The organism is Rheinheimera marina, from assembly GCF_042654345.1.
Taxonomy (GTDB): domain Bacteria; phylum Pseudomonadota; class Gammaproteobacteria; order Enterobacterales; family Alteromonadaceae; genus Pararheinheimera; species Pararheinheimera marina.
Genome location: NZ_JBHSGB010000017.1, coordinates 372,008 through 462,150, shown reverse-complemented (window position 1 = coordinate 462,150; position 90,143 = coordinate 372,008). Strand labels below are relative to the sequence as shown.

Below are 90,143 nucleotides of genomic sequence, written 5' to 3'. Positions count from 1 at the left end.
CATTCTCCTGCCAGAACCGGACAGGATTGATTAAAAATGTGGATCAGTTTTCGATGCAAATCTGGGGGGGTAGTGGATCACTTCTGGGTGCAATTCAACACTTAGCGCAAGAATGAAGTTTGCGTTGTGCATTCTGTGAGAGGGCAATGGCTAGTAAAAGACTGATTGTGGAGATAAATCAGGTAGACGCTTTGCAACCGATGTGCTTTCAACATTTTGTTTACTTTGAAGTGCTCGTTGCTGTGATGCTGTGAAGTAAAGGATGAAGTGATTTTTTGTTGGCCAATATATTTAACACCAGCGGGGCAAGTTCAATAAGATGCATCGCGTAGTGGTCTTTTTTTCCGTCAATTGGATGGATATGAAACTTTGCTAGTTCACTTCTTATAATCGATTCAATCCGTTGCGCGTCACCTGTTTCAGGCCGTGAGTTCAGGGCAACAATCACGCCGAGGTCGTCGGATTTTACACGATGGTTACTTCGATCCGCGCTACCAATTTTAGCTATTCTATGCGGGCAAACATTTTTGATGTAAAAATATGGGCTTTGACGTATTTCGGAAGTGAGTGTTTCGACATATCTGACCTGTGTGATATCTCCGACCGACGGAAGCCAAGCCTGTATTTTTCGCGATTGCTTTAAATCTTGCTGGCAGAATTCATGAATGATTGTTTCTAACTCCAACTGATTTATGGCAAGTCTTTGCGATGATGAAAATTTACGGCTTAGGTGTCTGAGCAGTCGACCATGACGCACTGGAGTGTCGTGTGAGACCGGAGCCTTAATCATCAGGTCAGGATATTGGCGAAATAAATTCAATAAAAAAGGGGAGGGCCAATTTCGTCTATCGCCTACTCTGTAATCGCCATTCACGTTCCAATATTGATATAAAGTATCACGGACTGATACGCCTCGGTTCTCCATGTGGCTCTTCAGGGCAAGGGAAGGAGCATTAGGCATTGGATAAAAAAATAATTGGCCATTTTCGGTCAGTTTAACCTGACAATTGATCCCATTAACGATAGGTAGTGACAGTAGTTTGGCAACTTCACCGACTAAATCAACCTCATGTTGCTTGTATAAGCATAAATTTGATGCAGTGATAGCTACACCAGTTAACTGGTGTATTACCGCACAAACAAGTCTGCTCGAAACACAATTGAGATAAGTTTTGAACCCAATAGCCATTGAAACTTTGTGACTTAAGTATTCACATAGCTTCTGATAGCGTCGAACGGAATGCGTTATCTCAAGCCTATCGCAAACTATCTGCCATTTGGTATCGTCACCTGGTATTCGAAACCCATTCATTGCAGTACCATCGGCTCCGCGTGCACTTTACGAACGTACATCATCACCTCTGGGCATATATTAGCTGATATACACCGCTCGCTGATGAAAATAGTTGCAATATGCATGGCTTGCTTGAATTTAATGGATTGTTCGAACTGATAGAGCAATTGATGTATGCGTTTGTCAGTTCGGATATTTAGAATTATCTCTATCGAATGAAATAGATATTTAAACGACATATCTTCTGATCGGATTGGCCAGATATCTGACGTATACGGGTACAAACTAAGCGCAAGCAGGACTCCCGATATGGGGCAACTGCAGTTTGCAAAATACTGCAAGACTGCTTGCGATGCTGGCCCCGGATGGTTCAGATTAATACTACCAAAATGAGAGTTTGCCCAAATGAATATTTCTCCTTCTGTTTTGTTCATTTGCGTCTGAAACTCATTCTCGCAGTCTCTTTGTATGTCTGCTGTTAGTAAGCCTGTAAAATCAACACTCCAATAGATGGACATATGGTCACCGTTACCGTGTGATGTATTCAATAAAACAGGCCCCTTGGATTATCGCCGGTCCGTCTAGCTGGATGATTAGCGATTGCCATGGCATGACTATGAGCCGGTGTCCCAGTAAATCAATGAGGTCAACGTATGAATCAGTTGAATCCAGCTCGTCTGAACTGACCAAAACGAAGTTATTTGAGCCGTCGGCGATGAGAGCCCTCCATCCTAATCCGTTGTCAATCGTGAACTTAGTCTTTGCAATCGTGATTGGCCCGTTAATTTCGTGGTGAAATGCCAGCCATTTTGCATCGAGGAGAAGAATTTCGTTTGGCCAGTCACCAGGTAACGACGGCAGTGCAATAAATGCTTCACTGAGCACATTTCCCATTTAGCGATCCTCAAAATTGTCAGCCAATATGTCCTCAGTATAGTTGAATCTCGACAATGTCAAATCAAAATGATTTGATGCTTTGTCGGTGCCAGATTTAACATTCGAAGTTATCGACCTCGCACAGGGTGAAGAGCCCGAATTCTATTTTTTCCCTATCGTTGTTAAAATTTCTCTTAGCTTTTTCGGAACGGGCATCGGCTTAAATGCGCTGACATTCGAACGCCCCGTATTGCCAAGCGGCAAGCGATTAAAAAGGTGACCAAACGGCATTAAGAACAACCGATAGCTTTGGCCAGCAATTTCGCGCCAGTCTGCGGTGCAAAGGGCCAGCCAAAGCATCTGCAAATGCACCTGCAGATGACACAAAACGTCTTGCTGACCAAGAATGTGGGCAAACTCCAGATTCGAAAAACTTCTCTCATAGTCCTTTGACTTGCGCGCTTGTTCAGCCAGCGCCAAGTATTCAAAATAAGCGAGCAATACCTTCGGTTCCATCACACTATACCTGCTCAAAAAAATGCAGTTTCCGCCCGCTGCATTATGATACATTTGATGCTTAAAGTAACTTTAGAGTTGGTGAAGGGCAATGAAAATTGGAGAGCTGGCAGCGTTGGCAGGATGTGAAACGGAAACCATCCGATATTATGAAAAGTTGGGATTGTTAGCTGCTCCGGCAAGAACATCATCCGGATATCGAACCTATCAACAGCACCACCTTGAAGATTTACAATTTATCCGGCATTGCCGGGCCTTTGATATGAGTCTGTCGTTGGTCCGGCAACTATTGAAGTTTCGTGAAGATCCTACCCTGCCTTGCGGGCAGGTCAATACGCTGATTGATGAGCAATTGGGGCATTTAGACACGCAATTAACCCAACTTCATCAATTAAAATCGGATTTACAGGTGTTGCGGGAGCTTTGTCAGGACGACCATCAGGCGAAAGACTGTGAGATCCTGAAAAATCTGCTGCATCCATGTGCCAGTGATTGTAAGCAACATCGTTGAAAAAACTATTGACCTTAAAGTGGCTTTATAGTTTTTAATGGCCGTATCTTGTTGAAAGTGAGGCCGCTATGTCAGATTGCCAATGTAAAACCCAAGTGCAAGTCTCTGAAAATGCTCTGCTGCCAGAGTGTCCTGCATCTGAGTTGTGCCACAAAACCCGCTACCACATTCGCAAGATGGACTGTCCTTCAGAAGAAAATCTGATCCGGATGGCGCTTGGTGCCTTGCCGCAGGTGCAACAGTTACAATTTTTCCTGCAAGACCGGCAACTTGATGTGGTGCATCAAGGTAGTCCTGACGCCATCACCCAACGCTTGGAAGCATTAAATTTAGGTGCTGCAATACAGAGCTCAGCGCCGTTTCAGGCCGATCCAACAGCGTCAGTTGAAAACAGCAAAGCTGATGCCGACGAACGTAAGCTATTACAGCAATTGTTGACGATTAACGCCGTGATGTTCGTCACAGAACTGATGGTTGGACTTTGGGCGCAATCCACCGGTCTTATTGCCGACTCGTTAGATATGCTGGCCGATGCCGCCGTCTACAGCGTAGCCTTGCTGGCTGTTGGCCTTAGCGCCGCCAAAAAAGTCAGGGCAGCCCATCTTTCAGGTTGGTTGCAGGCGTTGCTTGCAGCCGGTGTGTTGTTCGAAGTAGCACGACGGTTTTGGGCTGGCACTGAACCCATGTCGACGCTGATGATTGTAATGGCGAGTGTGGCACTTATAGCGAACACTTTATGTCTTTATCTCATCTCACAGTCACGCAGTGACGGTGCGCATATGAAAGCGACCAAAATATTCTCGACCAATGATGTTCTGGCGAACCTCGGGGTGATTGTTGCCGGTGGCCTAGTCGCCTGGACGGGATCGGGCTATCCGGATTTAGTGATTGGCGGTATCATTGGGATAATTGTCCTTGATGGTGCAAGACGTATATTAGCGCTACGCACTTAACATAAAGGATTGTTGTGTCTAACTATTCCCGATGGATATTGTGGTTTATGTTTACGATTATGCTTAATCATGCTTTTGTAGCCTGTGACAGCATTGTCGTACATTTACCGACAGAACATCATAATCTGATTTCTTTCGGGGATAATGCTGCGCACCAACACAATGAACATCAAACATCTCACGCCAATGAGGCCGTCAATGATGTTGACGACCCACATGAGCCCCATGTGCATGTGATGTGTTTTGTCGCTTATATGACAAGCGCAGCGGCAGAGACCGTTGTTCAGACCATAGTTCCGTTTTCCCGTGCTGAAGCCTTCAGCATGACGTACGCTCCTGCTGTGCCCCCGCCAAATGCCTGAGATCATCGTTTTTAGTTAACAACGTGATTTTACATTTGACGGAGAATTTCTATGTCCCGCCCTTATTGCAAAGGCGCTGTTGCCTTGGCATTGCTGTGTGTCGCATCTTTTTCGGTGACGGCGCAAGAGCTTGCGATCACTACAGCGTTAGAAAGAACTTTAACGAGCAGTCCACAACTGCAACTTTATCCTTATCAGCTTCGGATTGATGAAGCTAAAACCCTACAAGCTGGTCTTAAACCAAACCCTGAGCTTGGTGTTTCTGTGGAGAACGTCCTTGGAAATGGCAGCCTCAGCGGCGTTAAAAGCGCAGAGCTTACGCTGACACTGAGTCAGCTCATTGAACTTGGCGACAAGCGTCAGCGCCGTCTGGAGAGCGCAAGTGCAGGGAAAGCACTGACACAGGCCCAATACGAACTCGACCGGGTGGATGTTCTGGCCAAAACCATGACCGACTATCTGGATGTGTTGGAATTGCAGACGGTGCGCAGCTGGACCGCTGAACGCCTGGTGATGGAGCAAAACGCACTGCAGGTCGCGACAGAGCGGTCACGGGCAGGACTAGTCACTGACGCGGATGTATTGCGGCTGAAAAGTCGGGTGCTCAAAAGCCAGATGGATTTAAAAGCGCTCAAAGCCGAACTGCAGGTCGCAGTGCGTCAGTTAGCCGCCAATTGGTCCAATGAACCGGATTTCGATACGGTGCAGGGGCAGTTGGCGGTGTTGCCGATGCTGCCATCGCTCAATGAGATGCTGGCAGCGCTTGATAGCTCGCCACAACTTGGGTTCTATCTGACACAGGAGCGTTTGGCGGGCACGCTGCAAAATCTGGCGATCGCCAATGGCCAAACCGATCTTACGGTCGGGGCTGGGGTGCGCCGTAACGAGCAGCTGAATGAGAATGCGTTTGTGCTCAGTGTCAGCATGCCTCTGGCACTTTCAAACCCCAATGCCGGTGAGATTGAAGCAGCGAGGGTGACTTCAGAGCGTTCAGCGCATCAGTTAAAGCTCAGTCGTCAGCAATTGCAGCTCTCTACGGGCCGGTTATATCAGCAATTAACCCTGCTTTCAGAGCAAATCCATGATCAGCAACAGGCCATTCTTCCGGCGGCGGAGTCGGTCGTGCAAAGCACACTTAAAGGGTATGAGACCGGCATCTTTGATATGACGGATTTGCTCTCTGCCCATGAAGATTTGCTAAGCGCCAAACGCAACATGATTGACGCTCAGGCCCAGTTTCACCGTCAGTTAGTCGAACTCGAACGTCTGGTGGGAATGCCTTTAGTGGTCAACGGACCTGCTGCATTACCATCCCGCATGAAGGAATAACAATATGATGAATTACATCCGTTTTATATCAACGGCTTTACTGCTAACGGCATTCACAGGGTTTTGTGGCCCGTTACAAGCCAGCGAAGAGCATGACCATGCTGACGAACACGCACAAACCGAAGAGAGAAAAGGCCCCAATGGCGGGCATTTACTGGAAAAAGGCTCGCTGACACTGGAAGTTGTGCTCAGTGAAAACGGCGGCAAACCAGAGTTTCGTTTATTTGCATCTGATAATGGAGAGCCTCTGGCCCCCGGGACTTATCAGGCCGGACTGACACTGGAGCGTCTGGGAGGTCGTCGGGATGTGCTGACTTTGCGCCCACGTGGTGACATGCTGGTCAGTCAGGAGCCGGTCGCAGAGCCGCATTCATTTGAAGTGGAAGTTGCACTCAGTGCCAAAGGTCAAAATCATACCTGGCACTTTGAGTCCTACGAGGGACGCACCGAACTTGAAGCGGATGTGGCAAAAGAGTCCGGTTTAATCAGCGAGCCTGTGACTTCAGGTCGTATTCGCACTCAGGCGCATTTGTTTGGTGTGGTATCGGTGATCCCAGAGCAGCAAAGCAGGCTCAGTGCGGTCTATCCGGGCGTCGTGCAAAGTGTGGCGGTGCGGATTGGCGACAAGGTCAAAGCGGGTCAGGTTGTGGCCACGGTACAAAACGCAGCGACATTAAAAAATTACAGCATTAAGGCGTTGTCGGACGGTGAAGTTACTAACCGGTTTGTGAATCCCGGAGAAAAGGTATCGGACCAGGCGTTAGTGGAGATCAGTGATTTATCCACCGTGTATGTCGAAATGTCGGCCTTTCCGGGGGATACCGCCAAAATGGCGCGGGGCAATCCGGTGGTCGTGCGTGATGTTCATGGCGAAGAGCAAACTTCCAGCCAGATTGAATATATTGCGCCACAAATGACCGGTGGCCATATCGCCAGAGCCCGTGCCGTTGTGCGTAATGACAACGGGTACTGGCGTCCGGGTATGCACGTGAAAGCCGATGTGGAAGTGGCCTCGGTGGAAGCGCGCCAAATCGTGAAGAAATCAGCCCTGCAGGAATTTAACGGTGAGACCGTTGTGTTCATCCGGGTAGGCGATATTTATGAAGTGCGAATGCCGGAATTTGGTGCCAGTGACGATAGCTTTATCGAGGTGTTGTCAGGTCTGGAAGAATACGTTGAGGTGGTCACCCAGAATAGTTTTTTAATCAAAGCCGACATCCTGAAGTCTGGCGCCAGCCATGAACACTAGGAGCCAGCCATGATCCAGAATATATTGCGACTATCGCTCAGTCGCCCGTGGATGATGATGGTCTTCGGACTGCTGATCCTCGGCGTGGGCGTCTGGCAGACATTACGACTGCCGGTTGATGCGGTTCCCGACATTACCAATGTGCAGATCCAAATCAATACGGCTGCGCCTGGTTATTCCCCGCTTGAATCTGAGCAGCGCATCACCTATCCGGTCGAAACCGCGATGGCGGGTCTGCCACAGCTGGAGTACACCCGCTCATTATCCCGCTATGGTTTGTCTCAGGTGACCGTCGTCTTTGAAGAAGGCACCGATATTTATTGGGCCAGACAGCAAGTGGCAGAGCGGTTACAGATGGCCCGTCAGGATATTCCACCAGGCATTGAGCCGGAAATGGGGCCTATTGTCTCGGGGCTTGGCGAGATTTTTTCCTATACCGTCAAAGCCACCGGCGAGGCACTGAACGCAGATGGCAAGCCTTATACCGCTGAAGATCTGCGGACCATTCAGGATTGGGTGATCAAACCCCAGTTGCTGAAAGTCAAAGGCGTGACGGAAATCAATACCATTGGTGGTTTTGTCCGCGAATATCAGGTTGCCCCTGATCTGGTCAAATTGCTGGCGTTTAAGCTGACGCTGGATGATCTTGCCGATGCCTTAGAGCGCAACAATGCCAATATCGGTGCAGGCTACATTGAACGCAATGGGGAACAATGGTTGATCCGCTCACCAGGTCAGCTGAAGTCAATTACCGAGATTGAAGAGCTGGTCGTGACAAAACGCGATGATGCCCCGGTCCGGGTCAAAGACGTCGCGCAGGTGGCTATCGGCAAACAGCTTCGCACCGGCGCAGCGACGCAGGACGGACAGGAAGTGGTCCTTGGCACGGTGATGATGTTGCTTGGCCAAAACAGCCGAACCGTGTCACAGGATGTTGCCCTGAAGCTTGCAGATATTAATCAGCGGTTACCCAAAGGCGTGCAAACGGAAATCAGCTACAACCGGGAAGTGTTGGTTGATAAAACCGTCGACACAGTAAAGCGCAATTTGTTTGAGGGCGCGGTGCTGGTGATTGTCGTGCTGTTTTTATTTTTGGGTAACATCCGCGCCGCCATTATCACGGCACTGGTGATCCCCCTGAGTATGTTGTTTGCCATTTCCGGGATGGCAGCCAATAAAATGAGCGGCAATCTGATGAGCCTTGGTGCGATTGACTTTGGCCTGATTGTCGATGGGGCGGTGATCGTGGTTGAAAACTGCCTGCGCCGCTTAGGCATGGCCCAGCATCATCACGGTCGGTTGCTGACGCTGTCGGAACGGCTGGAGATTGTCTATCACGCCACAAAAGAGGTGATCACGCCTGCAATGTTTGGGGTTTTTATCATCATGCTGGTGTACCTGCCGATCTTTGCGCTCAGTGGTGTCGAAGGCAAAATGTTCGAGCCAATGGCTTTCACCGTGATTGCAGCATTATTGGGTGCCATGATCCTGGCGCTGACCTTTGTGCCAGCGGCCATCGGGTTGTTTGTCAGTGGTCCTATCTCTGAGAAAGAAAACCGCCTGATGGTTGCCGTGCGTCGCACGTACCATCCGATGCTGAAATTTGCATTGGGTCAGCCGTTGCTTGTTGCCATTACAGCCCTGCTACTGGTCGGTGGCTCTGTGTGGCAGGCCTCCAGAATGGGCAGTGAGTTTTTACCTCAGCTCGATGAAGGGGATATTGCGATGCATGCCATGCGTATTCCCGGCACCGGCCTCGCGCAATCCGTTCAGATGCAATTGGCGCTGGAAGCAAAAATTGCACAGGTGCCTGAAGTGGAACGGGTCTTCTCAAAAATTGGCACTCCGGAGATAGCAACCGACCCGATGCCACCGAATGTCGCAGATACCTTCATCATGCTCAAAGAGCGCAGCCAGTGGCCAGAGCCTTCGGATACGAAAGCAGATGTAGAGCGGCGTATTAGGGCTATCGTGGAAAAAGTCCCCGGCAACAATTACGAGTTCACGCAGCCGATCGAGATGCGCTTTAACGAGTTGATTGCGGGTGTCAGAGCGGATGTAGCTATTCGGATTTACGGTGATGATCTGGATGCACTGAATGCCGTCGGCGCGAAAGTAGCTGCTGTGTTGGCTGACGTGCCGGGAGCTGTGGATACCCGGATGGAGCAAGCCGACGGGCTACCAATGATTTCGATTGAGCCGGAGCGCGACCACCTGGCATTGGTGGGGATGGATGTCGCGATGATGCAGCAGGTGATCCAAACTGCCATTGGCGGTCGGGAACTGGGCTTGATGTATGAAGGCGACAGGCGCTTTAAGTTATTGATGCGCTTACCGGAGTCACTGCGGGAAGATCCATCGGCACTGGCGCAAATCCCCGTGGCCTTGCCGGTCGATGATTCAGCAGAGCTGCGTTATGTACCACTCGGTGAAATTGCCCGCATCAATGAAATTGTGGGTCCCAACCAAATCAACCGGGAAAGTGGCAAACGTAATGTGGTGGTCACCGCCAACGTTGATGGCCGGGATATCAGCAGTTTTATCCAGGATGTGCAAAAGGTGATGGCCGATGTTGCCCTGCCTGATGGCTATTGGGTGGATTATGGCGGCACCTTCAAGCAACTGCAGTCTGCATCGGAACGACTATCCATTGTTGTGCCGTTGACGCTGCTGTTGATATTCGCCTTGCTCTATAGCGCGTTAAATTCCTGGCGGGATTCATTGGTGGTGTTCAGTGGTGTGCCACTGGCACTGACCGGTGGTGTTTTTGCCTTAGTGCTGCGTGACATGCCGATGTCTATTTCTGCGGCTGTTGGCTTTATTGCGCTATCAGGGATCGCTGTGCTGAACGGCATCGTGCTGGTGAGCTTTGTTAAGCAATTGCAGGAAGAAGGTCAGCGATGGCGTCAGGCGATTGAAAATGGCGCTTTATCCCGTTTAAGACCGGTACTGATGACGGCGTTGGTGGCAAGTCTTGGTTTTGTGCCCATGGCATTTAACACCGGGACCGGCGCGGAAATTCAGCGGCCACTGGCAACAGTGGTGATTGGCGGCATTATTTCGTCAACCTTGCTAACCCTGGTGGTATTGCCCGCGTTGTGCCGGCTTATCCGGTCAAACAAATAACCTAATGAACGCAGCGAAAGCTGCGTTTTATCCTCAAAGGAGGATGTATGCGTCTTATCAAACTGCTGTTGATAGTTACCATGGCTTTAGTGTTGTGGCCAAACATAGCCGAAGCGCACCCCATCACCCGGAAAGTCTCTCCTGCTGATGGCGAAGTGTTTCCAACATGCCCAGATACGTTCTATGTCCGATTCACTCAAAAGCATAAACTCAAGCAGTTCATGCTCTTTGATGCGAAAGGGACACCGATTGACGTAGGGTTTCAGCCAAGGAGCACTACAAACTGGGAACATCGCGTTCAGCTGCCTTGTTTACCGGCAGGTCAATATACGATCAGTTATATGGTAAAGGGACGAGATTTACACGAGATAACCAATAAAATTAGCTTCACTGTAAAATGACGTAGCCTGAGAACCCTCGATACTTCATTCTGAATCGAGGGTTCCACTGCTGAAACTCCTTAAAGTTAGCTCACACACAAGTCCAATCAAACGAACGTATTTATGAACCAACCCAAGCCCCGCGCAACTCTGACCAAAATACGGCAGAATCCGTTCAGTTAACTGGTTGATGAAATCAGCGTTCAGAACCATACTCTTTCACTTAATTAAATGAACGATTCAGGGTTATTTGATGATTTTTGGGTACTGCCGGATCAGCACCAAAGGACAAAGTTTTGACCTGCAGGAAGACGCACTTAAAAACGCCGGTTGTGAACGTGTTTTTAGAGATGTGGCCTCCGGCGCAAAAACTAAAAGACCTGGTCTTGATGATTTGCTTGGCCAGCTCAGAGCTGGCGACATCATTGTTGTATACAAGCTGGACCGACTCGGGCGGTCGTTACAGCATTTGGTGCATCTGATGAACCAACTGACTGAACGGCAGATTGGTCTTCGCAGTCTGAACGACCCAGTTGACACCACCACGCCACAAGGCCGCCTTATCACGAATGTGTTTGCTTCGATTGCAGAATTTGAACGGGATTTAATCAGGGAGCGCACGAAAGCAGGCCTGGCTTCGGCTCGGGCTCGTGGTCGCAATGGCGGGCGACCACCTGGACTTAGCAAGGAAGCACAAAATGTGGCCATTGCGGCTGAAGCTCTATATAAGCAAGGCAGCCTCAGCGCACAACAAATTGCAGCACAGCTCAGTATTTCCAAGACCACTCTTTATAAGTACTTGCGACTTCAGGGCGTTGGTATTGGCAGCGTTGGTCTCAGGTGATGCCATGAACTCAGCGAAGCGTGGTATTGCACAGGAGGTTTTGATTGATCTCTACCATCGATTGGAAGGCTTACCGCCGCGCTGTGCCCAGCGACGTGACATCATTACACAGGCCACCGCTCTCTACGGCATTTCAGAAAGTTCCTTGTACCGACACTTACGCAATTTGTACCAGCCAAAATCCATCCGCCGCAGTGATGCGGGTAAACCCAGAGTCATTCCCCAGGCTGAACTGGAACAGTACTGTGAAATCATTGCAGCGCTGAAAATTCGCACGATGAATAAAAGGGTATACGGATTTAATGGTTGATGGGGCACCTTCACCCCATCAATCTGATACCACCCTCAGATGGTTGATAGATCGACTCCGTAGTTGAGTTCCTCTGCGAAGTCCGGCAGTCCGTAACCGATGGTTTTCTTGTAGAAAGGATAGACCTTCGCAGTCGGTGCCTTCTTCTTGTGCTTCGTGGTGTAGAGCATTCGTGCCCGCATCACCTCGAAGGAGTAACCGCGCCCTTCACGGTTCTTGTCCTTGGCCAGTCGGTTGATGGACTCCGTGTAAGCGTTGGTGACGGGCATGTCCGTCTCGAAGTAGGTCATGGTCTCTTCGCGCCAGTTTCCCACTGCCCTGACCAGATCGCTCCAGACTTCCTTTTGGCCCTTCGGGATGGTGGCTATCCACTCGTCCAGGGCGGCTTCTGCCTGGAGCCGTGTGGTGGCGTCCCAGATGCCGTAGAAGCGCTCCTTGTGCTCGTAGGCGGCCAGCAGTTGCGGGAACGCGCCTGTCCAGGTCTCCATGATGAGGCGCTCCCGGTCTGAGACTTCGTGAGCGCGTTTCAGCAGGATTTTCCGGTCTCCCTTGAGAGTCCGGCTCTGGGACGGTTTCAGCTCCTTTCTGAGGCCCTTGCGCACTCTCTCTAGGGCATCGTTGGCCATGCGCACCACATGGAACTTATCGACCACGATACGGGCCTGGGGCAGCACAGCCTTGACCGCTGCCCGGTAGGGGTTCCACATGTCCATGCTGACGATCTCGACCTTCTGCCGGTCTTTCAGCTTCATCAGGTAGTTGGTCACCACGTCCTGGCGGCGGGTGGCCAGCAGGTCGAGCAGGGTTCGCTCCTCAATGTTGGTCAGAATGCAGCGGTAGCGCTTGTTCAGGTAGGGGTCGTCTCAGAATTCGGAAAATAAAGCACGCTAAGGCGTAGTCACCCCGTGACTCCCCCGCGCCGATGCAGCGAGCTTCGTTCCGTCTTGCAGTGACACAATCAGCGGGCAGGAAACGTTCCCTTTCCGCGCATGGCAGGCGCACACCAGTTCAGACAGCACGGCCTCCATGCGTGCCAAGTCGGCCATCTTCTCGCGCACATCCTTGAGCTTGTGCTCGGCCAGGCCGCTGGCTTCCTCGCAATGGGTGCCATCCTCCAGCCGCAGTAGCTCGGCGATTTCGTCCAGGCTAAAGCCCAGCCGCTGGGCCGATTTCACGAACCGCACTCGTGTTACATCCGCCTCGCCATAGCGGCGAATGCTGCCATAGGGCTTGTCTGGCTCCGGCAGCAGGCCCTTGCGCTGGTAGAACCGGATGGTCTCCACATTGACCCCGGCCGCCTTGGCAAAAACGCCAATGGTCAGATTCTCAAAATTAATTTGCATATCGCTTGACTCCGTACATAACTACGGAAGTAAGCTTAAGCTATCCAAACCAAATTTGAAAGGACAAGCGTATGTCTGAACCACAAAAGTCTGAACCACAAAAGTCTGAACCACAAAAGTCTGAACCACAAAACGGGCGCGGCGCGCTCTTCGCCGGTGGGCTGGCCGCCATTCTTGCGTCGGCCTGCTGCCTGGGGCCGCTGGTTTTGATCGCCTTGGGATTCAGCGGCGCTTGGATGAGTAACTTGGCGGCATTGGAACCTTACCGCCCCATCTTTCTCGGTGCGGCATTGATAGCAATGTTCTTTGCCTACCGCCGCATCTTCCGGACTACGCAAGCATGCGAGCCTGGCGATGTATGCGCTGCCCCACAAGCCAAGACGTCGTACAAAGTCATCTTTTGGATTGTGGCTGCGCTAGTTGTCGTTGCACTAACGTTCCCGTATGTAATGCCCCTGTTCTACTAATTGAGGAAAAATCATGAAAAAACTGCTTACCGCTCTTGCCCTTGCCGCTACCTTCGCTGTCCCTGCCTGGGCCGCCACGCAGACGGTCACGTTGTCCGTTCCCGGAATGTCCTGCGCGACTTGCCCGATCACCGTCAAAATGGCGATTTCCAGGATTGAAGGCGTTGATAAAGTTGACGTTACCTTCGAACCACGCGAAGCGGTTGTCACCTTCGATGATACCAAGACCAGTGTGCATGAGTTGATCAAGGCGACGACGGACGTGGGCTACCCTTCTGAACTGAAGAAATAAGGCATCAAATGACGGCGGCGTCGCCAGAGCCAGATAGAGATGTTGTTCTGGCGATTCTACTGTCAGTCATTCCGTGCACAACCTGTAAATGACGTACGGAGCCTGTTCGCTGATGCGAAAAACTGATCCAGTTACCGAGGCGTTGTACGAGTCGGCTTGGGCATAACGGATGAAAGAGAGAGCAAAATGCAAGAATTAAACGAAGTTGGTCTGAGCGTGGCGGGCATGACTTGCCCAAGTTGCACAAAGCACGTTGAGGACGCGCTGCTGGCGGTTCCCGGCGTGATACGAGCGTCTGTCGATTATCCGGCGAACAGGGCGCAGGTCACGGGCAATAGGCTTGACGTATCGGCACTCGTGACGGCAGTGGGGGCACTTGGTTATCGTGCTAAGCCTGCAGACGAAGTGGAAAGCAAAAGGCGCAGTGCTGAACGGCCAGGACTTCTTGGCAGAGCCGCCCAGTGGCTGAGCGGTGACCGCGCGGTGGAGGAGCTGGCCGGTCAGTTACATGTGGCGGTTATCGGTAGCGGCGGAGCCGCTGTGGCGGCTGCGCTCAAAGCGGCGGAAAACGGTGCCCGGGTCACGCTGATCGAGCGCGGGACTATCGGCGGCACCTGCGTCAACGTGGGTTGCGTTCCCTCCAAGATCATGATTCGGGCAGCCCATATCGCTCATCTGCGCCGTGAAAGTCCTTTTGACGTGGGGCTCACTGCGACGCCGCCTGTTGTCTCGCGTGACCGTTTGCTTGTCCAGCAACAGGCGCGCGTGGACGAGCTGCGAATTGCCAAATATGAAAGCATCCTCGAAAGCAATCCGTCAATCAATCTGGTACGAGGCAGCGCCCGTTTCAAGGATGGCCACACGCTTATCGTGGAAGCTGCAGAAGGGGACTGGCACGAAGTGGCGTTTGACCGCTGTCTCATTGCTACCGGCGCGAGCGCAGCCATTCCGCCGTTGCCTGGTCTTGCAGAAACCCCCTATTGGACTTCCACCGAAGCGCTGGTTAGCGAGACCATTCCGAAACGGCTCGCAGTAATCGGTGCCTCAGTAGTAGCGCTGGAACTGGCGCAGGCGTTTGCACGGCTGGGCAGCGAAGTCACGATCCTGGCGCGGCGCACGTTGTTTGCGAGCGAGGACCCTGCCATTGGCGAGGCCGTTACAGCCGCGTTCCGTGCCGAAGGGATCAAGGTATTGGAACACACGCAAGCCAGCCAGGTCGCGCATGTTGACGGCGAATTCGTGCTGACCACCGGGTACGGTGAAATACGCGCCGACCAGCTGCTGGTCGCCACTGGCAGGGCACCGAACACGCGCAGCCTGGCATTGGAAGCGGCGGGAGTCGCTGCCAATGCGCAGGGGGCCATCGTCATCGACAAGGGCATGCGCACCAGTACGCCACACATTTATGCGGCTGGCGACTGCACCGACCAGCCTCAGTTCGTCTATGTGGCGGCAGCGGCCGGCACCCGTGCTGCGATCAACATGACTGGCGGCGATGCGGCCCTGGACCTGACCGCAATGCCGGCCGTGGTGTTCACCGACCCGCAGGTCGCCACCGTGGGCTACAGCGAGGCGGAAGCACATCACGACGGGATCGAGACCGACAGTCGCACCTTGACCTTGGACAACGTGCCGCGTGCGCTTGCCAACTTCGACACACGCGGCTTCATCAAGCTGGTCATCGAGGAAGGTAGCGGACGGCTCATCGGCGTGCAAGCGGTGGCCCCGGAAGCGGGTGAACTGATCCAGACGGCGGTGCTCGCCATTCGCAACCGTATGACCGTGCAGGAACTGGCCGACCAATTGTTCCCCTACCTGACCATGGTCGAAGGGCTGAAGCTCGCGGCGCAGACCTTCAGCAAGGACGTGAAGCAGCTTTCGTGCTGCGCCGGATGAGGAAAAGGAGGTGTTCAATGAGCGCCTACACAGTGTCCCGGCTGGCCCTTGATGCCGGGGTGAGCGTGCATATCGTGCGCGACTACCTGCTGCGCGGATTGCTACGGCCGGTCGCGTGCACCACGGGCGGCTACGGCTTGTTCGATGACACCGCGTTGCAACGGCTGCGCTTTGTACGGGCTGCCTTCGAAGCGGGTATCGGCCTGGACGCACTGGCGCGGCTGTGCCGGGCGCTGGATGCTGCGGACGGTGACGGTGCGTCTGCGCAGCTTGCCGTGTTGCGGCAACTCGTCGAGCGTCGGCGCGAGGCCCTGGCCAGCCTCGAAATGCAACTGGCCGCCATGCCAACCGAACCGGCACAGCACGCGGAGAGTCTGCCATGAACAGCCCAGAGCACTTGCCGTCTGAGACGCACAAACCGATCACCGGCTACTTGTGGGGCGCGCTGGCCGTGCTCACCTGTCCCTGCCATTTGCCGATTCTCGCCATTGTGCTAGCCGGCACGACGGCCGGCGCGTTCATCGGGGAGCACTGGGGTATTGCAGCCCTCACGCTGACCGGCTTGTTTGTCCTGTCTGTGACGCGGCTGCTGCGGGCCTTCAAGGGAAGATCATGACCGCTTCCCAGCCAGCCGAGAGTGGGCAGCTTTGAGCTTCGCTACCAATCTGGAGGAGTACCACCATGAACGCAAACGCCCCGAACACTGCCAGTTGCACCACCTGCTGCGTATGCTGCAAAGAAATTCCGCTCGATGCCGCCTTCACCCCGGAAGGCGCGGAATTGTATAGGCGTAGGTGTCAGTCAGATCCATCCGGCTCGGCATTGGTGTTTGCTTTTTTACCCAACAAGCTGCTGGAAACGAAAAGTAAGGCACCGAGGACAATTGCAATATCAGCCAGGTTGAAGGCCGGCCAATGCCAGTCTCGCCAATAGAAATCAAAGGAATCCACAACATAGCCGCGAAAGACCCGGTCAATCAGGTTGCCCATGGCGCCACCGAGGATAAGACTGTAAGCGATGGCTTCTCCTTTATGACGATTTTCAAGGATCAGCTTGATCAGAAAAATCGAGACCACTACCGCGATTCCGATAAAAAAGTAGCGCTGCCAGCCTCCACCATTCGCAAAAAGACTGAATGCGGCACCGGTGTTCCATAGGTGCACCCAGTTAAAGAACGGGGTCACCGAAACATACTCGCCATAGGCCATTGATTGCTGCACCAGCCACTTTACAGCCTGATCAGACGCTGCCAGCAGGCCCGATATGGACAATAGGGCATACGGCGAGAGCTTTTTGCCAATAATGAGCATTATTTAACCCTTCAACGCCAAAATGCGTCTGGCACCGTTAAGTACAATGCCCCCCGCGATGGTGCCGATAATCAGATCCGGATAATTGGAACCGGTCCACGCGACCAGGGCGCCGGCGGTGATGACCCCCAGGTTGATCACCACGTCGTTGGCCGAGAATATCCAGCTTGCCTTCATGTGCGCCCCGCCTTCCCGATGTTTGGATATGAGCAGCAGACAACTGGTATTGGCAATCAATGCGACGAATGCGATAGCCATCATCACCAGCGATTCAGGCTCACTACCGAATACAAAGCGTCTCACCACCTCTACGAGCACGCCCACAGCCAAGATCAGTTGCAGTACACCAGCAAGATGCGCGGCACGTACCTGCATTTTCACGCTATGTCCAACCGCATAAAGGGCAAGCCCGTACACCGCCGCATCGGCAAAATTGTCCAGGGATTCTCCAATCAGGCCGGTGGACCGGGCGATCAGACCGGCAGTCATTTCCACCACGAACAGAAGTGCATTGATGCCGAGCAACCAGCGCAGGGTCCCGGATTCTTGCTTAGCAGAAGCTGCCGAAAACTCGGCGGCCTTGATGGTCTCCGGATTTGCAGCGACGGTTTCCTGAAGCGAGGCGCCTAGCCCCAAGGTCTTCAGTTTCGAGGTGACGGGCTCGACCTCGCCGTCATGCACGACCTTCAGCCGGCGGTTCGACAAGTCGAAGGACAGCGCCCGAATCTCCTCAAAGCCGTTCAGGGCTAGGCGAATCATTCGTTCTTCTGATGGACAGTCCATCTTCGGCACGGCATAAACACTGACCCATCTCCCTGGCGCCTCGGAGGAGGCCTGTATATCGGTATCCGCTGCGGACGTTGCATCACCGCCACAGGCGCCACCACAGGATTTGCTCATGATACGACTCCACTTGAACAATGTTGTGGTACCATTTAAAACTATAAAGCTACTATAAGGTCAATAGAGTAAAGAATCCGTTGGGGAGGAGGCTGATGCGCATTGGTCAGTTGGCGCAGTTGGTAGGGGTCGAAACACAGACGATCCGCTTCTATGAACAGCAGGGCTTGTTGCCGCCGCCTGATCGGCAGGACAACGGTTACCGTGTCTATACCGAGAAGCATGGTGAGGGGCTGGCCTTCATCCGTCGCTGCAGAATCCTGGGCCTGTCACTGGCTGAGATTCACGAACTACAGAGCTATCAGGACGACCCTCATCAGCCTTGTACCGCCGTCAACGCCTTGCTCGATGATCACATCTCTCATGTGCGGTCGCAGATAACCGCTCTGCAAGCGCTTGAGAAACAACTCGTTTCACTGAGAGCGAGTTGCAACGATGACCGGGAAGTTGAGGCGTGTGGGGTTCTTGCTGGAATTAGCGAAGGAAACATGCACCAGCAGTAGGTGAAGCATCAACCAGATAATCCGATGAGATGCCGGTCTGTCTCACTCTCATGCAAAGGTAAGATCAACCATTTAATCCGCTTACCCCACTTGTTTTTGTGCCGACTAGCGTACTATCAATAAATAGATGCAAGAATTTATTGAGGATGTTATGCAATCAGAGTCACGTATTCAGCAATTACAACAGGAATTCAAACGCACAGATTCAGTTACACCTGGCGTAGATCCTGCCCTGACCAAACATCAGAAAATGGCATTAAACCCCTTCCGCTTTTTACGCGGCAGTTCCGGGCTGTTTTATGCGGATATCAAAAATTCAGTACTGAAGTTGCCTGAGCTATTAACGACGAAAATCCCGCTGACCACAGTAGTAGGGGATTGTCATTTATCCAACTTCGGTTTTTTTACCGAAGAAGGCTCGTCCGGGGACAGAGTGATTTTTGCCCCCAACGATTTTGATGATGCCTGTGTTGGTCATGCGGTTTGGGATTGGAGCCGTTATGCGGTGAGTATTTTATTAGCGGCTGAGTACTGCCAGGGTTTAAAGCAGCAACGTTATGCCAATGACAACAAGCTGGAGCTGGATACTCTGCAGGTGGTGTCTGCCAAAGATGCTGTGCAAGCAGTGCGCGCCTTTTTGCTGGCCTATACAGCTCAATGTCAGGCTATTTTGGAAGAGCCAGAATTAAGGTATTCAGTACTGGACGATTTTTCGAAAAATCATGTACTTAAACCTGTGTTAAAAAAAGCAATTAAACGCTCAGCCAAAGGTGAAGACTTTTTACGTAAAAGTACCTTAGCCAAAAGTGTTGACCTGTCGGCCCGGCCTCTTTGCTTTAAACAGGACTCTGCGAAATTCATCCGCTTACCATCCGAGCTCTACAACGAGGTGGAGTCTGGCTTCCGGCCTTATGTCAGCGACGATATTTTGGATATAGTGACCCGCCAGGGTGCTGGCACTGGCTCGTTGAATATGCAGCGCTATTATTTGTTGGTTGGGCCAAAACATATCCATTCAGAACAAGACTTAGCGCTGTGCCATGTGGTCGAGGCCAAACAACAACGTGACGCTGCACCTTTGTACTTCTTCCCTGATTTAAGTCCGGTCAACCGTTTAAATGCGGCCCATTTAACGGTGGATTGTCAGAGATTAATGCAACGCCGGCCAGATCTGGTGTTGGATGAACATTACTGGAATGGTGCTCATTATTTGGTGCGTTCGCTGCATCACGCCAATGTGGATGTCGATCCGGAAGATGTCTGTTTTGCTGAAAAAGCGCCAGGCGAAGAACTGGCCGAGTATGCCGAGGCCTGTGGACGAACTTTGGCCTTAGCACACAGCAGAGGCGACAGACGCTCATTCCGCTTTGAACAAGCCGTAGTGAACTATCTGCCTAAAGTGATGGATGAACTGGTACAGGCTTGTGTGGACTACGCAGAACAACAAAAAATGGATTGTGAGCTGCTGGGGCAATTGGTGGGTCAGAGCTCTGACCCACAGATCGAAACTGCCTAAAGCTTTGGAAACTGCAGGGGTCAGAGTCAAGACTCTGACCCCTGAGTTTAGCCTTTGCGGCTGCGAACCAGATAGACCAGAGCTATCAGCACTAAAACTGACTGTAAAATTACACCCTGAGTATTAGGGTAGAAACCTAACCAGCTAATAGTAGGCAGGTTCAACTGACTAACTGATAAAGTACCAGCCTCCTGCAATGCAGCAATACCTTTGCCCGCCATGACGATGGCCAGAACCAGCATCAGCAAAGCAGTGCTGCCAAAGAAGGTTTTCAGTGGTAACTTCAGCGCGAACTTAAACACTGCCAGACCTAAAATAGCCAGCAGCACTAAAGCTGAAGCTATACCAGCGATAAAGCTTTGCTGTGCCTGTTCTCCGCCCTGCAACCACAAGGCCTGATAAAACAGAATAGTTTCAAAGGCTTCACGGTAAACCGCTAAAAATACCACCAAACCTAAACCAAAATAAGCACCGCCTGATACGGCATTTTGTACTTTATGCTGGATAAAGTTACTCCACTCTTTGGCGCTGGTTTTGCTGTGCATCCAGAATCCCATGTAGAACAAAATAGCAGCTGCGATCAGTGCGGTATAACCCTCGGTCAGTTCACGGGATGCACCTGAGATATCAATCACAAAGCTGGAAATAAACCAGGTCACAACACCTAATGCCAAAGCCCCCACCCAGCCAATATGCACAGTGTGGCGCAATGCGGGTTTATCGGTTTTTACCGCGACGCTGTAAATAGCAGCTACCACCAATAACGCTTCTAAACCTTCACGTAATAAAATCAGCAGCGCAGCCAAAAATACACTCATGCCACTCAATTGTGTTTCTGATAACTCAGCCTGAGCTTGTTTTAACAGGCTTTGAATTTCGGCAATACGAGGTGCCACAACATCTTTTTGCGCCGGGTCTTTCAGGAGTTGGCGCAGGCCCATCATGGCGTGTTCAATCTGGTCACGCAGCTCAACATTGACTGTCCCCAATGGGTTTTCTACCAGTTCAAAACCATCCAGATAAGCAGACACCGCTTGATCATAAGCAGCTTGTGGATTTTGGCTGTATAAATCAGCAGAGAGTTGTAATTTCAGCTGTGCTATCACTAGCGGATCTTTACTTTGAGCCTGGAAAAAACGCTCTGGCTGGCTTCTGAACAGGCTCATCAGCTCTGCGCCAAAGTCAGGGTAGAGTTTGATCACATCCTTTGGAGTCGCGGTAAGTAAATCTTTTACTGCACCGCTTTCAATCATGGCCTCTGGTACTTTACTGGTATCTAAACCTTTTCCCGCGATATGACCGACATAAAACGCCAGATCCCAGCGGCTTTGTTCATCCAGATGAGCGAAGGATGCCATGCCGGTGTCCGTTACACCTAAAGTAATGGTATTAAACAAACCATAAGCACTGCGGGCCTGATAACGTTCTACTTCATGAAAGTTAGTCGGGGCAGGGTCCATCTGAGCGCCAGCTGCGCCATCACCCATAGCTGTTGCGCCATGACAAGCGGCACAGTTGGTGGCAAACAAGGCTTCACCGCGTTTTAAATCCGGGCTTTGTTTAGGCAAAGGAATGGAGGGCATGGCAGCAATGACGCTTTGACGCATCAGGGCAGTTAAGGCCTGAATATCTTTTTCTGCTGCTTTATCAGCAATGAGTTGTTTTAACTGAGCAGATTGTTGCTGCAATGCTTGTGGGGCTGTGGCAACTTCTTCTGCTATTAAGGATGAGAACTCCTGCATTTCACCGTATTCAGCGGAGCTTACAATCTTGCCATCGACCACTGCCGCGCTGTAGTCAGCACCAATATATTCAATGTATTGGATCAGTTTGTCCGAAGCGAATGCTGGAAAAGCCAACAAGGCTATCCAGACCAAAACTACACGAAATGCCATAATTCACCTATATTTATCGCTTTAACAAGAATTATTCTCATTATACGGAAGCTGAAGGATGAAACCTAGTCTTCTGTTTTTTCTGTAAAACTTTGCGATAAATACCAAAAAAAGGGGCTCTGAGAAGACTCAGGCCCCAACTTCATTCAGGTAGAAGAAAGCTTAGAATTTTACTGAATAACGTAAGGTCCAGTTGCGACCTAACCAGTCGTGGACTGAGCTGGCGTAGCCGTTAGTAGGTGAGGATGCGTAAGGCGGTTCTTTGTCCGTCAGGTTACGGACACTGAGCAATACAGCCTGATTTGCCGTAATGTCATATCCGACACTGGCGTTGTACGTCAGCCACGAGTCCACTGTCTCGTTATCAAACTTAAAGTCGCCATCGCCTAAGGAGCTGATGTAATGTGCGCCTAAGCTGGCATTCCAGTTCTCTAAACGCCATTCAGTACCGGCATCGGCAACGAATTCAGGGCGGGCAATTTCTGCAGCTCCACTGAGTTTACCCAATAAATCTTCAGCTGGGCTGTCCTGCGTGACCTGGCGCTCGTACGATAAAGTACGGGTACCGGCCAGATTGAATTTGAATTCACCGGCATTACTGGTCGTCAGCTTATAGTTCAGTTTAAAGTCAACACCATCGGTTTCCTGACTACCGACGTTAAAGAAGCCGGTGCGCAGGAAGACTAAATCATTGCCGCCATCTATCACACAACCAAACTCACCATTTAAATCAGCTTCGTCGCTGACCACTGGTGCTGTGCCTGCGACACAAGCACCTAAGGTGGTATTCGCATCCACATCGACTATATCTTCGTGACTGTATTTCCAGTAGTCGATAGTAAACTGTAAGTCTTCTGTCAGATTCCACGACGCGCCAATATTGATGGCTTCTGAACTCTCGGCGTCCAGATTTTTATTACCTAAGGTTTCCTGATCCAATTCCAGCTCGCCCGCTGTGCCACCAAAGTCGCCGCAAAGTGCGTTAAATGGTTGGTCAGCACCACAGTCGATGTAGTTGGCTGTTAATGAAGTACCAGCACCCAGTTGTGATAGCGAAGGGGCGCGGAAACCAGTACTCCAGGAGCTACGTAAAATCAGGTCATCAGTCAGGCGGTAACGCAAAGATAATTTAGGATTGATGTCGCCGCCAAAATCGCTGTAGTGGTCATAACGCAGCGCGGCAATGGCATCGAGTTTTTCGGTCAGCGGAATATTAAGCTCATTGTAAAACGCATACTGAGTCCGATCTGCTGCGGCGTCACTGGCTCCCAGTGCAAAAATACCGCCACTTTGGGCCACTTCTGCTGGATTATCTGAGATCTCCTCGCCTCGGAATTCACCGCCAAATACAGCGCTGATCTCTGCAAATAAAGTACCAGAGAAATTAAAGTCGACAGAGTAGACGTCAGATTCACCGAGCCGAGGCGCGATTTCACGTAAACCAGCAATGACTGAGTCTGAATTATCGCGGCCTAAATTAAATGGATTAAAGCTGCCATCTGCCAGCGCATCGGCCACTTTATCTATACCCATATACCCTGAAACATGGGTAATTTCGTTATCCGTTTTGCCATAGGTGGCTGCAGTTTCCCATGACCACTCGCCTAACTCGCCACGTAAACCTGCTAATAAACGGTAGCTTTGACTATCGTAGTCCTGAATACGGCGCTCAGGAAAACGTGAGCGAATACGGATTTGATTGACCTCCCCATCTTCGGCATCCAGATCTCTGGCCCATTGCGGCACAAAGCTGGCATCACCATCAACCCGCACATCAAAAGCTGCGGCAGAATCGTACGCTGAGCCTGTATTTTGTTGCAGCATAGCCTCTGCAAAGAACTCCCGTTCATTCCCTAAACGATAAATATGGTTGATGGTTGCACCAACAGCTTTGCTGTCTGGCTGAATAGCCCGTTCGCTGACATAGTCATAACTGCAGCGTGTTCCGCCATTACTGGTTGCTGTGCCACACCAGGGCTCCGCGTAATCACTACCGTCTATACTCACGCGGGTCGAGGAGGTGAACGTAACATCGATAGGACGGTCGGTATTAAACAAAGCGTTTTTGTCAAAGTAGTCGATCACTACCGTGGTATTGCTGTTGTCTGTACTAAAGCCACCCGTGTAGGTCAGATTGTACTTGCTGAAGTCTCCGCTTGCCGTATCGTCACCGTAGAAGGCGCTAAGTTCGTGACCCTCGTAGTCTTTGCGCAGGATGAAGTTAATCACGCCGGCTATGGCGTCTGAACCATAGACAGAGGATGCACCGTCCGTCAGAATTTCAACACGCTCCAATGCAGACATCGGAATGGCATTGACGTTCACAAAAGAACCAAAGCCGTAGGTAAACGAATCCACTGCTACCCGGCGGCCATTGACCAGCACCAAAGTAGAACTTGAACCTAAACCGCGTAAGCTCACGCCGGCTGCCCCTGCGGGTGTGCCGTCATTGCCGGCTACGCCACCGTTTTCTGTAAAAGTACCGGCACTGGAGGCCTGTGGCAGGTCCCGTAAAAAAGCACTGACGCTGTCATAGCCTTTTTTCGCTAAATCGTCCCGGCTGAAAATTTGCAGCGGGTTTGCGCCTTCCATATCCACGCCTTTGAGGCGTGAGCCTGTAACTTCAATTTTTTCTATTGTCGCTTCGTCTTGCTCTGTTGCTTGCGCCTGTTGCGCATAAACCTGTTGTGAACCAAACAAGGCAAACAGTGTGGCCATACCTACTTTACTGAGCTTCATTTTTTTGAAAGTTGTTTGACCTTGCCATAATGGTAAGGTTTAGCCTTGTTATGCCTGATAACATTTCTCAACCCGGAGTTACGGATATGGCAGCAACAATACAACTTGCGGTAAAGGGTATGACCTGTGCGTCTTGCGCCGGCCGGGTGGAAAAAAGCCTGTTAAAGGTGTCTGGTGTGCTAAGCGCTTCAGTAAACCTGGCTACAGAGCAGGTAAGCCTGACCCTGTTACCCGCCACAGAAGACCGCGCCCTGAAACAGGCCGTTGCCGATGCCGGGTATGAGCTGATCCTCAGCCAGGCTTCGCCTGAGGCTCAAAATTCCCCTGCTCAACCACGACGTTTTTATCAGCGTGACAGCTGGCCAGTGATCGGTGCTGCCTTACTCACCCTGCCGTTAGTATTGCCGATGGTGGGCATGCTGTTCGGTGCCGACTGGATGTTGCCTGCCTTGTGGCAATGGCTGTTAGCAACACCGGTACAATTTTACTTTGGCGCGCGCTTTTACAAAGCCGGCTGGCATGCACTGAAAGCGGGCACCGGCAATATGGACCTGCTGGTATCAATGGGTACCAGTGCCGCTTATGGCTTATCGCTCTATCTGTGGTACAGCTTTGATGGGCATCATGGCGCACCACACCTGTACTTTGAAAGTGGCGCGGCAGTATTAACCCTGGTACTGCTGGGTAAGTTACTGGAGAAACGCGCCAAGCGGCGTACGACCGATGCGCTGCAAGCACTGGAAAACTTAAAACCGACATCAGCAAGGGTCTGGCGCAATAATAGCTGGCACAGTATTGCAGCGGCTGAGCTGCTCAAAGGTGATCGCATTCAGGTGCTGCCAGGAGAACGGATACCGGCCGACGGCATAGTGACAGAGGGCAGCAGCCACGTGGATGAGGCACTAATCAGCGGCGAAAGTGTGCCGCTGCATAAAACCTCTGGCGATAAAGTGACGGGCGGCTCGGTTAATCTCGATGGTCGGCTGGAGTTCGAGGCCAGCGCCTTAGGTGCAGAATCCACCTTGTCAAAAATTATCCGCCTGGTAGAGCAGGCTCAGGGCGCGAAAGCACCAGTGCAAGCCCTGGTGGATAAGATAAGCAGTATCTTTGTACCGGTAGTATTACTGGTCGCCTTAGCCACCGTGCTGATTTGGGGTCTGGCGTTTGCCGATTGGCAGCAAGGTATTCTTAATGCAGTAGCGGTATTGGTTATAGCCTGTCCCTGTGCTTTGGGTCTGGCCACTCCGGCGGCCATTATGGCCGGTACCGGCACAGCGGCGCGCCAGGGTATTTTGGTGAAAGATGCTGTCGCGCTGGAGCAGGCGACAAAAATTGATTATGTGGTGTTTGATAAAACCGGCACCCTCACCGAGGGTAAACCCGTATTAACGCAGCTGAATGCGCTTAACAACGAAACTGAGTTGGCCGCACTGGCCTATGCGTTATCACAGTACAGCGAACACCCACTGGCCAAAGCAATTGTTAGCTATGCTATCAACCACAATGTCGATTTATTGGCAGTATCGGATTTTGCTGTAGTGGCCGGAAAAGGCGTGAAAGCTAACGTCAAAGGCCGTGCGGTAATGCTGGGCTCAGGTAGCTGGATGAGAGAGATGGGGCTGACATTACCGCAAGACCTTATCGCAGTGCCGGGCGCCTCGGTATCCTGGCTGGCAGAGAAAACTGCTCAGGGCACGACATTACTCGGTTTGCTGTGTTTTGCCGATAAAGCCAAAGCCCAGGCAAAAAATGCGGTACATAAATTACAAGCTGCCGGTATTCAGGTTGCCATGTTAACGGGTGATTCAGCGGCCAGCGCCGAGTATGTTGCCAAAGAGCTGGGGCTGGATAACTTTAACGCCGAAGTGCTGCCGCAGGGTAAAGCACAAGCCGTAGCGGCCTATCAGCAGCAAGGCTATAAAGTAGCGATGGTGGGCGATGGCATTAATGATGCCCCTGCTTTGGCTCAAGCTGATTTAGGTATCGCGATGGCAACAGGTACCGATGTTGCGGTCAGTGCGTCTGCATTTACGCTGATGCGTGGCGACCCGGAACTGGTTGCGACAGCACTGCTGCTCGCCAGTGCAACCTACCGTAATATTCAGCAAAATCTGTTCTGGGCCTTTGCCTTCAATACTATCGGTATACCGCTGGCGGCGCTGGGCTTTTTAAACCCGGTGATTGCCGGCGCAGCGATGGCCTGTAGCAGTGTGCTGGTGGTAACCAATGCCCTGCGTTTGCAACGCATGTCTTTTTAACAAGGAGCAGCAAATGGCGACCTTACTGACCATTGGTGATGCGGCAAAAGAGAGTGGCTTAAGCGTCAAAATGATCCGGCACTATGAGCAATCCGGTTTGCTGAGAAAATCACCACGCACTGATGCCGGTTACCGGCTTTACAACAGTGAGCAAATTAACCAGCTACGGTTTATTCGTCAGGCACGCAACCTGGGGTTTTCGTTACACGATATCCAGTCGCTGCTGGCATTATGGCAAGACCCACAGCGTGAAAGCCGGGTGGTAAAACAGCTGGCTCAGCAACACCTGGATGAAATTGCCGGCAAAATTGCCGAGCTGCAGCATATGCAGCAGGTGCTGACGGCGCTGGCCGACAGCTGCCGGGGCGATGGCAGCCCACATTGCCATATCTTGCAGCAACTGGCGAAACCCGGCTGACATTATCGTGCTTCAATAAAAAAACACCACTTTAAAAGTGGTGTTTTTTTAAGCGCCTATTATTGGCTACTGCATCGAAGCATCGCTGATGTGGGCGTAGACGCTGGCGCTGCCATCTTTGTTTAGCAGCAGAATGTCGTACGGCATAAAGCGGTCTTCGACCTCCATGCCCGGTGAGCCGAGCGGCATCGCCGGTACACTCAGGCCAATCGCATCCGGATGCGACTCAGCGAGGAATTGCCGGATGTATTTAGCAGGGATATGGCCTTCAAAAGCATAGCCCTGCTCCGATACGGCGGTGTGACAGGAATAATACTGTGGTGAGATACCGTAGCGGGCTTTAATGCCACTTAAATCATCATAATTTTTCGTGTGTGCAACCACTCCCTGCTGTTCAAGGTGCAATACCCACTTTTTACAGCAACCGCAGCTTGGCGTTTTGTATACCGTGAGGGTTAGTGCTGCCGCATTGCCAGCACTGTCGGACAAAGCTGTAGTTTCCGGTTTAGCCGGGCCGGCGTCTTTACAACCAGCCAATAGCGCAGTGGCTGCCAGCATTGCCGCTATCAGAGTTAACTTCATAGTGCTCTCCCGCTGTTGCCTTAGTGCGACCAGTGCACATGCACGATCTTCCAACCGTCGCCGTTATCTACCAGCACCAGCGTTTCTTTACTGACCACGTCAACCGGCTTGTCTTTATAGTCGCCTGTCAGCTGAGTGCGGCTTACCGAATAAGCCACATTGCCCAGCACCTTGGTCTTATGCTCTAACGTTTCAGATTGCACTGCCGCCATAAACTTCATATCGGCCAGCATATGATGGCTGGCATACTCATCAGCCGAGCGCTCAACACCGTTGCCTTCGACAATCAGCACGTCATCGGCCAGCATGGCGCGAGCAGCAGCGGCATCGCCAGATCGTAACGCCTGATGAAATGCTTTTACCGCTTGCGCTGGCGCTGTATTTTCGCCGACAAACAAGGCAGGGGGGTTAGGCTTTTCATTGCCATGTGCCAGCGCACCAGCGGATGACAACAACGCCATGCCTAAGGTGATAACAGCTAAGGTTTGGATTTTTTTGCTTAATATCATAGGTATCCTGTTGTCATTATTTGGATAAAGCTGACTTATCTTGCTAAGCCAACTACAGTGGTAAAGCTGCTGCAGGTTACCAGTACCAATAACGCCAACAGCATTTCGATAAAAATAGATCTTGCCAGCAACCGGCTGTTCTGATGCTGCGCCAACGCTTTCACCAGATTAAATTTATGCCAGGCTGCCAGCAGTAACATGGCCGCGACCAACATCAGCTTTAACAGCATTAAACGACCATAGTCGGTTACAAACAGCGCTGCAGGCGAATCGAGTAGCTGCAGTAAGATCAGCACGCCACAGCTGATAAGCACTAACACCACAATTACCGCTACGCGGCCAAACTGCTGCATCAGTGCCAGTAACCTATCCGGGGCTAAGCGGTAACAGCTTTGCCACAGCGGCAGCAACGAACCTACCCAGGCCGAAATGGCCAGTACATGCAATGTCAGTAATAGCTGCCATGTCCATGTCAAACTGGCCACGTGGCCGGTTTGACTAAAGCTGGCAGCCAGCAATAAGGCGGCGATACTCACCAGCGCAATGCTACCCGCTTTACCACTGTGGCTAAAGCGCCAGGCCCAAAGCGACAGCGTCGCAAACCCGCATAACAGTAATAGCAGCTGGGTGCGCATTGCCGATTGCCAAACCATCTGCAGCATCAGCCTGTCGGCCATGCCAGCTACGCCTGTTTCGGCCAGCGCACCAGCCTGCAGCGGCAGATACAGTAACGCCAGCACCATACCTGCGGCCGACCACCCCAGTACAAGGCGTTTTAACCACAGCCGAAAGGCAAGGCTATCAGACGGTGGCTGAGCCAGCGCCGGCAACTGCAGCAAAAACGCCGCACCAATACTGCCGCTAACCGCTAAATAACTCAGCAGCTTGTGGGCGAATAAGGCTAATACCCAGGTATCGCTAAACATCGCCAATCTCCAGCCATCTAGTGCTGATGCGCGTGCGCGCTATCAGCTTTCACCCCGGCGTCAGCGCCGGCGTGGAGCATAAAACTGAAATCACCTTTCATTTTATGAACGTCTTCGCCCAAACCTACCCAGTTAACCTGATAACTACCGATCTCCAGCACTGGCAACGGCCAGCTAAACTGCGTGGCGACAGCGGTGGGCGTAAAGCCAAAATCGACAGTGTTACCGTTATCGTGCAACAGCGTGACTTTCGTCAGCCGGATCGGGCCACTAAAGCTGATACTGAGTACATCCGGTGCCTTCATTAGCATGGCGTTATCCGCCGGCACCGAGCCGCTTTGTTTAACATGCGCCAGCACAGGCCCGGCAAACGCCAAACAGAGCAGAGTAAGCAGCGGGATTAATTTTTTCATGTTGATCACCTTATTTATTAAAACCCTGATCTATTAAAACCAGAAACGCACACCGGCAACCCAGGATGTTTCTGCTGTCGATGCATCCTGCAGGCGGGCAAAATCTGCCGTGTTACCATATTTGTTATGCCACTCTACCCCGACATAGGGTGCGAACTGGCGGGAGAATTCATAGCGCAGCCGAAGCCCTGCCCCCAGTGAAGACAGGCCTTTACCCAGCTGATTGACCTCATCGTCTTTGCCATAGGCTGTCAGCTCCGCCCGGGCCTGCAGGATCAGGCGCTGCGTTAACAGCAGCTCATATTCCGCTTCGGCACTTAACGCGGTGCGACCACCAGTGCCCAGATAAGCCGTGACATCAACTTCAAACCAGTACGGCGCCAAACCCTGCACACCCAATGCTAACCACTGCCGGTTGGTGCCATCGGCAACCTGATCCAGGCGCAGCCCAAGCTGACCATCCCAATAGGCTGCTATCGCGTGGCTCCATAACAGCTCGGTGCTGCTCTCTTCCAGCTTGCCGTCACTGACTTCAGCTTCGGTTTTCAGCACCAACCGATCATAGGTCGTACCATACCAGGCTTGCAGCTCCAGTTCGCCAGCTTCACTGTCGGCATTGTATTCCAGCCGATCGCCCAGCACGGACCACTGTGGATGTTCAACGCCGTGCTTTAAAAGGCGTGAATCGGCCATGCCATAGGGCCCGTCAGTCAGGGTGTAGCCGTTGGAGTAGGCATGTGGATCGCGGGCATTAGCCGGCGCCTTACCGCCTTGCACCTGCATATCGGCATGGTTCATCGTGCTGTGATCCATACTGCTGTGATCCACGGCCAGCTCAGCATGGGTCATTTCACTATGGTTCATCTCGGTATGATCCATTTTGCTATGGTCCACTTCGCTGTGGTCCATCTGGCTATGGTCTACGGCCTGCTCAGCGTGGCCCATTTTACTGTGGTCCATGCCGCTATGATCCATCTGACTGTGATCCATGTCACTAGGGTTCGTCTGGCTATGGTCAACCGCCTGCTCAGCGTGGTTCATCTTGCTATGATCCATTTTGCCGTGGTCCATTTTGCTGTGGTCCATGCCACTGTGCGTTGGTACCGGCGGTTTCTCAGTGGCGTTCTGCGCTGCCACGCCAGGGCTGAGCGCCACAGTACAAGCCAGCGCCAGCAGCGACAAGGTTAGCGTTACGTTGGCTGTTTTCATGACACCACCACTTCTCTGAACATACCCGCATCCATATGGAACAATAAATGACAATGCCAGGCCCAGCGCCCGACATCATGCGGCGTGGTTAAAAAGCTGATGCGCTGCGCCGGTTGCACCGGAATGGTATGGCGGCGTACCTGTACGGCACCGTTGTCACTTTCCAGATCACTCCACATACCGTGCAAATGCATCGGGTGGGTCATCATGGTGTCGTTTTGCAAGATCACCCGGATACGCTGATTGTGCTTCATATGCACCGGTGTGCTTTTACTGAACTCTAAGCCATCGAATGACCAGGTGTAGCGCTCCATATTGCCGGTCAGATGCAGCTCAATTTCCGCCTCCGGGCCGCCCGGCTCAATAATACCGTCCAGCGAATGTAAATCGGCCAGGGTCAGCGCGCGCCGCCCGGTATTGCGCAAACCAATGCCCGGATCGTCCAGGTTGGTTCTTGGCATATCCACCCGCATATCCACCGACGGGCCATACTCGGTGCTGGCATGACGCACAGTTGAACTGGCTTTGGCATAAGGCACCGCCGGGCCATGCTGACTGTGATCGATAGCCATAGCACCATGCTGGCTATGATCTTCCGCGCCATTGCCGTGCGCCATCGCGCTGTGGCCGTGGCTGTGGCTGTCGCTTGCGCCATGGTTCATATTACCCATCATGTCAGCCATCGTCAGCCACTCCACCGGATCCAGTGCCGGCACCGGGGCGTGCAAGCCCTCGGCCACGGCCAGGGTACCGCGGGCATAGCCACTGCGGTCCATACTCTGGGCGAAAATGGTGTATGCATCCGCTTGTGGCGACACGATAACATCATAGGTTTCGCCCGGGCCAAAGCGGAATTCATCCACCGTCACCGGGTGCACATTCTGGCCGTCAGCCTGCACCACGGTCATTTTCAGCTCGGGAATACGCACATCAAAAAAGCTGTTGCTGGAGCCATTGATAAACCGCAGCCGCACGCGCTCACCGCGCTTAAATAAACCGCGCCAGTTGGCCAGCGGTGTGCTGCCATTCATTAAGAAGGTAAAGACAGCGGCTGACAAATCCGCTAAATCGGTTGGATTCATGCGCATTTGCTGCCACATCTGCCGTTTTGCCAGCGCCGCGTCCAGCCCTCTGTCAGTGATATCGCGCAGCATGTCCTGCACTGTTGGCTGATTAAAATTGTACAAATCACTTTGCACTTTTAATTTGCGAAACACCGTATGTGGATCTTCATCGGTCCAGTCTGACAGCTGCACCACATATTCGCGATCGGCGGCAATTACATCCTGCGCTTTGGGTTCAATGATCAGCGCGCCATACATGCCGGTCATTTCCTGAAAGCCACTGTGCGAGTGATACCAGTACGTGCCGCTTTGCTTTAACGTAAAACGATAGACAAAGGTTTCGCCGGGCATAATGCCTCTGAAGCTCATGCCGGGTACGCCGTCCATCTGGTACGGCAGAATGATACCGTGCCAGTGAATTGAACTGGGCACAGATAAGGTATTGGTTACCCGTATGGTCACGTCATCGCCTTCTCGCAACCGTAACGTCGGTGCCGGAATCGAGCCGTTGATGGTGGTGGCTTTACGGACCATGCCGGTAAAATTCACCAGCGCTTCGCCGATGGTTAAATCAATCACGTTACCGCTGAGCTCAGTGGCATAGCCGGTAAAGGCATTATCTTTAAAGGCGCTACCCGCCCTGACGATATGCGGAAAAGTGGCCAGCACGCCGCCCACCGCCAGCCCCTGCACAAACCGGCGCCGTGAAACCGATACCGGCATCATGGTGTTAGTCTTTATCATCTGCAACCTCCAATACTCTCTATATGCGTAGCATTGTAGAGGACGAAACTGTCAGCAGCATGACCTGAACATGACAAAGTTGTAATCTTGCTGTCATGTTGCTGTTTGGCGGTTTATGGCCTAATACTGCCACCCTCAGATATTGAACTGATTGGCATTATTACCAAACAAGGCGGTCAGAGTGATGATCGCATGTCGGCGCTGATGCAGGACGATCAAATTGCGGTATTTATTCCGATGGCCTACAACGTTGGCGGTTACACCGTTATCGTACCGCGTAGCTGTACCCGTAATGTTGATATGAAACCGGCCGAAGCGCTGCAGCTGGTATTAAGCGGTGGTTTAGGCAGCAACAAAGCGCCCGGTCATCGTCAGCAGTGAACCAAACGCTATAGCCCCCGTTACTTCGTCAAACACGCAGCAAAATCCGTTGCATGTAGAAGCCACCTTACGGTGGCTTTTTCCTTAGGCGCTGTGGCAGCTGTTCGCCGGATTACAGCAGCTGGCTTTGACTTCTGTCGCCGGATATCCCGCCTCTGTTAAGACCTCCATTACCTCTGCAGAGCTCAGTTCCGTGCTGAGCTGCAGCGTTTTGTCGGTCAGGTTAGTCTGTATTTTTGCATCACCATCTGCTGTGAGGATGGCTTTGGTGACCATGCTAACGCAGTGGCCACATGTCATGTCAGCGATATGGAATTTCATGGTGTTTCTCTCCTGTGGTGTGTTCATGACACAAGCTAATGCTTGCCACTGTGGTACAGTCAAGCCGCTATTTTAAATTTTAATAAACCCTTTCAGATGGTTACCGGATAAGTTTAGCTGAGTCAGACAAAAAAGCCCCCTGAAGGGGGCAAAAAATAACAACATATCCGTATAAGGGACAATCTATCAAGGAAAGGGTAACCGCACGGAAACTTCAGTTGTCATCAGCCCGCATTGATCATGCGGCGGTGTGCATCAGCCATAGCCTGATGGGGGCCGGACTGACCGTTATTCGTAAATTCATGGGCAACAGCTGCTCTTTCATGTTCATTCATCGCCGCAAACGAAGTCGCCGGACGGGAAGCGTTAACGGTGCCAGTTCCCATCATCTTCTGATGACTTTCCGCCATTTTTTTATGTGCATCTGCTGAACTATTGTTCATGGTTTCATGAACAATAATAGCCTGTTCATGCTGATCCATACCGGCCATCCGTGGGGCTGCCCCCTGGATGGCGGCTGGAGTTGAAGAAGACTGCATCTGATGGGCCGGAGCCTGAGCATTATTGACACGCTCATGGATATTTACGGTTTCAGTGGCCCAGGCCGTAGAAATTAAGCTCAAACCTAACACTGATGCTAAGACGATATTTTTCATGGTAACTCTCCATTTCTGAATTAGTGATGTCCGTGAATTTCGATCTGTGTCCTCAGTAGTACAACTGACAACTCTACAGACCTTATTCCGCCGGGATGAGGCTTTAATACAATTCCTGGCTTGTGCTGATGCCGTGTATGGATGAAGTAATAATGCCTTCCTGATAAGTTGCACTAATTATATCGAATGGCTTCAGTTTGCTGCATGACAGGCTAATGACATCTTTGTCATTTAAATCTTTATTCTCAGTACTGGGTTTCCGGAATCATTTTCTCCAGTCTGGGCACGGATAGGATAAAACGAGTTGAACGTACGTCCGATTCCACCTGCACTCTTCCGTGATGTGCTTCCACGATGGACTTCACAATCGCAAGGCCGATGCCGCTGCCTTCTCCTTTTCGTTGTCTGGACGGATCTACCCGATAAAAACGGTCAAACAGCCTTGATAAATGCTCTTCAGGGATTGGTTTCCCCGGATTTTCAATCACAAGGTAAAAAAAGCTCTCCTGCTCTCTTATTGAGACGGTGATTGCCTGTCCCTCCGGGGTATAACGCAGGGCATTGGATAACAGATTATTGATCGCCCTTCTGAACATTTGTGGATCTCCCTCAACCAGGCAGGGCATCCCGTTAAATTTGAGCGTGATATTGCGTTCTTCGGCCCAGGCTTCGAAAAACTCGAAGACTTTCATGACTTCTGCTCTGAGGTCAAAACGGACCCTGTCAGGTATAAGCTGGTTATTGTCCGCCTGTGCCAGAAACAGCATGTCGCTGACCATTTTGGTCATCCGGTTATACTCTTCAAGACTGGAGTAGAGGACATCCTCAAGTTCCTTCTGGGTTCGATCCTGACTCAGTGCGATTTCAGTCTGCGTCACCAGATTGGTGATGGGCGTTCTGATCTCATGCGCGATATCGGCAGAGAAATTGGCCTGGCGGTTAAAGACGTCCTCAATCTTTCCAATCATATGATTGAACGAGATAACCAGTTGCTCCAGCTCAATGGGAACGCGTGTCGGTTCCAGCCGCGCATCAAGATTCTCGGAGGTGATGTTTTTAATGGCATTGCTGACATTACGAAGGGGCAGGTGCCCCTGACGGACAGCGATGCGAATGATCAGAACAATCAGCAGGCTTATCACGACGGCGATCGCAATCAGATTTTTTTTCAGCGCATCGAGGTAATGGAGATGGAAATTAATGGAGAGGCCAGTCAGCATGACATAATTCTGCTGTTTGCCCTGAAATATCGCCTGGCCAGAGGAGGCGATAATCCGGTATGTTTCCATCTTCATTTCAGACCCGGTATCCATCGGTCTCGCAGGATCCTCCACCGTCCAGAGAAAGACATCCCGTGCGCGGCTGTGCTCGCTAAAATCTGCGGAATTCACGGCCGGGTGTAGTGCCGCCCCCTGCGCTGAACTAAAGAGCACTTCCCCCCTGGGATTGAGGAGCAAAAGGGCAACGTTGCGGTAGCTGGCAATCGACTCCTTTATTTTGCTTACTTTTTTTTCATCCGGATCCACCGGGGACTGCAGTATACGGTTCAGGGTAGTGCTGATTTGTTGAAGATCGCTGACATCCTGCTCGGCAAAATGATTTTCAACAGAATGCAGCATAAACCAGGTGAAGGCGATAAAAGCCAGTATCGTGGACAGGCTGATAAAAAAGGTCAGCCGCAGGGCGAGTGAGAAAGGGCGCCTGGAAGGTTTGCTATGCATCCGGGGCCTCCAGCATATAGCCCACGCCCCGGACAGTCTGGATCAGCTTTGTCCCGTAATCGTTGTCTATTTTAGCGCGGAGTCGCTTTACGGCGACATCAATCGCGTTAGTGTCGCTGTCAAAATTCATGTCCCAGACCTGAGAGGCAATCAGGGAACGGGGAAGAACCTCGCCCTGATGGCGAATGAAAAATTCCAGCAGGCTGAACTCTTTACTGGTGAGCACAATGCGGTTTCCGGCGCGACTGACTTTTCTGGATACGAGATCCATCGAGAGATCAGCCACCCTAAACTGGCTTTCCGTGATCATCGTGTTTCCCCGCCTCAGAAGGGTTCTCACCCGGGCCAGCAGTTCGGCAAACGCAAAGGGTTTAACCAGATAATCGTCCGCACCCAGTTCCAGTCCTTTGACCCTGTGTTCGATCGTGCCGAGGGCCGTCAGTAGTAAGACCGGCATACCCTTTCCGGCAGTGCGCAGCATGCGGATGATATCCCAGCCGTTCACATCAGGCAGCATTATGTCCAGAATGACTAAATCATACTCGGCTGTCATGGCGAGATGATATCCGGTAAGACCATTATCAGCGTGATCCACTACGAACCCTGCCTCTGTAAGCCCTTTGCTGAGATATTCACCTGTTTTAATTTCGTCTTCGACGATCAATATTTTCATCTTGCTCCCCGTCTGGCTGCTAATGTCATTCTATTGCGCACACGATCGTAATCAACGAATTACCGTAAAAATGACAACATTGTCATTATTCTGTCACCCGACAAACAGAGTGCATTCTGTAAAGTAACCCTGGTAATACTCTGAACTTCATTTGAACCATTTACCAGGTCTGCCTGGACGAGAAGCAATATGTTCAAATTAAAACTACTCAGCATCAGCACAATCTTCATTCTGGCTGGTTGTGTCTCTCTGGCGCCTGAATATCAGCGTCCGGCAGCACCGGTACCCCAGCAGTTTTCACTGTCCCGTAACAGCCTGACGCCAGCGGTGAATGGCTATCAGGATACGGGCTGGCGTAACTTTTTTGTCGATCCCCAGGTCACCCGGCTGATTACTGAAGCCCTGACTAATAACCGTGATTTGAGAATGGCTGCACTGAAGGTTGAAGAGGCCCGGGCCCAGTTCAACGTCACGGATGCAGATCGTTATCCCCAGCTGAATGCCTCATCCGGGATCACATACAGCGGTGGTCTGAAAGGTGACAAGCCGACCACACAGGAGTACGACGCAGGTCTGGAGTTCAGTTATGAGCTCGATTTTTTCGGCAAACTTAAGAACATGAGTGATGCTGATCGCCAGAACTACTTTGCCAGCGAAGAAGCCCGTCGGGCCGTACACATCCTGCTGGTATCCAACGTTTCACAAAGCTATTTCAGCCAGCAACTGGCGTACGAACAACTTGGTATTGCGCGGGAAACGCTGAAAAATTATCAACAGTCCTATGCTTTCGTTGAGCAACAGCTCGTGACCGGGAGTACGAATGTGCTGGCGCTTGAACAGGCCAGGGGACAAATCGAAAGTACCCGCGCTGAGATAGCCAAACGAGAAGGCGATCTGGCTCAGGCAAACAATGCCCTGCAACTGGTGCTGGGAACGTACCGTGCACTGCCGCCAGAAAAAGGGATGAAAGGCGGTGAGATCGCGCCAGTTAAACTGCCATCAAACCTGTCGTCACAAATTTTGCTGCAGCGACCGGATATTATGGAGGCGGAATACCAGCTGAAAGCGGCTGATGCGAATATTGGCGCAGCGCGGGCGGCCTTTTTCCCGTCCATTACCCTGACCAGTGGCCTTTCCGCAAGCAGTACGGAGCTGTCCAGTCTCTTCACGCCAGGAAGCGGAATGTGGAATTTTATCCCTAAAATTGACATTCCTGTTTTTAATGCCGGCAGGAACAAAGCCAATCTCAAACTGGCAGAAATTCGCCAGCAACAGTCGGTGGTTAATTACGAACAAAAAATTCAGTCCGCCTTTAAGGATGTTTCCGACACGTTTGCGCTGCGCGACAGCCTTAGCCAGCAACTTGAGTCACAGCAGCGTTATCTTGATTCACTTCAGATAACTCTCCAGCGAGCCAGAGGATTGTATGCAAGTGGTGCTGTCAGTTACATCGAAGTGCTGGATGCAGAACGTTCCCTCTTCGCTACGCAGCAAACCATTCTCGATCTTACCTATTCCCGACAGGTTAACGAAATTAATCTGTTTACTGCGCTGGGTGGCGGTTGGGTAGAATAAATTTATTTAATTAATTAATCAGGAAATTAAAAATGCGTAATTCACTTAAAGCTGTTTTATTTGGTGCCTTCTCTGTCATGTTTTCTGCCGGTCTTCATGCTGAAACACATCAGCATGGCGATATGAATGCTGCCAGTGATGCTTCGGTACAGCAGGTTATCAAGGGCACCGGTGTCGTTAAAGACATTGATATGAATAGTAAAAAGATCACCATTTCGCACGAAGCAATCCCTGCGGTGGGCTGGCCTGCAATGACCATGCGCTTCACTTTTGTTAATGCAGACGACGCTATCAATGCCCTGAAAACCGGCAACCATGTCGATTTCTCGTTTATTCAGCAGGGCAATATCTCCTTACTCAAAAGCATTAACGTTACGCAATCCTGATTGACTGTCCGGAGCGAATACATCCAGTGCGCCTGAACATTCATTAAGGGATTACTGTGAATGAATGATCGGGCGCATATGCCAGGTGTTTTGATTTTTCAGCGAGAAATTGTATGGCTTCTTTAAAGATAAAATATGCTGCAATAATTATCAGCAGCCTCCTAGCAGGAGGGCTGATATCGGTTACTGCCTGGCAGTATGTAAACTCATCACAAAAAACAGTACAAACAGAACAAAAGGCACCGGAGAAAAAGGTACTTTTCTGGTATGACCCGATGAAACCGGATACCAAATTTGATAAACCCGGAAAATCTCCCTTTATGGATATGGACCTTGTGCCAAAATATGCTGATGAAAGTGGCGATAAAAGCAATGGCGGGATCCGTATCGATCCAACCCAGGTTCAGAATCTGGGATTAAAAACGCAAAAAGTCACGCGAGGAATGCTGAATTATTCTCAGACAATCCCGGCTAATGTCAGTTACAACGAATATCAGTTTGTCATTGTGCAGGCGCGCTCTGACGGTTTCGTCGAAAAAGTGTATCCCCTGACTACTGGCGATCATGTGAAGAAAGGCACTCCGCTTATCGATATCACCATTCCTGAATGGGTTGAGGCACAAAGTGAGTTCCTGCTGCTATCCGGTACAGGCGGTACGCCAACCCAGATAAAAGGGGTTCTGGAGCGACTTCGTCTGGCTGGTATGCCGGAAGAGGATATTCAAAGACTGCGTTCAACCCGCACAATCCAGACCCGTTTTACCATTAAAGCACCTATTGATGGTGTCATTACTGCATTTGACCTGCGCACCGGCATGAATATTTCGAAAGATAAGGTGGTGGCTCAGATTCAGGGGATGGACCCGGTCTGGATCAGCGCTGCAGTGCCGGAATCTATCGCCTATCTGCTGAAAGATACGTCGCAGTTTGAAATTTCGGTACCGGCTTATCCGGATAAAACATTCCATGTCGAAAAATGGAACATTCTTCCCAGCGTGGATCAGACAACCCGTACGCTTCAGGTCCGTCTCCAGGTTTCTAATAAGGATGAGTTTCTCAAGCCGGGCATGAATGCCTATCTGAAACTCAATACCAAGAGCCAGGAGATGCTGCTGATACCAAGCCAGGCCGTTATCGATACCGGCAAAGAACAGCGCGTGATTACTGTTGATGATGAAGGCAAGTTTGTGCCGAAACAGATCCACGTTCTGCATGAATCACAACAACAGTCCGGCATCGGCTCCGGCCTGAATGAAGGCGATACCGTGGTGGTCAGTGGTCTGTTCCTCATTGACTCCGAAGCCAATATTACGGGCGCGCTGGAACGTATGCGCCATCCTGAAAAAACAGAAAGCAGTATGCCAGCAATGTCTGACCAGCCTGTAAATAGGCATTCAGGGCACTGAGGAGACGACGATGATTGAATGGATTATCCGGCGCTCTGTCGCCAACCGTTTCCTGGTCATGATGGGGGCCCTGTTTCTCAGCATCTGGGGTACATGGACGATTATTAACACGCCGGTCGATGCCTTGCCTGACCTGTCAGATGTGCAGGTCATTATTAAAACCAGCTATCCCGGCCAGGCCCCGCAGATTGTAGAAAACCAGGTCACCTATCCACTTACCACCACCATGCTCTCCGTACCTGGCGCAAAAACTGTGCGTGGTTTTTCACAGTTCGGTGATTCGTATGTATATGTCATTTTTGAAGACGGCACCGATCTGTACTGGGCCCGTTCCCGCGTGCTGGAATATCTGAATCAGGTTCAGGGAAAACTGCCCGCCGGGGTGAGTTCTGAAATCGGTCCGGATGCCACGGGTGTGGGCTGGATTTTTGAATATGCCCTTGTCGATCGCAGCGGAAAACACGACCTTTCAGAACTGCGTTCTCTGCAGGACTGGTTCCTGAAGTTTGAGCTGAAAACCATTCCTAATGTCGCTGAAGTTGCATCCGTAGGCGGCGTGGTTAAGCAGTATCAGATCCAGCTTGACCCGGTAAAACTGACGCAGTACGGCATCAGTCTGCCAGAAGTAAAACAAGCTCTTAGCTCATCTAACCAGGAAGCCGGTGGCTCATCTGTTGAAATTGCTGAGTCAGAGTATATGGTCCGGGCCAGCGGTTATCTTCAGACTATTGATGATTTCAAAAATATCGTCCTGAAAACGGGGGAAAATGGAGTACCTGTTTACCTGCGTGATGTTGCCCGCATACAAATGGGACCGGAAATGCGGCGTGGTATCGCTGAGCTTAACGGTCAGGGCGAAGTCGCTGGCGGAGTGGTGATCCTGCGTTCGGGCAAAAATGCACGCGAAGTCATTACGGCGGTGAGGGATAAACTGGACACGCTGAAGGCAAGCCTGCCTGAAGGAGTGGAGATCGTAACGACATACGATCGCAGCCAGTTAATCGATCGTGCGATTGACAACCTCAGTTACAAGCTTCTTGAAGAGTTTATCGTTGTTGCTGTCGTTTGCGCACTGTTCCTCTGGCATGTCCGTTCTGCCCTGGTGGCGATTATTTCTCTGCCACTTGGCCTGTGTATCGCCTTTATCGTCATGCACTTCCAGGGGCTGAATGCCAACATTATGTCGCTGGGAGGGATTGCAATAGCCGTCGGAGCTATGGTGGATGCCGCCATCGTCATGATCGAAAACGCGCATAAACGGCTTGAGGAGTGGGACCATCAGCATCCCGGGGAACAGATTGATAATGCCACCCGCTGGAAGGTTATCACTGACGCCTCCGTTGAAGTGGGTCCAGCGCTGTTTATCAGCCTGCTGATTATCACATTATCGTTCATTCCTATTTTTACCCTGGAAGGGCAGGAAGGGCGTCTGTTTGGTCCGCTGGCCTTTACAAAAACGTATTCCATGGCGGGTGCAGCCATACTGGCAATCATTGTTATCCCTATTCTGATGGGGTTCTGGATCCGCGGGAAAATTCCTGCTGAGACCAGTAACCCACTGAACCGGTTGCTGATTAAAGCGTATCACCCGTTACTGCTCAGGGTACTACACTGGCCAAAAACAACCCTGCTGGTTGCGGCTTTATCCATTTTCACTGTTATCTGGCCACTGAGTCAGGTGGGCGGCGAGTTTTTACCGAAGATGAACGAAGGTGACCTGTTGTATATGCCGTCAACGTTACCTGGCGTGTCTCCTGGAGAAGCTGCTGCGCTCTTACAGACCACGGACAAACTAATCAAAACGGTGCCTGAAGTGGCCTCCGTTTTTGGCAAGACCGGTAAGGCTGAGACCGCCACGGATTCTGCTCCGCTCGAAATGATGGAAACCACCATCCAACTGAAACCTGAGGATCAGTGGCGTCCAGGCATGACGATTGACAAGATTATTGAAGAACTCGACAGGACCGTCCGTTTACCGGGTCTGGCCAACCTCTGGGTACCGCCTATCCGTAACCGTATTGATATGCTCTCAACCGGCATTAAAAGTCCGATAGGTATTAAGGTATCGGGTACTGTTCTGTCGGATATCGATGTAACAGCACAGAGTATCGAAGCAGTCGCTAAAACCGTACCTGGTGTGGTTTCCGCACTGGCTGAACGACTGGAAGGTGGACGTTATATTGATGTGGACATTAACCGGGAAAAAGCTTCCCGGTACGGGATGACTGTGGGCGACGTCCAGCTGTTCGTCTCTTCAGCAATCGGTGGGGCTATGGTGGGTGAGACGGTTGAAGGCGTGGCCCGGTACCCTATTAACATTCGCTATCCGCAGGATTACCGTAACAGTCCGCAGGCGTTGAGAGAGATGCCAATCCTGACCCCAATGAAGCAGCAAATTACGCTGGGCGATGTTGCCGATATTAAGGTCGTTTCCGGACCAACCATGCTGAAAACCGAAAATGCCCGGCCAGCCAGCTGGATTTATGTTGATGCCCGCGGCAGGGACATGGTGTCGGTGGTGAACGATATTAAGACGGCCATCAGTGAGAAAGTGAAACTGAGACCGGGGACCAGTGTGGCATTCTCAGGACAGTTTGAATTACTCGAGCACGCCAATAAGAAATTAAAACTGATGGTACCGATGACGGTGATGATCATCTTCATCCTGTTATATCTGGCATTCCGCAGGGTTGATGAAGCCCTGTTGATCTTGATGAGCCTGCCGTTTGCCCTGGTTGGCGGGATATGGTTCCTGTACTGGCAGGGCTTCCATATGTCAGTGGCGACCGGAACCGGGTTTATCGCCCTGGCCGGGGTGGCAGCAGAGTTTGGCGTGGTCATGCTGATGTATCTGCGTCATGCCATTGAAGCGCACCCGGAATTGTCCCGTAAAGAGACGTTCACACCGGAAGGCCTTGATGAAGCCCTCTATCATGGTGCCGTACTGCGTGTCCGGCCGAAAGCCATGACCGTGGCGGTGATCATTGCGGGTCTGCTGCCAATACTCTGGGGAACCGGTGCAGGTTCAGAGGTCATGAGCCGTATCGCGGCACCCATGATTGGTGGGATGATCACGGCTCCGCTGCTGTCCCTGTTCATTATTCCTGCCGCCTACAAATTAATCTGGCTGCGCAGACATAAAAAAAGCGTGTCCTGAACCTGAAAGGGCACCCCCTGTGGGTGTCCTTCTTTACTGATTCACCCTGACGTCAGGGTTTATATCGATAATATACAGAGGTGAGTATGAAAAAAGTGGTTCTAATGGCGCTGGCTCTCGGCCTTTCACTACCCGCGATGGCGAGTGAAAAAGTGATTGATATGTACAAATCTGAAAACTGTGGCTGTTGTTCCCTGTGGGGCAAAGCGATGGAAAAAGACGGGTTTGAAGTACGAACTCACGTCATGAATGATCAGGCGCTGTCAGCCCTGAAAGAAAAGCATGCTATTCCTGCAGGACTACGAAGTTGTCATACCGCGGTTGCCGGTAATTTGATCATTGAAGGCCATGTGCCTGCGACAACGATACATAAGGCAATGCAGTCTGGTTCGGGTATATACGGTCTCGCCACCCCCGGTATGCCAGCAGGAAGTCCTGGAATGGAGATGGGAGCCCGAAAAGAGGCTTACGATGTTATCGCATTCTCACCGGATGGAAGTAAAAAAGTCTTTCAGCGAATCGAATAGTCAGCGGAACGGCTGATAACGGGACGCCGGTAGCAGGCACTCCTGTGCCGGCGATATTCGTGATAATCGCATCCATGACATACCCTGAAGACAGAAGATGCTTCGGTATGCATAAGGAGAGTTACTGTGAAAAATGACAATGCAGTGCAACACAACAACCAGACTGCTTCTGAGCAGACATTATCCCCGGACGAGGGCCACGTATTGCATAAGGTGAGAGATCCCGTGTGCGGGATGGCCATCCTGCCCGACAGGGCGCACAGCAGCATTCGATACCAGGACCATCAACTTTATTTCTGCTCCGCCAGCTGTGAGAGTAAATTTAAAGCCCATCCCGATCGTTATCTTACCGAAGATGCCAGTGAACATTCCCATCACCATCACCACGATCATCACGAAGTCAGCCCTGATCAGATAAAACAGCCTCACCACCAGGCGGAAAAAGAGAATTCTGAAGGTGTGTGGACATGTCCGATGCACCCGGAGATACGCCGCAGTGGTCCCGGAAGCTGTCCTGTCTGTGGAATGGCACTGGAGCCGCTCGTAGCTACGGCATCCACGGGGCCGAGTGATGAACTTCACGACATGACAAGACGCTTCTGGCTGGGGTTGTTGCTGGCGTTTCCGGTTCTGGTACTCGAAATGGGATCTCATCTGTTTCCCGACTTGAGGAATACAGTACCGCCACAGTACAACACATGGCTGCAGCTGCTTCTGGCCTCCCCTGTCGTGTTGTGGTGTGGCTGGCCATTCTTCGCCCGAGCCGGAATGTCGTTACGTAACCGCTCCCTGAATATGTTTACCCTTGTTGCAATGGGGACCGGCGTAGCCTGGGTTTACAGCGTCATTGCAACCGTCTTCCCCTCCTGGTTTCCTGCATCGTTCAGAAACATGGATGGCCTGGTGGCCGTTTATTTTGAAGCCGCAGCAGTTATTACGGTGCTTGTTCTGCTGGGACAGGTTCTTGAGCTGCGGGCACGGGAACAAACCTCAGGCGCCATTACTGCGCTTCTGAACCTTGCCCCCAAAACCGCCAGACGGCTGGATCATGACGGTCATGAAACGGATATTAATGCGGAAGATGTCCTGCCTGGCGATAAGCTCCGCATCAGACCTGGAGAGAGTATTCCGGTCGACGGTATCGTGATCGAAGGCAAAACAACCGTTGATGAATCGATGGTGACCGGGGAGTCTATGCCGGTTATCAAAACGAAGAGTGACCCTGTCATTGGAGGGACGATTAATCAGACAGGTAGTCTTATCATCCGTGCAGAGAAAGTCGGTGATGAAACGATGCTCTCACGAATTGTTCAGATGGTCGCTGATGCACAGCGTTCGCGTGCCCCCATCCAGAGAATGGCTGACAGCGTTTCAGGCTGGTTTGTTCCTCTGGTGATACTTATCGCGGTTGTTGCTTTCGTGATCTGGTCTGTCTGGGGGCCCGAGCCCAGGATGGCGCACGGTCTGATTGCGGCTGTGTCGGTCCTGATTATTGCCTGCCCCTGTGCACTGGGGCTGGCCACACCGATGTCGATAATGGTGGGGGTAGGCAAAGGTGCCCAGGCCGGGGTGTTAATCAGGAATGCCGAAGCCCTTGAGCGTCTTGAAAAAGTGGACACGCTGGTTGTCGACAAAACAGGCACGCTCACGGAAGGTTCGCCTACGGTGACAGGGATTATCAGTCTCAATCTGGGTGGGGAAGCATCTCTTTTACGTGTAGCGGCCGCAGTGGAAAAAGGCTCGCAGCATCCGCTGGGTGTGGCTGTAGTCCGGGCAGCCCAGCACAGGGGGATCATGATACCCGCAGTCAGTGATTTCAATGCTCCGTCGGGGAAAGGTGTTTCAGGCGATGTTGAAGGTCAACGGGTTGTTATTGGTAATGAACTGGCTATGCAGGAAAACAGTATCGTTATTGATAATCAAAAGGCCGTTGCGGATACGTTGCGGATGGAAGGCGCTACCGTTATCTATGTGGCCACAGATGGGTACCTTGCAGGCCTGATAGCTATCTCGGATCCCGTGAAAGCAACCACGCCGGATGCGCTTAAAGCTTTGCGTCAGGCGGGGATCCGCATTGTTATGCTCACCGGGGATAACCAGCTTACTGCTGAAGCAGTCGCACGGAAACTGGGAATAGATGAGGTTGAAGCCGGGGTTCTGCCTGACGGCAAAAAAGCAGTGATAACCCGACTGAAAGCGTCTGGTCATGTGGTTGCGATGGCGGGGGACGGTGTAAATGATGCCCCGGCGCTGGCAGCGGCTGACGTGGGCATAGCTATGGGAACGGGTACAGATGTGGCAATTGAAAGTGCCGGAGTCACCCTTCTCAAAGGCGACTTGATGATACTGAACAGGGCCCGTCATCTGTCAGAGATCACCATGAAAAATATCCGACAGAATCTGTTTTTTGCATTTATCTACAACGCACTTGGCGTGCCTGTGGCTGCAGGTCTGCTTTATCCTGTGTATGGAATACTGCTGTCGCCAGTTATTGCGGCGGCGGCCATGGCTCTTTCCTCCGTCAGCGTCATTGTGAATGCGTTGCGTCTGAAAAGTGTCAGGCTCGGGAAATAACACTGAGTGAAGGGTCAGTTACGAACAGAAGGAGTCCAGTATGAAAAGTACCACCTATGCGCTTATTGCTGTCGCCGCGATCGCGGCATTTGCCCTCCTGCGCGAACACTGGTCACATGTGGCAGGTTACTGGCCATATCTGTTATTGCTGGTCTGCCCGCTAATGCATCTTTTCCACGGCCACGGAGGGCATGGAGATCATCAACATCACGGAAGTGAAAACGATAAAAAAAATTAATCCGGCAGACGGGGCCGCGTCGCGGTCCCGTTATCAGTCCAGGTATCGTTCGTAGTCTCTGGCATGCGCAAAGGCATGCTGTTCGAGTTTGTTATCAGCGGGTGCCGCTGCCCGAAACGCCAGAGAGTTAACAGGGTTGTTATTGATGACCAGCTCGTAATGCAGATGAGGACCGGATGAACGTCCGCTGTTACCGGATAACGCAAATTGACACCCTGGCCAGACTGTACAAGCGTCTGGTCAACTCAAAACATTACTTCAACTTTAACCTGACTGCTTAAGAAGCAAGTCGACGTGAACATCTTAAGACCTGAGATATCGAGAAGGTGACAGCAAGAACGTCTGTGCTGTATATTTTTTCAAAATAACAAAAAAAGTTGAGCTCCATTGAAAATGTTTCCACTTGATGAGCTGCCGTTGACGCAAAAAGATCGTCTGGAGTTCATCGATTTTTCACTCGAGTTTTATGGGAAGGTTAGCCGACAGTGGCTGAGTAAATGTTTGCAGCTAGCTACAGCCAGTTGTACCAGGGATATTGCCTTGTACCGCCAAATAGCGTCTGATAATTTGGAGATGAGGCATCACGACAAAGCGTTTTATCGCACTGAAAAATTCACCGCTTTGTTTGTGCATACCCCGCAAAAATCACTCGCTAATCTGTCGCGTTATTTTCAGCAGGGGCTAACGTGTTCGCGAGCCAGTCAGAATGCGCCAGATTTCACGTTTGATAACTCGCTTTTATATCCAGATATGCATGTAACTGCAGCAGTTAACCGGGCCATTGTTAGTCGGAGTGTTGTCGAGATTGAGTATGAGTGCCTTAGAGCTGGTTCAATGGGCACCGAAATTGTTCCATTTGCAATTTTTCATGGTTATCGTGGCTGGTATGTGCGAGCCTACGACTTGTCGATGTCTCAATTTATAGACTTTTCGCTGTCCAGAATGTCTTCGGTAGCTCAGTCGACACGACCCGTGTCAGTATCAGACATTCCTGCTGATACCATATGGAATACTATTGTCGAGCTATCGCTGGAGCCTCATCCATCTGCCGCCAATAGACGCGCGATTGAGTTGATGTATGGTATGAAAAATGGCGGCATTGCATTGACGGTTAATGCGGTTATTGCAGCCCACATACTCAGGCGTGAAAACGTTGCAATTAACAGTGGTGATGTTGCTCCACCAGAGAGATTGCTCAGATTGAAAGGTAACTTGTTATTTGATCCCGCACTGGAAGAATTGTGAAAAGTTGTATTTTGTTACATGACTTTTTTGCGTTTTATGTGAAAATCAACTTCTTTATTACTAGGGGCTGTTGATCTTTGGTGGTGAAAATGTAGACGGCATGATGGATTGATATAATCGCTTTCGCCAAAAACCAACCATGACAACCCATCATGCCAAGAACCATGTTAACAGACGACCATTGGTCAACGCTAAACAGATTGATGCTGAAAACAGGACGGGTCTACGACAAGCCGGAACACCGCAATACATTTGAAGGGATTTTGTACAGGATGCGGGTCGGCTGCCCATGGCGTGATTTACCGGAATCTTTCGGGGACTGGAGTGCTATCTACCGTCGATTTCATCTGTGGTCGAAGAAAGGTGTTCTCATGCAGCTTTTCACAGAGCTTAGGCAGCACATTGATTTAGAATGGGAATTTATTGACGGCAGCATAGTGAAAGCCCACCAGCATGCAACCGGAGCCAGTTCAGACGAGCATCAGGCGATAGGTAAAAGTCGTGGCGGCAACACCACCAAAATCCATATGGCGGTGGATAGCTGTGGCCTTCCAATCGACTTTATTGTTACAGGCGGCGAGGTTCACGACAGCAAGGCTGCTCTTGATTTACTTGAAAAACTGCCGGATGCAGAGCATGTGATTGGAGATAAAGGGTATGACAGTGAGAAAGTCCGAGAGTTGATCCGCAAAAAGAACGGCGTTCCCATCATTCCAAGGAAGCGGAACTCGAAAGTTGGGAATGGAGACATGGATTGGTGTTTGTATAAATACAGGCATCTTGTCGAAAACGTGTTTGCCCGCCTGAAACACTATCGGGCCGTGGCAACACGGTATGACAAGCTGGTCTGAAACTACGCCAGCACAGTGGCACTGGCGTGTTGTATGCTATGGCTGCCGATGTAATGTGGTGATTCATTGAACACCAAAGATCAACAAGCCTTAATCTCTGCTGTCGAAAAACAAGATTCTTTTATTATGTTACTATGAATTCTGAGCTATTTCCTAACAGCAACAAAGACCCAATTGCAGTGCAGAAGGGCTTCGAATAAAAGTCATTATTATTCTGCTTCAACTATTAGCATAAAGTCACTCTTTTACCAGTAAAATAGAGTGAATCATTCGTGCGAAGCGATTTGTAGCATAACCCCCAATGTCACAAAACCTTTTAATATTGCCAGCTACGCGCTACTGACCATGATGGTGGCTCAGGTGTGTGGGCTGGAGCCAGGTGACTTTGTGCATACCTTCGGCGATGCGCATTTGTACAGCAACCACTTACAGCAAGTGAAAGAGCAGCTCAGCCGTGAACCTTACCCATTGCCGCAGATGCGGATGAATCCTGCGGTCAAAGATCTGTTCGAGTTCAGCTTCGAAGATTTTGAGTTGCTGAATTATCAGGCGCATCCCGCCATCAAAGCGCCTATTGCGATTTAGTCGAGATGCCAGCGAACAAGCTGGCATTTTTTTTGCTGCATCTTCGCCAAGTGTCAATCTTTCGAATGCCTTCGTTGAGGTGTGCTGTGCTTTACAGAGCAAGTCTATTGAGTGTGTGCCTGCTGACAGGCTGCAGTTTATTGCCGGATGGGCAGGAAACTGCCAGCCCAACGGCCCGGTCTGCACCGAAAAAAGCGGAACAGCCGTTGCTGTTTTACACTGAGCGGCTGGCGGATCAGCTTTTTGCCGAATTAGGGCCTATTGCCATTGGCCAGGTTGCAGTAGTGACTTTTGTTGACGCCGACACCCTAAAACCTGAACCTGCGCATTTTCGCTTCCGTCAGTTGGGGCTTCAGTTGCAGGAAAGCATGCAGACGGTTGCCAGCCAACTTGGGTATCAGGTGGTGGAGTTAAGGGCGACCAATCAAATCAGCCTGTATGCAGAGCATGAACAGGGTTTGAGCCGGGAGCTGGCCGAACTGGCCAAACAGCAGCAGGTCCGCTTTGTGATTGCCGGCACTATGACACAAGGCGATTATGACACTACAGTCAACGCCAAACTGGTCGATACAGAACACAACAGAGTCATCGCCGCAGCATCCAACCTGATCCCCCAGTTAGCCTTTGATCAGAATGAAAAAGTGCGGATGCGGCAGGACAAATTATACAGGTTGGAGTATTAATGATGAGTTTCAACGCCCAAACCCCACTCGTGATACTGGCTGCTGCGCTGCTTGCTGGTTGCAGCTCAGCGTGGAATTTAGGCTCCGCAGAGCCAATCCCAACGTCTGAGGTTGCCACTCAATCCGGCATGACACCAGAGGGCGCCGCCGTCGACCCGTCCAATGGCTTTGTCACGCCCGTGTACAGTGCGCAAAGCTATCAGGCGACCCGACTGCAACAACGAGCTTCACAGCAGGCCCATCAACAGGTTCCTCCACAGAATGTGAACCATTATGTACAGGGCATGGCGCATGATCTGATTGCCAATATGGATTTGTCCCGTCAACAATCTGTCATTGGTGTCACCAGTTTTGTGTTTTTGGACTCTCCGCTGGACAGAACGGATTTGCTCGGCAACCAATTGGCCGAAAGCCTGATGCACGAAGTGCATTTATTCGGTTTACCTGTGGTGGATTTTAAAACCACTGATTACATTCGCGTAACGCCTGAAGGTGATTTTACTTACAGCCGGGATTTTCTGGAGCTGCAGCAACAGCAGCCGATTGAGTATGTATTAGGTGGCACTATGGTCCAGCACCAGGGCGGAGTGCTGGTCAATGCCAGGTTAGTCTCAGTCGGGTCGAAAAAAGTGATTGCCACCGCCCAGAGTTTTATTCCTGCCGCGGTGCGTGACGCCTTACAACATTCTGCGTCACCTCAACATTTATTACTCAAAGCAGGAGGCTGATATGCGTGTAATGCTCCCTGCGCTGCTGTTGCTGGGATTGGCAGGATGCAGCCAGACCTGCGATTGCGAAAAGCCGCAGGTCGCGCAGCAGAATGAACCTGAACCCATGCGGCAGGACAGTGATGAGTCGCTTTACCGGCAGGACTTTGTCGAGGCCGTACCAGCAAGTAATGAACCTATGCCCGCTCAGTTTGACGCCTTGCTGGAAGAGGAGCGGAAAAAAGGCCCGGCTATTGTGGCTTATACCACAAGGCCTGCGCGGCCTGGTGAAATCGGCACGCCAGTGCCGCAGCCGCAACGGCCGGTGCGGATGACCTTGCCTTCAGAAGAAGGGGGCGGGACGATGTCTCAGGTTGCTGCACCTCTTTCCTACAGTGTCAGTGGTCACAAAAAAGTGTCGGATTATGCAGAACAACTGGCGTTTAAGTTAGCGGCCAACGATAAGCTGGTTGGGCGCCGCGTCGCTGTGGTCAGTTTTGTTGAATTTGATCATCAGTTGGAGCAAAGCAACCCGCTGGGTCAGCAGATGGCTGAAGCTTTGGTCACCCGTTTGCCCGACTATCAGGTGGCTGCTGTTGAATACAAATTAGGCCGGAGTTTGCGTATAGGTCAGACGGGTGACTATGCCCTGTCCAGGGATTTGGACCAGTTACGCAGTGAAATTCAGGCTGACTATGTCTTGGTTGGTACTCTGGTTCCAAGCCTGAGAGGGGTTCAAATCAATGCACGGGTGGTTAGTGCGATGGACCAATCTGTCATCAGTGCCGGTCAGGTTTTTATTCCACATTCTGTATTGGAACAAATGCGCCCCTGACTGCTTCTCTTTTAGCCAAGCGGCTGTATTTTCGAGGAAAAACAGCCGCATTATCCTCGAGTTAAATTCCCAATTCTGCTTTTGTTTGTTAGACTTCGGCGCAAACGCTCCATAGTTAAATGGATATAACGGCCCCCTCCTAAGGGGCAGTTACAGGTTCGATTCCTGTTGGGGCGGCCATTATTTAGGGTTGAGCGTCGGGCTGGCCAGGTCGCCAACCTGCACATTTGCCAGATATGCACCATTGCTTGATTCAGCCCAGGCGGTCTGGTTGGTTAACTCGGTAATTTTCAGTTTCAACTCACTGATGGTGATTTGATCCTGCCATTTCCCGGTACTGTCTTTGTGCTGACGACGGTAGAGCAGGGTAAATTCATCCCCAAGTTTCAGACCTTGTGCACTGCCAAGGTTTAACATCAACCGTTCAGGCTCGACCACGACGACTTGAGCCTGCACGGATTCACAACGCAAAACTTCTTCGATGTCCTGAGCCGCTGCGTTTAGCACCCGTTCAATCGACTTCCCGTAATCAGTCCGCCAAAAACGCTGACCGTTTGGGCTTATCACTGTTCTGTCCTGAAAGTCCCAAATGGCAGATGTCTGGTAAGTCTGGCTAAACAGTTGCTTTTGCTCTTGGATATCAACAAGTTCTAACTCAAGACGGTAGAAGCGCTCCCTTTCAGCGTCTGACCAGAAACTCCAGTTGGTGCCGATTCTTTCTCCGAGCGATACATCTTCCAGCCGCGCTTTTAATAAGTAAGGGCTGCCGTACTGGCGTTGTAACGCCTGACGTTCCTGATAGCTGAGTTCAGGCTGGCGAATGATTTGTGGCAGCAATTTGCCGTTACTGGAATGCGAAAACTCCTGCAGCTTTTGCATAAATACTTTGGTGCTGCTGGTGCCGATTTCATACAGTTGCCCCGTGACCGCCTGTTCCGGATGAGTCAGTTGAAAAGGGCTTATCATCAGTGTCTTTTTCAACCGAACATTGCTGCACTGCTTTTGATCAGGGAAGATGTCAGCCCTTACAGTGACCAGGATATAGCCGTCTTCTTCGGTTTCCGAAATGATCTGCACATTCTGCACTTCGCCATGCGTTTGCAAAAACAACGTTTCCTGAGTCAATAAACCGTCAGTTACTTGCTGAACGCTGCGAACTGAAGCTCCTGCATAAAGCAAAGCTTTGCGGACGGCATCCTGCAAGGCTTCTGCCCGGGCGTCAGAGCGCTCAGTACCGCGGATCACCGCCTGACCAGTCGCCTCATACCAATCCGCCAGCACAGGCGCTGACATCAGGCAAAGTAGCGGAACCACAAGAGTTGATTGACGCATAATGCACCTCAATACATGAATAACGGGTATAAGCAAAAGCCGTGCCGTTCATTGAATTAATAACAAATCTGGCAACTGGGCATAGAAACTGCATTAGACCAGAGAGAAACTTAAGTGGCGTAATGCGCTTATCATCAGTCGAGGTAAAAGGGATGAAAAAAAGTTCCTGTGTATTTGCAGTAATGCTGAGCCTGTTATCAGGTTGCAGTCTGGTCGCTGATCGCCATATTGAATGGGAAACCGTTGAGCCAGGCAGTTTTCCTGTGCTTAAAGCTGTTGGTTATGCGCCAATGAGTCAACAACCTGGATCGAATGACCAGGAGCGTATGTTACTGGCGATGAAAGCATCCAAGCTTGAAGCCTATCGTGAGCTGGCTGAGCAGGTGTATGGCCAGCGAATTAACGCTGAAGCCAATATGCAGCAAGTGCTGATTGGCGATGACCAGCTAAACGCCTCCGTCAGTGGCATTATTCGTGGTGCCAGGGTCGTGAAGACTTATCCTGTCGGCGATATTTATGCAACTGAGCTGGAATTAGATTTTAAGCAGGTGTACGAACTGTATTTGAACAGTCAGCCAACCCGACGGATTAAAAACGTGAAGTATTACTAGACTGAGCGAGTACAACGGAGCGGATGGGGTCAGGCTTTGATGCCTGGCCCCTTATCGTTGATGGCTGGTTTGCCTTTCGCCGTGTAGGTTAAACCTGAGCGGCCCCGGCTTTGCAATAATTCAGATTTAAGGCGCGCGATGACCAGCTGGCTTTGTTCCACCACTTGCTGATTTACCCGCGTTTGTTGCTGGCATTCGCCCATCAGTTGCTGTAGCTCTGCAACCTGTTCAATAAACCACTTCTGAGTTTTCAAGTCCGACAGTTCATCTGCCTGGCTCAGTTGTTGGTCCAGCTCTGCGACTTTGTCCGCACATTGCTGTTTCTCTGGCAGCAACTGCTCCAGCTGGTCAATCTGCCGTTCACTTAATACAGAATATTCTTTTTTCAAAAGAGACAGGAGCAACTCGAGTTGCTCCTGTTGATTGGAAAGGAGGTGACGGATGGTATCGTTCATTTTTTACCGAAAAAATCTGACTCAAACTGAACAATGCGTCGTGCAAGCTGCTCAATATTGATTTTGTATTTACCGTCGGCAATGTCTTGCTTAATCCGGTCGACTTTTTCCTGGTCGATACCTGAACTGTTTTTCGCTTTATCCGACGCCTTGCTGAACTGCTGCGCCTGAGACGTCAGGGACACAGAATCCTGCTTCTGCGTAGCAACGCCTGTTGTCGCTTGCTGTTGCGTCGCCTGCTGCTGTACAACCTGCTGTTTTTGCAGGTTTTGTTGCTCAGTCTTATCCGCCTTTACTTGGGGCGTAGCTGGCAAGCCTGTGTTTACGTTAATTGCCATTTCGATACCTCATCACCTGGTCTCCGGTTCCATACACGGTTTAACGGCGGCGACTTTAAAAACTTTAGGGCATTCTACAACTTTATTGCTACTTTTTTAACCGCCACCACTTCAGCGAACACCGTTTTCTGCGTTTGTCTGTTGGTGACTGCAACTTGTTGGCCCAGGATTGCATCTTGCTGCGCTATGCCGCGGGTCTGAACTTCTAGTGTGCCATGGCTGCTGACTATTGTAACCAGATCCCCTTTACATACAAGGCAGAGATCTTGTTGTGTAATCGCCTGACCAGCAGAGAGACTACGTTTCACCCGGGCTCCGACTATGCTGGCCGGGTCGCTAACCAATGCGCCTCTGGACAAGCGGACTTCAGTTTCCGCTTGTTCCAGCATATCGGCTGCAATCACGGAACCTGCAGAAATATTTTGCCTGCTGCTGACCGCCAAAACAGTTTGCGCAATTTTGGCACTCAAATAGAGCTGCCATCTGGGTGATTCGCAACTCAGCTGCAAGGTGGAGGTCTGGCCGTTGCCAATTCGTTTCCACTGCAATTCCTGGCTACAGCTCTTCAGTCCAAGCCGGCTATCCAGCGGCGTCACTTCGATTTTGTCCGAGCTGCTGGTCTGCGTTTGCAACCATTGTCTGGCAAGCTCGGTGAGCTGTGCCGGACTGTAGTTTTCTGCCAGTGCAAGCGGAGAAAACAACAGTAAAAACGGCAACAGCTTGCCGCTGCGGCGGAAAAAATTATCGTACATTTTCATAGGCTTTCGGCTATGCTTTATCTGCAAAGGGTTATAACATACTTAAGTATGTCAATTTTCAGTCATTTTTCTGGAAAATCACCAGTTCTGATACCTCAAAGCAAGAATCAGGCCTGATTGTTTATTCCGACTCATCTTCGGACCTTTGGGAGTGCTTTATGGCCGGTATTCTGGATTCAGTCAATCAACGCACACAGCTGGTTGGGCAAAACCGGTTGGAGCTTTTGATGTTTCGACTGAATGGCCGCCAGCGTTTTGGCATCAATGTATTCAAAGTCAGGGAAGTTCTGCAGTGCCCTCCGCTGACCGCTATCCCGAAACGCAATAAGTATGTCAAAGGCATAGCCCATATTCGAGGCCAGACCATATCCGTGATTGATTTGAGTCTGGCCACTGGCGGGCGTGCCATCGAGAATACCAAAGACTGCTTTATTATCATCGCGGAATACAACAGGTCTGTGCAGGGATTTTTGGTTGCTTCAGTTGATCGAATTATCAACATGAACTGGGAATCCATTATGCCACCGCCGAAAGGGACCAGTGGTAAGCAAAGTTACCTGACTGCAGTGACCGAAATTGACAATGAGCTGGTCGAAATTATCGATGTTGAAAAAATTCTTGAAGAAATCTCTCCGTCGCCAACCACCATCAGCAGCCATGTGGTCACTGAAAGCATCAGCGCCGATTTAGGGGATCGTATTATTCTGATTGCTGATGATTCCGCGGTCGCCCGCAACCAGGTGAAACGTGCGCTGGAATCCTTAGGCGTCCAGATGCATCTGGTGAAAAATGGCCGTGAAGCCTTAACTTTTCTGCAGGACATTGCCGCCCAGTGTCAGAATTCAGTCACAGAAAAAGTTGGACTGCTGATTTCCGATATTGAAATGCCAGAAATGGATGGGTATACCCTTACCGCTGAAATCCGCATCGACAGCCGTCTGAAACCTCTGCATGTGATTTTGCATACCTCGCTCAGTGGCGTGTTTAATCAGCAGATGGTGCAGAAAGTAGGGGCGGATGACTTTATTGCTAAATTCAATCCAGATGAATTAGCTGAATCTGTTCGTAAGTGGTTGCACACAGACTAGGGGCATTATGCAGGCAGCAAATAAAGATCTGCAGGACAGTGAGTACCGCTTATTCCGGGATTTCCTCGAGCAGCAATGCGGTATCGTACTGGGCGACAATAAACAATACCTGGTGAAAAGCCGCCTGGCGCCTTTGATGCAGCGCTTCGGCCTGGCGTCTTTGTCTGAGCTGCTGAATAAAACACTGAGCCCATTTGAGCGCCAGTTGCGTTCTGCGGTGATTGACGCAATGACGACCAATGAAACCTTGTGGTTCCGTGACAACTACCCTTATGAACTGCTAAAGAAACAAATTCTGCCTGAATTCGAAAAAGAACAGAAAAGCGTCAAAATCTGGTCGGCGGCCAGCTCGTCCGGTCAGGAGCCATATTCCATCTCAATGACCGCGCTGGAATATCAGCAAACCCGGCCGGGCGCTTTTCCTGGCGGCGTAACAGTACTTGGCACGGATATCTCCAATGCGATGCTGGAGCATTGCCAACGCGCTGAGTACGATGGCCTGGCGCTGTCTCGTGGATTATCGCCTGAACGTCGCACGAAGTTTTTTGAAGACAGCGGCCATGGCATGATGCGGCTAAAAGATGCCGTTCGCCGTAACGTTTCTTTCCGCCACCTGAACCTGCTCGACAGTTACACCTTGCTTGGACGCTTCGATATTATTTTTTGCCGCAACGTACTGATTTATTTTTCGCCGGACGTGAAAGCAAAAATTATCCGCCAGTTTGCCCAAGTGCTGAACCCGCGTGGTTACTTGTTTCTTGGGGCCTCTGAGTCATTATCCAGTCTGAATAACGACTTCGAAATGCTGCGTTGTAATCCAGGTATTATCTACCGCAAGAAAAACTGACACATCACTTGGCCCGAGTTTTGCTTACTGTTTTGCATCAGTGGAAACAGCAGGTGAGAAAGCTATGGCCATCAGTTTCGAAAATGCCTTTGGCGTGCATCCGGATGCTTTATTGGTCCGGGACCAGCGCTCGTCTTTATTGGCGGAAAACATCGCCAATGCGGACACGCCTGGCTACAAAGCCAGGGATTTAGATTTCCAGTCCGCCTTAGAAGGGGCAAAAGCCCGACAGAGTGGTGAACTGGGCCGCACGGATCCGCGCCATTTCGAAATTTCCACCGCCAGTCGCCGTGCTGAAGCCGCTTACAGGGTGCCGAACCAGACGGACACTGGTGACGGCAACTCAGTGGATATCCATGAAGAGCGTAATGCATTTACTCGCAATGCCATGGAATACCAGACCACACTTAATTTTCTGAATAGTCGGATCAATGGCCTGAAAAAAGCCATCACCGGAGGACAGCAATAATGAGCATGTACAACGTCTTTGATATTGCAGGCAGCGGTATGGCTGCCCAGCAGGTCCGGTTAAATACCACGGCCAGTAATATGGCCAACGCCAACAGCGTCAGCAGCAGCTTAGGGGAAACCTATCGTGCCCGCCATCCAGTGTTTGCCACTGCGTTGGAAGAAGCGCTGAATGGCGAAGAGGTAGGAACGGCCAAAGTGCAGGTGGTGGGTATTGTGGAATCGGACGCGCCACTAAACGTTGAGTATGCACCGCATCACCCAATGGCTGATGACAAAGGTTACATCTACAAACCAAACGTCAACATTATGGAAGAGATGGCCGACATGATTTCGGCATCCCGCTCCTATGAAGCCAATGTGCAGGTTGCGGATGCGGCTAAACAAATGGTCAGTCGTACCTTGATGTTAGGTCAGCGCTAAGCAAGGAGTAGAGCATGAGTAGCGTAAACAACAGCGGCATCAGCGATCTGTATTGGAATACCGATACCAGTACCACCACCACAGACAATGGCAATGGTGCTTTAACCCAATCAGACTTTTTCGCTTTGCTGACCCAGCAGCTGGCTTATCAGGATCCGACCAAGCCGGTCGAAAACGATCAAATGATTGCCCAGATGACCAACTTCACGATGGCTGATGGTATAGCGCAGCTGAATACCAACTTTGCTGATTTTGCCACCAGTATGAATTCCAGCCAGGCGCTGCAGGCTTCGTCACTGGTCGGTCAATACGTATTGGTTGAATCCGACACCATGGTCTACAGCGGTGAGGACGACTTAGTGGTTGCCAGCGCCAATTTCCCGTCAGCGGCGACCAACGTCAATGTCAAAATTAAAGATGAAAACGGCGTTGTAGTGCGTTCTGTATCTATCCCTTCGGCGGACGCAGGCCGACTGCAATTGCCTTGGGATGGAACCACGGACACCCAAGCTGTGGATGAAAATGGCGACCCGAAAGTGGATGAGAAAGGAAACCCGGTGATGGAACTGGCAAAAGCCGGTACCTACACCATTTCTATTGAAGCGACCATTGCCGGCAAGAATGAAGCCATTGAAACCGGCGTCTACGCCCCGGTGTCCAGCGTCAGCCTGGGCAATGGCACCACCACAGGACTCGTGCTGAATGTATTTGGCCAGGGACAGAAAAAACTGTCTGACATTATTGAAATTGCGACCTAATTTGGACCCAGAGTTGAGGTGACATTATGAGTTTTAATATCGCGTTAAGCGGCCTTGCCGCAGCTCAAAAAGATATCGATACAACAGCGAACAACATTGCCAACGTCAATACCACAGGCTTCAAAGAGTCGCGGGCGGAATTTGCCGACGTGTATGCTGCGTCTGTATTTACGTCCAATAAGACAAAAGTGGGGGATGGTGCTACCACGACCAAAGTGGCGCAGCAGTTTTCTCAGGGCTCGCTGAAATTTACCAATAACTCGCTGGACCTTGCGATCACCGGAGACGGCTTTTTTGCCTTGTCTCCTGAAATTGGTTCACGTGAATTAAGTTACACCAGAGCTGGCGCATTTAAGCTGGATAAAAGCAGCTATATTACCGACAACAATGGTAACTTTCTGCAAGGCTACCCTGTTGACCCTGCGACTGGGGATACAACGTCAGTCAGTTTAAGTACAACCTATCCAATTCAAATCCCTTCTACCGCTGGTGCGCCTAGAGCCTCCAGCAATGTATATGTGACCATGAACCTGGATGCCCGTCAAACCAACCCGACTGTGCCTTTTGATCCAACAGATTCAGCCTCTTACAATGCGACGACTTCAACCACTATCTACGACAGTTTGGGTGAGCCTCATGTGCTGACAATGTACTTCCGGCGCAATGACCCAGCAGCTCCAGCCGCCCCGACCAATGAGTGGCAGGTTTATGTGGTGATGGATGATAACGATGCGGTACCAGCAGCCGCTTCTGGCGGTGCATTGGCACCAAATGCAGCTATTGGTCCTGTGACCTTAGATTTTGATGCAAATGGCTTGCCTGAGGTTTCGCCATTTCCAAATGTGGTCTTAACAGCCGCAGGTTTGAATGACCCTGCAAACAGCTATCTGACCAATGGTGCTCAATTTACCAGTGATTTAAATATCCAGTTTCGTGATGAGTCAGGTAGTCGATCGCCTACTCAATATGCGTCCAAGTTTGAAGTGGGTAGTATGAGTCAGGATGGTACAACTGTAGGCCGTCTGACCAGCGTAGACATTGATGCCTCAGGCAAGGTGATGGCGTCTTATTCGAATGGCGATCAGACGTATCTGGCTCAGGTGGCGATGGTGAAGTTTGCTAACCCTCAGGGGTTAACCCAGATTGGTAACACCTCATGGAACGAGAGCCTGACCTCTGGTGAAGCATTAGCTGGTGAAGCCAACTCAGGCACCTTTGGGGCAATTAACAGCTCAGCCCTTGAGCAGTCTAACGTTAACCTGACCAACGAGCTGGTTGACCTGATTGCTGCCCAGCGTAACTTCCAGGCCAACTCGCGTGCGCTGGAAGTGAACAGCACATTGCAAACTACCATACTGCAGATCCGCTAATAGCTTGAGCGTCAAAAAAGCCACCTTCGCGTGGCTTTTTCTTTTTAAACTTCTTACTAAACAAAACATTACAAATGTGGCACTGCTCTTGCTTTGTAAGAGTTAAGCAAGCAGGAGATCCACTATGGACCGTGTACTTTATATCGCGATGAGTGGTGCCAAAGAAAATATGCATGGCATCAGCATCAAAGCCAATAACCTGGCCAACACAGGCACCACAGGGTTTAAAGCTGATTTGGAGCAAGCCCGGGCCATGCAGGCGTTTGGTGAAGGTTTACCAACCCGGGTGTTCTCGATGACAGAGCGGCCAGGTCAAAATTTTGACGATGGTGCTATCACCATGACAGAACGGGACCTGGACATTGCCCTCACAGGTAAGGGCTGGTTTGCCGTCCAGGATGCTGATGGCAATGAAGCCTACAGCAGAGACGGTAATCTGCAGTTAAGTGCCACAGGCGTGCTGCAGACTGCAGGTGGTCTGCCAGTGATTGGTGAACAAGGTGTGATCCAGTTGCCTTTGCCGGTGCAGAAAATGGAGATCGGCAAAGATGGCACTATCAGTGTCCGGCCTCAGGGCGCACCGGCAAACGTGATGGAACCCGTTGCCCGAATTAAATTGGTCAGTCCAGCCTTTGCCGATATTGAAAAAGGTTTGGACGGATTATTCCGTCGCAAGGATGGTGAAGTGGCAGAAGCCAATGCAACTGTCAGCATTCAAAGTGGCGCGCTGGAAACCAGCAACGTCAACGCGGTCGGAGAAATGACCCAAATGATTAGCCTGCAACGTCAGTTTGAAGTGCAGGTGAAGATGATGAAAACCGCCGAGGAAATGGATCGGCAACATAACCAGATTATGCGGATAATCTAGGGCTAAGCCCAGGAGGATTTTATGCATCCGGCTTTATGGATCAGTAAGACTGGCTTAGATGCCAAACAACGTGATATTTCGGTAATTTCCAACAACCTGGCCAACGCCAGCACTGTGGGTTTCAAAAAGAGCCGCGCTATCTTTGAAGACTTGCTGTATCAGAACGTGAATCAGCCAGGCGGGCGTTCATCACAAAACTCAGAACTGCCCAACGGCCTGATGCTGGGTGCTGGTACGAAAGTAGTGGCAACCCAGAAGAGCTTCAGTCAAGGCAACATGATCACCACTGACAACAGTCTGGATGTGATGATCCAGGGCCATGGCTTTTTCGAAGTTCTGATGCCTGACGGCACTATTTCGTACAGCCGCAATGGTCAGTTCACCACAGATGCCGATGGTAACCTGGTGACTTCCGGTGCTGGCTATCAGGTGCAGCCGAACATCGTGATCCCGGAAGACGCGCAGAGCATCACCATTTCGCAAGACGGCGAATTGTCAGTCCGTTTGCCTGGCCAGACCGATAACACGGTGCTTGGCCAGCTGACGCTGACTAACTTTGTCAACCCGGCTGGTTTAGAACCTATCGGTCAGAACCTGTTCACTCAGACCGCAGCAAGTGGCGACCCGGTGCAAGGCGTTCCGGGCTTAGAGGGGCGGGGCATACTGGTGCAAGGCGCGCTGGAAACCTCCAACGTCAATGTCACAGAAGAGCTGGTCAGTCTGATTGAAAGTCAGCGGGTTTATGAAATGAACTCCAAAGTAATTTCCACCGTCGACCAGATGATGGGAACCTTAATCCAGCAGCTGTAGGAGTAAGATCATGCGCGCTTTATTGCTTAGTGCAGTGGTGTTTGTGGCTTTGGCAGGCTGTGCATCGGGTTTTAAAGAACCGATGCCAGATGATCCGGCTTTTGCACCTTTACCACCAGAACCGGAAGCAGTGCCCATTTCGAACAATGGCTCACTCTTTGCGCAAGGTTTGTCGAATGGCTTGTATTCGGACAATAAGGCTCGCCGACCAGGCGATATCATTACAGTGGTGCTGCGGGAGAATACTCAGGCCACCAAGCAGGCGAAAACAGAATTCGGTAAAGACAGTTCTGCCAGCTTTGACCCCATGGTTGGCTTGGGTGGTCGCGACGTCAGCGTGTTGGGCAATACCTTGCAGTTTGGTGCCAATTCGACCAGCGACTTTAAAGGCGACTCGAAAGCAGACCAGAGCAACAGCCTGACCGGTAATATTTCTGTCAATGTGCTGCGGGTGATGGCCAATGGCAATCTGGTGATCCGTGGTGAAAAATGGGTCACCCTGAATACCGGCAAAGAGTTTATCCGGTTGACCGGCGTGATCCGTGCTGAAGACATTGATGCACAAAATACAGTAGCGTCGACCAAAATTGCCAATGCCCGTATTGAATACAGCGGCACCGGGTCGACTCATGGCGGACAAAGTCCGGGTTGGTTGAGTCAGTTCTTTACCAGCCTGTTGTGGCCGTTTTAACAGGAGTGACTGAAATGAAACTGGTTCAATTCGCGGTAGTCATATTGTCACTAAGCCTCGCGTTACCCTTGCAGGCCGCCAGGGTTAAAGACCTGGCGTCGGTGCAGGGCGTTCGCGCCAACCAATTAGTTGGTTATGGCCTGGTGGTTGGCTTGCCTGGTACTGGTGAACAAAGCCCTTTTACCGAACAAAGCTTTAAAACCATGTTGAGTAACTTTGGCATCAATTTGCCGGCTGGCATGAAAGCGCAAATTAAAAACGTAGCGGCTGTTGCTGTAAGCGCTGAACTGCCGGCCTTCGCTAAACCTGGCCAGACGCTGGATATTACGGTGTCATCGATGGGCAATGCCAAAGGGCTACGTGGTGGCACTTTATTACAAACCTTCTTAAAAGGTTTAGACGGCAATGTGTACGCGGTAGCGCAAGGCAGCCTGATTGTCAGTGGCTTGGGCGCGGAAGGCGCTGATGGTTCAAAGGTGGTGGTCAATACCCCGACCGTAGGCCGGATCCCAAATGGCGCCATTGTGGAGCGGGAAGTCATGACGCCGTTTGCCGAAGGCGACTTTATTACCTTTAACCTGAACAACTCCGATTTCACGACCGCCAAAACACTGGCGGAGACCATTAACCAGTTTATTGGTGAAGGCACTGCGCAGGCGCTGGATGCGGCCTCTGTGCAGGTCAGGGCTCCGCGTGACATGAATCAGCGGGTGTCTTATTTATCTACGCTGGAAAACCTGCAAATGGAACCGGCCAGCCAGTCGGCCCGTATCATTATTAATTCCAGAACCGGCACTATAGTGATAGGCAAGGATGTCCGTTTATTTCCTGCCGCCGTCACCCATGGTGGTCTGACCGTCACTATTGCTGAAAATCCGACCGTCGTTCAGCCGAATCCATTGGCGGGAGGCGACACAGCGGTTGAGCAAAACACCATCATCGATGTGCGTCCGGATAAATCACGGATGTTTAAATTTGACCCTGGTGTGACCTTGGATGATTTGGTCAGCACCGTCAATGCGGTGGGTGCTGCTCCCGGCGATTTGATGGCCATACTGGAAGCGTTAAAAGAAGCGGGTGCCATCCACGGTGAGTTGGTGGTGATCTAAATGAAACGCGTCGAACAACAGGTCAATTACCATGACCTTGGCAGCCTGCAGCAACTGAAAGCTAAATCGGCGCAAAATCAAAATGATGATGCGGCATTAAAGCAGGCGGCCAAACAGTTCGAATCAATTTTCATGAGTATGCTGCTGTCCAGCATGCGTAAAGCCAATGAAGCCTTTGAAGCTGATGGCATGATGAACAGTCAGACCACAGAGTTCTATCGGGATATGTACGACAAACAACTGGCGACTGAACTGTCTGAAAATGGCAGTCTGGGGCTGGCTGATTTGATAGTGCAGCAACTGAAGCCTCAGCAAGGCAAAAAAAGGGCGGAAGACGGGCAGTCGACAGAATTTAGAATGCCGCACGGGCGTGGTGGTGAAAGCCAATCGGTCGCCCAGGTGCAAAGTCTGGCTTCTAAAGCTACTCAGGCATTGCCTGAAGAGACGTCGTTTACCGTTCCAGTGCCATCAGCCGCTGCACCGACGCCGGAAAGCGACAGTGAAGCGGACTGGGATTTTTCTGAACCTGCAGAGTTTGTCCGCAAGTTGTTGCCAGCGGCCGAGCAGGCGGCGGCAAAACTTGGCCTGGAACCATTGGCATTGCTGGCGCAAGCGGCACTTGAGACGGGCTGGGGCCAGCGTATGTTCAAAACCGGGGAAGGCGAAAATAGCTTTAACTTCTTCGGCATTAAAGCCAATAACGGCTGGCAAGGCGATGTGGCCGTGGTGGACACGCTGGAATATCGCCAGGGTGTTGCGTCAAAAGAAAAAGCCCGTTTTCGGGCTTACAGTTCGCCGGAACAAAGCCTGAACGACTATGCTGATTTCATCCAGAATAATCCCCGTTATCAGCAGGCACTGGATGTCAGTAACAACCCTAAAGCTTATTTTCAGCAATTGCAGGCGGCGGGTTATGCTACCGATCCTAACTATGCACAAAAAATCTGGTCGGTGTTTAACAGTGACACCTTTAAACAGGCACGAAACCTGCTAGCAATTAAAAAGTCGTAAAGAAATTATGTTGGCTGCCGATAACGCAGCCTGGAGCCGGAGCCTGGTATGTCGGATAACTTGTTAAAAATTGGTACCTCAGCAATTTTGTCGAGTGCAGCCTTGCTGTCCACCACCAGTAACAATATTGCGAACGTCAATTCAGAAGGGTACACCCGGCAACGTACTGAATTCGAAGCTAATATTCTGGGTCTGGGCGTAGGTCGTGGCACCACAGAGCGCCTGGTGAACAGCTTTGCGTTAAAGCAATTGTGGCGTGATACCAGCGCAGTGGGCTATGCCAGTCAATATGTATCCGAGGCGAGCCGGGTGGATTCCTTGTTTGCTGACTCATCCAACAGTATTTCAACCGGCATTTCGAATTTATTTACCCAGTTGCAGACGGCAATTAACGACCCGTCCAGTAGTGCTGCCCGTCAACTGGTGATTGGTGGCGCACAGACGCTTTTAAACAAATTCAGTACCTTGTCCAGTCAGGTGCTGGACCAGGGCACTTATGTAAATGAACAGCTGTCTGTCTATGCACAGGAAGCGAATTCATACATCAACTCCATTGCCACCTTAAACCGTGAAATTCTGAATTACGGCACCAACCCGGCAAAGCCACCACCACTGGATTTATTAGACAAACGTGACGAAACCATCCGCAAATTATCTGAGCTGATGGACATCCAGGTACTGGATGCATCCAACGGTGAGAAGCAGATATTTATGGGCACAGGGCAATCCCTGGTGATGGAAGACGGTAAATTTAATTTATTTAATGTATCGGGCAATCCGGATCCGAAGCGTCAGACGCTGCAGCTGCAGGTGAATGGCAAAAGCAGCATAGTCTCCAGCGTTGATGAAAATGATATCGGCGGCAAAATTGGTGGTTTATTGAAGTTCCGCTCGGACATTCTGGAGCCAGCGCAACTTCAGCTTGGTCAGCTGGCCGTGACCTTTGCAGACGCCTTTAACACGCAAAATAAACTCGGTATGGACGGCGATGGGTTAATAGGGCAAGACATCTTTAAACTGCCGGCCTTCTCCGGCTTGCCTTATACAAAAAATGTCGGCACAGGCACAGTGTCTGGTACTTTCGTTCCGACACTAGGCACGGAAGTGCCTGCTAACAATTTTAAGGTTGTGTTCTCCAGCGCTACTCAATTTACCGTTCAGGCGGTCGATGCTGAAGGGAATGTGATCAGTACCAGACCAGAACCGCCAGCGACGGATTACACCTTGACTGGCGCAGGTCCTTATACCTTTACGTCATCTGGAACCGAAGATTTATTTGGCCTGGAATTTACTATCACAAACGGCGGTACCGCCTTTGCTGCCGGCGATGCATTCCTTCTAAAGCCTTTGGCCGATGCAGCTGCCAATGTAGAGTTAGCCACTAACAGACCGAATGCTATCGCGCTGGCGTCTCCTCTGGTCGGTGATAAGGCGGTCACTAATTTGGGCAATGCGCAGGTCGAAGGTATTCAGGTCAGCAGTATAGGTGGCGCCACTGATTTGCTGAGTGCTCCTTCAACCTTCAACTCAGGTCAGCCACTGACTATTACCTACTTAGGGGGCAACCAATTTGAAGTGAATGACAATAATGGCACCACAGAAACCTATACCTTCCCAAGCAACAACTACGATGATTTTCTGAGCAATTTCCCTTCGTTTGCCAATGCAGGTTTTGACTTTTCCATCAGTGGCGTGCCGACGGCAGGGGATACCTTTACCATTGATTACAATGTCGGCGGCTTTAAAGATAACCGCAATGGTTTGTTGCTCGGCCAGCTACAGAATTCTGATACGGTACGAATTTCTGCAGAAAACATTCCCAATGCCGATAAGTATCAAAGCTTCACTCAGGCGTATGGCAGTATGGTGGGTTATATCGGCGAACGGACCAGTCAGGCCAAGATCAATCTGAGTGCGCAATCGGCACTGTTAGAACAAACATCGGCCTGGAATGAGTCCCTGTCAGGCGTTAGCATGGATGAAGAAGCGGCGGACTTAGTGAGGTTCCAGCAAACGTATGCTGCAGCAGCAAAAATTCTGTCAGCATCGCAGTCGATTTTTGATACGTTGTTGCAGGCAACGAGGTAAGTATGCGCATAACATTTAATATGCAATATAATCAAGGGATTAACTCAATAACTTCAACGCAGGAGCGCTTACTGAAAGCATCTGCGCAACTTGAGAAGCAAACCCGGATCCTGACACCATCAGACGACCCTTCGGGGTCTGCCCGGGCCATTTCCCTCGAGCAAAACATTCAACAGACTGCACAGTTTCAGGTGAATAACCAAGCGGTTAAAAATAGTCTGACCCTGCAGGAAACGGTTCTGAGTAATATCAAAGGGGCCATCCAGGATGCCAGGACCTTAACTTTGTCACTGGGAAATGGATCCTATGACCCGGACGATAGGGAAGCGGTCACCAGCCAGTTAACGGCAATTCGCGACCAAATCTTCGACCTGATGAATAGCCGTGATGAATTAGGCGGATATTTATTCTCAGGTTATAAAGATCAGACCCAGCCTTATGAGTACAACAGTGCGACAGGCAAATATGAATTCAGAGGGGATGAAGGGGTTAAAGAGTTACAGGTCGGTTTATCTGTCACTATTCCTGCCAATGCCAGCGGTAAAAACGTATTTGATGGCGTGGATAAGCGTTTTACTACCACGACGCCGACAGTCAATGCGCCTGTAACCGCGGCACAGGTAGATGTGTCTAACCAAAGTGTGTATGACAGCTTTTTCCGGGCTAATTACAGTGGCTTGCCAGCCGCCGATAACTCGGTGAGGGTTGCGTTGGTTGCTGGTGTACCTGATACCTATGAAGTCTATGTTGGCGGCAGTGCGACACCTGCGGCAACCGGAAATTATACGCCTGGCCAACCGGTAAATTTTGCTGGTTTGGAAATAGAAGTCACAGGCGCTGCAGTAGGTGGTGATGTCACTTTTAATATGGCTGCGCCAGAAAAGACCAATATTCTGGACTCGCTGACTGAACTGATTAATCAGGTTAATTCGGGGATTTCAGGCGATGTACTTGCTGCGCAGGTCTCTGACAGTATCGTCGAGTTGGATAATTCCAGCCTGAAAATAGGCTCAGCGCAATCCCTGGTTGGTGGACATATTAATATCCTGGATAGTATTTATGGTGGTAATGAAGATTTGCAAATTGCGACGAAAAGCCATAAAGCCAGTATTGTAGAAGTCGATTATGTGACTGCTATTACCAACATCACAAAAGAAGAAACAGCTTTGCAGGCTGTCCAAGCCACCTTTAGTAAAATCACAGGCATGAGCCTGTTCGATTACATTAGCTAAACATTTTCTTTTAGAAATAACAAAAAAGCGCCTACCAGGGCGCTTTTTTGTTATTTCTTATTTTTATCTATAACTATCAATTGATTAAGATTTTCTGCAACTCCCTAAAGTTTGGCCATTCCGCACCGATACAACATATAGAGAACCAGAAAAGTAAAGGTTTAGTTATGTTATTCAAGTGATCCCTCTTTTTGCCACTTTTCTCTAAGGGGCTAGAGCAGTTCCAATCGGGAAATAGTGTTAATCGCTGATACAGGTCATTGCTATCTGCGGCATATGTACGTTGTCTTTCAGGCATTTATTTGCCTGTAGTTCAGAGTATTTTGCCACGTGCAGGCAGCAAACTGCCGACGTTTCTTTGTGCCTGAATGGTTCGATTCAGGGTTGGCGTCGGGCTAAATAAGAGATCTGTATGGGTGCATGAAGGGATGATCAAAGTGGTGTTGTACGCGGAGGCGGCGTGGAGAGCGCCCCCTGAACGAAAGGGGTAGTTTCAGGGGGCGCGATTCCAGTGACTTCAAGCGGAGGCTATTGCTTAGAGTTCCTGGTGCGTCAATTACCCGACGGGTGATTGGCACATAGGGATTATGCGATTTACGTGCCACTTTGTCTCTGATAGTTGCAGGGCATTGAGCTGGATTATTTTGGTATTACCTAAATAGCCGGCTGAGGCATTGTTTTGCCTAATTTCTAATATTTTTATCTTTTAAGATCAGATGGATAAGTGGTAGCGGCAGAAAGTGGCAGTAAAAATTTTTCTAAAGGAAATTCTTTGCCGTCCGATAACCTGTTTAAGCCGGTGACAAAAGTTGTCCGGTGTCACTACCTAACCGATAGATTGAGGGTGTAACTATGGCCTTATATGTCAATACCAACGTCAGCTCATTAAATGCACAGCGGCAATTAATGGGCTCAGGCAACCAACTGGATCAAGCATTCCAACGCTTATCCTCTGGTTACCGAATCAACAGTGCCCGCGACGATGCCGCCGGCTTACAAATCACTGACCGTCTGAATTCACAAATTCAGGGTTTGCAACAGGGTAACCGTAATGCCAACGACGGTATCTCTCTGGCGCAGACTGCTGAAGGTGCGATGAACGAAGTGACCAGTATGTTCCAGCGTGTACGTACTCTGGCGTCACAAGCGGCCAACGGTTCGAATACAGACGAAGACCGTTTGGCTATTCAGGAAGAAATTCAGTCACTGATGACCGAAGTAAACCGTATCGCAAAAGACACCACCTTTGGTGGTACTAATTTGCTGGACGGTACCTATGAAGCCAACTTCCAGGTCGGTGCTGACGCTGTACAAACCATCGGCTTTTCCATGAAAAACGTGGGCGGTTCAGCAAACTCCCTGGTTGCCAATGGTGGTTTCACCTTATCAGGTATCGCAGGTATCGCCAGCGCTGTAACAGGCAAGACTTTAGGTTCTCTGGCTGCCGGCGTGAGTGATGTCGGTGGTACTCAAAGCGCGAGCTCTTATACCTTTGCAAGCGTCTTTACCAAAGATATCAGCGTATCCAGCCAAGGTAATGCTCAGGCTGTGTTGGCAGGTATGGATGCATTGATTGCTGTTGTGGATAAAAAGCGTGCAGAGCTGGGTGCGGTGCAAAACCGTTTCCAATCCACAATCAACAACCAATCCAACATTGCCGAAAACCTGTCGGCAGCAGCGTCACGTATCAAAGATGCGGATTTTGCGGCTGAAACTGCAAAACTGACGCAGTTCCAGATCCTGCAACAAGCCAGCCAAACCATTTTGGCCCAAGCCAACCAGCGCCCTCAGGCTGCGTTGAGCTTGTTAGGTTAAGCTTTTAAATCTCTCTTATTCTCTCTCTCAATCTCTCAGTCGAAAGCCGCGCTTAGCGCGGCTTTTTTTATTGGCAAATTATTGCCTGCGGCAATGCCGTTTTAGGCAATAAAATTCCGCCAAATTTTTATTTAAGTTATTGATTTTAATGGGAAAAAATTAATTTAAAATTTTTTAAAGTTATTTTCTGAGGCGCCGTTATAAAGGGTGTCCGGAGGTGAGAGACCGGACATCGAGAGAGCAAAATGGTTGGGGGTGAGAGCCCAACCGCTTTGTAAAAAATGAGATGAGGAGAGTTTAAAATGCCATTATTTGTTAATACTAACGTCAGTTCGTTAAACGCCCAACGCCAGTTAATGAGTTCAGGTTTGGGTCTGGACCAAGCATTCTTAAGATTGTCATCCGGCTTCCGGATCAACAGTGCGGCAGATGATGCGGCAGGTTTACAAATCACTGACCGTCTGCAATCGCAGATTATGGGTTTACAGCAAGGTAACCGTAACGCCAATGACGGTATCTCGTTAGCACAGACTGCTGAAGGTGCGATGAATGAAGTGACCTCGATGTTTCAGCGCGTTCGTACTTTGGCCCAACAAGCCGCCAACGGTTCGAACACTGACGAAGATCGGATCGCTATTCAGGAAGAAATCCGCGCTTTAATGAAAGAGGTCAACCGTATTGCTTCTGATACCACTTTCGGTGGGCAAAACCTGCTGAATGGTAATTATGAAGCCAATTTCCAGGTCGGGGCCGATGCAGTGCAGACTATCGGTTTCTCGATGAAGTATGTCGGCAATAGTGCCAACACAATGACTGCCAATGGTGGCTTTACCTTGTCGGGCATTGCAGGTATTGCCAGTGCGGTGACAGGCAAAGCACTGGGCACTTTGGCTGCCGGTGTGAGTGATGTAGGTGGCGTGCAGGATGCGACCGCTTATACCTTTGCGAATGTGTTTCTGGCAGACAGTATCAGCGTATCCAGTCAGGGCAACGCCCAAGCCGTGTTAGCCGGTATGGATTCATTAATTGCGGTTGTTGACAAAAAACGTGCTGAATTGGGTGCCGTACAAAACCGCTTTCAATCAGCCATCAATAACCAGGCGAATATTGCCGAGAATCTGTCGGCAGCCCGTTCACGGATTAAGGATGCCGATTTTGCGGAAGAAACTGCAAAACTGACAAAAAACCAAATTCTGCAGCAAGCCAGCCAGACCATTCTTGCTCAGGCCAATCAGCGGCCTCAGGCAGCATTAAGCTTGCTGCAAGGTTAATTATTCATTAATTAACACCTCTTATTTATTCCCATCTCCTTCTCCCGCTCAGGGCAACCTGAGCGGGAGTTTGTTTTTTTAGAGCTAAAAATAAAAAATAAATCGTTATTTTTCATTCGGTTGAGTATTTTTATTGAATTTTTTCAAAATAATATTAAAGCCTTTAGAGATGTTGCCGATACACAGCTTAGAGGACTTGTATCAGGTGCTCACCAGGATCGGATCTGTCACTTAGGGGTAGGAGGCAGGCCTGATTAACTAAAAATAAAGCGGAGGCAATCATGGCTTTATATGTAAACACTAACGTCAGTTCGTTAAATGCTCAGCGCCAATTGATGGGCTCAGGTAGTCAGTTAGACAAAGCGTTCCAGCGTTTATCGTCTGGTTATCGTATCAACAGCGCGTCAGATGATGCGGCAGGCTTGCAGATTAGTAACCGTCTGACTGGACAGGTTAATGGTCTGAACCAGGGGATCCGTAACGCGAATGACGGTATCTCTTTGGCGCAAACCGCTGAAGGTGCAATGAATGAAATTACCAACTCCTTCCAGCGGGTCCGGACTCTGGCTTCTCAGGCTGCTAACGGTTCTAATACAGACGAAGACCGTCTGGCTATTCAGGAAGAAATTCAGGCATTAATGACTGAAGTAAACCGTATTGCAAAAGACACTACCTTCGGTGGCACTAACTTGCTGGATGGTACCTATGAAGCCAACTTCCAGGTCGGTGCTGACGCGGTGCAGGCGATCAGTTTTTCAATGAAAAGCGTCGGCGGATCTGCAAACTCATTAGCTACAAATGGCGGCTTCACTCTGTCTGGTATTGCCAATATTGCAAGTGCGGTAACCGGAAAAACTCTGGGTACTTTGGCTGCAGGTGTCAGTGATGTCGGTGGTACTCAAAGTGCGAGCTCTTATACCTTTGCAAGCGTCTTTACCAAAGATATCAGCGTATCCAGCCAGGGTAATGCCCAGGCTGTGTTGGCAGGTATGGATGCATTGATTGCTGTAGTGGATAAAAAACGTGCAGAGCTGGGTGCGGTGCAAAACCGTTTCCAATCCACAATCAACAACCAATCCAACATTGCCGAAAACCTGTCGGCAGCAAATTCCCGTATTAAAGATGCGGACTTTGCGGCTGAAACGGCAAAGCTGACACAAAATCAAATCCTGCAACAAGCCAGCCAGGCCATTCTGGCTCAGGCAAATCAGCGCCCTCAGTTAGCACTGAGTCTGCTAGGCTAATACAGACGATGAGGGAAGGGGACTGCCTTTCCCTCAAGTTAAGGAGGCGGTATGGTGAATGTTGGTGCAAGTTTTGCAGGAAAAATTCCCGCTTCAGGTCTGGAGCTTGGTCTGAAAGAGAAAGCTCAAGAGCTGCCGATAAGTGTCAGACGGCAACCTTCTGACCTGGCAGTGACGGATGCCGCGGAAAAAAAGGTGACTGATGACTCCAATCGGAATAAAGATGTCAGTGACTTAGTGCAGGCAGTAGACACCGTGAACCAAAAATTGCTGGTGAAATCTACCAATCTTGTATTTGAATTTGATGATGTGCAGGACCCTCCTATCGTCAAAGTTGTGGATAAACACAATGGTGACGTGATTCGCGAAATTCCTTCCAAAGAATTACGTGAAATTGCTAAGGCTTTAAACAGCATTGCCGATAACTTAAATGGAAGTGCTGGCATTTTAGTGGATGAGCAGCTTTGAGTGTGTGTACAACGTGAGTAAGATTAGAGGATTACAAATATGGCGACCATTACAAGTGCTGGGGTCGGATCCGGCTTGAACCTGGAAGATATTATTTCCTCAACCTTACAAGCTGAGTATCAGCCAAAAGCAGAAAAGTTAAGTAAAACCGAATCATCTCTGAAAGTTCAGCTGACGGGTTTAGGTGCGATTAAATCTGAGATGGCCAAACTGCAAGAAGTGATGAAGGAGTTATCTAAACCGGCAACCTTCGAAAACAGAACGGCTTCAGTAAGGCAGCCTGATAATTCAACGTCTTTAGGTGATCTGGTATCTGTAACCAGCTCAACGACTGCCACACCAGGTTCGTTCCGCGTCGAAGTAGAACAATTGGCTAAAGGCAGTCGGGCTGTGTCTGGCGCCGGTTCTACTTTTACATCTGCATCTGACGTCGTGACCGCCAGCGGCGGCAAGCTCACCTTCGAAGCTGGAGACAAATCGTTCTCTATCGATGTGGCTGCAGGTGCCACACTCGAAGATATTCGCCAGCAAGTCAACAAGTCCAAATCGAACTTTGGCATCAGTGTCAATATCATCAACACAGGAACTGAATCTCAGCTGGTGGTGACGTCAAATATCACTGGCGCTGGGAACGATTTAAAAATCACCAGCGACACTGCCGAAATGGACAAAATTTCAACTGAAGCTTTTGGTGGTGGAGCTGGAGGTTTAGGCATTGCAGTTGCCGACCAGGCGAAAGATGGCATTATTAAAGTGGACGGCTTGGCGATTACAAGTTCCAGCAACACGTTTAAAGACGCCGTGCAGGGTTTAACGATTAAAGCTTTACGTGAAAGCGAAGCCGATGAAACGGCTAAAGCCACGATAGATTATGATAAAACGGGTGTAGCCTCTAAAATCGATTCATTTATCACGGCTTATAACAATGTGATTGAAACTATCAATCAGCAATCGCTGACGGTTAGCTCTCCCATGTATGGTGATGCCACAGTGCGTGCCATGAAGGATCAGATGATTAATGCGTTTTCTACCATTGTGAAGGGTGAAGGCGATTATGAATCTTTGTTGGATATTGGCATTGGCTTGAATTCCAGTAACAAGTTAGAGAAGAAAAACACGGTGCGAAGTATAGGGACTGCTTTAGATGAGCAGTTTGCTGATGTGGGGGCTTTGTTTACAGCTAAAGGCGGCGTCGCTGAAAGTTTCACTAAAATGTTATCTGGTTATGTTGATGGCGGCGGAGTCATTAAAAACCGTCAGGACGACATTAATTCTGAGTTACGTGATCTCGAAGATGACAAAGAAAACTTGGACTACCGGATGACGATTATGGAAGCGAACCTTCGCAAAAAGTATTCAGCGCTGGATACATTGATTGCGAAGATGAATAGTACCAATAACTACCTGACATCTCAGTTAGCATCACTTGCTAATATTAAGTCGTAATTGGAGAGGATCATGTACGGGAATAAAGTTAAACAATATCAGCGTGAAGCTTTGAAAAGCCGGCTTGCCAGCGCAGATCCATATGAAATTATCAAACTGTTAATGGATGGCGCCATTGAAAGTATGAAGATCGCCAGAATTATGATTGAACAACGTGAGTTTGAAGGGAAGAGTAAAGCTATTTCCAAAGCCAGCAGTATTATCGATTCATTAAGAGTCAGTCTTGATCATTCGGTCGGTGGGGACATGACGGAAAATTTAGCCGCCCTGTATTTTTATATGGTCAGACGCCTCACCGACGCCAGCGTACAAAACGATGTGAGTATTATTGATGAAGTAGTGGATTTATTGTCCACAATTAAATCGGCTTGGGATTCCATTCCTGAAACTGCCCGTATGGAAGCTTATGCAACCAGAGAAAACGAATTGGGTATGGTGAGTGGATAAATCTGCGCTGCTTACTGAACAAATCCGGCTGTTTTTTGCTGCGGTTGAACAGGAACATTATGAGCAGGCCGCAGCCCATCTTGAGCAAATCAATCTTGTTATCCACAGTATTGATTTTTCAAAGGTTTCTAAGAGTGAGCAGTTGCAAGAGCTACTCACTGGTTTGAGTTCAGATTTATCTTCCAGTTCTTCCCGACTTGTTGTTATGCTGAGCGACATTGTTGATCAGCTGCGCCCCAAAAATAGCTCAACAGATTTGTCGGATGGGGTTGTCTACAGGAAACACCATGGAAAATTTTGAGAAAGAGCTTGCTGAAGTGCAGCGGCGTCTTGATAAAATTAAACAACTACAAAAACAAGAAGAAGAATTCAAGCAACAATCCGAGATTAGGTTTAACGCTAATTTGGCGGCGTTAAAAAAATATTATCCGGATGTCTATCGGCAGGTCGTTGATTATACACCTAAGCCAGGTTTTTCCTTGCTGGTCTCTGAATCTGGTGTCGGCAATTTCGTACCTAAAGACCTTTCGGTCCCAGTCTATTCTCAAATTGACCCTATCGCTCAGGTACAAGAGCAAGTCAGGCAAAACGTCGATAAACCTCTGTTTGGTCGGGCTGCGTTGTATAAAAAAGGGGCGTCATCGGCAGACAAGCGAATTCATATTCAGTATATGAATCGGTTGTCGACAAAGATTGCAGACCTTACCGCAGAATCAAAAGAGCCTTTAATTCAGCAATTACCGCAACATTTTCCGAGCTTTTTGAGCTTTGGTATTGGCTTGGGCTATCATTTGCCAATGCTGCTGGCAGAACACGTATTTGATTACATTTTTTTGTGTGAGCCTGACTTTGAATTGTTCTATGCCAGTTTGTTTTGTACTGACTGGGGGGCGTTATTTGAGATAGCTGAGAAAAACAACTCCAGCATGTTTATGCTGATTGGTGTGTCTTATCAGGACTTTTTTCAGAAGATTATTGAGCTGACTGCTGCGGTCGGTGCTTTTTCCATTATCAACAGCTTTTGCTATCAGCATTACCCTTCTGAACAAATAAACCAGTCGATAGCGAATTTCTTTCGTAACTTCTACCAAGTGCAATTAGGTTTTGGTTTTTATAATGATGCGACCACTGGGTTAGCGCATGCAGTTCGAAACTCACGTAATCACGCGCATTTCTTTATCAAAAACAAAGCGCTAAAACCCCACAAAGGAATTCCTGCTTTTGTGGTCGGTAATGGCCCTTCGCTGGATGAAAGTATTGAACTAATTCGTGAGTACCAGGATAAAGTCATTATTTTTGCCGCAGGGACTGCGCTGCAATCCTTGATGAATGCGGGCATCAAGCCGGATTTCCATGTCATTGTTGAACGGACGCTAAGCGTTTATCAGGTTCTTACCAATACGACCACCGATGACATGCTGTCGGATATGAATTTACTTTCAGTGGAAGTGGTCTATCCGGACACGCTAAACCACTACAAATGGGCCGGTTTGGGTCTGAAAGGGCCGGAAGCTTCCACTGTATTTATGCAAATGCTGCATTATGCCAAAACCAGAAAACTCTTAACGGCGTTGCCTTTTGCTGGCCCTCTGGTGTCCAACACGGCGGCTACGTATGCCTGCGAGCTTGGGTTTGAGGAGGTGTATTTGTTTGGCGTAGATAATGGATACCCAATGGATAAATCCAAAAGCCATTCGTCATTAAGTATTTACTCAAACGAAAAATATGCCGGTCGTTATAAACCAAACCCTCATGCTATTTACCCTTTGGAAGGGAATCTGGACGGATCAGTGCTCGCCACTGATTTCATGGCTATTTCAAAAGTTCAGCTGGACAATCTGTTTCTTAGTCATAAAGAGGTGACTGCCTATAAAGTTGGTTCGGGGGCAAAGTTACGTGGCGTCACACCATTAGCCATTGACGACGTCATTATTTCGTCACGATGCAAGGATAAGAAATGGGTGGTTGAGCGAATTAAGTCTGATTTTTTCCACAAATCCGAGGTATCAGAACAAGACGAAAAGCTGCTGGCATTTAAAGAATTCGATAATCTGGTCGCTTACCTGCTTGAGATAGGCAATCGGCAGATTCACTCGAGAAAAGATGCGGCAGATGTTCTGAAAGCACAGTCACGGGTGGTATTTTCTTACAAGGACTCGGTATCAGCTCATTTATTTCATGTGGTTAAAGGAACATTGCTGTATTTCCATTGCCCTTTGATCACTTTGTTGTATACCTATGAAAATGATGAACAAACCCTCGCATGGTTTAAAGAAAGCTTCGCGATTTGGATGGAGTTTCTGCAGGCGATTCGTTCAGATTTTCCGGAAAACTGGTATAACAGATGTGAAAGCAAGTTGTGGGTTCCGCCAGCAGCCGAACCTGCTAAAAGTCAGTAAAATTGTCCATAAGGATATGATTTGTAATGAAACTCAGTGTTATTGTTCCGGCCTATAACCTGTCACCTTTTATCCTTGAGTGTTTGTTGAGTTTATTGAGCCAGAAAACCACTTTTGATTATGAAGTGTTGGTATGCAATGACTGTTCACCAGACAATACACTGCATGTTATTCACTATCTGGCCGCTGATTTTCCTCAGTTAAAGATTTTAAATAATGAAACTAACCAAGGGCTGGTTGGGACCATGCGCAGGCTGTTGCAGGAAGCAACAGGTGATTATATTGCCTATCTGGATGGTGATGACGTCGCTCTGCCAGGAAAGCTGCAGCGTCAGGTTGATTATTTAGACCAAAATCCCTCATGCGCGCTGGTGTACCATGAATCCGATGTATTTGACGCCAAAACGGGCAAGACACTGAAACTGTTTAGCCGGGATTATTACAATGCTGCCTATGTTCCTCAGCGCTCGACCATGAGTGATTTGATTAAGTACTCTGTGTATTTACAGGCCAGCAGTGTCATGTTCAGGCGTCACTCGGATTTACTCAATGCGCTGGATCACGGTAACCGTATTATCTGCGATTTCCCATGGCATATTATGAATGTTGGGTTTCTAAAAGGCAGCATCGACCGAATTGACGATGTGCTGGGGCGTTATCGCATTCATGCTCAGAGCTTTGGTGGTCAAACTCAGGTGGATCCGGGACGTAGGATAAAAGTCGCAGATGAAATGGCGGCTGCGTGCCGGCTGGGAGAACGTTTCGGGGTGGCAGGGCAGGTTATTCAGCAGGGCGTGAACCATATTTATTTTTCTACCGCTTTGTATTTCCTGAAGCTGGGTGAATATACGTTGTTCAGCCAAATGATTGAACGCTCGGTGCAGGATGAACTGTATTTTGATCAGCGGCATCGGCTGGCGTATCTGAACAGAGCCAACCCTGAGCTGGTCCGGCAAGAGCTGGGGTTCCATTGATGACTCCGTACCAAGCTGTTGTCGTTGGCGCAGGTTTATCTGGTGCGGTAATGGCAGAACGCATGGCCAGTCAACTGGGCTGGCGGGTGCTGGTGCTGGAACAGCGGCCACATTTGGGTGGCAACTGTTACGACGAATACGATGATGCCGGTGTGCTGGTGCATAAATATGGTCCGCACCTGTTTCATACCGACAAACAGCAAGTGTGGGATTATTTATCGCAGTTCACGCAGTGGCGGCCGCACGAGCACAGGGTACTCAGCCAGATTGACGGCCAGTTGCTCCCCATTCCATTTAATCTGACTAGCATCAGGCTGAGCTTCGATAAAAACGAGGCAGAAGCCATGATTGCAGAACTCATAGGCCGGTTTGGTCTGGATGCGCGGGTGCCGATACTGCAACTCAGGCAAGAAACCAGCCCCTTGCTACAACGTCTGGCAGAGTTTATCTATCAGCGTGCCTTTGTTAATTACACTAGTAAACAATGGGGGGTAAGGCCTGAAGCCATTTCTGCGGCTGTCACTGCCCGGGTGCCAGTTGTGGTTAGCACTGACGATCGCTACTTTACTGACCCCTGGCAGGCGGTGCCGGCCGATGGTTACAGCGCGATGATTAGCAGAATATTGCAGCATCCGGCGATTGATCTTCAGCTCAGTACGCCGATGACAGACAGGCTGCAGCTCGATATCGCGAACGGCAAGGTCTGGCTCGATGGCGAGCCTTTTGCCGGTATAGTGGTCTACACCGGCATGATTGACCAGTTGCTGCCGGGCGAGGCGCCGCTGCCATATCGCTCCTTGCGGTTTGAGCATCAACATCTGGCGCAGCCACAGTTTCAGTCAGCGACCACGGTCAATTACCCAAATGAAGAAGCTTATACCCGCATCACTGAGTTTAAACATCTGACCGGGCAGCAGCATGCCGGTACCAGCATTGTGTACGAGTATCCCTGTGATTATCAGCCAGAGCAGGGGTTGGAGCCGTATTACCCGATTTTTACGGACGAAGCACAACAGCGTTATCAGCAATACCGCGCCAGGCTGGCCGAATTTCCTCAGTTAATTGCGTTGGGGCGGCTGGCAGAATACCGCTACTTTGATATGGATGATGCGGTGGATAATGCGTTAGAGCAGTTTAACAAGTTACGATTGCAATGGACGGGTGAGGGAAGCAAAGCATGAGTATTCCTAAGCTTGCTGCATTAATGACCACCTATAATACTGCTCCTTATGTACAGGCAACTATTGATTCTGTATTAGCGCAAAGTTTTACTGATTTTGAACTGGTGATTGTTGATGACGGTTCTAGTGATGAAACTGTGGACCTGATCCGCCGCTATCAGGATCCAAGAATCAGGCTATATTGCCGCAGTGAAAATAAGGGGGTTGGTTATTCGTTGCAGGAAGCGTTGCAGTATGTCCGTTCACCTTATGTCATCAAGGTAGACTCTGACGACCTTAGTCACCCTGAGCGTTTTGCTAAACAACTGCAGTATCTACAGGCCAACCCGGAATTGGCTGTCGTGAAGTGTTATATAGAAGCCTTTGCTGAATCGGATGATCCGGAAACACTTGAACGACTTGTGACCCGACAGAGAGATTACGCTGTAGCCAATCAAATCAATTCAGAACATCTGATTTCAGAAAATCTGCCACGCTGGCTTTGCGTGGAGCATACCAGTTATTGTGCTCAAACTGCGGCTATCCGGGCAGTCGGTTATCTTGATCAGCGTTTGTGCGAAGATTATTCGTTGTTCTACAGACTTCATGAGCAAGGCTATCGATTCGGCTGTGTGCCAGAGTTTTTGGTACAGGTTCGGGTTAACCCGCAATCCGTCACTGCTCAAGTGAATACGGAACGATTACGCTCATGGTTCGGTTGCGTGTTCGATATGAAGTTTAAAAGGATTTTGCAGCTTAAAGGCGATGTATCGGGCGTCGCTATCTATGGTAGTGGCGGACTTGCCCGGCTTATGTACCAAATATTAATCCAACATGATATCGCTGTACTGAACTTTATCGAGCAGACAGAAAAAGCTCCGATCGACATTGATGGCCAGCAAATACCGGTGCTGGCTTTGCATCATTGCCTGCAGCAGAAAATTGTCATTGCGGCGCAACCAGTCCGGTTGCAAGTAATGCAGCAACTGAACGGGCTAGGCCTGACAGAATGGCGTGATTTTATGGTGATTGCTTAGCTTCGGAGCAGTCAGTTTGTATCCGCAGATGTAATGGTTGGTGATAGGAACATTCAATGGAAAAAACACCATTTATCAGTATTGTGTTACCAACGCGGGATCGAGCAAAGCTAGTTGAGCAATGTTTGACATGCATAAAACAACAAGATTTTGCAGATTATGAAGTGATTATTTCCGATAATCCAGTTGCAGAAAGTTGTTCTGAAGTGGTTGCCCCATTTCTATCTGACCCGCGTTTTAAATATTTCAGACAGCCGCAACCTGTATCTATGCCAGACAACTGGGAGTACGCCGCTGAACAAGCGACTGGTGAGTACGTTACGGTAATCAATGAAAAATTTATGTTTAGGCCTGACGCTTTTTCCGTTATACAGCGCCTGGCAAAGGATAGAAACCCCGACATTATCAGCTGGCAATTTGACTATTTCGAGCTGTGCGATCATGAAAAGATCACGGGAAGCTACCATCCACTGTTAAAACCAGTTGAACCAAGTTGTTACTCTGCAGAAATTGAACTCAAACGTCGCCTCGATTTTATTGAACCTTTGTTTAGCCGACACCAGCAACATAAAAACGGGTACGGAAAAATATACTCGGGCTGTGTAAAGAACGATATTGTTCGCGAGGTCAGAGCATTGTATGGCAGAGTGTTTATGCCAATGAGTCCCGATTTTACTTCAATGATTTGCTTTTTGAATCTGAGCGAGAATTGTATTGATGTCGGTCAAAGTTTAATGCTGGTCGTTAGCGGTTCCAATATATCCAACGGAGTCACAACACTAAAATCGGTTAGAGCTTTCAAAAAATTCATCCAGGAAACAGTGCCTGATTTTGACCACTATCGGAGCAGCCTTGTGATTGCTGATTTTTGGGTAGGGCATTCAGTATTCATTGCATCAGATTATCAGCGGATGAAGGATATTTTTGATAAGGGAAAAATATCGAACATGCAGTTAGGTATTGCATCGTTGGTGGGCTGGGCCAAGGAAGAGCTTCATCTTGTCGAAGACTGGGGGGATGAAGACCGCACGCACTTTGAATCCGTGTTAACTGATTTTTATAGTGGGCTCACGCAGTCCGAGCGTAATTTGGTTGATAATATTGCTGTAGAGAATGAACACCATAGAGCTGCCTGTTCGCGTGAAATCTATCATTCAGGTCTGGCGAAAGCAGATTATTTTATTGAGGGTATCAGCGCCAGACAACTTGCAGAACTGCACTGGCTAAAAAAGGTTGCATTGCCAAGACGTAATGTAGGTTTAGAAGAACTAACGGTCTCAGAGGCTGTTGATTATTTATACCAATACAACAAAGAGTCCAGAAAGATACTGGGACTATTATAATGTTGGATGATGACGCTAGTCAGTTAACAAGGGTGCTCGCCAAACTATGTTTGCGTCTTGAATTATCGCTGCAAGGTAGTGATGAGCAATTACTCGACAGTTTGCTGCATTATTATTGTGATTTACTGCAGGTGCGCGCCCTACAAAGGCCTCAATGTGGAATTTGGCTGCAACCCAGTACAGTAGCCCACCAGTTAATGCCGCTGCTGGCCGAATTGACGCAGTCAGATCAGGTTGACGTGCTGGTCATTATTTCTATTACCGATGCGAGCGAACATTCAGAATGGTTGCTGCGACAAGGCTGGTGTGACTATCCATTGTTAGTCTGTCATGATAGCCAATTTGGCCGGCTGACGGCCTTACAACTATTGTTTGCGCAGGAGTCGATTTTCACGGTCCGGCATAGCTGGCCTTGTGAGCTGATTAAAATTGGTTTACCACATGGCGTCGATATACCGCTGAAAAAGACGCTGACAGAGTACGGTGGTTGTCTGGAATTTGATTATGTATTAAGCGCCAGACCGCAACCGCTGATGCCGTCAGACAGTTTTGTCAATCGGTATCCATCAACCCTGCGTCAGCATAGCCGGCCTTTTGTCGCAGAGATCCCCTTTGGTTTTGTCAAATACGACCATTTCTTTCGTCGCAGACAAAACTGCACAGCTGCAGATACGGCGTTAATTTATCATATATCGAATCTTGCTCTGGAAATGCCATGGGTACAACATCAGTTACGGCCAACAATTGCTTTATTGCTGGAGCAGTTTACTGACTACAAACTGATATTCCGACCATTTCCTGCAGACATAAACCATCCGGCGGTCGTTGCCTGCCGACAAACCTTTGCCAGCCACCCGCGGTTTATCTTCAGCGATGCACCTTCTTATGTTGACGACTATTGCACCGGTGCACTGATGATCTGTCATCGGGTTTATCAGGAGCATTTATTCCCGTTAGTAACTGGCCGTTCGCAAATCGTTTATCAGCCGGCAGAACCCCGAGACACGGCCGCGGCTATCGCTACAACAGCGGAACAACTGATTACGCGGGTGCAGGCTGAACTGGACAACATCCGCGTTGAGCCTGCTGGTCTCATTGCTGCCAACCCGGTGTTTCATCCTGGCTGCTCTGCCCGTTACTTGCTGGATAATCTTCATTTCATACTGCATGACCAAAAGCATCCGGAGTGGCGTTATTTTGCGCTGGATTGCGGGTTGACCACAGACACTGTGTTGCAACAGGCTGTTGCGGGGGCGCTGGCTTTTAATAAACTGGCGTTGGCAGCCAGTTTACGAGAGCCAGAGCGACTGGATTACCAGTTACTGGTGCTGGAGTCGCTGGTAAGAGTGCCGGTTCAGCTACAGGATTCAACTTTGGCGTTGCTCTACTGGCGTAAAGCCATGTCAATCGCTGCCGAACTGCTGTGTCACATGGAGCAACAAGGCCAGCCGACCCAATTGCTGGACAGCTGGATGTATCAGCGTGGTTTGCCGGTGTTGCTGCAAATGATGCAATTAATGCATCAGCACAGCGTCGGGCTCAATCAGGGAGAACAAAAGCTACTGCAATATTATCGGCCGCAAAGTTACCAGCGCTGGCCAGTGCAGCGCCTTTTTGCAGTGATTGCAACCCAAGACGGTACAGAGCTAACCGGCGGCGAAGTAATTTTATATGGCGCTGGCCAGCTTGCGCAGGAATTTATTGCCGAACAATTGACACGTCAACGATATCAGGTTGTCGCGGTGGTTGATTCAGCACCGCATAAATGGCAGCAGCAGATTGCCGGCGTTACGATTCAGTCACCGCAGCTGCTGCAGAGCTGCAGTTTGCCGATAATTATCTGCTCACGGGCTTTTGCTGAAGAGATCTGTGGGGCATTGCAGGACCTGCCTGGCGTGGACAAACGGTTGTACCGGGTGTTGTAATATGGTGTGTTTTTTGCTGAGCTACAGCCAAGTGACAGATTGTTGGCTGCAGAATCAGCAATGCGCAAACAAAGAATTTCAGACAGAGACGTTGATATGAAAGCAGTTATTCTGGCCGGCGGATTAGGCACGCGGATTAGCGAAGAGTCACATTTGCGGCCAAAGCCGATGATTGAGATTGGTGGCAAGCCTATTCTGTGGCACATCATGAAAATCTATTCAGCGCATGGCATCAATGATTTTGTGATTTGTCTTGGCTATAAGGGCTATGTAATTAAAGAGTATTTTGCCAACTATTTTCTGCATATGTCCGATGTCACCTTTGACCTGCGCAATAACCAAATGGAAGTACATGAAGAGCACGCAGAACCCTGGCGCGTGACGCTGGTGGATACCGGTGAGAACAGTATGACTGGGGGGCGGCTGCGTCGGGTACAAAACTATTTGTCCGGCGGCACTTTTTGTTTCACTTACGGCGATGGGGTGTCCGATCTGGATATAGCGCAGACGCTGAAAGCGCATAAGGTCGCTGGAAAAACTGCCACAGTGACTGCTATCCAACCGCCGGGCCGTTACGGTGCCTTGGACATTGAGCACAATCTGGTGAAAAAGTTTCAGGAAAAACCCGCCGGTGACGGTGCTTGGATCAACGGTGGTTTCTTTGTGTTGGAGCCTGAGGTGTTTGATTATTTACATCGTGATACGGATTCTTTTGAAGGGGAACCTTTGATGCAACTGGCGCAACAGGGTCAGTTGCATGCTTATCAGCATCATGGTTTTTGGCAGGCGATGGATACACTGCGGGACAAGAACCAGCTGGAGGCGTTGTGGCAGTCAGGTGAGGCGCCATGGAAAATCTGGTAAATAACTGTTTTAATGGTGTTTTTTCAGGAAAGAAAGTGTTACTCACCGGCCACAACGGCTTTAAAGGCAGTTGGCTGACCTTGTGGCTGAGCCAGTTGGGAGCGAAAGTGTATGGTATCAGTCTGGCACCTGATACTGAACCTTCGCACTGGCAATTGCTGAATTTACCTCTACCATCCGAACAAGATAATTTGCTCGATATCAGTCAGTTTGTCGATGTGAAACGGATTATTGATGCCGTGCAGCCGGAATTGGTGTTGCACCTGGCCGCGCAACCACTGGTCCGGCAGTCTTACCATACCCCCCTGACCAACTGGCATACGAATGTGATGGGCACAGTGCATGTCTTGGAAGCCTGCCGTCAGCAGCCATCTGTCAAAGCCATACTGGCGGTGACAACCGACAAGGTATATGAAAATCCTGAATCCGGGCGTCCATTTAACGAAGACTCACCACTGGGTGGCCACGATCCATACAGCGCTTCGAAAGCTGCCTGTGAATTAGTGGTGCAAAGTTATCGCCGTAGTTTTTTCAGCACACCGCAGGCGCCATTGTTGGCAACCGCCCGAGCCGGCAACGTGATTGGTGGTGGGGATTGGGCCGCGGACCGGCTGATCCCCGACATTGTGCGGGCCAGCCAGAGTGGCCGGCCGGTGAAACTGCGTTATCCGCTGGCGGTGCGGCCATGGCAGCATGTGCTGGACTGTTTGTCTGGCTATCTGCTGCTCGCCGCCGGCATGCTGCAAGGGAACAGCGCGCTGGCTTGCAGCTGGAACTTTGGCCCACCGGAGGCGGATAATCAGTCAGTCGCCGATGTACTGCAACTGATGCAACAACACTGGCCTTTGCTTAAATGGGAAACAGAATCGCATCCGCAGCACTGGCATGAAGCGGGTTTATTGCGCCTGAGTACGGAAAAAGCCAGAACCGCACTGCAATGGCAACCAGTCTGGGATGTAGAGCAGGCAGCGGCCATGACCGCACTCTGGTATCAGAGATTCTATCAGCACAATGAAATTCTGAGCCAGGCTCAGCTGACAGAGTACATTCGCTGTGCCAGAGATAAGGGACTGAGATGGGCAATAAACTGACAGCAAGCGAAACCGCGCTAGCGGGTGTAGTGCAGATCCGGTCGCAAGCGAATCAGGACTCACGCGGCAGCTTCAGTCGCTGGTTTTGTCAGCAGGAACTGGAAAGCTTTTTGCCCGGCCAGCAGATTGTTCAGGTCAATCATTCTTTCAGCCGGCAGCAAGGCACTGTGCGTGGGTTGCATTTTCAGTTGCCGCCTTTTGCCGAATATAAGTTGGTTCGCTGTATTGCCGGACGGGTTTTTGATGTAGCCGTCGATCTGCGCGCGAATTCGGTCACTTTCTTACAGGCAGTCAGCGTTGAACTGAGCGCAGAAGAAAACAATATGTTGTTGATCCCGCCAGGTTGTGCCCACGGCTTTCAGACGTTGACTGCGGATGCGCAGCTGCTTTATCTGCATAGCGCCTTTTACCAGCCACAGGCAGAGGCCGGATTTCGTTTTGATGACCCAAGGCTCAAGATAGAATGGCCGCTACCGATAACCAGTATGTCGGAGCGGGATTTACAGCTACCCGTTATTCCGCAACAATTTCACGGGATTAGTTTATGAAATGTCGGCATTGTCAGCATGATTTAACATTGCCTTTGGTTGACCTGGGTGTGATGCCACCGTCTAATGCCTATCTGAGCGAGCAGGCTTTACAAAGTTTTGAGCCCAGTTATCCGCTCAAAGTGTGGGTCTGTCAGCATTGCTGGCTGGTGCAGACCGAAGACTTTACCAGAGCAGAACAACTGTTTACGGCGGATTATGCTTATTTTTCATCGACATCTGTCAGCTGGCTGGAGCATGCCAGACAGTTTGCGCAATCAAGTATCAGCAAACTCTCATTGGGACCACAGAGTTTTGTTGTTGAGCTGGCATCCAATGACGGCTATCTGCTGAAAAACTATCTGGCAGCCGGCATACCATGTCTTGGCGTGGAACCAACAGACGCCACTGCTACGGCAGCCCGAGCGCTGGGCATTGATGTGGTGTCTGAGTTTTTTGGCCAGACTCTGGCGACTACACTCGTCAGCGACTATCGCAAAGCCGACTTAATCATTGCCAATAATGTGCTGGCGCATGTGCCGGACATCAATGATTTTGTGGCAGGTATTGCGTTGCTGCTCGCAGAGCAGGGAACTGCCAGTGTTGAGTTTCCACATTTATTGAATCTGCTGACATTGTGTCAGTTTGATACCATTTACCACGAACATTATTCGTATTTATCGCTGTATAGCGCACGGCAGATTTTTGCCGCCGTAGGTCTACGGATCTTTAATGTCGAACAGCTTTCAACACACGGTGGTAGTCTGCGGTTATGGATTTGCCATCACGATGACTCGCGAGTTCAACAGAAAGCTGTTTTGGAGTTGTTAGCGGCAGAAGTTGCGGCAGGTTTGGCTTGTGCCGACGGATATAGTGGTTTTCAACACAAAGTCGACAGAATTGCGGCTGATTTGACAGATTTTTTTACCAACTGTTCGCAGCAGGGGCTGAAAGTGATGGCATATGGCGCAGCAGCCAAAGGAAACACATTGCTGAACTACGCCCACATTGGACGACGTCAGCTTGGTTGTGTATATGATGCTGCGGTAGCAAAGCAAGGTAAATTTTTACCAGGCAGCCATATTCCGATAGTCCCTCCTACACAACTGAGTCTGGACGAGCCTGATTTCTTGTTAATTCTGCCTTGGAATCTGGCCAGCGAAGTGATGCAACAGGTGAAACACCAGGTCCCTGCGCATTGCCGTTTTTTGATTGCAGTGCCAGAGCTGACCTTTTTATGAAACTGATGCTGACCGGCGCGACAGGCTTTGTCGGCAGCCAGCTGTTGCCATTATTAGCGGAGCAAGGGATCTCTGTGGTGGTGGTCGGTCGTACTAAACCAGCAGGTTTTGCTTCATCGCAATTTATTCAGGCCGATTTATTGGCGGAGCAGAGTCTGACTGAACAGTTTCAGGCGGCCGGTTGCAGCCATTTATTACATCTGGCCTGGCAGGTAGAGCATGGAAAATTCTGGAGTTCGCTGGACAATGTCGCCTGGATCTATGCGTCGGTCAGGTTGGTGGATGCCTTCGCCAGAGCAGGTGGGCGTCATGTAGTGGTGGCTGGTAGCTGTGCTGAATACAGCAAAAGTGCAGGTCCGTGTGATGAGTATCTGACCGCAACCCGAGCTGATACTTTATATGGAACTGCAAAAGATGCTACGCATCAGTTGCTGCGACATTATTGTGCGCAGCATCAGCTTAGCCTAGGCTGGGCACGACTGTTTTTACCTTATGGTGCCACCGAAGATCGGCGCAAGATTATTTCGGCGCTGCTGGATGCTCTCGGTAATAAAGCTCCACTTTTTAAGGTTCAACTGCATCATATCAGGGACTTTATCCATGTCAGCGACGTTGCGCGAGCTCTGCTGACGTTGGTGAAAAAGCAGGCTGAAGGTAGTTTTAATGTCTGTTTTGGTCAAGCGATCAGCATCCAGCAATTGATTGAACTGGCAGGCCGTTTATTGCAGATAGATACGACAGCTTTTATTCGGGCTTCGTCAGAACAGCCTGCTCAGGAGTCCTATCTGATCGGAAACAATCAACGGCTGGCCGCTTTGGGCTGGTCACCTCAGATCACCTTAGAACAAGGTATTAAAAAAATGATAAGCCGGAGGCCGCACTAATGATCCAGTGTCCTGTATGTCGAGGTCGTGAGCTGGCCCCTGTTGTGTTGCGCGAGCAGGTTCCGGTGCATCAGAATCTGGTAATGCAGACCCAAGCCGTCGCACGGGATTGTACGAAAGGGAACCTGGACCTTTATTGTTGCGATGACTGTGGTTTTGTTTTCAATCGTCAGTTTGATTTATCGCTGTTGAGTTACGGTGACCGTTACGATAACAGCCAGAATCACTCCGGATGTTTTGTCGCCTACATTGATGCATTGGTGGAGCAGTTGGTCCAGCAACACGGTGTTAAGAATGCCACCATTGTTGAGGTTGGCTGCGGCAGTGGGCTGTTTTTGCGCAAGCTGGTGTCATACCCGGGGGCCAATAACAGAGGGGTTGGCTTTGACCCCAGCTATCAAGGACCTCTGACTGATGAAGGTGGACGTTTACAGTTTCGCCAGTGTTATTACGATGCTAGTTGCACCGATGTACCTGCGGATGTGGTGATTTGCCGGCATGTTATTGAGCATGTACCGGCCCCGCTGGCCCTGTTGCAGAGCATTAAAGCGGCTATCGCCGGTAAGCCTGCCGCCAAGTTGTTTTTTGAGACACCCTGTGTTGACTGGATCCTCAGCAACAAAGTGGTGTGGGATTTTTTTTATGAACATTGTTCTCTGTTCAGTCGCCATTCGCTGAGCCGGGTTTTCAGCGAAGCCGGCTTCAGCGTCCACGCCGTAAATCACATATTCAACAGCCAGTATTTGTGGCTGGAGGCCACTGTTGCTGAAACAGATGGCGCAGAAGCTGTGCCGGAGAATATCACGCCTGCACTGGCTGCAAAGTATCGAAAGGATGAAGCTGTGTTTTTGCGTCAGATTACTGAGCTACTGACAAGCTGTCAAAAAAAAGGTCGTGTTGCGCTGTGGGGGGCTGGCGCCAAAGGGGTTACGCTGGCTTCTTTGCTGGATGCTGACGCCCGGCTTATTGATGCTTTAATTGATATCAATCCGAACAAACAAGGTCATTTTGTACCCGGTAGTGCTCATCCGATTATCGCTCCTGCGCAAATAGCTGAGCATGGCATCGCCAGTATTATTCTGATGAACCCGAATTACCGGCATGAAGTTGAGACACTGCTGGCAGCGTGTGAATCTAAAGTTTCTTTATATGAATGGAGTGTACAGTGAAAATTACGATTGATACGGATACAGCTTTGCTGACTGTCCTGCAGGAAGAGTCTGAGCAGGTGTGGCCACTTTATTCAAAACAGGCTTTTGAAATCCTTTCCCGTCAGTGGGTCCGGGTGGGCTGGGCTGAGAAATATCAGTATACCTTCAGCTGGTTTGGCCGGCCGGTGATTCAGTTGCCAGAGGATATGTTGCGGATCCAAGAAGTGATTTACCGGCTGAAACCCGATGTGATTATTGAAACTGGTGTGGCGCATGGTGGCTCACTGGTGTTTTATGCCAGCCTGATGCAGGCAATGAATCACGGCCATGTGATCGGTATTGATATTGAAATTCGCCCACACAACCGAGCCGCAATAGAGGCGCATGAATTGTTTTCAAGGATCACTTTAATTGAAGGCAGTTCAACTGATTCCGAGGTTGTAGCAAAGGCGGCTTCATTAGTAAAACCGACCGACAACGTATTGGTTATTCTGGATTCAAACCATAGCTATGCTCACGTTTTGAATGAGTTACGTGCATACGCACCTCTGGTGACTGCGGGTTCATATATCGTAGCAACAGATGGCATCATGCATGATCTTGCCGATGTTCCTCGTGGTCATCAGAGCTGGCTCACTGATAATCCGACGTGCGCAGCCCGCGATTTTGCAGATGCACATCCGGAGTTTGTTATTGAGCAACCCCATTGGTCATTCAACGAAAGCAATTTGGAGCAGAATGTTACCCACTGGCCGGGGGCCTGGCTCAAACGTTGTTGATATACGGATGGATGAACGGACCTGGCTGAGTTTTAGCCGGGAAGATAAAATGCGTTTCGCTATGATGCATGCGGCGCCATGGTATATCCACTTTTGGGCTGGCTGGAGCAGTGCGATAAAATCCCATCAGCTTGATGTTCATGTGGTGAAGTACGAACATTTGTTAGCCAATCCAGGCGAGACTTTCTCTCAGGTTCTTGCCTTGTGCGGTGAGCTGGCACTTGCACTGACTCACACAGACGCCGTCGGGTTTACCGGGAAAAATAAAGCAATTGTCGGCAGAGGGGAGACCTTCGGCCAGGAGCTGCAAGATTATTTAAAGCAGATGGCGCAGTGTTATCCGAATATCGATTTCAGCCCGGTAGGGTTGTAGCCTGAGTTTTAGCCTAGTCTGGATGAGGAGATTTGCGGATGTTAGATACCGTCTGTGGCAACAAACAAGCAGAAAACCGGGCTTTACTGGCCGATATGGCATCCGGTCATCGTTATGACCTGCATTGTCAGCTGTTAAAGCAGCAAAGTTATGTCCAGTATTTTTCGGTTGTTGAAGGTCAACTCAGTATTT

At 50.1% G+C, this 90,143-nt stretch carries 88 protein-coding genes, 1 tRNA gene and 3 pseudogenes; 69 read left to right on the top strand and 23 right to left on the bottom strand.

Features of this window, described 5'->3' with window-relative positions:
• Positions 1 to 220: 220 nt before the first annotated feature.
• From ACFO3I_RS18530 to ACFO3I_RS18520, 3 genes are all read right to left on the bottom strand, one after another.
• Entirely contained in the window at positions 221 to 1,189 is a 969-nt protein-coding gene (locus ACFO3I_RS18530; protein ID WP_377336618.1) for a hypothetical protein, read from the bottom strand.
• A gap of 633 nt (positions 1,190 to 1,822) precedes the next feature.
• Positions 1,823 to 2,188: a hypothetical protein gene (locus tag ACFO3I_RS18525; protein ID WP_377336616.1), complete on the bottom strand. Its 366-nt coding sequence runs from the start codon at positions 2,186 to 2,188 to the stop codon at positions 1,823 to 1,825.
• Positions 2,189 to 2,332: 144 nt separating this feature from the next.
• Complete coding sequence (locus tag ACFO3I_RS18520; RefSeq protein WP_377336614.1) at positions 2,333 to 2,686, bottom strand: DUF3703 domain-containing protein; 354 nt, start codon at positions 2,684 to 2,686, stop codon at positions 2,333 to 2,335.
• A 91-nt stretch (positions 2,687 to 2,777) separates the two neighbouring features.
• Between ACFO3I_RS18520 and ACFO3I_RS18515 the strand changes: the two genes are divergently transcribed.
• From ACFO3I_RS18515 to ACFO3I_RS18475, 9 genes are all read left to right on the top strand, one after another.
• Positions 2,778 to 3,197, top strand: a complete 420-nt coding sequence (locus ACFO3I_RS18515) for a Cd(II)/Pb(II)-responsive transcriptional regulator (protein ID WP_377336612.1) — start codon at positions 2,778 to 2,780, stop codon at positions 3,195 to 3,197.
• A gap of 68 nt (positions 3,198 to 3,265) precedes the next feature.
• A complete protein-coding gene (locus ACFO3I_RS18510) occupies positions 3,266 to 4,150 on the top strand; it encodes a cation efflux transmembrane domain-containing protein (protein ID WP_377336610.1) in 885 nt (294 codons plus the stop codon).
• A 47-nt stretch (positions 4,151 to 4,197) separates the two neighbouring features.
• Entirely contained in the window at positions 4,198 to 4,512 is a 315-nt protein-coding gene (locus tag ACFO3I_RS18505; protein ID WP_377336608.1) for a hypothetical protein, read from the top strand.
• A 51-nt stretch (positions 4,513 to 4,563) separates the two neighbouring features.
• Positions 4,564 to 5,841, top strand: coding sequence for a TolC family protein (locus ACFO3I_RS18500; RefSeq protein ID WP_147904819.1), 1,278 nt, complete (start codon positions 4,564 to 4,566; stop codon positions 5,839 to 5,841).
• A gap of 4 nt (positions 5,842 to 5,845) precedes the next feature.
• Entirely contained in the window at positions 5,846 to 7,090 is a 1,245-nt protein-coding gene (locus tag ACFO3I_RS18495) for an efflux RND transporter periplasmic adaptor subunit (RefSeq protein ID WP_377336605.1), read from the top strand.
• Positions 7,091 to 7,099: 9 nt separating this feature from the next.
• Positions 7,100 to 10,216 (top strand): efflux RND transporter permease subunit, encoded by a 3,117-nt coding sequence (locus tag ACFO3I_RS18490; protein ID WP_377336603.1) that lies wholly within the window; start codon positions 7,100 to 7,102, stop codon positions 10,214 to 10,216.
• A gap of 47 nt (positions 10,217 to 10,263) precedes the next feature.
• A complete protein-coding gene (locus tag ACFO3I_RS18485; RefSeq protein ID WP_377336600.1) occupies positions 10,264 to 10,617 on the top strand; it encodes a copper resistance CopC family protein in 354 nt (117 codons plus the stop codon).
• A 232-nt stretch (positions 10,618 to 10,849) separates the two neighbouring features.
• Positions 10,850 to 11,440 carry a recombinase family protein gene (locus ACFO3I_RS18480; RefSeq protein WP_377336598.1) on the top strand — a complete coding sequence of 197 codons (591 nt, stop codon included), beginning with the start codon at positions 10,850 to 10,852 and terminating at the stop codon, positions 11,438 to 11,440.
• Positions 11,441 to 11,444: 4 nt separating this feature from the next.
• Positions 11,445 to 11,750 carry a hypothetical protein gene (locus ACFO3I_RS18475; RefSeq protein ID WP_377336596.1) on the top strand — a complete coding sequence of 102 codons (306 nt, stop codon included), beginning with the start codon at positions 11,445 to 11,447 and terminating at the stop codon, positions 11,748 to 11,750.
• A 35-nt stretch (positions 11,751 to 11,785) separates the two neighbouring features.
• Here ACFO3I_RS18475 and ACFO3I_RS18470 read toward each other — a convergent pair.
• Both ACFO3I_RS18470 and merR read right to left on the bottom strand, forming a co-directional pair.
• Positions 11,786 to 12,613, bottom strand: a pseudogene (locus ACFO3I_RS18470) (ISL3-like element ISPst2 family transposase); the annotation flags it as partial.
• 24 nt (positions 12,614 to 12,637) lie between these two features.
• Complete coding sequence (merR, locus tag ACFO3I_RS18465) at positions 12,638 to 13,093, bottom strand: Hg(II)-responsive transcriptional regulator (protein ID WP_008609174.1); 456 nt, start codon at positions 13,091 to 13,093, stop codon at positions 12,638 to 12,640.
• Between the two features lie 71 nt (positions 13,094 to 13,164).
• Here merR and merT point away from each other — a divergent pair, with 71 nt between their 5' ends.
• The 6 genes and pseudogenes from merT to ACFO3I_RS18435 form a co-directional block, all read left to right on the top strand.
• Positions 13,165 to 13,560, top strand: a complete 396-nt coding sequence (gene merT, locus ACFO3I_RS18460) for a mercuric ion transporter MerT (protein ID WP_020833618.1) — start codon at positions 13,165 to 13,167, stop codon at positions 13,558 to 13,560.
• A 13-nt stretch (positions 13,561 to 13,573) separates the two neighbouring features.
• Positions 13,574 to 13,852, top strand: coding sequence for a mercury resistance system periplasmic binding protein MerP (merP, locus tag ACFO3I_RS18455; protein ID WP_008950835.1), 279 nt, complete (start codon positions 13,574 to 13,576; stop codon positions 13,850 to 13,852).
• Positions 13,853 to 14,038: 186 nt separating this feature from the next.
• On the top strand, positions 14,039 to 15,748 hold the full coding sequence (merA, locus tag ACFO3I_RS18450; RefSeq protein ID WP_001157002.1) for a mercury(II) reductase: 1,710 nt from the start codon (positions 14,039 to 14,041) through the stop codon (positions 15,746 to 15,748).
• 17 nt (positions 15,749 to 15,765) lie between these two features.
• Complete coding sequence (merD, locus tag ACFO3I_RS18445) at positions 15,766 to 16,131, top strand: mercury resistance co-regulator MerD (RefSeq protein WP_001277463.1); 366 nt, start codon at positions 15,766 to 15,768, stop codon at positions 16,129 to 16,131.
• Complete coding sequence (merE, locus tag ACFO3I_RS18440) at positions 16,128 to 16,364, top strand: broad-spectrum mercury transporter MerE (protein WP_001087807.1); 237 nt, start codon at positions 16,128 to 16,130, stop codon at positions 16,362 to 16,364. Before merD ends, merE begins: the two co-directional genes overlap by 4 nt.
• A gap of 65 nt (positions 16,365 to 16,429) precedes the next feature.
• Positions 16,430 to 16,534: pseudogene (locus ACFO3I_RS18435) on the top strand (DUF3330 domain-containing protein); the annotation flags it as partial.
• 11 nt (positions 16,535 to 16,545) lie between these two features.
• Here the strand turns inward: ACFO3I_RS18435 and lspA are convergent.
• The gene (gene lspA, locus ACFO3I_RS18430; RefSeq protein WP_004863699.1) at positions 16,546 to 17,058 is read right to left on the bottom strand and encodes a signal peptidase II; all 513 of its coding nucleotides are present in this window, start codon (positions 17,056 to 17,058) and stop codon (positions 16,546 to 16,548) included.
• Between the two features lie 3 nt (positions 17,059 to 17,061).
• Positions 17,062 to 17,958: a cation efflux transmembrane domain-containing protein gene (locus ACFO3I_RS18425; RefSeq protein WP_004364974.1), complete on the bottom strand. Its 897-nt coding sequence runs from the start codon at positions 17,956 to 17,958 to the stop codon at positions 17,062 to 17,064.
• A 95-nt stretch (positions 17,959 to 18,053) separates the two neighbouring features.
• On the opposite strand from ACFO3I_RS18425, the gene cadR reads away from it, so the two are divergent.
• Both cadR and ACFO3I_RS18415 read left to right on the top strand, forming a co-directional pair.
• A complete protein-coding gene (gene cadR / locus ACFO3I_RS18420) occupies positions 18,054 to 18,461 on the top strand; it encodes a Cd(II)/Pb(II)-responsive transcriptional regulator (protein ID WP_004364961.1) in 408 nt (135 codons plus the stop codon).
• Between the two features lie 151 nt (positions 18,462 to 18,612).
• Complete coding sequence (locus ACFO3I_RS18415) at positions 18,613 to 19,977, top strand: DUF2252 family protein (protein WP_134057851.1); 1,365 nt, start codon at positions 18,613 to 18,615, stop codon at positions 19,975 to 19,977.
• Positions 19,978 to 20,024: 47 nt separating this feature from the next.
• On the opposite strand, the gene ACFO3I_RS18410 is transcribed toward ACFO3I_RS18415, so the two are convergent.
• Both ACFO3I_RS18410 and ACFO3I_RS18405 read right to left on the bottom strand, forming a co-directional pair.
• Positions 20,025 to 21,872, bottom strand: coding sequence for an FTR1 family protein (locus tag ACFO3I_RS18410; protein ID WP_377336589.1), 1,848 nt, complete (start codon positions 21,870 to 21,872; stop codon positions 20,025 to 20,027).
• Between the two features lie 162 nt (positions 21,873 to 22,034).
• On the bottom strand, positions 22,035 to 24,590 hold the full coding sequence (locus ACFO3I_RS18405; protein ID WP_377336587.1) for a TonB-dependent receptor plug domain-containing protein: 2,556 nt from the start codon (positions 24,588 to 24,590) through the stop codon (positions 22,035 to 22,037).
• A 107-nt stretch (positions 24,591 to 24,697) separates the two neighbouring features.
• Here ACFO3I_RS18405 and ACFO3I_RS18400 point away from each other — a divergent pair, with 107 nt between their 5' ends.
• Both ACFO3I_RS18400 and cueR read left to right on the top strand, forming a co-directional pair.
• Positions 24,698 to 26,869 (top strand): heavy metal translocating P-type ATPase, encoded by a 2,172-nt coding sequence (locus ACFO3I_RS18400; RefSeq protein WP_215398799.1) that lies wholly within the window; start codon positions 24,698 to 24,700, stop codon positions 26,867 to 26,869.
• A gap of 13 nt (positions 26,870 to 26,882) precedes the next feature.
• Positions 26,883 to 27,287, top strand: a complete 405-nt coding sequence (cueR, locus tag ACFO3I_RS18395; protein WP_377336584.1) for a Cu(I)-responsive transcriptional regulator — start codon at positions 26,883 to 26,885, stop codon at positions 27,285 to 27,287.
• Positions 27,288 to 27,353: 66 nt separating this feature from the next.
• On the opposite strand, the gene ACFO3I_RS18390 is transcribed toward cueR, so the two are convergent.
• Genes ACFO3I_RS18390 through ACFO3I_RS18365 form a run of 6 tightly spaced genes read right to left on the bottom strand, consistent with a single transcriptional unit; the run spans position 27,354 to position 32,734 of the window.
• Positions 27,354 to 27,869 (bottom strand): DUF411 domain-containing protein, encoded by a 516-nt coding sequence (locus ACFO3I_RS18390; protein ID WP_215398801.1) that lies wholly within the window; start codon positions 27,867 to 27,869, stop codon positions 27,354 to 27,356.
• Positions 27,870 to 27,889: 20 nt separating this feature from the next.
• Entirely contained in the window at positions 27,890 to 28,378 is a 489-nt protein-coding gene (locus tag ACFO3I_RS18385) for a YybH family protein (protein WP_377336582.1), read from the bottom strand.
• A 35-nt stretch (positions 28,379 to 28,413) separates the two neighbouring features.
• The gene (locus ACFO3I_RS18380) at positions 28,414 to 29,304 is read right to left on the bottom strand and encodes a CopD family protein (protein ID WP_377336580.1); all 891 of its coding nucleotides are present in this window, start codon (positions 29,302 to 29,304) and stop codon (positions 28,414 to 28,416) included.
• A gap of 17 nt (positions 29,305 to 29,321) precedes the next feature.
• Positions 29,322 to 29,717, bottom strand: a complete 396-nt coding sequence (locus tag ACFO3I_RS18375; protein WP_377336578.1) for a copper resistance CopC family protein — start codon at positions 29,715 to 29,717, stop codon at positions 29,322 to 29,324.
• A 33-nt stretch (positions 29,718 to 29,750) separates the two neighbouring features.
• The gene (locus ACFO3I_RS18370) at positions 29,751 to 30,926 is read right to left on the bottom strand and encodes a copper resistance protein B (RefSeq protein ID WP_377336576.1); all 1,176 of its coding nucleotides are present in this window, start codon (positions 30,924 to 30,926) and stop codon (positions 29,751 to 29,753) included.
• Positions 30,923 to 32,734 (bottom strand): copper resistance system multicopper oxidase, encoded by a 1,812-nt coding sequence (locus ACFO3I_RS18365; protein WP_377336574.1) that lies wholly within the window; start codon positions 32,732 to 32,734, stop codon positions 30,923 to 30,925. Before ACFO3I_RS18365 ends, ACFO3I_RS18370 begins: the two co-directional genes overlap by 4 nt.
• A gap of 105 nt (positions 32,735 to 32,839) precedes the next feature.
• Between ACFO3I_RS18365 and ACFO3I_RS18360 the strand changes: the two genes are divergently transcribed.
• Positions 32,840 to 33,115: a DUF502 domain-containing protein gene (locus ACFO3I_RS18360; RefSeq protein ID WP_377336572.1), complete on the top strand. Its 276-nt coding sequence runs from the start codon at positions 32,840 to 32,842 to the stop codon at positions 33,113 to 33,115.
• An 84-nt stretch (positions 33,116 to 33,199) separates the two neighbouring features.
• On the opposite strand, the gene ACFO3I_RS18355 is transcribed toward ACFO3I_RS18360, so the two are convergent.
• From ACFO3I_RS18355 to silR, 4 genes are all read right to left on the bottom strand, one after another.
• Positions 33,200 to 33,436, bottom strand: coding sequence for a heavy-metal-associated domain-containing protein (locus tag ACFO3I_RS18355; RefSeq protein ID WP_326002284.1), 237 nt, complete (start codon positions 33,434 to 33,436; stop codon positions 33,200 to 33,202).
• A gap of 224 nt (positions 33,437 to 33,660) precedes the next feature.
• On the bottom strand, positions 33,661 to 34,092 hold the full coding sequence (silE, locus tag ACFO3I_RS18350) for a silver-binding protein SilE (protein ID WP_053263389.1): 432 nt from the start codon (positions 34,090 to 34,092) through the stop codon (positions 33,661 to 33,663).
• A 245-nt stretch (positions 34,093 to 34,337) separates the two neighbouring features.
• Positions 34,338 to 35,813, bottom strand: a complete 1,476-nt coding sequence (gene silS / locus ACFO3I_RS18345) for a copper/silver sensor histidine kinase SilS (RefSeq protein WP_377336568.1) — start codon at positions 35,811 to 35,813, stop codon at positions 34,338 to 34,340.
• On the bottom strand, positions 35,806 to 36,486 hold the full coding sequence (gene silR / locus ACFO3I_RS18340) for a copper/silver response regulator transcription factor SilR (RefSeq protein WP_032433715.1): 681 nt from the start codon (positions 36,484 to 36,486) through the stop codon (positions 35,806 to 35,808). The genes silS and silR overlap by 8 nt, the downstream gene beginning before the upstream one ends.
• 189 nt (positions 36,487 to 36,675) lie before the next feature.
• Here silR and silC point away from each other — a divergent pair, with 189 nt between their 5' ends.
• The 14 genes and pseudogenes from silC (at position 36,676) to ACFO3I_RS18265 (ending at position 51,435) form a co-directional block, all read left to right on the top strand.
• On the top strand, positions 36,676 to 38,061 hold the full coding sequence (gene silC / locus ACFO3I_RS18335; protein ID WP_377336565.1) for a Cu(+)/Ag(+) efflux RND transporter outer membrane channel SilC: 1,386 nt from the start codon (positions 36,676 to 36,678) through the stop codon (positions 38,059 to 38,061).
• Positions 38,062 to 38,093: 32 nt separating this feature from the next.
• Positions 38,094 to 38,447, top strand: a complete 354-nt coding sequence (gene cusF, locus ACFO3I_RS18330; RefSeq protein WP_001246153.1) for a cation efflux system protein CusF — start codon at positions 38,094 to 38,096, stop codon at positions 38,445 to 38,447.
• A 113-nt stretch (positions 38,448 to 38,560) separates the two neighbouring features.
• Entirely contained in the window at positions 38,561 to 39,853 is a 1,293-nt protein-coding gene (gene silB, locus ACFO3I_RS18325) for a Cu(+)/Ag(+) efflux RND transporter periplasmic adaptor subunit SilB (RefSeq protein WP_011711635.1), read from the top strand.
• A 10-nt stretch (positions 39,854 to 39,863) separates the two neighbouring features.
• A complete protein-coding gene (silA, locus tag ACFO3I_RS18320; protein WP_326002277.1) occupies positions 39,864 to 43,010 on the top strand; it encodes a Cu(+)/Ag(+) efflux RND transporter permease subunit SilA in 3,147 nt (1,048 codons plus the stop codon).
• A gap of 86 nt (positions 43,011 to 43,096) precedes the next feature.
• On the top strand, positions 43,097 to 43,537 hold the full coding sequence (locus ACFO3I_RS18315) for a DUF411 domain-containing protein (protein WP_000758228.1): 441 nt from the start codon (positions 43,097 to 43,099) through the stop codon (positions 43,535 to 43,537).
• A gap of 84 nt (positions 43,538 to 43,621) precedes the next feature.
• Positions 43,622 to 46,111 carry an Ag(+)-translocating P-type ATPase SilP gene (gene silP / locus ACFO3I_RS18310; RefSeq protein WP_465269154.1) on the top strand — a complete coding sequence of 830 codons (2,490 nt, stop codon included), beginning with the start codon at positions 43,622 to 43,624 and terminating at the stop codon, positions 46,109 to 46,111.
• Between the two features lie 40 nt (positions 46,112 to 46,151).
• Positions 46,152 to 46,349 carry a DUF2933 domain-containing protein gene (locus ACFO3I_RS18305; RefSeq protein WP_000843494.1) on the top strand — a complete coding sequence of 66 codons (198 nt, stop codon included), beginning with the start codon at positions 46,152 to 46,154 and terminating at the stop codon, positions 46,347 to 46,349.
• 393 nt (positions 46,350 to 46,742) lie between these two features.
• The gene (locus ACFO3I_RS18295; RefSeq protein ID WP_377336633.1) at positions 46,743 to 47,594 is read left to right on the top strand and encodes a BrxR family helix-turn-helix transcriptional regulator; all 852 of its coding nucleotides are present in this window, start codon (positions 46,743 to 46,745) and stop codon (positions 47,592 to 47,594) included.
• Positions 47,595 to 47,746: 152 nt separating this feature from the next.
• Positions 47,747 to 48,445 (top strand): IS5 family transposase, encoded by a 699-nt coding sequence (locus tag ACFO3I_RS18290; RefSeq protein WP_377336555.1) that lies wholly within the window; start codon positions 47,747 to 47,749, stop codon positions 48,443 to 48,445.
• A 312-nt stretch (positions 48,446 to 48,757) separates the two neighbouring features.
• A pseudogene (gene thyA / locus ACFO3I_RS18285) lies at positions 48,758 to 49,030 on the top strand (thymidylate synthase); the annotation flags it as partial.
• Between the two features lie 113 nt (positions 49,031 to 49,143).
• Positions 49,144 to 49,713 carry a FlgO family outer membrane protein gene (locus ACFO3I_RS18280; RefSeq protein WP_377336630.1) on the top strand — a complete coding sequence of 190 codons (570 nt, stop codon included), beginning with the start codon at positions 49,144 to 49,146 and terminating at the stop codon, positions 49,711 to 49,713.
• Entirely contained in the window at positions 49,713 to 50,441 is a 729-nt protein-coding gene (locus ACFO3I_RS18275) for a FlgO family outer membrane protein (RefSeq protein ID WP_377336553.1), read from the top strand. Before ACFO3I_RS18280 ends, ACFO3I_RS18275 begins: the two co-directional genes overlap by 1 nt.
• Position 50,442: 1 nt before the next feature.
• The gene (locus ACFO3I_RS18270; protein WP_377336551.1) at positions 50,443 to 51,255 is read left to right on the top strand and encodes a FlgO family outer membrane protein; all 813 of its coding nucleotides are present in this window, start codon (positions 50,443 to 50,445) and stop codon (positions 51,253 to 51,255) included.
• Positions 51,256 to 51,360: 105 nt separating this feature from the next.
• Positions 51,361 to 51,435: transfer RNA gene (locus ACFO3I_RS18265), tRNA-Arg, on the top strand.
• Here the strand turns inward: ACFO3I_RS18265 and ACFO3I_RS18260 are convergent.
• Complete coding sequence (locus tag ACFO3I_RS18260; protein WP_377336549.1) at positions 51,436 to 52,587, bottom strand: flagellar assembly protein T N-terminal domain-containing protein; 1,152 nt, start codon at positions 52,585 to 52,587, stop codon at positions 51,436 to 51,438. It lies immediately after the preceding tRNA gene.
• Positions 52,588 to 52,739: 152 nt separating this feature from the next.
• Between ACFO3I_RS18260 and ACFO3I_RS18255 the strand changes: the two genes are divergently transcribed.
• Complete coding sequence (locus ACFO3I_RS18255) at positions 52,740 to 53,198, top strand: LPP20 family lipoprotein (RefSeq protein WP_377336547.1); 459 nt, start codon at positions 52,740 to 52,742, stop codon at positions 53,196 to 53,198.
• Between the two features lie 29 nt (positions 53,199 to 53,227).
• On the opposite strand, the gene flgN is transcribed toward ACFO3I_RS18255, so the two are convergent.
• The 3 genes from flgN to flgA all read right to left on the bottom strand — a co-directional run bounded on the left by flgN (position 53,228) and on the right by flgA (position 54,749).
• Entirely contained in the window at positions 53,228 to 53,653 is a 426-nt protein-coding gene (gene flgN / locus ACFO3I_RS18250; protein WP_377336545.1) for a flagellar export chaperone FlgN, read from the bottom strand.
• Positions 53,650 to 53,991: a flagellar biosynthesis anti-sigma factor FlgM gene (gene flgM, locus ACFO3I_RS18245; RefSeq protein WP_377336543.1), complete on the bottom strand. Its 342-nt coding sequence runs from the start codon at positions 53,989 to 53,991 to the stop codon at positions 53,650 to 53,652. Before flgM ends, flgN begins: the two co-directional genes overlap by 4 nt.
• A gap of 74 nt (positions 53,992 to 54,065) precedes the next feature.
• Positions 54,066 to 54,749 (bottom strand): flagellar basal body P-ring formation chaperone FlgA, encoded by a 684-nt coding sequence (flgA, locus tag ACFO3I_RS18240; protein ID WP_377336541.1) that lies wholly within the window; start codon positions 54,747 to 54,749, stop codon positions 54,066 to 54,068.
• A gap of 158 nt (positions 54,750 to 54,907) precedes the next feature.
• Here flgA and ACFO3I_RS18235 point away from each other — a divergent pair, with 158 nt between their 5' ends.
• The 34 genes from ACFO3I_RS18235 to ACFO3I_RS18070 all read left to right on the top strand — a co-directional run bounded on the left by ACFO3I_RS18235 (position 54,908) and on the right by ACFO3I_RS18070 (position 89,951).
• Positions 54,908 to 55,837 (top strand): chemotaxis protein CheV, encoded by a 930-nt coding sequence (locus ACFO3I_RS18235; protein WP_377336539.1) that lies wholly within the window; start codon positions 54,908 to 54,910, stop codon positions 55,835 to 55,837.
• 7 nt (positions 55,838 to 55,844) lie between these two features.
• A complete protein-coding gene (locus tag ACFO3I_RS18230) occupies positions 55,845 to 56,684 on the top strand; it encodes a CheR family methyltransferase (RefSeq protein ID WP_377336537.1) in 840 nt (279 codons plus the stop codon).
• A gap of 64 nt (positions 56,685 to 56,748) precedes the next feature.
• Complete coding sequence (gene flgB / locus ACFO3I_RS18225; RefSeq protein ID WP_377336535.1) at positions 56,749 to 57,153, top strand: flagellar basal body rod protein FlgB; 405 nt, start codon at positions 56,749 to 56,751, stop codon at positions 57,151 to 57,153.
• Positions 57,153 to 57,575, top strand: coding sequence for a flagellar basal body rod protein FlgC (gene flgC, locus ACFO3I_RS18220; protein ID WP_377336533.1), 423 nt, complete (start codon positions 57,153 to 57,155; stop codon positions 57,573 to 57,575). Before flgB ends, flgC begins: the two co-directional genes overlap by 1 nt.
• A 14-nt stretch (positions 57,576 to 57,589) precedes the next feature.
• The gene (locus tag ACFO3I_RS18215; protein ID WP_377336531.1) at positions 57,590 to 58,333 is read left to right on the top strand and encodes a flagellar hook assembly protein FlgD; all 744 of its coding nucleotides are present in this window, start codon (positions 57,590 to 57,592) and stop codon (positions 58,331 to 58,333) included.
• A 26-nt stretch (positions 58,334 to 58,359) separates the two neighbouring features.
• On the top strand, positions 58,360 to 59,703 hold the full coding sequence (gene flgE, locus ACFO3I_RS18210; RefSeq protein ID WP_377336529.1) for a flagellar hook protein FlgE: 1,344 nt from the start codon (positions 58,360 to 58,362) through the stop codon (positions 59,701 to 59,703).
• 124 nt (positions 59,704 to 59,827) lie between these two features.
• A complete protein-coding gene (locus ACFO3I_RS18205; RefSeq protein WP_377336527.1) occupies positions 59,828 to 60,571 on the top strand; it encodes a flagellar basal body rod protein FlgF in 744 nt (247 codons plus the stop codon).
• A gap of 21 nt (positions 60,572 to 60,592) precedes the next feature.
• Entirely contained in the window at positions 60,593 to 61,381 is a 789-nt protein-coding gene (gene flgG / locus ACFO3I_RS18200; protein ID WP_377336525.1) for a flagellar basal-body rod protein FlgG, read from the top strand.
• Positions 61,382 to 61,391: 10 nt separating this feature from the next.
• On the top strand, positions 61,392 to 62,072 hold the full coding sequence (flgH, locus tag ACFO3I_RS18195; RefSeq protein ID WP_377336523.1) for a flagellar basal body L-ring protein FlgH: 681 nt from the start codon (positions 61,392 to 61,394) through the stop codon (positions 62,070 to 62,072).
• A gap of 14 nt (positions 62,073 to 62,086) precedes the next feature.
• On the top strand, positions 62,087 to 63,181 hold the full coding sequence (locus ACFO3I_RS18190; RefSeq protein ID WP_377336521.1) for a flagellar basal body P-ring protein FlgI: 1,095 nt from the start codon (positions 62,087 to 62,089) through the stop codon (positions 63,179 to 63,181).
• Positions 63,182 to 64,192 (top strand): flagellar assembly peptidoglycan hydrolase FlgJ, encoded by a 1,011-nt coding sequence (flgJ, locus tag ACFO3I_RS18185; RefSeq protein ID WP_377336518.1) that lies wholly within the window; start codon positions 63,182 to 63,184, stop codon positions 64,190 to 64,192.
• Positions 64,193 to 64,240: 48 nt separating this feature from the next.
• Entirely contained in the window at positions 64,241 to 66,280 is a 2,040-nt protein-coding gene (gene flgK / locus ACFO3I_RS18180) for a flagellar hook-associated protein FlgK (protein ID WP_377336516.1), read from the top strand.
• A gap of 2 nt (positions 66,281 to 66,282) precedes the next feature.
• Positions 66,283 to 67,512 (top strand): flagellar hook-associated protein FlgL, encoded by a 1,230-nt coding sequence (flgL, locus tag ACFO3I_RS18175; protein WP_377336514.1) that lies wholly within the window; start codon positions 66,283 to 66,285, stop codon positions 67,510 to 67,512.
• Between the two features lie 852 nt (positions 67,513 to 68,364).
• Positions 68,365 to 69,327 carry a flagellin N-terminal helical domain-containing protein gene (locus ACFO3I_RS18170; protein ID WP_377336512.1) on the top strand — a complete coding sequence of 321 codons (963 nt, stop codon included), beginning with the start codon at positions 68,365 to 68,367 and terminating at the stop codon, positions 69,325 to 69,327.
• Positions 69,328 to 69,629: 302 nt separating this feature from the next.
• The gene (locus tag ACFO3I_RS18165; protein WP_377336510.1) at positions 69,630 to 70,598 is read left to right on the top strand and encodes a flagellin N-terminal helical domain-containing protein; all 969 of its coding nucleotides are present in this window, start codon (positions 69,630 to 69,632) and stop codon (positions 70,596 to 70,598) included.
• A gap of 281 nt (positions 70,599 to 70,879) precedes the next feature.
• A complete protein-coding gene (locus ACFO3I_RS18160; RefSeq protein WP_377336508.1) occupies positions 70,880 to 71,842 on the top strand; it encodes a flagellin N-terminal helical domain-containing protein in 963 nt (320 codons plus the stop codon).
• A gap of 51 nt (positions 71,843 to 71,893) precedes the next feature.
• Positions 71,894 to 72,310, top strand: a complete 417-nt coding sequence (locus tag ACFO3I_RS18155; RefSeq protein WP_377336506.1) for a flagellar protein FlaG — start codon at positions 71,894 to 71,896, stop codon at positions 72,308 to 72,310.
• Positions 72,311 to 72,349: 39 nt separating this feature from the next.
• Complete coding sequence (fliD, locus tag ACFO3I_RS18150) at positions 72,350 to 73,756, top strand: flagellar filament capping protein FliD (protein ID WP_377336504.1); 1,407 nt, start codon at positions 72,350 to 72,352, stop codon at positions 73,754 to 73,756.
• A gap of 12 nt (positions 73,757 to 73,768) precedes the next feature.
• Positions 73,769 to 74,203, top strand: a complete 435-nt coding sequence (fliS, locus tag ACFO3I_RS18145; RefSeq protein ID WP_377336502.1) for a flagellar export chaperone FliS — start codon at positions 73,769 to 73,771, stop codon at positions 74,201 to 74,203.
• Positions 74,196 to 74,504, top strand: coding sequence for a hypothetical protein (locus ACFO3I_RS18140; RefSeq protein WP_377336500.1), 309 nt, complete (start codon positions 74,196 to 74,198; stop codon positions 74,502 to 74,504). The genes fliS and ACFO3I_RS18140 overlap by 8 nt, the downstream gene beginning before the upstream one ends.
• Entirely contained in the window at positions 74,491 to 76,602 is a 2,112-nt protein-coding gene (locus tag ACFO3I_RS18135; RefSeq protein ID WP_377336498.1) for a motility associated factor glycosyltransferase family protein, read from the top strand. The genes ACFO3I_RS18140 and ACFO3I_RS18135 overlap by 14 nt, the downstream gene beginning before the upstream one ends.
• Positions 76,603 to 76,628: 26 nt before the next feature.
• Positions 76,629 to 77,576: a glycosyltransferase family 2 protein gene (locus ACFO3I_RS18130; protein WP_377336496.1), complete on the top strand. Its 948-nt coding sequence runs from the start codon at positions 76,629 to 76,631 to the stop codon at positions 77,574 to 77,576.
• The gene (gene glf / locus ACFO3I_RS18125) at positions 77,576 to 78,757 is read left to right on the top strand and encodes a UDP-galactopyranose mutase (RefSeq protein WP_377336494.1); all 1,182 of its coding nucleotides are present in this window, start codon (positions 77,576 to 77,578) and stop codon (positions 78,755 to 78,757) included. The genes ACFO3I_RS18130 and glf overlap by 1 nt, the downstream gene beginning before the upstream one ends.
• Positions 78,754 to 79,773, top strand: a complete 1,020-nt coding sequence (locus tag ACFO3I_RS18120; protein ID WP_377336492.1) for a glycosyltransferase family 2 protein — start codon at positions 78,754 to 78,756, stop codon at positions 79,771 to 79,773. Before glf ends, ACFO3I_RS18120 begins: the two co-directional genes overlap by 4 nt.
• A 56-nt stretch (positions 79,774 to 79,829) precedes the next feature.
• Complete coding sequence (locus ACFO3I_RS18115; RefSeq protein WP_377336490.1) at positions 79,830 to 81,116, top strand: glycosyltransferase family 2 protein; 1,287 nt, start codon at positions 79,830 to 79,832, stop codon at positions 81,114 to 81,116.
• A gap of 50 nt (positions 81,117 to 81,166) precedes the next feature.
• Entirely contained in the window at positions 81,167 to 83,041 is a 1,875-nt protein-coding gene (locus ACFO3I_RS18110) for a nucleoside-diphosphate sugar epimerase/dehydratase (protein ID WP_377336488.1), read from the top strand.
• Positions 83,042 to 83,137: 96 nt separating this feature from the next.
• Positions 83,138 to 83,905 carry a glucose-1-phosphate cytidylyltransferase gene (gene rfbF, locus ACFO3I_RS18105; RefSeq protein WP_377336486.1) on the top strand — a complete coding sequence of 256 codons (768 nt, stop codon included), beginning with the start codon at positions 83,138 to 83,140 and terminating at the stop codon, positions 83,903 to 83,905.
• Positions 83,890 to 84,996 carry a CDP-glucose 4,6-dehydratase gene (gene rfbG, locus ACFO3I_RS18100; RefSeq protein ID WP_377336484.1) on the top strand — a complete coding sequence of 369 codons (1,107 nt, stop codon included), beginning with the start codon at positions 83,890 to 83,892 and terminating at the stop codon, positions 84,994 to 84,996. The genes rfbF and rfbG overlap by 16 nt, the downstream gene beginning before the upstream one ends.
• Positions 84,981 to 85,544, top strand: coding sequence for a dTDP-4-dehydrorhamnose 3,5-epimerase family protein (locus tag ACFO3I_RS18095; protein ID WP_377336482.1), 564 nt, complete (start codon positions 84,981 to 84,983; stop codon positions 85,542 to 85,544). Before rfbG ends, ACFO3I_RS18095 begins: the two co-directional genes overlap by 16 nt.
• A complete protein-coding gene (locus tag ACFO3I_RS18090) occupies positions 85,541 to 86,764 on the top strand; it encodes a class I SAM-dependent methyltransferase (RefSeq protein WP_377336480.1) in 1,224 nt (407 codons plus the stop codon). Before ACFO3I_RS18095 ends, ACFO3I_RS18090 begins: the two co-directional genes overlap by 4 nt.
• On the top strand, positions 86,761 to 87,648 hold the full coding sequence (locus ACFO3I_RS18085; protein WP_377336478.1) for an NAD-dependent epimerase/dehydratase family protein: 888 nt from the start codon (positions 86,761 to 86,763) through the stop codon (positions 87,646 to 87,648). The genes ACFO3I_RS18090 and ACFO3I_RS18085 overlap by 4 nt, the downstream gene beginning before the upstream one ends.
• Positions 87,648 to 88,817 carry a class I SAM-dependent methyltransferase gene (locus ACFO3I_RS18080; RefSeq protein ID WP_377336476.1) on the top strand — a complete coding sequence of 390 codons (1,170 nt, stop codon included), beginning with the start codon at positions 87,648 to 87,650 and terminating at the stop codon, positions 88,815 to 88,817. The genes ACFO3I_RS18085 and ACFO3I_RS18080 overlap by 1 nt, the downstream gene beginning before the upstream one ends.
• Positions 88,814 to 89,578, top strand: coding sequence for a cephalosporin hydroxylase family protein (locus ACFO3I_RS18075; RefSeq protein WP_377336474.1), 765 nt, complete (start codon positions 88,814 to 88,816; stop codon positions 89,576 to 89,578). Before ACFO3I_RS18080 ends, ACFO3I_RS18075 begins: the two co-directional genes overlap by 4 nt.
• A 7-nt stretch (positions 89,579 to 89,585) precedes the next feature.
• On the top strand, positions 89,586 to 89,951 hold the full coding sequence (locus ACFO3I_RS18070; protein WP_377336472.1) for a hypothetical protein: 366 nt from the start codon (positions 89,586 to 89,588) through the stop codon (positions 89,949 to 89,951).
• Positions 89,952 to 90,143: the final 192 nt, after the last annotated feature.

Bases quoted from the DNA above. Each gene is read 5' to 3' on its own strand.
- ACFO3I_RS18410 (WP_377336589.1), bottom strand. From the start codon at position 21,872: ATGGCATTTCGTGTAGTTTTGGTCTGGATAGCCTTGTTGGCTTTTCCA.
- ACFO3I_RS18480 (WP_377336598.1), top strand. From the start codon at position 10,850: ATGATTTTTGGGTACTGCCGGATCAGCACCAAAGGACAAAGTTTTGAC.
- lspA (WP_004863699.1), bottom strand. From the start codon at position 17,058: ATGCTCATTATTGGCAAAAAGCTCTCGCCGTATGCCCTATTGTCCATA.
- merP (WP_008950835.1), top strand. From the start codon at position 13,574: ATGAAAAAACTGCTTACCGCTCTTGCCCTTGCCGCTACCTTCGCTGTC.
- ACFO3I_RS18405 (WP_377336587.1), bottom strand. From the start codon at position 24,590: ATGGCCACACTGTTTGCCTTGTTTGGTTCACAACAGGTTTATGCGCAA.
- ACFO3I_RS18275 (WP_377336553.1), top strand. From the start codon at position 49,713: ATGATGAGTTTCAACGCCCAAACCCCACTCGTGATACTGGCTGCTGCG.
- ACFO3I_RS18155 (WP_377336506.1), top strand. From the start codon at position 71,894: ATGGTGAATGTTGGTGCAAGTTTTGCAGGAAAAATTCCCGCTTCAGGT.
- silR (WP_032433715.1), bottom strand. From the start codon at position 36,486: ATGAAAATATTGATCGTCGAAGACGAAATTAAAACAGGTGAATATCTC.
- glf (WP_377336494.1), top strand. From the start codon at position 77,576: ATGACTCCGTACCAAGCTGTTGTCGTTGGCGCAGGTTTATCTGGTGCG.
- ACFO3I_RS18355 (WP_326002284.1), bottom strand. From the start codon at position 33,436: ATGAAATTCCATATCGCTGACATGACATGTGGCCACTGCGTTAGCATG.
- merA (WP_001157002.1), top strand. From the start codon at position 14,039: ATGCAAGAATTAAACGAAGTTGGTCTGAGCGTGGCGGGCATGACTTGC.
- silA (WP_326002277.1), top strand. From the start codon at position 39,864: ATGATTGAATGGATTATCCGGCGCTCTGTCGCCAACCGTTTCCTGGTC.
- ACFO3I_RS18170 (WP_377336512.1), top strand. From the start codon at position 68,365: ATGGCCTTATATGTCAATACCAACGTCAGCTCATTAAATGCACAGCGG.
- cueR (WP_377336584.1), top strand. From the start codon at position 26,883: ATGGCGACCTTACTGACCATTGGTGATGCGGCAAAAGAGAGTGGCTTA.
- flgC (WP_377336533.1), top strand. From the start codon at position 57,153: ATGAGCATGTACAACGTCTTTGATATTGCAGGCAGCGGTATGGCTGCC.
- ACFO3I_RS18165 (WP_377336510.1), top strand. From the start codon at position 69,630: ATGCCATTATTTGTTAATACTAACGTCAGTTCGTTAAACGCCCAACGC.
- ACFO3I_RS18505 (WP_377336608.1), top strand. From the start codon at position 4,198: ATGTTTACGATTATGCTTAATCATGCTTTTGTAGCCTGTGACAGCATT.
- ACFO3I_RS18315 (WP_000758228.1), top strand. From the start codon at position 43,097: ATGAAAAAAGTGGTTCTAATGGCGCTGGCTCTCGGCCTTTCACTACCC.
- ACFO3I_RS18425 (WP_004364974.1), bottom strand. From the start codon at position 17,958: ATGAGCAAATCCTGTGGTGGCGCCTGTGGCGGTGATGCAACGTCCGCA.
- ACFO3I_RS18295 (WP_377336633.1), top strand. From the start codon at position 46,743: ATGTTTCCACTTGATGAGCTGCCGTTGACGCAAAAAGATCGTCTGGAG.
- ACFO3I_RS18230 (WP_377336537.1), top strand. From the start codon at position 55,845: ATGCAGGCAGCAAATAAAGATCTGCAGGACAGTGAGTACCGCTTATTC.
- ACFO3I_RS18115 (WP_377336490.1), top strand. From the start codon at position 79,830: ATGGAAAAAACACCATTTATCAGTATTGTGTTACCAACGCGGGATCGA.
- ACFO3I_RS18070 (WP_377336472.1), top strand. From the start codon at position 89,586: ATGGATGAACGGACCTGGCTGAGTTTTAGCCGGGAAGATAAAATGCGT.
- ACFO3I_RS18515 (WP_377336612.1), top strand. From the start codon at position 2,778: ATGAAAATTGGAGAGCTGGCAGCGTTGGCAGGATGTGAAACGGAAACC.
- flgM (WP_377336543.1), bottom strand. From the start codon at position 53,991: ATGGCAATTAACGTAAACACAGGCTTGCCAGCTACGCCCCAAGTAAAG.
- flgJ (WP_377336518.1), top strand. From the start codon at position 63,182: ATGAAACGCGTCGAACAACAGGTCAATTACCATGACCTTGGCAGCCTG.
- flgL (WP_377336514.1), top strand. From the start codon at position 66,283: ATGCGCATAACATTTAATATGCAATATAATCAAGGGATTAACTCAATA.
- ACFO3I_RS18415 (WP_134057851.1), top strand. From the start codon at position 18,613: ATGCAATCAGAGTCACGTATTCAGCAATTACAACAGGAATTCAAACGC.
- ACFO3I_RS18120 (WP_377336492.1), top strand. From the start codon at position 78,754: ATGAGTATTCCTAAGCTTGCTGCATTAATGACCACCTATAATACTGCT.
- ACFO3I_RS18400 (WP_215398799.1), top strand. From the start codon at position 24,698: ATGGCAGCAACAATACAACTTGCGGTAAAGGGTATGACCTGTGCGTCT.
- ACFO3I_RS18290 (WP_377336555.1), top strand. From the start codon at position 47,747: ATGCCAAGAACCATGTTAACAGACGACCATTGGTCAACGCTAAACAGA.
- ACFO3I_RS18160 (WP_377336508.1), top strand. From the start codon at position 70,880: ATGGCTTTATATGTAAACACTAACGTCAGTTCGTTAAATGCTCAGCGC.
- ACFO3I_RS18520 (WP_377336614.1), bottom strand. From the start codon at position 2,686: ATGGAACCGAAGGTATTGCTCGCTTATTTTGAATACTTGGCGCTGGCT.
- merD (WP_001277463.1), top strand. From the start codon at position 15,766: ATGAGCGCCTACACAGTGTCCCGGCTGGCCCTTGATGCCGGGGTGAGC.
- ACFO3I_RS18305 (WP_000843494.1), top strand. From the start codon at position 46,152: ATGAAAAGTACCACCTATGCGCTTATTGCTGTCGCCGCGATCGCGGCA.
- ACFO3I_RS18490 (WP_377336603.1), top strand. From the start codon at position 7,100: ATGATCCAGAATATATTGCGACTATCGCTCAGTCGCCCGTGGATGATG.
- merT (WP_020833618.1), top strand. From the start codon at position 13,165: ATGTCTGAACCACAAAAGTCTGAACCACAAAAGTCTGAACCACAAAAG.
- ACFO3I_RS18365 (WP_377336574.1), bottom strand. From the start codon at position 32,734: ATGATAAAGACTAACACCATGATGCCGGTATCGGTTTCACGGCGCCGG.
- flgB (WP_377336535.1), top strand. From the start codon at position 56,749: ATGGCCATCAGTTTCGAAAATGCCTTTGGCGTGCATCCGGATGCTTTA.
- ACFO3I_RS18525 (WP_377336616.1), bottom strand. From the start codon at position 2,188: ATGGGAAATGTGCTCAGTGAAGCATTTATTGCACTGCCGTCGTTACCT.
- ACFO3I_RS18380 (WP_377336580.1), bottom strand. From the start codon at position 29,304: ATGTTTAGCGATACCTGGGTATTAGCCTTATTCGCCCACAAGCTGCTG.
- flgA (WP_377336541.1), bottom strand. From the start codon at position 54,749: ATGAAAATGTACGATAATTTTTTCCGCCGCAGCGGCAAGCTGTTGCCG.
- ACFO3I_RS18500 (WP_147904819.1), top strand. From the start codon at position 4,564: ATGTCCCGCCCTTATTGCAAAGGCGCTGTTGCCTTGGCATTGCTGTGT.
- ACFO3I_RS18080 (WP_377336476.1), top strand. From the start codon at position 87,648: ATGATCCAGTGTCCTGTATGTCGAGGTCGTGAGCTGGCCCCTGTTGTG.
- ACFO3I_RS18260 (WP_377336549.1), bottom strand. From the start codon at position 52,587: ATGCGTCAATCAACTCTTGTGGTTCCGCTACTTTGCCTGATGTCAGCG.
- ACFO3I_RS18190 (WP_377336521.1), top strand. From the start codon at position 62,087: ATGAAACTGGTTCAATTCGCGGTAGTCATATTGTCACTAAGCCTCGCG.
- ACFO3I_RS18215 (WP_377336531.1), top strand. From the start codon at position 57,590: ATGAGTAGCGTAAACAACAGCGGCATCAGCGATCTGTATTGGAATACC.
- ACFO3I_RS18085 (WP_377336478.1), top strand. From the start codon at position 86,761: ATGAAACTGATGCTGACCGGCGCGACAGGCTTTGTCGGCAGCCAGCTG.
- ACFO3I_RS18475 (WP_377336596.1), top strand. From the start codon at position 11,445: ATGAACTCAGCGAAGCGTGGTATTGCACAGGAGGTTTTGATTGATCTC.
- ACFO3I_RS18385 (WP_377336582.1), bottom strand. From the start codon at position 28,378: ATGATATTAAGCAAAAAAATCCAAACCTTAGCTGTTATCACCTTAGGC.
- silB (WP_011711635.1), top strand. From the start codon at position 38,561: ATGGCTTCTTTAAAGATAAAATATGCTGCAATAATTATCAGCAGCCTC.
- flgH (WP_377336523.1), top strand. From the start codon at position 61,392: ATGCGCGCTTTATTGCTTAGTGCAGTGGTGTTTGTGGCTTTGGCAGGC.
- ACFO3I_RS18255 (WP_377336547.1), top strand. From the start codon at position 52,740: ATGAAAAAAAGTTCCTGTGTATTTGCAGTAATGCTGAGCCTGTTATCA.
- rfbF (WP_377336486.1), top strand. From the start codon at position 83,138: ATGAAAGCAGTTATTCTGGCCGGCGGATTAGGCACGCGGATTAGCGAA.
- ACFO3I_RS18135 (WP_377336498.1), top strand. From the start codon at position 74,491: ATGGAAAATTTTGAGAAAGAGCTTGCTGAAGTGCAGCGGCGTCTTGAT.
- ACFO3I_RS18235 (WP_377336539.1), top strand. From the start codon at position 54,908: ATGGCCGGTATTCTGGATTCAGTCAATCAACGCACACAGCTGGTTGGG.
- merE (WP_001087807.1), top strand. From the start codon at position 16,128: ATGAACAGCCCAGAGCACTTGCCGTCTGAGACGCACAAACCGATCACC.
- ACFO3I_RS18510 (WP_377336610.1), top strand. From the start codon at position 3,266: ATGTCAGATTGCCAATGTAAAACCCAAGTGCAAGTCTCTGAAAATGCT.
- flgN (WP_377336545.1), bottom strand. From the start codon at position 53,653: ATGAACGATACCATCCGTCACCTCCTTTCCAATCAACAGGAGCAACTC.
- ACFO3I_RS18130 (WP_377336496.1), top strand. From the start codon at position 76,629: ATGAAACTCAGTGTTATTGTTCCGGCCTATAACCTGTCACCTTTTATC.
- flgK (WP_377336516.1), top strand. From the start codon at position 64,241: ATGTCGGATAACTTGTTAAAAATTGGTACCTCAGCAATTTTGTCGAGT.
- silC (WP_377336565.1), top strand. From the start codon at position 36,676: ATGTTCAAATTAAAACTACTCAGCATCAGCACAATCTTCATTCTGGCT.
- flgG (WP_377336525.1), top strand. From the start codon at position 60,593: ATGCATCCGGCTTTATGGATCAGTAAGACTGGCTTAGATGCCAAACAA.
- ACFO3I_RS18495 (WP_377336605.1), top strand. From the start codon at position 5,846: ATGATGAATTACATCCGTTTTATATCAACGGCTTTACTGCTAACGGCA.
- ACFO3I_RS18370 (WP_377336576.1), bottom strand. From the start codon at position 30,926: ATGAAAACAGCCAACGTAACGCTAACCTTGTCGCTGCTGGCGCTGGCT.
- ACFO3I_RS18090 (WP_377336480.1), top strand. From the start codon at position 85,541: ATGAAATGTCGGCATTGTCAGCATGATTTAACATTGCCTTTGGTTGAC.
- ACFO3I_RS18375 (WP_377336578.1), bottom strand. From the start codon at position 29,717: ATGAAAAAATTAATCCCGCTGCTTACTCTGCTCTGTTTGGCGTTTGCC.
- ACFO3I_RS18530 (WP_377336618.1), bottom strand. From the start codon at position 1,189: ATGGCTATTGGGTTCAAAACTTATCTCAATTGTGTTTCGAGCAGACTT.
- cusF (WP_001246153.1), top strand. From the start codon at position 38,094: ATGCGTAATTCACTTAAAGCTGTTTTATTTGGTGCCTTCTCTGTCATG.
- ACFO3I_RS18095 (WP_377336482.1), top strand. From the start codon at position 84,981: ATGGGCAATAAACTGACAGCAAGCGAAACCGCGCTAGCGGGTGTAGTG.
- fliD (WP_377336504.1), top strand. From the start codon at position 72,350: ATGGCGACCATTACAAGTGCTGGGGTCGGATCCGGCTTGAACCTGGAA.
- silS (WP_377336568.1), bottom strand. From the start codon at position 35,813: ATGCATAGCAAACCTTCCAGGCGCCCTTTCTCACTCGCCCTGCGGCTG.
- ACFO3I_RS18485 (WP_377336600.1), top strand. From the start codon at position 10,264: ATGCGTCTTATCAAACTGCTGTTGATAGTTACCATGGCTTTAGTGTTG.
- merR (WP_008609174.1), bottom strand. From the start codon at position 13,093: ATGCAAATTAATTTTGAGAATCTGACCATTGGCGTTTTTGCCAAGGCG.
- flgE (WP_377336529.1), top strand. From the start codon at position 58,360: ATGAGTTTTAATATCGCGTTAAGCGGCCTTGCCGCAGCTCAAAAAGAT.
- ACFO3I_RS18205 (WP_377336527.1), top strand. From the start codon at position 59,828: ATGGACCGTGTACTTTATATCGCGATGAGTGGTGCCAAAGAAAATATG.
- ACFO3I_RS18390 (WP_215398801.1), bottom strand. From the start codon at position 27,869: ATGAAGTTAACTCTGATAGCGGCAATGCTGGCAGCCACTGCGCTATTG.
- fliS (WP_377336502.1), top strand. From the start codon at position 73,769: ATGTACGGGAATAAAGTTAAACAATATCAGCGTGAAGCTTTGAAAAGC.
- rfbG (WP_377336484.1), top strand. From the start codon at position 83,890: ATGGAAAATCTGGTAAATAACTGTTTTAATGGTGTTTTTTCAGGAAAG.
- cadR (WP_004364961.1), top strand. From the start codon at position 18,054: ATGCGCATTGGTCAGTTGGCGCAGTTGGTAGGGGTCGAAACACAGACG.
- silE (WP_053263389.1), bottom strand. From the start codon at position 34,092: ATGAAAAATATCGTCTTAGCATCAGTGTTAGGTTTGAGCTTAATTTCT.
- ACFO3I_RS18270 (WP_377336551.1), top strand. From the start codon at position 50,443: ATGCGTGTAATGCTCCCTGCGCTGCTGTTGCTGGGATTGGCAGGATGC.